This window comes from Kocuria salsicia, from assembly GCF_039532055.1.
GTDB lineage: Bacteria > Actinomycetota > Actinomycetes > Actinomycetales > Micrococcaceae > Kocuria > Kocuria salsicia.
On sequence record NZ_BAAARF010000008.1, the window covers coordinates 114,518 to 229,860 of the forward strand.

Below are 115,343 nucleotides of genomic sequence, written 5' to 3' on the forward strand. Positions count from 1 at the left end.
TGGTGGCTGGACGCGTTGCCGAACTCGGAGGTCAGCCACGGCCACATGGCCTCGATGACCTCCCGCCGGGGAGCGGCGGTGGCCGCGTGGTCCAGGTAGATCATGGGGTGCCTTTCATAGCGGAACGGGAGGGCGGGATCAGCCGGTGGCGATGTCCAGTCCCAGGTCCAGCGCGCGTACCGAGTGGGTGAGGGCGCCCAAGGAGATCACGTCCACGCCGGTGGCTGCCACCTCCCCTATGGTCTCCAGGGTGATGCCGCCGGAGGCTTCCACGGCGGCGCGGCCGTCGATCATGGCCACACCGCTGACAAGGTCCGCGCGGGAGAAGTTGTCCAGCATGACTACGTCCGCACCCCCGGTGAGGACGTCCTCGATCTGGTCCAGGCGGTCCACCTCCACCTCCATGCATGCCGTGTGGGGCATCTTCCGGCGGAGCTCCCGCAGGGCGTGGGGCAGGGAGACCCCGCTGGCCGTGAGGACGGCCAGGTGGTTGTCCTTGAGCATCACGGCGTCCGAGAGCCCGAAGCGGTGGTTGTGGCCGCCGCCGCAGGTCACGGCGTGCTTCTCGAGAGCTCGCAGCCCCGGGGTGGTCTTGCGGGTGTCGCACACGCGGGTCCGGGTGATGGTCCCGGCGGGGAGCTTGTTGGCCCGTTCGACCTCGGCGACCGACTTCTCCACCTCCGCGACGTAGCGCGCGGTGGTCGTCGCGATCCCGGACATGCGCTGCACCAGGTTCAGCACGGTGCGCTCGGCGCTCAGCAGGGGCCGGGCGGGTCCGGAGACCGTGGCCACCACCGTCCCGGGTTCGACGGCGTCCCCATCCGCCACGTGCAGCTGGACCGTGAGCCCGGGATCGGCGACGGCGAAGCCCGTGCGGATCACCTCCTCCCCGGCGAACACGCCGCTCTCGCGGGAGGTCATGGTGGCGGTGGCGTGCGCTTCCGCGGGAAGGGCGAGGTCCGAGGTGAGGTCACCCCACGGGGCATCCTCCGCCAGTCCGGCGCGGATCACGGCCTCAACGGCTGAGCGGTGCAGCATGCGCTGTCCTTTCGTGGTGGTCCTCGAGTGCCGATGCGGGTGCGGCTCCGGGCGTTGCGTCGTGTGCTTCCGCGCGATCCGCCCGATGGTGCGCGCCGCAGGACTCGGTGCGCAGCCGTGAGGCACGAACCACTTCTCGGGCCACGGCCAACAGGTTGCGGTCCTCGTACTCGGCCAGTGTGGCCGGGCGTTCGTCGCGGGGGCGAGCGGCGGCGCCGGAATCCTTCGCCCCTACCGTTGCCTCAGCCTCAGCCTCAGCCTCTGCCGCTCCCGTTGCGGCCGTTGACGACGGCGCCGCGAGCCACTGCTCCAGCAGTCGCTGGGTTCTTGCCAGCTCGGCCCCGGTGCGGACCACTCCCGCTCCGAGCCACAGGGTGGCCTGCAGGGCGGCACGACTGAAGGGAATGCCGAGCGTCCCGTGCATTCCGTGGGGGACATGCGCGGGGTCGGTGTCGTGCAGGGCCGAGGCCGTGCTGACCTCGACCGGCCACAAGGGGACGGGGTCCTGTGCGACGAGACGTCCAACGCGCTGGCCGAACACCACCGCCTCCAGCAGGGAGTTGGAAGCCAGCCGGTTGGCGCCGTGCAGCCCCGTGGCGGCGCACTCTCCGGCCGCCCACAGTCCAGGGACGCTCGTGCGCCCAGAGGCGTCCGTGGCGATTCCGCCCATGAGGTAGTGGGCCGCAGGGCCCACGGGCACGAGCTCGCGGGACCACTCGATCCCGTGCTCCCGCAGGGCGGCGTCGATGGTGGGGAAACGCCGGGCCAGGAAACTGGCCCGGTCCTCGCCGTCCGGCACGGGGATCTCAGAGCAGTCGAGGAAGACCCCGGCCCCGGGTTCGGCGGAGCGCTCGGCGGCGATGGCGCGGGCCACGACGTCGCGGGGAGCAAGCTCGGCGCGCGGGTCCGCGCGGAGCATGAAGCGCTCACCCCGGTGGTTGCGCAGCACGGCACCCTCGCCCCGCACGGCCTCGGAGATCAGGAAGGATCCCGGGGCGGTCAGCGCGGTGGGGTGGAACTGGACGAACTCCATCCCCCGCACCTCCGCTCCGGCCCGCAGGCCGAGGGCGATGCCGTCCCCGGTGGCCACCGCGGGATTCGTGGTGAACGGGTACAGTTGGCCCACGCCACCGGTGGCGAGCACCACGTGGTCGGCGGGGAGGTCAGAGGGTTCCCCGAGGAGACCGTTGGCATCGACGGGCCGCACCGTGACGCCGGTGATCCGACCGTCCCGCAGCCGCAGGTCGGTGGCCAGTATGTATTCCAACAGGGTGATGCTTTTTCGGGCGGCGGACTCCGTGACCCGCGCGGTCAGCGCCGCCTGGATCGCGTGGCCGGTGGCATCACCTCCCGCGTGCAGGATGCGGGGAACGCTGTGGGCGCCCTCCAGGCCCTGCACCCAGTCCGAAGCGGGCCCGGCCACCCGGTCGAAGCGGACCCCTGCGCCGGTGAGCGCGGTGACGGCCTCGGGGGAGTCCGCGACGACGCCGTGCACCACCTCCACGTCGCAGCACCCCGCCCCCGCGGCGAGGGTGTCGTGGACGTGCAGCTCAGCAGTGTCCCGCGGCTGGCCGCCGGGCAGGTCCCGGGTCATCGCGGCGATCCCGCCCTGGGCGCGGTCCGTGGCGGTGTGGGCGGCCGCGGACTTCGTGATCACGGTGACCCGGGCGCCGTCCGCCGCCGCACGCAGCGCGGCGGTGAGCCCCGCGGCACCGGAACCCACGATGAGGACGCGCGGTGCGGCGTCGTCGTGCCCGGGGATGGGCGGCGGCGCGTCACGCACGCGGCACCGCGGTGAGCATCCGTTCGAGGGCCACGGAGGCGTCCTCGGCCACGTCGGACGGCACGCTCACCCGGTTCACCACGCGACCCTCGACCAGCTCCTCCAGGACCCACGCGAGATAGCCCGGGTGGATCCGGTACATCGTGGAGCACGGGCAGATCACGGGGTCCAGGCAGAAGATGGTGTGCTCGGGGTACTCGGCGGCCAGCCGGTTGACCATGTTGATCTCGGTGCCGATCGCGAAGGTCTGCCCGGGCTCCGCTGCGGCCACGGCCTTGCGGATGTGGTCCGTGGACCCGGCAGAGTCCGCCGCGTCCACCACCTCCATGGGGCACTCCGGGTGAACGACGACGGTGCAGCCGGGGTGCTCGGCGCGCGCCTGGTCGATCTGCGCCACGGTGAAGCGGCGGTGCACGGAGCAGAAGCCGTGCCACAGGATCACGCGCGCATCCCGCAGCAGCTCGGGGGAGTTGCCGCCCAGGGGCCTGCGGGGGTTCCACAGGGGCATCTGCGTGAGCGGCACGCCCATGGCCTTGGCGGTGTTGCGCCCCAGGTGCTGGTCCGGGAAGAAGAGCACGCGCTGCCCGCGCGCGAAGGCCCACTCCAGGACCGTGGCGGCGTTCGAGGACGTGCACACGATCCCGCCGTTGCGTCCGCAGAACGCCTTCAGTGCCGCCGAGGAGTTCATGTAGGTCACGGGAACGACGGATGCGAGGGGCTCGCCGCGCTCGTCCGTGAGCACGGTGCCGTCCTCGGCCGTGGCATGCGGACCGAGGGCATCCACAAGGTCCGCCCAGCACTCCTCGACCGAGTCCTCGTCCGCCATGTCCGCCATGGAGCAGCCGGCGGCGGGGTTGGGCAGGATCACGGCCTGATCGGCGGTGGAGAGGATGTCCGCGGTCTCCGCCATGAAGTGCACGCCGCAGAACACGATGGCTTCCGCCTCCGGATGGGCCTTCGCCTGCTGCGCGAGCTGGAACGAGTCCCCGATGAAGTCCGCGTGCGCCACGATCTCGTCCCGCTGGTAGAAGTGGCCCATCACCACCGCGCGCTCGCCGAGGCTCTGCTTCGCCGCGCGGATCATGGCGTCCAGCTGCTCGGGGGTGGCATCCCGATAGCGCTGTGGGATGGTGGGCTGCGCGGGGGATCCGGCCGGCACGGTGTCATCCTGGGAGGCGCCGGGGCCGTAGCCCTGCGCGAGCGGGGCGGGGAAGTCCCACGGCTGCTCGGCCAGCGCCGAGCTGCACGAGGAACCTTGCGGTGATGACGTCGCGGCGTCCGGTCGGGAGGCCAGCAGGGTCAGGCGGGTGGCGACGGAGGTCATGGTGTCTCCTCGGTGGAGCGGGATCGGAAGAACTCGGGTGCGTCTTCGGTGGTGAAGTGGTACAGGGCCGGCGGGCGGTGCGGGGTGCCGGCCACGCGCTGGCCGGTGTCCTCCAGGCGTCCCGAGCGCAGCACGTGGCGGCGGAAGTTCGGGGGGTCCACCTTGTGGCCGAGGATCGCCTCGTGGACCTCCCGCAGCTGGGCGACGGTGAACGCGGCGGGCAGGAAGGAGCGGGCGACGGTGGGGTCCGCGATCCGGTCCCGCAGGCGCGCCAGGGCGTGGGAGACGATCAGCGAGTGGTCGAAGGCCAGCGGCGGGAGGTCGGTGGCCGGCAGCCAGGTGACGTTGAGGTCGCCGTCACCGGACGCGGCGTCGTGCGTGGGCAGGGCGGCCCAGTAGACCACGGTGACCACGCGCTCGTCGGCACCCTCGGAACGGGTGAGGCCCCCGAAGGTGGCGATCTGCTCGAGGTGCGCGGCGGTGAGTCCCGTGGTCAGGTGCAGGTAGCTCGCGGCCGCCGTCTCGAGGTCCTGGTCCTGGCCCAGTGGACCACCCGGCAGCGCCCACATCTGGCGGTAGGGCTCGCGGACCCGGCGCACCAGCGGCAACCACAACTCGTGGCTGCCGTCCGGGCCGGTGGGGCGCACCGTGAAGATCACCGTGGACACAGCGATGCTCGTGCACGCAGTGCCCATGGCCGCCGCCCATCGCCGAGGAGTCCGGGGGGATCCCCCGTAAGTGTCATGGAGACTCTAACACGTTAGTGTCAGAATGACACTAAGTGGCGGGGCGCCGTCACCCCCCGGAACCCGGTCCGCGGGAAACCTGCCCCGTGCGGACCCGGCCCCTCGCAGGCTGGACCGAACGCGCGGCCCCGCGACACGACGTCGTGCCCCCGAACCGCGCGCCACAATCGTCGCCCGCCCGTGTCCTCACCACTGCCGGCTCGCAGGTTGCGTACCTTGGGCTGAACCCTGCTCCGCCGGCAGAACGGAACACGCCATGTCCTCGAACGCGCCCAGCGCCCGCCCGCACGGCACCGAGAAGAGGGGAACCGGCGCCCTGCTCCGGGTCCTGAACTGGATCGAGTGGGTGGGCAACAAGCTTCCCGACCCGTTCTGGCTGTTCCTGCTGCTCGCCGGGATCGTGATCCTGCTCAGCTGGATCCTCTCCGCGGTGGGGCTCAGCGCCGTGAACCCGGCCACCGGGGAGACCGTTGCGGTCACCAGCCTTCTGGCCCCGGACGGTCTGCGCAAGATCGTGGCCGAGGCCGTGACCAACTTCGTGGAGTTCCCGCCGCTCGGGCTGGTGGTCGTGATCCTGCTCGGCGTGGCCGTGGCCGAGCAGTCCGGGATGCTCTCGGCGGCGCTGCGCGGCTCCGTGGCGCGGGTGGGGCCCAAGTGGCTCACCTTCGTGCTGGCACTGACCGGCATCACCGGCTCCATCGCCTCGGACGCCATGTACGTGGTGCTGATCCCCCTGGGCGCGCTCGCGTTCAAGGCCGCGGGGCGCTCGCCTGTGGTGGGGCTCATCGTGGCGTTCTGCTCCGTGGCGGCCGGGTTCAACGCGTCCCTGCTGCCCACGGCGTCGGACGCGCTGCTCGGCGGCATCACCACGGCGGCGGCCGGTCTGATCGACAAGAGCGTGATCGTCACCCCGGTGTCCAACTACTTCTTCACGTTCGTCTCCTCGCTGGTACTTGCGGGCATCATCACCGTGGTCACGGAGACGGTGCTCGCCAAGCGCGGCGAGGCCATCGAGGAGGACACCGACACCAAGCAGCAGAACATGGGCGACTTCGAGGACATGCGCCTGAAGCCCCGCGAGAAGCGCGGCCTGCGCAACGCCGGGATCGCTTTCGCGCTCATGATGGTGGTCTACCTCCTGGCCCTGCTCATTCCCGGCTCTCCGCTGCGCGCGGAGGACGGCACCGTGCTGATGTCCCCGCTGCTGATCAACGTGGGCATCGTGATCGCGGTGATGTTCGCCGTCGTCGGCTGGGTCTACGGCCGCGCCGCCGGGACCATGACCCGCGCCCGTCAGGTGCCCGAGGCCATGGCCGAGGGCCTCACCAGCGTGACCCCGGTGCTCGTCCTGTTCTTCGCCGCCGCCCAGTTCACCGCGTACTTCCAGTGGTCCGGGATCGGCCCCGTGCTCGCCGTCTACGGCGCGGACTTCATCGGCTCCCTGGGACTGCCGCCGGTGGCGACCTTCACCGGGATCGTGCTGATCGTGGCAGTGATGAACCTGCTCATCACCTCCGGCTCCGCCCAGTGGACGCTGCTCGCGCCGGTGATGGTGCCCATGCTCATGCTGCTCAACGTGTCCCCGGAGATGACCCAGGCGCTGTTCCGCATCGGCGACTCGCCCACCAACGTGATCAGCCCCGTCAGCCCCTACTTCGCGCTCGTGCTCGGCTACCTGCGGCGCTACCAGAAGAACGCCGGGGTGGGCACGTTGATCTCGCTGGTGCTCCCGCTGTCCATCGCAATGCTCGTGGGCTGGTTCCTGCTCTTCATCGCCTGGTACCTCCTCGGCCTGCCGCTGGGTCCGCAGGACCTCTGAACGCGGCGGGGTTCGCCGGGGACGACGCCGCCGCGCTGCCGCCCTCGCCCGGCACGCCGCCCCTCGCGGGGCGTGCATCTCTGGGGTGGCCGGCCAAGGACCGCGAGCCCCCCACTGGAAACGACGAACGCCCCTCTCCGCCCGGTGACCAGGTCACTGAGCGGGGAGGGGCGTTCTCACCGTCCTCCGGTACCGGAAGCTGGCACCGGCGTCCGTCACCGGGGGAGCGGGTCAGTCGTTGGAGTCCACGGTGATCTTGTCCCCGGACACCGTCACGGTGCCGGAGGTGGAGATGCTCGTGGTGGTGTCCTCGTCGGACCAGTCGGCGGGCTCGTCGTCGTCGTACTCCTCGTTGTGCTGGTAGTTCAGACGCGCCTCCCCGGACTTGCTCGTGGAGAAGGAGATCTCACCGCTGCCGAACGGGGAGCGGGACACCGAATAGGTGGGGTAGCGCTCGATGCTCCACACCGGGTTCCGGTAGTCCTTCTCGTCCCCGAAGATCGAGTACCCGAAGGGGCAGCCGTCCGGCTCGAACTCGCCGGACTTGGCGCACGTGTCCAGCTTGGCGTTGAGCTGCTTGGTGAGGTCCTGCTCCAGCGCCGGGGTAAAGGACTGGCTGAAGGACATGCCCGAGTCCATTGACTCCGCCCCGGCGCGGATCTGCGCCACCTGGTTGCCGCCGTAGGTCACGTACTTGCTCGCGGAGGACACGCCCACGGCGTAGTCGCCCGGGAGCACGGTGAATTCCTGGGCGTGGGGGTCGTTCTGCTTGTCCACCGTGACCTTCTGGTCGTTCACGGTCAGCTCGTCCACACCCGCGGGCACCTCCACGCTGAACGTCTGGTAGAGCGAGGACCCGGCTGCGGTCTCGTCCACGTGCCAGGACTTGAACAGTCCGGCGCGCGAGTCGCTGACCATGGGCAGCGAGACCGGGGTGGTCACGCCGTCCTGGGTCACGGTGGCGTTGACCGTGGCGTGGTCGCCGTCGATCTGCGTGTCCTTGACCTCGTACGAGGACACCCGGTTCTCGGCGGCTCCGTAGATCTCGTCCGTGAGCAGCGCGCGCTCGCCGGTGGCCACGTTCGGGTCCGCGGCCTTCGCCACGGCGGACGCCTTGCCGTCCTGCACGGACTGCAGCAGCTCCTCGGCCTGGTTGTCCGGGCCAAAGACAGTGCGGCTGAGCACCGAGAACACGATCACCGCGGCCACGGCCAGCAGCACCAGGGCGCCCACGATGATCGCGATCAACCGGATCCGCTTCTTCTTGGCCGGGTCCATGGGCGTGCGCTCGGGCTGCGCGGCGGCTGCCGGGCGGGCGTCGTCGTAGCTGGGCAGCACGCGGGTCTGCTCACCCGGGGTGAGCCCGGCGGTGTCACCGCGCTGGGCGGTCACCGTGTCCTCGGTGGGGCAGGCCGCGGGGGACGACGTCGCCGCGGGGGTCGCGGACGTCGTCGTGCCCGGTGCGGTGGCAGCGTGGTGCCCGGCGGCAGCCACCGCGCCACCGGCTCCACCCACTGCGGCGGCGGAGGCCACCACGGCGGCGCGGCCGCGGGAGCGCTCGGAACCGCGCAGACCGCGGGTGACCCCGGCGGGCAGGGAGTTCATGAACGCGGGTACCACGAAGCGGGCGAGCAGCTCGATCACCGCACCCCACAGCAGGAGCACCAGGCACGTCCACCCGGCGGGGCGCAGGCTGAAGCCCGCCCCCTGGGTCCGGCTGCCCGCCTCCGCGGCGAAACCGCTGACGTTGAGCAGCCACATGAGCAGGATGCCGAGCACGAAGTACGCGAGGGGCAGCACGGCCCACGCGAAGGGGTTGCGCGCCACGCGCTGGTTCATGGGACGCACGTGCCCCCAGGCGGTGGCCGCGCACAGCACGGAGACCAGCGCCAGCAGGATGCACAGCACCACAGCCCAGCCGGGCACGGTGCCCTCGCTCCACAGGTAGAACGCGTGGGAGTTGCCGGTCAGGTCCGTGTAGGAGATCGCCGCGCCACCCGCGGTCAGCGCGGAGAGCAGGGAGAGCACGAACAGCCAGCCCACGGCCACGGGCAGCCAGAACAGGGCGGAGAAGCCCGCCACGGCGCCGTACTTCACGAAGGCCCAGATCAGAAGTCCCAGGCCCGCCACCACGGCGAACACGGTGAACTGAACAACGATGGGACGCAGCACCTGAAGCGCACCCGGCAGGGAGCGCTCGGCGCCGATCACCACGCGGCCCGGAGCGGCCTGGGTGGAGCGCACGTTCAGTGCGGAGGCGATGCTCAGCAGACCCACCACCAGGAGCACGGCGAACAGGCCCGGCCCCACGGCGGTGATGCGCAGCTGGAGGGTGGAGTAGAACACGGAGAGGTCCATGCGCAGCACGGTCACCGCGGTGACGATCAGCGCCAGCGCGCCCCACACCACGCCGCCCACGGCGGCCATGACCCACTGCACGGCGCGCGTCTCCACGCGCAGACCCGCCGAGAGCTTGCGCGCCACGAACCACGCGGCGGCGATGCCGCACGCCAGGGCGAAGTGCTGCGGCACGGTGATGCCCGCGGTGCCGCCCTCGCCACCGACGCTCGCGATCACGCGCAGCGGCACCAGCGCGGCCATGGCGGCCAGCTGGAACGGCACGGACAGGAACCATGCGGCGCCGGAGAGGTCGGGGGCCTCACCGGTGAAGGTGCCGATCTGGTTGTCCACCTGATCCGTGAGACTCCCGCTGGAGTCCCCCGCGATGGCTGCGCCCAGGAGCGTGAGCAGCATGGCGAGCACGGTGCCCAGCACCATGCCCACGTAGCCGGCCGCCCCGGCCACGGCGGGAACCCACCAGTGGCGCGGGGTCATCGTGGACAGAGCCGCTGGCGGAGAGTAGGCGTAAGGCTGCTGGCCGGGGGCGGTGGCCGCCCCGGCGCTCGCCGCACCATGGCTGGCGGCACCGGCTGCTGCCGCGCCGTGGCCCTCGTGGCCTGCGGCGGGGACGGCTTCGGTCTTCTCCCCGTTCCGATCCCGGGACTCGCCCGCCGGGCCGTGCGCCGATGATGGCATGTGGTTCTCCCCTGTCACGCGTTGAAGGTCCAGCGGATTGCCTGGACTTTCCCTGGATACCAGAGGAGGACACGCCCCCGGGTCATGCCCCGCCGTGAAAGGGACGTGTGTATGAATAAGTCTCTATTTGACGCGCGGGCCCGCCGATCCTGCGGGGTACTCCTGCAGGGGGGCGCAGGTGTCGTAGGCGTTCTGGATGAGGTCGATGATCCGCCACCCCTCCTCCGTGGCGTCCGCGCGCACGGTGAAGGTGGGGTCCCCGTCCAGGATCCAGCGCATCACGGAGCCGTAGGCCGTGAGCCCCGGCTCCGGGACGCCGCTGGAGAGGGTGAGACGGTTCATGCCGCGGGAGTCGAAGGGGCTGCCCACGTTGGTCTCGAGCTGCACGTGCTCCTCCTCGAAGCCCACGCTGAGTACGTCCGGGGCCAGGGGGTGCGGCCAGCCCTTGTACTCGTGGGGCGGGCGGCGGAAGGTCACGCGGATGTGCTGGGCGGGGTTGCCGATCGCCTTGCCGGAGCGCAGGGTCACCGGCACCCCGTTCCAGCGCCAGGTGTCCACCTCCAGGGTGACCTGCACGAACGTCTCGGTCTCCCGCTGCGGGTCCACGTCCTTCTCCTCCGCGTAGTCCGGGACGTCGTGCCCGCCCGTGGTTCCCGCGGTGTAGCGGCCGCGGACCACCGGGGTGATCCCGGGGTGCTCGGCGGCGTGCATGGTGGACTCCTCGTCCCACAGCCGGGTGGCGCGCAGGATGTGCGCGGTGTTGGCGGGGACCTCCACGGCGTCGAATCGGGAGGGCGGGTCCATCATCGTCAGCGCCATGACCTGCAGCAGGTGGGACTGCAGCATGTCCCGGGCGGCACCCGTGCTGTCGTAGAACTCCCCGCGGCCCTCCAGGGCGAGCGTCTCGTCGAAGACGATCTCGATGGACTCCACGTGCCGCCGGTCCCACAGCGGCTCGAATAGTCGGTTGGCGAAGCGCAGGCCCACGATGTCCAGCACGCCGGGCATGCCCAGGAAGTGGTCCACGCGGAACGTGTGCTGCTCGTCCACCAGCTGCCCCACCTGCGCGTTCAGCGCCCGCGCGGAGGCCAGGTCCGTGCCCACGGGCTTCTCGAGCGCCAGGTACAGGTCCTCGGGCAGCGAGTCCAGCTCGGCCAGCGCTGCGCATGCCTTCTTGGTGATGGCGGGAGCCAGCGCGAAGTACAGGCACACGGGGCCGACGACGTCGCCGAGCAGCTTCTCGAGGTCCGCAGCCTCGGTGACGTCGCACGAGACCCAGTGCGTCTCCCGCTGCGCTCGCTCCACGGCGGGGCCGGTGGCGCCCACGGACGCGAACGCCTTGGCGACCGTCTCCTCCCAGGTCCCCGCACGCACGTCGTCGTCCGGACCCAGTGGACCCGGGAAGTCGTCCCGGGCGGAGCCGACGATCGTGATCTCCCGCTCCGGCTGCAGGTCCAGCAGCGAACCGAGCCCCGGCAGGAGCAGTCGCGCGGTGAGGTCGCCGGAGGCGCCGAGAATCACAAGGGTCCTGATGTTGTCCATGGGATCAGGGTAGGGGGTGGACAGAGGCTCGGGCTGCGCTGCCGCACCCCGGGGGACGGCCAGCGGGCGGCGTCGGGGTTCGTGCCAGCGGCTGAGGCTGGAAACGAGACCGGGGTGCAGGAGGCCGGGCACGGGAACGGCGCGACGGCGCCTGTTGGTGCGCGGGTGGCCGGCGGCGGCCTGGACGACTGGGTCTTAGCGGTGGGCTGCGGGGGCGGCCACGACGAGATCGTCACCCGCTCCCTGCCGGTGCTGCGCGCCCTGACCCACCCGGAGACCGGCGGGATCGTCGCGGCGCCCACCACGTCCCTGCCGGAGGACTTCGTGGGGGCGCAACTGGGACTACCGCTGCACCTGGCTGCGGGATGCGGCCCTGAGCATTCAGGTGCTCGTGAACCAGGGCCACCAGGACGGTGCGCTGCTGCGGCGGGACCGGCTGCCGTGCGCCGTCGCCGGGCAGGCGGACGTGGCCGCGGTGCCCTCGGTGGCGGCGGGCAACGCGGCGTCGCACGGCGTCGGCCTGGGTCAGATGAACCTGTCCGGGTACCTGGCCCCGCAGCGCATCCACTACGGCAGCGAGAAGAGCGACGACTTCACGAACGCCCTCTACCCGCAGCACTCGATCACCTCGCTCGCCTGCCGGAAGGACCCGACCGCGCGCCTGCGTCCGGTGAACTGGAACCGAGTGCCGGACGGCAAGGACCTGGAGGTGTGGAACCGGTTCACCGCCAACTTCTGGCTCCCGGAGAAGGTTCCGCTGTCCACCGACATTCCCGCGTGGCAACGGATGCGCCCGGAGGAGCGGACGCTGACCACGCGGGTGTTCACGGGCCTGACCATGCTGGACACCGTGCAGGCCACGGTGGGGGGATCTGCCGGATCCAGGGCACCCGCACGCAGCACGAGGAGGCGGCGTACACGAACGCTGCCTTCATGCAGTCCGTGCACGCGCGCAGATTCAGGAGTTGACGTTCGAGCCGCTGGAGACGCTCTCGGAGCTCGGGCTGCGGCACTCGGGGCGCTCTACGAACCGCTGGGGCTGATGGAGGACGTGGCGGTCTTCGTGCGGTACAACAATGCGAACAAGGCGCTCATGAACCTGGGCTACCCCGAGCGGTTCCCGGCCGAGAAAACGCGGGTGAACCCCGAGATCCTGGCGGCGCTGTCCCCGGGCAGCGACGAGAACCACGACTTCTTCAGCAGCCCCGGCTCCAGCTACGTGATGGGCAAGGGGGAGGACACCACCGACGCGGACTGGGAGTTCTGAGCCCTCCGGCGGAGCCCGCCGTGGCCCGGCCACTCCCGCGGTGAAGGCCCGGCTCCCCTCCCAGGGTGCCGGGCCGCGGGTGGTCGCGTGCGGCGCCGTCGGCCACCGAGCCTGCGAGGCTTGCCCGCCATGTGGGACCCACGTACGGTGTAGCCGATCCGTGCGGAGCCTTCCGCGCCGCGCGGCCGCCCGGCCCCGCACGGCACCATCCACGCCGCGCCCGAGGGCCTGACAGTGGGGAGAAACGCAACGTGGCGCTCAGTGTTCTGGATCTGTTCTCGGTGGGGATCGGGCCCTCGTCCTCCCACACGGTGGGCCCCATGCGGGCCGCCCGGCTCTTCGTGAAGGGCCTCGCCGACGACGCCCTGCTGGGGTCCGTGGCGCGCGTGCACTCCCAGCTCTTCGGCTCTCTGGGGGCCACCGGGTGGGGCCACGGCTCGGACAAGGCCGTGATCCTGGGGCTCATGGGCGAGGACCCGGAGACCGTGGACACCGACACCGCGGACGCCACGGTGGCCCACGCGAGCGAGACCGGTCAGCTGCTGCTGGACGGCCTGCACCCGGTGGCCTTCGACCGCTCCCAGGACGTGGTGATGCACCGCCGCAAGTCCCTGCCCACCCACCCCAACGGCATGAGCTTCACCGCGTACGACGCCGCCGGCACCGTCCTGCGCGACAGCGTCTACTACTCGGTGGGCGGCGGGTTCGTGGTGGACGACTCCAAGAGCAGCGCGGACAAGATCGTCGAGGACGACACCCCCGTGAAGTACCCGTTCAGCACGGGGGACGAGCTGCTCGCCATCTGCGAGTTCGAGAACCTGAGCGTCGCGCAGGTGATGGCCGCCAACGAGCTCTCGTGGCGCCCGGCCGAGGAGACCCGCGCGCAGCTGCTGCACATCTGGTCCGTCATGCAGGAGTGCGTGGAGAACGGCTGCACCCGCGAGGAGAAGACCCTGCCCGGGGGACTGAAGGTGCGCCGTCGTGCCCCGGAGATGCGCAAGCGTCTGCTCACCAAGGAGCGCGGGGACGACCCCCTGTACGGGATGGACTGGGTCAACCTCTACGCGCTCGCGGTGAACGAGGAGAACGCGTCCGGCGGGCGCATCGTCACGGCCCCCACCAACGGTGCGGCAGGGATCATTCCCGCCGTGCTGCACTTCTACACGCGGTTCATGACGGACGCGTGCGACGACAATGCCGTGGACTTCCTGCTCACCGCGGCGGCGACCGGCATCGTGATCAAGGAGAACGCGTCCATCTCCGGCGCTGAGGTGGGCTGCCAGGGCGAGGTGGGCTCCGCGTGCTCCATGGCCGCGGCGGGCCTGTGCGCGGTGCTGGGCGGTAGCCCCCGGCAGGTCGAGTGCGCCGCGGAGATGGGCATCGAGCACAACCTGGGACTGACGTGCGACCCGGTGGGCGGGCTCGTGCAGATCCCGTGCATCGAGCGCAACGCGATTGCCAGCGTGAAGGCCATCAACGCCGCGCGGCTGTCCATGCAGGGGGACGGCATCCACAAGGTCTCCCTGGACCAGGTGGTCAAGACCATGCGGGAGACCGGTGCGGACATGAAGATCAAGTACAAGGAGACCTCCCGCGGGGGGCTCGCCGTGAACGTCATCGAGTGCTGAGACTGCTCGGCTCATGCGAGCCCTCCATGCGGAGGACCTGGTGGTCGTGACCCCTCCCCGTCCACCCGGTCTGACGAGACGCCCTCGGTGCTGTGGGAGATGTCCTTCCTTGACCGCTGGGGGTCTACCTGCAGGGGCTGCCCGGGTGGCTCGGCCTGCCCGTCACGTCCGCGGAGTTCTCCGTGGGCACCATCGTGGTGCTCTTCGCCCTGCAGGGGGACGCCATCACCTCCCAGCCGTGGAACGTGGTCCGGATCGCGTTGCCACGGCCGTGCTGCTTCGCCATCATGTTCGCCCCGGGGACGTTCAGCTCCCGAGCCGCCCGGCTGGGCTACGCCAGATCCGCCACTGTGGCGTTCACCGCGGCGGGCAACAACTTCGAGCTGTGGCCATCGGCACGTTCGGGGTCACCTCGGGCCAGGCGCTCGCCGGGGTGGTGGGCCCGCTGATCGAGGTACCGGTGCTCGTGGCACTGGTCTACGTCTCGGTCTGGCTGGGCCCGCGTGTCTTCCCCTGCGACCCCACGGTTCCCGCGCGCTGATGACCGCGCGAGAATGAAGCCATGACCACGTCGCTGCTGCTGCTCGCGGACACCCACCTTCCCAAGCGCGCCAAGGACCTGCCCGCCCAGGTGTGGGACGAGGTGGAGGCCGTGGACGTCGTCGTGCACGCCGGTGACTGGGTGGACCTGACCACGTTCGAGGCGCTGCGGGAGCGCTCACGCCGCCTGGTGTGCGTGTGGGGCAACAACGACGGCCCCGAGCTGCGCGCCGAGATGCCGGAGACCGCCCGGTGGGAGCTGGAGGGCCTGCAGTGGGCCATGACCCATGAGACCGGCGCGAAACAGGGCCGGGAGAAGCGCATGGACGCAGCGTTCCGGGACACGGACGTGCTGGTGTTCGGCCACAGCCACATCCCGTGGGACACCACCGCGCCCTCCGGGATGCGGCTGCTGAACCCCGGATCCCCCACGGACCGCCGGCGGCAGCCGCACTGCACGTACATGCGGGTCACGGCGGACGCGGGGACGCTCACGGACGTGGAGCTGGTGGCGCTACCGGGGCGGCACCGGGTGCGCGTCCCGTCAGTGGTTGCTGGTTGCAGCACTCGTTGACGGGGGTCAGTCGTCTCTGCCCACGATGAACCGCGAGAGCCATGCGGCCAGTACGCCCAGCAGCCCGCTGACGGCCAGCATGGCAGTGACCATGCACAGCATCCCCAGCCCGATGGGCACGCCGCCGGAAGGATCGACGGCATCCACCTAGATGTACTGGCTGGGTGCGGTGATCGGTTCGCTTGACCGCAGGAGTTTCGTGATGTCATGCAGAGCCTCGGCCAGGTGATTCGGATCATGGCCGGCCCGTCGCACCACGTCGTCGAAAGACCCACTCAGCGCGTCGGTCGATGCGGCCAGCATGGTTCTTCCTGCGGGGGTCAGGTGTAGGGATTGGCGGTTGCCGTCTCCTGGGCAGGAGGAGTCTTCGATGAGACCTGCAGACTTCAGCGTCCTGGCGACCCCGGTGGCGGCAGCTGGCGTGACCTTCAGGCCGTTGGCCAGGTCTCGGCCTCGCAGGCCGGGGTGTTGCTCAATGATGACCAGCGCAGTGTGGTGTCGCAGGGTCAGCCCGAGAGGCTTGAGAACAGCAGCTGCCTGGCGGTCCATGGTCAGAACCAGGTCATGGAGTTCGTAGGCCAGGTCAAGCACGTGGGTCATGCGAACCACTCCATAGACAGCGTGGCGTAGTCGAGGTAGAAGCAGGCCACGCTGATCAGGAAGACGCGCTCGAACAGCCCGAACACTGCCAACGTGCGCCGTAGGCGTGGGATCAGGCACACGCACAGGCCAACCAAGGAGATCAGCGCGATCCACCGCAGGAATCCCGAGACGGGATCGCCAAGCAGTCGTGTCACGTTTCCCATGAGCGAGAAGGCCAACGCGAACTGCGTGATCGCGAGGACGTAATGGATCATCCCCCGACCTGTCCGGGGTGCTCCGACGAGATCGGTGGGGAAGAACCGCATTGCGGCGGTCGTCGCGCCGATGACCACGAACGCCACAAACGCGAAGCCCCGGTCGCTCCAACCGGGGTAACCGATCCACGTCCCCAAGGCCAAGAGCCACCAGCCCGCCGTTGCAGCCAGGCCCATCCACTCGAACAGCTGTCGCGTAGCTCCGACGCCGTAGTCACTCACGGCGTCTCTGATCGGGTTCCGGGCCCTGGTGGTGTGGAGGCGCGCGAGCAAGCCCAGCCGCACGATAAGGGATGCGGCGGCCGCCGAGAAGATCGCAGAGGAAATCACGATCTAAATGTAGTACTTAACTTAAGGCGCTGCAACACCCTTCCGATGTGGCCATCCGTTCCACCTCGCTGCGTGCACCAGCCGTTCCGTAATCCCACAACCTCGATCAACGTCTCCGGTCAGTACACCTAGAGCCGTGTGAAGAAGACGGCAAAGCCGATCCGGCCCACGGCGGTGAGCGTCAGGAGGATCTTCACGGCGGGTTGCACGACGGCTCCGCGCGGTGGGGGTGCCATTCAGGGTAGTCCTCCGGCGGCGGCACTCCTACAGTGGACGCATGAGGCTCTTCGCCGCCGCGTACCCTCCCCGCGCAGCTCGCGAGCACCTGGTCCGTGCCCTGAGCGAGGTGCGCGCCATGACGGGCACCTCCCTGCGCTGGGGCGATCCCGAGCAGTGGCACGTCACGCTCGCTTTCTACGGCGACCAGCCGGAGGGTGCGGTGCCCGATCTCGAGGAGCACCTGCACGCCGTTGCCAGCCCGTCCCCGCCGCTTCGGGTCGGCCTGCGCGGCGCCGGCTCGTTCGGAGGCACCACGCTCTGGATGGGTCTGGGCGGGGAGACCACCGGCCTGGCGGACCTCATGCGCGTCTGCTCCCTGGACCCGGACGAACGGGCCCGGCAACGCGCACACCTCACGGTGGCGCGGCTGTCCCGCACGGAGCGCTCGCGCCGGGCCGCGCAACGGCGCCGCGGCTCACGCGTCTTCGCACGCGGCGGGCCGGAGCTCGCAGACGTGGTCCGGGCACTGTCCGTGTACGACGGCCCCGAGTGGACCGTGGGCGAGGTCCGCCTGATGTCCTCCGCGCTCGGAGAAGGACGCTCGGGCGGGGCGCTGCACAGAGAGATCGCGCGCTGCCCGCTGGGTGGTCCCGCGGCCCCGGGCCCGCCCGGTCAGGGGCACCCCCGGCCCCGTTAGTGTGGACCACATGTCCGCGACCGCTCCTGCCTCCCGCTCGGGCGCATGGCTGTGGATCCTGGTGGGCTCAGCGGTACTCACGCAGTCGGGTGCGAACCTCCTGCGCCCGATCACCTCCTACAAGCTCCTGGGGCTGCACGCGGACCCGGTGGTCATCGGCCTCACCACCGCCGCCTACGCGCTGATTCCTCTGGTCACGGCCGTCTGGCTGGGACGGGTCTCGGACCGCATTCCGCAGCTGCGGCTGCTGATCCTCACCGGAGTCGGTCTGCTCGCCCTGGCAGGTGTTGGACTGGCGGTCGCCGGCTCGGTGTGGCTCATCCTCGTGGCGAGCGCCGTGCTGGGCGTGGGGCACCTGTGCTTCACGATCGGTGGCCAGACGGCGATCGCGCGCTATGCGGCGGACCGGGATCTGGACAAGGGGTTCGGGTGGTTCACCGCAGCGTTCTCTGCGGGCCAGATGATCGGGCCCGCACTCGGGGGGTGGATCGTGGGCCACGGCACCGACGTGGCCTCCGCGGAGCGGATGGCCGCGGTGAACGAGAGCCTGTGGATCGGTGTCGCGGTGACCGTCCTGGCGGTGCCGCTGTTCCTGACCAGGTCCTCCCTGCCCGCTGGCGTTCCGGACGGGGCGGGCGACGCCGCGGTGTCGCCCCCGGACGCGGACCACGCCGCCGGTGGCCCCCGGGAACCGGCGCAGGGCCGCGCCACGACACTCGGGATCCTGCGCGTCCCCGGCATCGTCTCGCACATGGTGGCGGCGATGTCCCTGCTGGCGATGCTGGACATCCTCACCGCGTTCCTCCCCCTGGTGGGTGAGGAGGTGGGGGTCGCACCGTCCGTGGTGGGTGTCCTGCTCGGGGTCCGCGGCCTGGCCTCAATCGCCTCGCGTCTGCTGCTGCCGTGGCTGTCCGGAAGGTTTTCCCGGGAGAGGCTGCTCGTGGTGAGCCTGATCGCCTCGGGCGTGACCCTCATCGTTCCGCCCCTGTTCCTGGACCGTTTCTGGTGGGCGGCACTGCTCCTGGCCGTGGGCGGCTTCTTCCTCGGACTGGGCCAGCCGCTGACGATGACCATGATCTCCACGTCCGTGCCGGACGCCTGGCGCGGCTCGGCGCTCGCCGTGCGCCTCATGGGCAACAGGGTGGGGCAGGTGCTGCTGCCTGTGGCAGCAGGAGCCGTTGCCGCTCCCCTCGGCCCGGGCGGGGCAATCTGGCTGACCTGCGCCCTGCTGCTGGGCAGCGGGCTGGAGAAAGCGGTGCACCGGCGGAGGGGCGCACGGCGGGGCGCGTGAGCGTGCCGTCGTAGCATGGCCCCACCACCACCACGGGCGGGGTCGCCGCCCCACCCCGAGATGCTCCGGGAGGCACCCTCATGACTCAGCACAGCAACTCCGACTTCCTGGACGCGTTCGCGCAGATGTCCCGCAACGGCGGGCTGGAGACCGGCGGCGTGGAGCGGCAGGCGGCCACCGAGGCGGACGGGCTGAACCGGCAGTGGTTTGCCGGCTGGCTCACGGCGCGCGGCGCCACGGTGCACTACGACGCGGTCGGCAACCAGTTCGGCCTGTTCGAGCACACCCCCGGGGCGCCCTACGTGCTGGTGGGCTCGCACCTGGACTCGCAGCCGCGGGCAGGCCGGTTCGACGGCGCGTACGGCGTACTGGCCGGGGCCCACGCGTGCGCGCAGCTCCACCTCGCCGCGCTGGGCGGGGAGATGGAGCTGAGCCGCAACTTGTGCGTTGTGAACTGGTTCAACGAGGAGGGCTGCCGCTTCAAGCCGTCCATGATGGGCAGCTCCGTGTACACCGGCAAGCGCGACCTGGAGGAGACGCTCGCGATTCGGGACACCGCAGGGGTGAGCGTGCGCGAGGCGCTGGACGCCCTAGGGCAGCGCGGTGAGGACGTCATCCCGGAGGCCACCGCCTACGTGGAGCTGCACATCCAGCAGGGGAAGTCCATGGAGGAGGACGGCTTCACCATCGGGTTGGTGGAGGCCACGTGGGGTGTGCGGAAGTACGAGCTGCGGGTGCTCGGGGAGCAGGCCCACACGGGGTCCACGCTCATCGAGGACCGCAAGGACGCTCTGCTCGGGGCGTCGTTGCTGATCGCCTCGGCGCGGAAGGTCGCGCTGGAGCACGACGTCATCACGTCCTGCGGGGAGCTGCTGATCGAGCCCAACTCGCCGGTGGCCGTGGCCCGGGAGGCGCGCCTGGTGATCGACCTGCGCAGCCCGGACGCCGAACGCCTGACCGCCGCGGACGAGCACTTCGCCCGGGAGGTCGAGGATGCTGCGCGGGCCGCGAACGTGGAGATCCAGACCGTGAACCGCCACGCGTGGGACGTGCTGGAGTACGCCCCGGAGGGCCTGGCACTCGCCCAGGAGGTCGTGACGGAGCTGGACCTGCCCCACACCCGGATCATGACGCTCGCCGGGCACGACTCCACCAACGTGAAGGACGTGCTGCCTACCGTGATGCTGTTCGTGCCCTCCCACCGCGGCATCACGCACAACGAGTACGAGTTCACCTCGGACGAGGACATGCTCGCCGGTCTGGAGATGCTCACCGCCACCCTGCGGCGGGTGGCGCAGGGTGAGCTGGGCTGACGTCCACGGCACCCACCGGGTGGGGGCGCGGGGGTGTCTGGACGGTCGCACGCGACCGGGTATGGACGTCTCACCCACACCCCAGTGTGTCTCCGGTCATAGAGTAGGGAGGAAGTCCCGACCCGAGGAGGACCCCGTGACCGATCCACTGCCCCTGGACGGCGTGCTCGTCGCCGACTTCTCCCGCGTGCTCGCCGGGCCGCTGTGCACCATGACCCTCGCGGACCTCGGCGCGCGGGTGGTCAAGGTGGAGCGGCCCGGCAGTGGGGACGACACCCGGCACTGGGGCCCGCCGTTCTCGGAGACCGGGCCCACGTACTACGAGTCCGTGAACCGCAACAAGGAGTCCGTCTGCCTGGACCTGCACACGGACGAGGGTCGCGGGCTCGCGCGTGAACTGGCTCTGCGCGCGGACGTGGTCGTGGAGAACTTCAAGCCCGGCGGCATGGCCAGGCTGGGGCTGGGCTACGAGGAGATCTCGGTGGAGAACCCCGGCGTGGTGTTCGTGTCCGTCTCTGGTTTCGGCACGGCGGGCGGTGCGCACCTGGCCGGCTACGACTTCCTGGTGCAGGCCGTGGGCGGGCTCATGAGCATCACCGGCCGCGCGGACGGCGAGCCCACCAAGGCGGGCGTCGCGCTCGTGGACGTGCTCACCGCCAAGGACGCCACGATCGGCACGCTCGCCGCGCTCGAACAACGACGTCGCACGGGCCGCGGCGCGCACATCGACGTCAGTCTGCTGTCCAGCCTGCAGGGCGCGCTGGTGAACCAGGGGCAGGCCTACCTGGGCGCGGGGAAGGTCCCGCAGCGGATGGGCAACGACCACCCGTCGATCGTCCCGTACCAGCTGCTGCAGTGCTCGGACGCGCCCCTGGCCGTGACGGTGGGCAACGACCACCAGTTCCGAAAATTCACCGAGGTGCTCGGCATCCCCGAGGCGGCCGATGACGAGCGCTACGTGAGCAACGGGGTCCGCGTGGACCACCGCGAGGAGCTCACGGCGCTGCTCGAGGAGGCCCTGGCCGCGAGGACCGCGTCCGAGTGGCAGGAGTCCCTGACCGAGGTGGGAGTGCCCGCGGGCAAGGTGGGCGGTATCGACGAGGGCGTGGCCCTGGCCGAGGAGCTCGGGCTGGAACCCACGGTGGACGTCCAGGACCGCACGGGCGCGACCGTGGGCCGCCAGTTCCGTCACCCTGCGCAGTGGACCCCGCCGCTGGCGTCCCCCACGCAGGCCCCGCCGCAGCTGGGGCAGGACACGGATACCGTGGTGCAGTGGCTGCGGGAACCCCGGGACAAGTAGAAGTGGGAAATCAGGCTCCGCACCCGGCTACGCGCGGTGTGTCCGCAGTCATACAGTGGACCCATGAGTGAACTGAAACCCGTGGACGTCATGGACCTGGTGAGCTTCGACTCCCTGCTGTCCGAAGAAGAGATCGCGCTGCGCGCGAAGGTGCGCGAGTTCGTGGATGCCACCATCAAGCCGAACATCGCCGAGTGGTACGACAACGCCGTTTTCCCGCTCGAGATCGTGCCGGAGATGGCCAAGCTGGGCCTGCTGGGCATGCACCTGAAGGGCTACGGCTGTGCTGGACGCACCGCAGTGGAGTACGGTCTGGCCGGTGCGGAGCTGGAGGCCGGGGACTCCGGGCTACGCACGTTCGTGTCCGTGCAGGGCTCGCTGGCCATGAGCGCCATCTACAAGTGGGGTTCTGAGGAGCAGAAGCAGGAGTGGCTGCCGCAGATGGCCGCCGGTGAGGCCATCGGCTGCTTTGGCCTGACCGAGCCCACCGCAGGCTCTGACCCCTCCTCCATGAAGACCTTCGCCCGCAAGGATGGCGAGAACTGGCTCATCAACGGCGCCAAGCGCTGGATCGGGCTGGCCAGCGTGGCCAAGGTGGCCGTGATCTGGGCGCAGACCGATGAGGGGATCCGCGGCTTCGTGGTCCCCACCGACACCCCGGGCTTCAAGGCCACGCCCATCACGGCCAAGCTGTCCATGCGCGCGTCCATCCAGTGCGACATCGAGCTCACGGACGTCCGCCTCCCCGCCTCCGCGATGCTGCCGGAGGCCAAGGGTCTGCGCGGCCCGTTCTCGTGCCTCAACGAGGCCCGCTACGGCATCATCTGGGGTGCCATGGGTGCCGCGCGTGACTCCTTCGAGGCCGCTCTGGCCTACTCGCAGGAGCGCCTGCAGTTCGACCGCCCGCTCTCCGGCTACCAGCTCACGCAGCAGAAGCTCGTGAACATGGCCCTGGAGATCGACAAGGGCTTCCTGCTCGCCCTGCAGCTCGGCCGGCTCAAAGACGCCGGCACGCTGCAGAACCACCAGATCTCGGTGGGCAAGCTCAACAACTGCCGCGAGGCCATCAAGATCGCCCGCGAGGCCCGCACCATCCTGGGCGGCAACGGTGTCACCCTGGACTACTCGCCCCTGCGCCACGCCAACAACCTGGAGTCCGTGCGCACCTACGAGGGCACGGACGAGGTGCACTCCCTGATCCTGGGTCAGCAGCTCACGGGGGTGGGCGCGTTCCGCTGAGTCCGTGCGTCCCGAACCGGGTGCCTCCCTCGGGAGGCACCCGGTTTTTTTATGCGCATGCATCGTCCTAGACGGGCGACGACGCCGGGCCGCCCGTTCCCGTGGCCTCATCACGCGTCGCGGTCTTGGTGGGTCCGGACGGGGCCACGGGTCTCAGCCTTGCACGGTCAGCCCGGGGCGCAGCGGGCCAGCAGAGGGGCTCCCAGGACTGGTTCGCGGTCCAGGAGCGTCACGGACAGGCCCTGCTCCCGCAGCAACGCGGCCACGTGCAGGCCCACCGCGGACCCTGTGAGCCCGCCGCCCACGACCACGGGAAGCGGCTCGGCCATGGCGCCTGCCACGGTGAGCACGAGCTCCGCCAGATGCTCCGCGGCCACCGCCGTCAGCTCGGACGCCACGGCGTCCCCGGAGGCGGCCAGCTCGCACACGGGCTGCGCGAGCCCTGCCCAGTGGGGCCGGTCCGGATGGTTGTGGAACGCGCCGATCAGGTCGGCGGGCTCGGTCACTCCGGCGTGCTCCAGCACCACTCGGGTGAGCGCTTCTCCCGCATTCCCGGCAGCAGGCTGCTGGGACCGACGCAGCACCCGGCGCACGGCCTCCCGGCCGATCCAGTAGCCGCTGCCCTCGTCGCCGAGGAGATACCCCCAGCCGCCGGCGCGTACCTCGCGGCCGGAAGTGTCCACGCCCCAGGCCACCGAGCCGGTTCCTGCGATGAGCGCGATCCCGGACGTGTGAGCGCCGGCGGCGAGGATCAGGCGGGTGTCGTGCACGGCCGTCACACTCGCGGACGGGCCGAGGCAACCGGCGGAACGGATGAGACCGGCCAGTCGAGCGGCGTCGTGCGCGGTGTCCACGCCGCCGGATCCCGCAACCACGGGCGTGCCGGGCGCCGCGTGCAACTGCGACAGGACGGAGCGCAGGCATGCGTGCGCCTGCTCCGCGGGGACGTTCTGCACGTTCGCGGACCCGGCGCGCGCCTCGCGCACGGGTGTTCCCCCGTGGAAGAGGATGCCACGCGTGTGGGAGCCGCCGATGTCCAGGCCGACGAGGAACTCGCCCGCGCTGCGCGAGTCACCGGGGCCCGGTCCCGCGGGCTCTGCGCTCACTGCGGCGGCCGGGTCAGTTCGAGACCTGCACCTCGCCCATCTCCTCCCAGCCGTCCCCCTCGACCTGGCGGGAGATGATGCGCGGGGTCTTCACCAGGTACTGCGGGAACTGCTCGGTCATCTTCTGGAAGTGCTCCGAGTTCACGTGGGCCTCCGCGGCGTCCTCCTCGAAGGCCTCCACCAGCACGAACTCGTTGGGGTTCTCCAGGCTGCGGGACCACTCGAACCACTTGTTCCCGGGCTCCCGGCGGGTGGCCTCGGTGAACTCGGCCACGAGCTCCGGCCAACGCTCCACGTACTCGTCCTTGGCCTCGAACTTGACTACGATAAAGATCATTCTCTGCTCCTGGTGCTGCGTGTCTCGAAGGGTGCGTTGTCGCAGTCCAGTATAGGAGCGCCCCCGGTGTCATGCGGCGTCACGGGTCGCTCAGCGCGTGCGGACCGTGGGCTAGCGTGCAGACATGAGCAGCCCAGCAACCCAGGATTCCGCGACCCCCGAGCAGCGCCGCACTGCGCGTCGCGCGGTGGTGGCGTCCTCGATCGGAAACGCGCTCGAGTGGTTCGACATCATCGTCTACTCGTCCTTGGCCGTGGTGATCTCCCACCTGTTCTTCGAGTCCGAGGGCATGGGTCAGGTCACCGGCACACTGCTGACGTTCGGCACCTTCGCGGTGTCCTATCTGATCCGCCCGGTGGGTGCACTGGTCCTGGGTTCCTATGCGGACCGCCACGGGCGCCGCCCCGCGCTCACCATCACCATCGCGCTGATGATGCTGGGCACGCTCATCATGCTCGTGGCCCCCACCTCCGCTCTCATTGGCCCCGCAGCGGCGCTGGTGATCCTGCTCGCGCGCCTGGTCCAGGGCTTCTCCGCGGGTGGCGAGTTCGGAACGGCCACCGCGTTCCTCATCGAGAACGCTCCGGACAAGCGTGCCTACTACGGCTCCTGGCAGGTGTCCACGCAGGGCATCGCCATCTTCATGGCCTCCGGTTTCGGCTTCGCCCTGAACACCCTGCTCAGCCACGACGCCCTCTACTCGTGGGGCTGGCGCGTTCCTTACCTCTTCGGGCTGCTCATCGGCCCCGTGGGCCTGTTCATCCGCCTGCGTATGGACGAGACGCCGGACTTCCAGGCGCTGCAGGGCGAACGCGAGCGGGCGGCGTCGTCCCCCGGCGCCCGGGGCGGGGACACGACCGAGAGAACGAAGACGCCGCGCCCCGCCCTGTGGCGCGGCCCCCTCGCACAGACCATCGTGCACTCCGCGGGACGGTGGCTCACGGCCTCCGGTGTGGTGGGTCTGGCCTCCATGTCCGTGTACACGATCCTGTTCATGCCCACGTTCTCCATCCAGAATCTGGACCTGCCCTCGTGGGCCGCGTACCTGGGCGGCGTGGTGGCCGGGCTCGTGACCCTGGTGGGTTCACCACTCGTGGGACACCTGGCGGACCGCGTGGGTCCCGGCAAGGTCATGCTGGTCGCGGCCGTGGTGGGCATGCTGGCGGTCTACCCACTGTTCCTCTGGCTCGTGGGTGCCTCCACCGTGGCCGCCTTGACGGCCGTGCAGGCGGTGCTGGGCGCGATCATGGCACTGTACTTCGGACCCATGCCCGCGCTGCTGAGCGAAATGTTCCCCACCGCCATCCGCACCACGGGCATGTCCATCGCGTACAACGTGGGGGTCACCGTGTTCGGCGGCTTCGCCCCGCTGGTGCTCGCGTGGTTGATCTCCGCGACAGGTTCCCTGACCTCTCCGAGCATCTACTACGCCGCGGTGGCGGCGCTGTCCCTGGTGAGCCTTCTGATCGCCCGCCGCCGGTACGGGGTGCGCTGAGCGAGCCGGGCATGCGAAAGGCCCCCGTCGTGACGACGAGGGCCTTCCGATTGAAAGGTTGCGGGTGCGGAGCTCAGCCCAGCCCGTCCTTGAGGTTCTTGCCAGCGTCCTTGACGTTCTCCACGGACTGCTTGGCGCCACCGGACATCTTGTCCGCAGCGCCTTCAGCCTGCAGATCGCGGTTGTCCGTGGCGTCGCCGACCTTCTCCTTGGCGGCACCGGTTGCCTTCTCCGCAGCATTGCTGATCTTGTCACCGAGTCCCATAGACACTTCCTTCCGTGGAGCGAACAGGTGCTCACAATGTAGTCCCGCGCGGAATCGATGGGAAGGCATGGACGGGGGATTTCCTCCGGGGGCGAACTGCGCTCGTTCCGAGGCCCCGCCCTGCGGTCACTGGTAGGAGACGAACCAGGGCTTGGGGGTGACCCCGAACGTCTGCTGCGGGGTGTACATGGGTGTGTCCTCGTCGTAGAAGTTCTTCCACGCCATGCGGATGCCCTTCGGCAGCCCCTCCTGCAGGGCGTTCCACGTACCCGTCTTGAGGTCCGGGGTGCCGTGGCCGTCCGCGTGGAGCACGAACGCCAGCTCGGGGTGCTGGGTGTTGATCGCCTCGCGGTTCTCGATCATGGACATCGAGAACTGGTGCAGGAGCATCGTCTTCTGCGGCTGCCGGTTGTCCCGGGTGAGCGTGGCCAGCCAGTCCGAGGTCTTGTTGATCTCCGCGGCGTCCACGGAACCGATCTGCTGCAGAGGCAGCTGCCCCGGGGCCAGGCGCCACTCGGGGTCCAGGGCCAGACCCACGTTCGGGTGCTTGAGCAGCTCCTCGTACTGCGTGGCCTGCGTGAGGAAGTCCGCCTGCCCGGGCTGCAGGTCCAGCACTACGTAGACGTCGTTCCTCTCCGCGGCCTCCACATAGGGCTTGAGCTGGTCGACGGTGGACTCGGTGGAGTAGTTGCCGTCCGGGCCCGGTTCCGAGGACGCCGTGGTGGCGATGATCTCGAATGCGGGGATGACCTTCTCCTCGCTGTAGGGCTCGTAGCTCTTAGCCAGTTCCTTGACCCGCGTCACGGACTCCTCGGGCCCCTGCTCGCCCAGCGCCCCCAGTCCAGGGGTGCCCGGGTGCCCGTACAGCGCAACGAAACGGCGGTCCGGGAACAGCTGCGTGCCCCCGCCGATCAGCTCCTCAGGCTGCGTGGGCGAGGGCATCGCGCTGGGCTCCGCACTCCGGGACGACGACGCCGAGGCACCACCGTCCGCGGCGTCGTCGCCATCCGGTGTGCCTCCACCGCAGCCCGAGAGAAGCAGGAGCGCGCAGAGCGTGGACGCGAGGGGGACGGAACGGGATCGCATGGGGGACACCTCGATCGTGGTGGTGGGGGATTCACGACTGGGAACCACGGTACGCGCTCGAGGTGCGCGGGTCGGGGAGGTGTCGTACCGGGCGGGACGGCGCCTGCCTGGCAGGATGAGCACAACACTTCACGGCACCGTGTGGTCATGGCAGCGTCTGCAGGAGGGCGATGTCCCCGAGAGCGCAAGGTCTCCGTGAGTGCTACGCCCCCACGAGCGCAACATCCCCCTGAGCGCGAGGTGCCCATGAGTACCGCATCCGGCCCCACTCCCCCCGAACCACCCGAGGGCCGTCCCCCTGAGTCGAACAACCATGAGTCGAGCGCCCCCGATTCGCAGGATCCCACCGGGGCCTGGCGTCCGGAGGAGTACACGCCCAAGCCGGGAGCGACCCACCCCGGGACGCGGGGACAGGGCCGCCCGGAGGGTTCGCAGGCCAGGTCCCCGTCCTGGAACACCGGTGCTCCGGCGCGGGAGGGGGTGTCCGTGGGGTTCGTGGTGACGCTCGCCGCGGCGGGCGGCCTCGTGCTCCTGCTGGTGATCGCGCTGCTCGCGTACCTGGCGGTCAGGACCTTCGACCTCGGGGGAGCGGGCGAGCCTGGGCCCACGGGCGGTGCGGAACAGGCGTCGGAGTCGACGCAGGGAACAGCGGACGCAACGGGGCAGGAACCGCGCGGCGCGGCGGCGTCGAACCAGGAGGCTGCCACATCCGCCCCTGCGACGGCGGAGGCCACGTCCGCGCCCGCTCCGGTGGCGGTCAAGGGCGCTCAGGAGGTCGGGGTGCCGAGCGGCAAGCCCCTGTTCCGCAAGACCGGGACGCTCGAGAAGAGCACGGTCACCGACGAGGAGAAGAACGCCATCCTGGTCCCCGCGCACGACGGGCCCATCCTCGTGGTCTGGAGCTCCACGGGCTCCGACGGAGGGCGGTTCTACGTGAACGGCCACGAGAAGCAGGGGGGCAAGCTCTCGGCTTCCCTGCCGATGGTGCGCCCGGGCACTTCCGGGTCGGCGCTGATCAACACCGGGGGCTACACGACGAGCACGGGTGTCCTCTACGCCCAGGGCGGCAAGGGCGCGCAGTGGGAGGTCCGGGGCTACGCGCTCTCGGCCGTCCCGGAGGTCGAGCGGGGCAAGCCCCTGACCGGCAAGGGCACCCGCGTCTTCCGCGTGCCCGCAGGCGCCGAGACGCCGTACCGGTTGACCGTCGGCGACGAGGAGGACGGCGACTATCCCGTGGTCGAGGTCTACCCCGCGGACGACCTCACCCTCTCCGAGCAGTACGAGTCGGGGCAGGCACCCGCGGACCTGGACGTCACTGTGGGCAGCGGGGAGAAGATCGTGGTTGTGGATTCGCAGCAGCAGTGGAGCTTCACCGCGCGCTGAGCGGGCGGGCTGCGCTCCTGCGGGGTCCACGGTGCCCGGGCCCGGCGGGGCGGCGCTGCGTCGATGCCACGGTTTCGATGCCACGGTGGCGCACCGGGGGGGATGAACCGACGGGCGAGTAGCGGCCCGGCGGTGGGGACTCAGTCCGAGAGGATCTTCTGCAGGACCGTGGCCTGGCTGATGTCCACGGCCTTGGACGCGGTGAGCAGGGTCAGGCGCTTGCCCTTGACCGCGTCCCGCAGCTTCTGCAGACCCTCCTTGCCGTCACCCGACTCCAGCTCCTTGCGGTAGCGCTTGGAGAACTCCTCGAACTTCTCCGGATCGTGCCCGTACCACTTGCGCAGCTCGGTGGACGGCGCGACCTCCTTGTTCCAGTCGTCCAGCTCCGCCTCCTCCTTGCTCACGCCCCGGGGCCACACGCGGTCCACCAGCACGCGGGTGCCGTCGTTCTGGGCGGGCTCGTCATAGATTCGCTTCACGACAACGTTCATGCTTCCGGTATACACCCGCCGCGCTCCTCGGAGATGCGTCTGCTCCGTCAGTGCACTTTGGGGGCGTCAGAAGTGCACTTGCTCCGCAAATGCACGGGGTGTGGCCCTGGTCGGTAACGGGTCCTGGCCGTTAGCGTGAAGGTCCACGCACCACTCAGCGCCATGGAGGTCATCCTGCCGAAGGTCCAGCCCGAGCCCGTCCGCGATCCGCAGGGCGATCACCTGCTCACCCCGCAGAACAGCGCCATCGTCTTCATCGACTTCCAGCCCGGCCAGTAGGCGACGATCGGCTCCACCACCAGGGAGGAGATCAACCTGGGGGCGGTCGCCCTGGCGAAGCTCGCCCGGGCCTACGACGTCCCCACCGTGGGTGTGGACATGGGTGTCAACGAGGGCACGATCCCCGAGCTGCTCGCCGAGCTGGAGGGCATCGAGGAGATCGACCGCACCGGCGTGAACTCGTGGGAGGACGAGGACTTCCGTGCCGCGATCCGGGCCACGGGGCGCCGCAAGATCATCATGGCGGGACTGTGGACCGAGGTCTGTCTCACATTCCCCACCCTGGACATGCTGCGCGAGGGCTACGAGGTGTACCCCGTGATCGACGCCGTGGGCGGGGTCTCCACCGTGTCCCACGAGTCCGCGATCACCCGCATGGTGCAGGCCGGCGCGCACCCTACCACCTCGGTGGCGCTGGGCAGCGAGTTCATGCGCAACTGGGCGCGGGAGGACGCGGACAAGTTCCGCGCGATCATCAACGACTACTTCGACCGCAGCCGCGAACTCCACGGCAAGGGCGGGAACATCACGGACCGCTGAGCCCCGCCCGGGTTCCCGGCTCCTCCGTTACAAGTGCAGCTTTCGACGTTTTCACCCGTGAAAACGTCGAAAGCTGCACTTTTTGCGTGTTCCGGCTCCCCGGTCTCAGCCCCGCAGCGCCGCCAGGTGGTCGGTCGTCGCCTTGACCGTGTACTGCTCGTACTCGGGGTGCTTCTGGATCCAGGACGTGATGTACGGGCAGAAGACCACCAGCTGGTAGCCGTCCGCGATGGTGGTGTCCAGGGCCTGGCGCACCAGGGTGGAGGCGAGCCCGTGGCCGCCGAACGCGTCGTCGACCTCGGTGTGCGGGAAGATGCGCTGCTTGGTGCCGGCGGCGTCGTGGTCGATGGCCACGGTGAATCCCACGGGGTCCGCGGGGTCGCCCACGCGGATCTCGAAGCGCTGCGTGCCCTGCTCGTCGGTGCCCAGGGAGACCTGGGGGTTGTCGATGGTCGGGGTGTCGGTCATGGTGTCCTCCTCGGACGGTTCGTGGATGGAACGGGTCACCCTCGTGCGCGCAGGGTGACGTTCGGGAGCTCCGGCGCGGGAAGGGGGCCCGGCTGCCCGGGCGGAAAGGTGCCGAACTGCGGGAAGGGGCGGCCGTCGTCGTACGCGGTGCCGAGCAGCCCGTCGATCTCGAACCTCCCGGTCGCGGGGCCCCCGACGTCGCTGCGGCTGTCCGCGGGCAACGGCGAGTCCCCGCCGGGTTCGGTGAAGCCCATCTCCTCCATGTAGGCGCGCCGCCACGTCTCGATCTCGTCGTGGGAGCGGCCCACGAAGTTCCACCACATCACGATCTGTTCGTTGAGCGGCTGCCCGCCGATGAGCACCGCGAGGACCGGCTCGGCCCCGGCGGAGACGCGCACGCGGGTGCGGCCCGTTCCGGTGAACCCGATCGCGTGCCGGGGGACCTCCACGCCGTCCACGCTGAGGGTCCCCGTCACGCTCAGGACACCGTGCTCGTGCTCCGCGGGGACCTCGATCTCCAGGGAAGCGCCCGGGTCCAGGTGCAGCTCGACCCCCGTGAGCGGGATCCGCGTGGCCACCGGGGAGGTGGTGCCCAGCAGCGAGCCGATGAACACGCGGGCGGAGAACCCCTCTCCCGTGACGGGCTCGGGTCGGTGGGTGTCCAGGCTCGGCTCCCCGAAGCGGTCCGCGTCCGGGAACGCGTACCAGAGCTGGACGCCGTGCAGCACGCTGGTGTCCTCGGTGGAGAACTCTGAGTGGGTGATCCCCCGCCCGGCATTCATGAGGTCCACCTCACCGGGGCGGACGGTGGCCCAGTTCCCGGCGGAGTCGATGTGGTCGATGTGGCCCTCGAAGAGCCAGGAGACCGTGGCCAGGCCGGTGTGCGGGTGGCGGGCGACCTTCATGCCGCCGGTCGCGGCGACGTCGTCCGGGCCGTACGCGTCCAGGAAGCACCACGCGCCGATCAGCGAGCGTGCCTTCTGCGGCAGCGTCCGCTGGACCGTCATTCCGCGCGGTCCGCCGAGGGGGACGTCCCTCGGCTGGAGGAGTTCCACCGGCCCGTTCTCGCCGTGCATCACGGTGACGCCGTTGCTCAGCCCGCTCTCGGTGGTCCCGCCCGTGCCTGGCCTGTTGCCGCACACCGTGGGCTGCGGGTTCTTCTCGGGATTCGTCACGACCTGTCCTTCTCCCGCCGGACCGGGTGGTGCGACATGATGGAGATGCGGTTGGTCGTGTTGATGGTGATGGCGAGCCACTGCACCGCCGAATACTGCTCGTCCGACAGTGCGCCGTGGCTGACCACCTGGCATGCGTCACGGTCTTCCGGGCCGGGCAGCAGGGTGACGGTCTCGGCCAGGGCCAGTGCGGCCTTCTCCTTCTCGGAGTAGACGGCCGCATCCCGCCACGCAGAGACCAGACCGCGGCGCTGGTCGCTCAGGCCGGCGGCCGCGGCCCGCTTGGTGTGGACGTCCAGGCAGTACGAGCAGCCGTTGATCTGCGACACCCGGAGCATGACGAGCTCCACGAGCTGCGAATCCAGCCCGGAATCCAGCGCCTGGGTGCGCGCGGCGTCGGAGAGTGCCCCGATGGCCTTCCACGCCGGCCGGTTCGATTTGTCCAGATAGAAGTGCAGCGGGTCCTGGGGTGCGTCGGTGCTCATGAAGCGCATGATTTCACGTCCGCCCGAAACGGGTCACACAAGACGGAACCGGTGCGGATCGAACCCCGCGGGTCGCGGCGGGCCTGCGGAGCTCGCGGACCCGAGTTCCGCAGGCCCGCAACCCCGTAGGCCCGGGGCCCTGCAAGCCTCCGTGCCCGGCTGCGCCCAGGAGCGCCCGAGGGGATCAGTCCGTGCACTGCGCGACCCACTGCTGGAACACCGTAGTCGTGGGCGACGAGCTTGGGCGCCTTGTCTTCCATGATCACGGACCCCGCGCAACCGCAGCGCAGCAGGTCCAGGAGCTGTGCCAGGTCCAGCCCGGCACGCTCGGCCACCACCGAGGCCTCGGACAGCGCGACGATCTCCGCCGCGCAGATCAGCTGGTTGCAGGCCTGGGCCACCTGTCCCGCACCCAGGGGCCCCCTCGGCCACGCCCTCAGCCAGGCGCGGCACGAGTGCGTCGATCTCCTCGGTGCCCGGAACCATCAGAATCACGAGGTCCGTCTGGCGCGCCATGTGCCGAGGCTCGTCGACGGGGCGGGCGCCCTCCGCCTTGAGGCTTGAGGAGGCTGTGCCGCAGCACGACCACGTCGTGGCCGGCGGCGACCATGTGCCCGGTCATGGGCCGCCCCATGGCACCGAGACCAGTGACCCCCACGGTGCGGGGTGTGGCTCTCATGGTCGCTCCATGCTCTCGAGGACTGCTGATGGGCTCCATTGTGTCCCCGGAGGGTGCGGGGGTGAGGGCCCCTCCGGCGACGGTGCCCGGGAACCTTCCCGGGCACCGTCGCCGTGTCCTGGGTGTGATGGACGACGGGCCGCAATCTTTGTCGGGAGGGTTCATATATGAACGGCGATCATTTAGGGTGATCTAAACTACACGTGACTCGCGCGGCTTGGATGTCCCCACGGGCCATGTGTTCCATCGATACGTCCCTCTGTAAGGAGACCTTCATGGCCGAGACACTGCAGAACTACATCAACGGGCGGTTCGTGGCCGCCCACGCTCAGGACACCATCGAGATCGTGAACCCGTTCAACGGGAAAGTGGTTGCCACCTCCCCGGTCTCGGACGAGCGGGACGTCGACGCCGCCTTCGAGGCCGCGTCTACCGCCGCCACCACCTGGAACAAGGCCACGCCGGCCGAGCGCCAGGAGGCCCTGCTGAAGCTCGCGGACGCCCTGCAGGCGCACAAGGACGAGCTGGTGGACGCCCAGCACCGCAACACGGGCCAGCCCCGCGCGCAGATCGCCTCGGAGGAGGTGGACGCCGGCACCGACAACCTGCGCTTCTTCGCCGGTGCCGCCCGCACGCTCGAGGGCCGCGCCGCCACCGAGTACATGTCCGAGCACACCTCCTACATCCGCCGCGAGCCGGTCGGTGTGGTGGCGCAGGTGGCGCCCTGGAACTACCCGCTGCTGATGGGCATCTGGAAGATCGGCCCCGCGCTGGCGGCCGGCAACACGATCGTGCTCAAGCCGAGCGACACCACGCCGGAGTCCACCCTGGTGCTCGCGCGCATCGCCGGGGAGGTACTGCCCGCCGGTGTCCTCAACGTGGTGCTGGGCGACGCCCAGACGGGTGAGCTGCTGACCACCCACCACGTGCCGGGCATGGTCTCCATCACGGGTTCAGTGCGGGCTGGCCAGGCCGTGGCACGCAGTGCCGCGCAGGGCCTCAAGCGCACCCACCTGGAACTGGGAGGAAAGGCCCCGGCCCTGGTCTTCGCGGACGCGGACCTCGAGCGTGCCGCCGAGCAGCTCGTGCAGTACGGCACGTTCAACGCCGGCCAGGACTGCACCGCGGTGACCCGTGTGCTGGTGGAGGAGAGCGCGCACGATGAGTTCGTGAAGCTGCTGGCCGAGCAGGCCAAGGAGACCGTGACCGGTGACGCGGACGAGTCCAAGAACGACTTCGGCCCGCTGAACAACGTCCGCCACTACGAGGACGTGCGCAAGAAGCTGGAGAGCATCCCGGCTCACGCCACGGTGGTGGCGGGCGGCAAGCCAGTGGAAGGCACGGACGGCTTCTTCGTGGAACCCACCGTGATCACCGGAATGCACCAGGACGACGCCCTCGTGCAGGAGGAGACCTTCGGGCCGGTGCTCACGGTCCAGACCTTCCGCGACGAGGAGGAGGCCGTCCGGATGGCAAACGACGTCGCCTACGCCCTAGCCTCCAGCGTGTGGACCTCCGACCACGGCACCGCCATGCGGGTCAGCCGGGACCTGGACTTCGGCTGCGTGTGGGTCAACACCCACATGCTGCTCGTCTCGGAGATGCCCCACGGCGGGTTCAAGCACTCCGGCTACGGCAAAGACCTCTCGCTGTACTCCGTGGAGGAGTACACCCGGGTCAAACACGTGATGCATTCGTTGGAGGTCTGACGGCGTGGGGCTCTGCATCAGGGTGCGACGCCCTGCCGCAGGGTCCTGAGTTCCTCCCTGAACCCGGCGAGCAGGCAGCGCAGTCCCAGGTCGAACGCCGCGTCTGCGCCGCTGCGGGCCTCCTCCCCGTCCTCGTCGGTCACGAGCATCAGGTTCCGGCGTGCCACGGCGGCCGCAAATATTGGTGCGAGTTCGTTGAGAGCCCCGGGATCGAAGATATCGCCAGGGGCAGTGGCGTCGTAGGCCGAACCGAAGACCAGGGATTCCACGGCCGTCACCGCATTGACCACCAAGGGCTCCGGCCAACCGGCTTTCATGAGCCCCGCGGTCACCACTTCGTACATCACGAGCGTGTGGGGGGAATTTGCTACCGGCAGCACAGCGATGACGGGTATCAGGGGGATGTTCCGGGAGTAGACCTCCCGGTAGGAACGGGCCCAGTTCTCCAGGGCCACGTCCCACTCCTCGCTCTCGAACCCGGAGCAGTCGATCTCTTCGTTGACCCTGTCCTGCACCAGGATCATGATGTCCCGTTTGGAGCCCACGTGGTTGTACAGAGCAGAAGCAGACACCCCGAGCTGGTTTGCCAGCGCGGACATCGTCAGCGACCGGTAGCCGGAATTCTGGATCAGGTCCATCGCCGCGGTGGTGATCCTGCGCCGGGTGAGAATCGGCGTTCGGGGCCTGCCACGGCCTCGTTCGGGGGGAATCTGATCCACCACTCCTCCTGGGTCGTCCGGGAAACGGTCTTGACCGGTGCAAACGCATTGGTGCCCCCACTTTAGGGGCATTCGGGTCCTCCCACGTTGTAAAAATTAACGCTATCCACATTTTCTGAAAGGAAAAGCAATGTCTGAACAACGAGTATTCGGATCCCAGCAGGCCATCGAGCGCGACGTCGTGATCGTGGGTGCCGGTCCCGCGGGACTGATGGCGGCCCGCCGGCTTCGCGAGGCCGGCAAGTCCGTGGCCGTCCTCGAGGCCCGTGACCGCGTGGGCGGTCGCACCTGGTCGAACGTGATCGACGGCGCCTTCCTGGAGCTCGGCGGCCAGTGGATCTCACCGGACCAGACCGTGCTGCTCTCGCTCGTGGACGAGCTTGGCCTGGAGACCTTCGACCGCTACCGCGAGGGCGAGTCCGTCTACATCGCCCCGGACGGCACCCGCCACACCTACTCCGGGCACATGTTCCCCGCCTCTGAGGAGACCCAGCGGGAGATGGACAAGCTCATCGCCCTTCTGAACAAGCTCGCCGCCGAGGTCGGCGCGGCCGAGCCCTGGGCCGCCGAGAAGGCCCGCGAGCTCGACACCGTGTCCTTCCACGCCTGGCTGCGCCAGAACAGCTCGGACGAGGAAGCCTGCAACAACATCGGCATCTACGTGGCCGGTGGCATGCTGACCAAGCCGGCGCACTCGTTCTCCGCCCTGCAGGCGGTGCTCATGGCGGCCTCGGCCGGCTCGTTCTCCAACCTGGTGGACGAAGACTTCATCCTGGACAAGCGCGTGGTCGGCGGCATGCAGTCCGTGTCCGTGACCATGGCCGAACAGCTGGGTGTGGACGACGGAACCCAGGTCCTGGAGAGTGACACGGACACCGTCGTCTTCCTCAACTCCCCGGTGCGCACCATCCAGTGGGCTGGCCAGGGCGAGACCTACGAGGAGCACGACCCGGACTTCACCGTGCGCGTGTTCTCGGACCGCCTGACCGTCAAGGCCAAGGACGTCGTCGTGGCGGTTCCTCCGAACCTGTACTCGCGGATCTCCTTCGAGCCCCCGCTGCCCCGCTTCCAGCACCAGATGCACCAGCACCAGTCCCTGGGAATCGTCATCAAGGTGCACGCCGTCTACGAGACCCCGTTCTGGCGCGAGAAGGGCCTGTCCGGCACCGGCTTCGGCGCGTACGAACTCTCCCAGGAGGTCTACGACAACACCAACCACGGGGACGAGCGCGGCACCCTGGTGGGCTTCGTCTCTGACGAGAAGGCTGACGAGGTCTTCCGCCTGCCGGCCGAGGAGCGCAAGCGTCTCATCCTCAAGTCCCTCGCGCACTACCTGGGTGACGAGGCGCTCGAGCCGGTCGTGTACTACGAGTCCGACTTCGGCTCGGAGGAGTGGACCCGCGGTGCCTACGCCGCCTCCTACGACCTCGGCGGCCTCTCCCGCTACGGTGCCATCCAGTCCGAGCCGGTGGGTCCCATCCGCTGGGCCTGTTCGGACCTCGCGGCCGAGGGCTACCAGCACGTGGACGGCGCGCTGCGCCAGGGCGAGCTGGCCGCGTCGCAGATCGTGGACGCGAGGAAGGCCTGATGACCGGGCCGGCCACGCCCGCCGGAGACCGCGGGACCTCGGCCACCTCGACGACCGCCGGGCAGGACGGTACCTTCCGCTACGTTATCGGCTACAACGGTGACAAGCGCAGCAAGGACGCCCTGCGGCTGGGGATCGCCCTCGCCAAGGCGTTCAACGCCGAGCTGGAGATCGTCTGCATCCTGCGCTCGGACGAGCCGTACCTGCCGGTGTACCCACCCGTGGGGGACGTCACGCCCATGCTGCGGCGCCAGGCCAACAACTGGCTGCATGAGGCGCTGGACACGGTGCCCGACGATGTCGTGGCCCGCGGTCACGTGCGCACGTCCCTCTCCGTGGCCGCGGGTCTGCTCGCGGCCGTCGCGGAGTTCGAGGCCACCCTCGTGGTGGTGGGCGCGGCGAGCGGAAAGTACACGGCCAAGTTCTCCGTGGGCCCGGTGACGGACGCGCTGCTGCACCGTGCGGGCGTCCCCGTGGCGCTCGCACCGCGCGGCTACAAGGGCGTGACCGCCATCAAGCGGCTGTATGCCGGTATCGGAATGCGACCGGGGGCCCACCGCATCATGCGGGAGGCCCGCGAGGCCGCGTACCGAAGCGGGCTGGAACTGGACCTCGTGAGCTTCCTGCCCCTGGACCACGTCCAGGGCGAGGCGACCGAGGCCATCGCCCAGGTGGAGCGGAACCTGCAGAGCTCGGCCAAGGAGATCGGAGAGCACGTCCCGGTGTCCGTGCAGGTGGTGCGTGGCAAGACCCTCAAGAAGGCCGTGGCCGAGATGGACTGGCAGCCGGACGCCGTCTTGCTGGTGGGTTCCTCCCGCCTGGCGGGGGAGCGCCAGATCTTCCTGGGCACCACCACGAGCCGGATCCTGCGGCACCTGCCGATTCCCATGATCGTGCTGCCCCTGAGAACGTCCGAGAAGGAGACGGAGTCATGAGCGTCGAGACCGAGGCCGAGGGCGGCACGGACAAGGGACTGAGCTCCGGATCGGTGGGCCTGCTCGGTGCAGTGGTCATCGGCATGTCTTGCATCGCCCCCGCCTACACGCTCTCCGGCGCGCTGGGCCCTACCGCCGCCGCGGTGGACACCCACCTGCCGGCCATCTTCCTGGTGGGGTTCATTCCCATGCTGCTCGTGGCCGTGGGCTACCGGCAGCTGAACCGGGCCATGCCGGACTCCGGCACCACGTTCACGTGGACGTCCAAGGCCTTCGGGCCATGGGTCGGGTGGATGGGCGGCTGGGGCCTGCTGGCGGCCACGATCCTCGTGCTCTCCAACCTGGCCGGCATCGCGGTGGAGTTCTTCTACCTGATGATCGCCCAGGTCACCGGGCGCCCGGAGGTCGCGGACCTGGCGAGCAACGTGCCGGTCAACATCCTCACATGCCTGGTCTTCATGGCCGGCGCGTGCTGGATCTCCTACCGCGGCGTGGAGACCACCGAGAAGGTGCAGTGGGTCCTGGTCGCGTTCCAGATCATCATCCTGCTCTGGTTCTCGGTGGCAGCCTTCGTGCACGTGGCCAACGGCACCGCCGAGGGCGGCATGCACATCCAGGCCGAGTGGTTCAACCCGCTGGGTGTGGGATCGCTGTCCGCGTTCGCGGCGGGCGTCTCGCTCTCCGTGTTCATCTACTGGGGCTGGGACGTGGTGCTGACCATCAACGAGGAGACGAAGGGGGCCGCCACCACACCGGGGCGCGCGGCCCTCGCCACGATCTTCTCGATCGTGGTCCTCTACATGGTCGTGGGTCTGGCCGTACTGAGTTTCGCGGGTCTGGGCGACACCGGGGTGGGGCTGAACAACCCCGAGATCCAGGAGAACGTCTTCGCGGCACTCGCCGGTCCCGTCATGGGTCCGGCGGCGCTGCTGCTGTCCCTGGCGGTGCTGTCCTCCTCAGCGGCGTCGCTGCAGTCCACGTTCGTGTCCCCGGCCCGCACCCTGCTGGCCATGGGGTACTACGGGGCTCTGCCGCGTCGTTTCGGGCGCATCACGCCGCGTTTCCAGTCCCCCGGCTTCGCGACCGTGGCCGCCGCCGTGGTCTCCTCGCTGTTCTACACCTTCATGCGCATCGTGAGCGAGGACGTCCTGTGGGACACCATCACCGCCCTGGGCATGATGGTGTGCTTCTACTACGGCGTCACGGCCCTGGCGTGCGTGTGGTACTTCCGCCGGTCCTGGTTCAAGTCCGTGAAGAGCTTCCTCAACAACCTCTTCGCGCCCCTGCTGGGTGGCCTTCTGCTGCTGATGTTCTTCGTGCAGACCTCCGTGGACTCCATGGACCCCGCCTACGGCTCGGGTTCGCAGATCGGGGGAGTGGGCCTGGTGTTCATCCTGGGCATCGGGATCCTGCTGCTGGGTGTCGTGGTGATGGTCACCCAGTACTTCAGGAACCGTTCGTTCTTCCAGGAGCGCTTCGAGACCACCGAGCTGCCCGTGCTCGACTGATCCCGCAGTCACCGTCCGTCGGATGACGACGCCGCCGTCCCCCGGGGGGTCCTGACCGCCCGGGGGACGGTGCGTTCCGGGTCCACCCGCGGGCCTCTCCTGCGGAGCGCCCGCCTCGGTCCACCCCTGCGGCCCGCCTGAGTCTTCCCGAGGGGTGGGCGCGGCCGGGTAGCGTGAGGGCATGCCTTCCTCCAGCAACGATCCCGCCACCGCGCGCCTGGACGTGTGGCTGTGGTCCGTCCGGCTGTTCAAGACCCGCTCCTCGGCCACCCAGGCGTGCCGCGCGGGCCACGTGAGACTCAACGGCGCCCCCGTCAAGGCCGCCCAGCAGGTGCGGGTGGGGGACAAGGTGAGCGTGAAGCGCCCGGGGTGGCAGCAGGAGTTCAGGATCACCCGCCTGATCCTCAAACGCGTGGGAGCACCCGTGGCGGTCACCTGCTACGAGGACAACTCCCCGCCGCGGCCCGCGGAGCTGAGCGTCCCGGTGGCACGGCGGGACCGCGGGGCCGGGCGCCCCACCAAGAAAGACCGCCGGGAACTTGAACGGCTGCGGGGAGACCGCTGAACCCCGTCAGTGTCGGTGCCGGATTCGTGTGTGGCGACGGGCACCGCTGAACACTGCCCCGGGCGTCCTCGCGGCGGTGCGCCACGGGATCGGGGCCCCGGGCGGCGCCGTCGTCAGCGTTGCGGTGCCACGAGTTCCGTGGATTCCCATGCCGGCCCGGGCCCGAACCAGCCCCGCCACCCGCCGTGAGTGAGCAGCGTGCGGGTGCGCGGGTCGATCAGTGCCAGGTAGAGCGTGAAGGCCACGGTGATCGCGAAGGCCACCTGGGAGACGCTGACGCTGAGGCTGATGAACGGCCAGACCGAGAGCTGGTCCTGGGCGCCGAACACCACGAAGAACGTGATCACCACGTAGATGACGCGGATCTGCCAGTTGTCCTTGATGCCGGTGGCCGCGAGCAGGGGCAGCAGCCACAGGATGTACCAGGGCTGGATGATGGGCGAGAGCAGCACGAGGGCCGCGAACGCAATGGCCATGCGCCGCACAATCTTCCGGTCCCCGCCCACGAACATGAGCACGAGCACGATGCCGATGGCGGCGAGCTGCAGCAGACGGCGGAAGCGGCCGGCTAGGGCACCGCCGTCCAGCCCCAGGAAGTCTCCGATCCGCCCGACCTGCTGGCCCAGGAAGCCCGAGGGGGAGTAGCCGGTGTAGCCGGGGGTGGGGTCCAGCAGCGCCCAGGCCCACCCGAGGCCGAGCCCGTCCACCACACCGCTCAGTGCCAGCACCCCGAAGCTGATGGTCGCGGTGGCCGCCCAGATCACGAAGCGTCTCGGCCAGGAGGCGCCCTTGCCCGCCCACAGCAGCCCGACGAACGGCAGCAACAGGATGGTGATGGGCTTGATCCCGATGGATCCGGTGACCAGAAGTATGCCCAGAATGGGATGTCTCGTGGCGGCGAAGTACACGCCGGCCACCGCAAGCCCCACCATGAGGGCGTCGTTGTGCGCACTGGCCACGAAGCTGATGAGGAACAGCGGGTTGGCCACGGAGATCCACAGGGCACGGGCGCCGTTGACGTTGTGCAGCCGTGCGAGCTTGGGGACGTAGACCATGCACAGCGCCACACCCGCGTAGGCGGCCAGCCGGAACAGCATCACGGAGGCGTCAGGCTGCGCGTTGGTCAGCTTCACCACTGCGGCGGCGATCCACAGGAAGTAGGGACCATAGGGGGTGCGCGCCTCCGCCCACTCGGGGTCCGCGCCCAGCATGAACCAGTTGTCCAGGGATGAGATGCCCTCCACGTACGGGTCCTTGCCGGCGAGGATGAGACGCCCCTGGCCGATGTAGGCGTAGACGTCCCGCGAGTAGATGGGGACCGCGAAGAGCAGCGGCACGGACCACGCGATCACGGCGGTGCGCACGGTGCGCAGGGAACCCGGCGGCCAGCCCCGCAGCCGTTGCCCCAGTCGCAGCCACGAGCGGATGAGGAGCATGGCGCCCACCGTGAGCAGCACGGTGCACGTGTACACGCCCCACACGTTGACCCGCAGCTCGATCACCAGGGGGTGGCGGACCATGGGGGAGCCGTTCGCGATCCACCCGGTTCCCACGGAGCCCACGAGCATCATCAGGGAGCCGATCACGCCCTGGATCACCGCCACGTGCGCCCGGGAGTCGCCTTTGGCGGTGGAGCCGGTGTGCGTGGAGGGGGAGCCCGTTGCGGTCATGAGATCTGCACAGCCCCCTCAGCCGACCAGTGGTGGGCGAGCCGAGGTGTCCAGCGGCTCAGATTCCCGACTTTACAGGACGGCCGCCGGCCGGACGGGCAATCCCGCGGCCGCCCACGGGACGTCGAACGAGGAGCAGCGCGAGGCGTCGAACGGAACGCCGGAGGGGCAGGAGGGGCAGCTGAGCGGGGCGCCGGACAGCGAGCTGGGTGAGCGACTGGGCGGTGCGTCGGGCGCGGTGCGGGCCACGCCCCATAGAATCGGGGGAGCGCGACCTCGCCCTGCACTGCGCGGGCACAGCGCACCACCGTTCCAGGACCGCACCGCGGGCATCCCGGCCACGGCCGCGTCCAAGCCGCACCGGGTCCCGCGCAGACGCACCGCACACCCACGGCGCACTCGCAGAAGGACCCCATCCGTGCTCACAGACAGATCATTCGCGACCCTGACCCGGTTCCGTGATGCCGTGCTCCCCCGCCGCTGGCGGGAGCGTCTGATGACGCCCCACGCGCTGCTGGTGGGCTTCCTGCTGGTGCACCTGGGATTCCTGCTCTTCGCGCTGATCGTGTCCCTGCAGGGCAACGCGTTCAGCGACACGAACATCTACCGCGCGTGGGCCGAGGCCGGTTTCGACGAGCGCAACATCCCCTCCGGGCCGAGCCCGTGGGTGTACCCGGTGCTCGCGCAGGTGCCCATGTGGCTCGCGGGCCTCGCGGGTCCGGGCCCGTTCTTCTTCCTGTGGGTCCTGGTGATCTCCGTGCTGAACGCGGTGGCGATGGCCAAGCTCACCGACCGGGGGCGCAACCGTGAGGCTCTCGTGGCCGGCTGGTGGTGGCTCGGGTTCATCCTCCTGATGGGGTGGCTCGGCTTCGCGCGCATGGATGGGTTCACGGCGCCGATCGTGCTGATCGGCCTGGTCTACGGCGTGGCCCACCCGTTCGTCGCCTCCCTGCTGCTGAGCCTCGCCACGTGGGTGAAGGTCTGGCCCGCGGCGGTGGTGCTGGCGCTGCTGAGCGCGGCACGACGCCGCGGTGCCGTCCTGCTCGCCGGTGTCCTGGCCACGCTGGTCGCGGTGGGCGTGGCGGCGGCATCGGGCTCTCTGCACAAGATCGCGGACTTCGCGACCCAGCAGGGGGACCGCGGCATGCAGCTCGAGGCCACGTTCACCACGCCGTGGCTGTGGCTGTCCGTCCTCCACATCGGGGACTCGCACATGTACATGAACACGGACATCAATTCCATGCAGGTGGACGGCCCGGGCTCGGACGTGATGTCCAAGCTCATGCAGCCGCTGTTCCTGGTGGCAGCCGTGGTGGTTGTGGCGCTGATCGTGCGCGGGCTGCGCAACGGCCTGCGCGCGGGCGCCCTGGACCGCAGCGCCCTGTTCCTGGCCGGATCACTGACCATGGTCACCGCGTTCATCGTCTTCAACAAGGTGGGCTCGCCGCAGTTCATGGTGTGGTTGGGCCCGGTGATCGCGGTGGGCCTGGTCCACGACCGGCGCGCGTGGCGCGCACCCGCCCTGCTGGCCGTGCTGATCGGGATCGCCACGTTCTTCATCTACCCCCTCTTCTACACGGCGCTGAGCCACAACAACCCGGTCATGGCGCTCGTGCTGACCATCCGCAACGTCCTGCTCGTGGTCATGATGTGGTGGTCTGCGCGCGGTCTGCACCGCCTCGGCTCCGCACCGAAGGGAGCCCCTGTTGCTGCCCCGCAGGCCTGACGACGCCGCCGCGGTTGCCACGGCGGCGTCCGGTCCCGACGCGGCGGCTGCCTTGGGGCAGGACGCCGAGCGCCGCTCCGTGCGCGAGCGGCTGCTGACACCGGCGGCCGTCTGGTGCGGCTTCGCGGTGGTGCACGTCTACTTCCTGTGCTGGATGGCCTCCTTCTTCCTGCACGGCTGGGCGTTCAGCGACACCGAGCAGTACCGCGAGTGGGCGATGGCCGGGTACAACGCGCCCGTGACTGACGCCGTGAGCCCGTGGGTCTACCCCGTGCTCGCGCAGATCCCGATCATGCTGCCCCGGATCGCCGGTCACGACCTCTACCTGCTGGCGTGGACGCTGATGATCACGGTGCTGGACGCGGTGGCCATGTGGTTCCTGCTGCACCGCGCCCACCGTCCCGCGCGTGGCGAGCTGCCCGAGCTGGTCGGTGGCACTCCCGATGACGACGCCGCGGGGTCCCGTTCCGGCCTAAGCCCACGCGGTCCGGTGGCCGGGGGCGCACCGGATGACATGGAGGCAGGGCCTGCGCCCGGCGCCGCCTCGAACGGTCCCGGCGCGGCCCACGGCAGCTCGGCGGTGCAGAGCCGTCGACGCTCGGCCGTGGTGGCCGGCTGGTGGTGGGTCGTGTTCACCGTCTTCCTGGGCTACCTCAGCTTCGCCCGCGTGGAGGGCGTGGCGGCACCGATCGTGCTCATCGGTCTGCTCTACGCGGTGCGCCGCCCCGTGGTGGGCTCCGCGCTGCTGAGCGTGGCCACGTGGATCAAGGTGTGGCCGGCCGCCGCGGTCCTCGCCATGGTGATCGCGCTGCGCCAGCGTGCGCGCATCGTGCTCACCGGCATCGTGGTGAGTGCTGCGGTGGTCGGTGGGGTGCTGGTACTGGGCGGGATCGAGCACATCGCAGCCTTCGCCCTGAACCAGGGCTCGCGCGGGATGCAGCTGGAGGCCACGTTCTCCACGCCGTGGGTGTGGGCCGCGGTGCTGGGTCTCTGGGACTCGCGGATCGCGGACAACACGGCAATCAACTCCACCGAGGTCTACGGGCCGGGAGTGGACGTCATGGCCTCGCTCATGCAGCCGCTGCTGCTGCTCGCGGTGGCTGGCGCCGCCGCGCTGCTGATCCGTGCCCTGCGCCGCGGGGCGGACCGCGGGCGCCTGGTCTACGCGGGCACCCTGCTGCTGACCACCGTGCTGATCGTGTTCAACAAGGTGGGCTCGCCCCAGTTCATGGTGTGGCTCGCCCCCGTGGTGGTGGTGGGTCTGCTGCACGACCGCGTCCGCTGGCTCGCCCCCGCCCTGCTGGTGCTGGGGACCGCAGCCGCGACCTTCGTGATCTACCCGCTGTTCTACACGCCGCTGATCCACGCCAATCCCGTGATGGCCGCGGTGCTCACGGTGCGCAACGTGCTCCTCGTGTCACTGCTGGTGTGGACCGGCCGGCGGATCTGGGAGCTCGGCAGCCGGACAGCCGTGAACTGACCCGGCCGAGCGGCCGCAGTACGGGCGCGGCACGGGCGTCATGACCGGAATCACCGGAATCCTGGTGGGCATTGCGGCTCTCATCCACCCCTTCGCCCGCGCGGGCCTCACGGCACGCTCCTACCGCAAGAAGCCGGAGCAGGCCGACGCCGCTGCCGCGCGCCGGTGATCTTCCCTCCTCCTGATCCTGCCCCCGCCTGACGAGGAGACCGGCCGTGCTGCGCACCACCGCACTGACACCCTGTCCCCCCTGGGCACTGCCGTGGGTCTCGCGGGCCACGCGCCGACCAGCCGGCGGCGCAGGACCCGCGTCTTCGTCTCGATCTCGTCGATCGCGGAACGGTACGTCACCACGAAGCGATCCCGCTCCTCCGCGTGGCATGGAGACCCCTCAGTGCCACCGAGCACTGGCTTCGTGGTGCGTGGTGCGTGGTGTGTGGCGCGTGGTGTCCCGCGTGCGGCGCGGTCGTCCCCGGGTGGTGCCCCGCGGGTGCGGTCCTACCGACCGTCCCCGCGGCGCTTGAACCGGTTCATCGCGTAGCCGATCAGGGAGGGCGCCTCCTCCGGTTCGCGGGCCTCGGCGCGCCGCAGCCGGTCCTCGCGCTTCTCGCGGTGGCGCTGCATGTGGTCCTCGTAGCGCATCTGGTTCTGCCGCTGCTGCTCCTGCTCCGCGGCCTCGGTGGCGGGATCGGTGGTGGTGCGCCCGTCTGCCGCGGTCATCCGGGAGATGGGTGCGGTGGCGTCCGTGTCCGCCCGCTCCGCCTGCGCCACGCGGGGCAGCCGCCGCCGGACAGCCTCCCGCTCGGCGCGCTCCGCCAGGCGCCGCTGGGAGGCACTCTGCCGGCGGGGCTCGGCGTAGCGGTCCCGGATCTGCTCGACCACCGGCAGCTCGTCGGTGGTCTCGTAGGCCTCCTCCGGATCGTCGTGGTCAGCGTGGTACGCCGACGCCGACGCCGCCCACTCGCGGTCACGCCGCGCCGGTGCTGCGGCGTCGTCGTCCTCCGCGAACGCCGACCGGTGGCCGCGCTGCCGGGGGAACTCGTCCTCCCGCAGCGGGGTGACCCGGGGGACCGGACCGGTGTCCACATCCGTCTCGGCCGGCACCTCCCAACGGGTCCCCGCGAACACCCGGTGGCTGCGCCAGCCGCGGAAGAGCTTCCAGCCCAGGTAGAGCATGCCGAGCAGCAGCACGGTGGCGGGCTCCGCGTAGCCGGTGGAGTAGTAGATGGTGGCCACGAGCAGCACCACGAGCCCCACACCCAGCGGTGCCAGGGCCACGGGAGACTGGATGGCGAGCAGGCCCAGCAGGTCCCGGGAGTAGCGCGAGTCGTACTGGCGTCCGTGCAGCGCGTGGGCGCGGATCTTCACTCCCGGGGGTGTGTGCTCGGAGAGCCGCTGGTCGGTGACGGGAGCCCCGTCGGTGTCGTCCGGGTTCAGCACCACCGTGCGGGCCCGGCCCGCGGCCAGCGCGGCACGGTTGGTGGCCGTGGCGCCGGCGAAGACCAGGTACACGCCCATGGTGGCGAGCACGAACGGGAGCAGCACTGCCAGGAACAGGGTGACCACGCGCCACACCCACGCGACGTCGCCCGCCGGGAAGTTCTGGAACTTCAGGGGGCCGTGGGTGAACCAGAGCAGCGCCGATCCGATCAGCAGCGCCCCCACCCCGTTGAGAACGGCGTGCACACGTAGCCGGGGCCAGCCGCGGGCGGACCGCGCGGCCCAGCGTTGTTCGCGTGTGCGCATGGATGCTCCTGAGGTCCCGGGGGAAGAAGGGGATGGTCTCAGGGTAAGCCGTGCCCGCAGCCGCACGCACCGCGCCCGAGGGGTCTGTCCCACCCGGCCCGGCGCACCCCGGCCCGAGCCCACGACGTCACGCCCTCCTGCACCTAGGATCTACCCGTGGCCCGTTTCCTCCTGGACATCACTCCCCTGCGCGAAATTCCCGCGTTCCGTCGGCTCTGGATGGGCTCCACGCTGTCCATGCTGGGCAGCCAGTTCACGGTGATCGCAATCAGCCTGGAGGTCTTCGAGCTCACGCGCTCCACGTTCGCGGTGGGGCTCGTGGGGGTCTTCGCGCTCGTGCCGCTGATTGTCGCAGGACTCTACGGCGGTTCGATCGGGGACACCACGGACCGTCGCCTGGCCGGGTTGTGGACCACGGTGGGGCTGTTCGCGATGACCGTGGCGCTCGCCGCCCACGCGTGGCTGGACGTCCGCAGCGTGGGGGTCCTCTACTCCGTCGTGGCGCTGCACTCCTTCGCGCAGGGCCTGAACCAGCCCGTGCGCGGGGCGATCGTCCCCCGGGTGGTCCCCATGCGTCAGCTGCCCGCGGCCAACGCCCTGTTCCAGCTCACCATGGGCTCCTGTCTGATGATCGGCCCGCTCCTCGGCGCGTTAACGGTGGCCACCCTGGGGTTCCAGTGGGCCTACACGCTGGACGCCATGAGCTTCGGGGTGAGCCTGTGGGCCATGTACAAGCTGCCGTCCCTGCCTCCGGAGCCGGGGGAGCACGGCGCGGCCAGGAGGGCGGGGTTCCGCTCCGTTGTGGAGGGGTTCGCGTTCCTGGCCACCCGACCCAACCTGCGCATGACCTTTCTGCTGGACCTCGCCGCCATGGTCTTCGCGATGCCGCGTGCCCTGTTCCCGGTGCTCGGGGCGTCCGTGCTGGGCGGGGACCAGTTCACGGTGGGACTGCTCACCGCGGCGCTCGCGGCTGGGTCGGTGATCGCGGGCATCTTCTCAGGAACATTCATACGCATCAATCATCACGGTCGGGCGTGCACTGCCGCGGTGGCCGGATGGGCGGTGTGCATCATGGCCTTCGGCGCCGTGGTGCTGCTCGCCTCGCACGGCTGGGGTGCGGACACCGTGTGGCCCCTGGCCCTGTCCTGCCTCGTGCTCCTGGCGGCCGGCGTCATGGACTCAGTGTCCATGCTCTTCCGCACCACCATCCTGCAGGCCGCCACCCCGGACAACCTGCGGGGGCGGCTGCAGGGCATCTTCATCGTGGTGGTCGCCGGTGGGCCCCGCCTGGGCGACGCCGCCATGGGCACCGGCGGCCAGTGGCTCGGCCCCGGCTGGGCCGCCCTGGGCGGGGCTACCATATGCCTGCTGCTGGTCCTGCTGCTGGTGCGCCTGTTCCCGGCCTTCATGCGCTACGACGCCCGCGACCCGCAGCCCTGACACCCCCGCGGATGACGACGCCGCGCGGCCACCTTCACACACCACCCACCCAGGAGGGACACGACATGGCGATTCTCGAGGACAAGCGGTGGAGCGGAAAGCTCTTCGACGGCGGCTGGACGGACGGGGCGGGTGAGCCGATCGAGGTGCGCAACCCGGCCACGGACGAGGTGATCGCCTGCGTGGGCGGCGCGACCCCGGCGGACGTGCACGAGGCGGCGACAGCGGCCTCGTCGGCCCAGGTGGCGTGGGCGGGCATGAAGCCCACGGAACGCGCGGCCGTGCTGCGCCGCGCGGGGCAGCTGTTCGAGGAGAACACCGCCGAGATCGTCGACTGGGTGGTCCGCGAGACCGGCGCGATCCAGCCCAAGGCGGGCATGGAGGCGCACGTGGCCGCGCAGGAGTGCTTCGAGGCATCGGCGCTGCCCACGCACGTGAAGGGGCAGGTGCTCGCCTCGGACGAGCCGCACTGGTCCCTGGCGCGGCGCGTGCCCTCCGGAGTGGTCTCCGTGATCTCGCCCTTCAACTTCCCGCTGATCCTCTCAATCCGCTCGGTGGCCCCCGCGCTGGCCCTGGGCAACGCGGTGCTGCTCAAGCCGGACCCCCGCACCCCCGTGAGCGGCGGTGTGCTGATCGCACGGGTGCTTGAGGAGGCCGGTCTGCCGCAGGGCGTGCTGCACGTGCTGCCCGGGGGCGGGGACGCCGGTGCGGCTGCTGTGGACGCGCCCGAGGTGCGCGTCGTGTCCTTCACCGGGTCCACGGCGGCCGGCCGCCACGTGGGAGCGGCCGGTGCCCAGCACCTCAAACGCACGCACCTGGAGCTGGGCGGGAACAACGCCATGGTGGTGCTCCCCTCCGCGGACCTGGACCTCGCGGTGGGCGTGGGCGCGATGGGCTCGTTCTTCCACCAGGGCCAGGTGTGCATGACCACGGGCCGCCACATCGTCCACCAGAACGTCTACGAGGAGTACGTGGAGCGCCTGGCGGTGAAGGCCGATTCCCTCGTGGTGGGGGACCCGTCCCAGGGGCAGGTGCACCTGGGACCGGTGATCGACGAGAAGCAGCTGAAGGCCGTGGACTCCGTGGTCCAGGAGTCGGTGATCGCCGGTGCGAGCATCAGGGCCGGGGCCACCCACGACGGGCTGTTCTACCGGCCCACGGTGCTGGCGGACCTGGCCCCCCAGATGCCTGCGTGGAACCAGGAGATCTTCGGGCCGGTGGCTCCGGTGATCGCCGTGTCCTCCGTGGACGAGGCCGTGGCCCTGGCCAACGCCTCCGAGTACGCGCTCTCGCTGTCCGTCCTGGGCGAGGTGGGTGAGGCCATGGGGCTCGCGGACCGGATCCACGCCGGCAAGGTCCACGTCAACGAGATGACCGTGATGGACGAGGCCACCGCACCCATGGGTGGCATGAAAGCCTCCGGGACGGGTGCGCACTTCGGCGGCGCGGAGGCGAACATCGAGGCGTTCACCGAGCTGCAGTGGGTCACAATCAGCCCGGAGATCCCGACCTACCCGTTCTGAGCTGCCCGCGCGCGCCGGGTGTCACACGTCCCGGCGCGTGCGACTGGTGACCTTGCTGCGCAGCGTCAGCAGCAGCACGAGGAGCAGGACGCCGTAGAGCACGAGCACGATGGGTCCGGTGAAGAGCACCGCGGGGTCCCCGTCCGCGCTGATGAGGGCGTCGCGCAGGCTCGTCTCCGCGAGGGGGCCGAGCACCATGCCGATGATCAGGGGTGCGAGTGGGTAGTCGTGCATGCGCATCAGGAACCCGACGAGCCCCACGCCGAGCAGCATCAGCAGGTCGAAGGTGGACCCGGAGGTTGCGTAGATGCCGAGCCCGCAGAACACCGTGATCCCCGCGTACAGGTACGGCTGGGGGATCAGCAGCAGCTTGGCCCAGACCATGGCGAAGGGCAGGTTGATGACCAGAAGCACGATCATCGCGATGAAGAAGCTCGCCAGCAGCGCCCACACGAGGTCCGGCGCACGCTCGAACAGCAGCGGACCCGGCTGCAGGCCGTACTGGCGGAACGCCGCGAGCATGATGGCGGCGGTCGCCGAGACCGGCAGGCCCAGCGCGAGCAGGGCGCCCATCGCCATGCCGGTGGTCGCGTTGCCGGCGGCCTCCGGGGCGGCCAGGCCGCGGATGGCGCCCTTGCCGAACTGGGGATCAGGGCGACGACGGTCGAGCTTGCGTTCCGCGCCGAACGCCAGGAACGTGGGGATCTCGGCACCGCCGGCCGGGATCACGCCGAACGGCAGCCCGATCGCTGTGCCGCGCAGCCACGCCGGGGCGGCCTCGCGCAGCTCCGCGCGGCTGAGCCACGGTCGGCCCTTGGACTTCAGCATCTCGCCCTGGCTCTTGAACCGGGCCACGGTGGCGAAGTAGACGACCTCGCCGAGTGCGAGGACCGCCACCGTGACGGTCACGAGCGAGATTCCGTCGAAGAGGTAGGGGGAGTCCATGGTGAACCGCGGGATGCCCGTGACGGAGTCGATGCCCACCACCGCGATGCCCAGGCCGAACGCCAGGGACAGCAGACCCTTCACGGCCGAGTCGGTCACCACCGAGGAGGTGGCCACGAAGGCGAACAGTGCGAGCGCGAAGTACTCCGCGGGACCGAACTTGGTGGAGAACTCCGCGAGGAACGGTGCGAAGAAGACGACCACCACCGACGCCACGAAGCCGCCGATGAACGCACCGATGGCGGCGGTGGCCAGGGCCTGCGGGGCCCTCCCGTTCTGGGCCATCTTGTGGCCCTCGAACGTGGAGGCGATCGCGGAGGCCTGCCCCGGTGTGTTCATGAGGATGCCCATGGTGGAGTCCCCGAACAGCCCGCCAAAGTACACGCCGGAGAACATGATGAACGCGGCCGTGGGATCCAGGGCGAAGGTGACCGGCAGCAGCAGGGCCACGGCCATCGAGGAACCGAGACCGGGCATCACGCCCACGGCGGTGCCCAGGAAGCAGCCCAGGACCACCCAGAAGATGTTCTGGAACGTGAGGGCTCCGGCGAAGCCCTCCATCAGCAGTGACAGGGTGTCCATCTAGAACCCGCCTCCCAGGATGCCGGAGGGCAGTGAGAGCCCGAGGGCCATGTCGAATGCAATGTACGCGAGCGAGCTGACGGTCAGCCCCACCACCAGGGTGAGCAGCGGCCGGGCGGCACCGAAGCCGCGGGCCACGCACCAGAACAGCAGCGCGGCCCCGATGATCCAGCCCAGGAACTCGAGCAGCAGGGCGAAGACCAGGAACCCGCCGACCACCCAGGCGAAGGAGCGCCACGAGAAGCGGGGAGCGGCGTCGTCCCCGGGGGCTGTGGTGTCCGCCGCGCCGACGGCGGTGCTGCCGGAGGGTGCCTTCCCCGCCTGCTTCTCGTGCGCGGACCCGGCTGCGCGGCGCCGGCGCAGGATTACCAGGACGTCCAGGACCACGAGCCCGTAGACGACGCCTACCACCGTGGCCGGGAAGAAGCGCGGGCCCGGGAAGTCCACAGAGTCGGGAACGCTCATGCTCAGCAGACCCACCAGCAGGTAGGTGGCGAACGCCGTGAACACGAGCGGCATGGTCAGTTCCCCGAGCAGGAACGGGCGCGCGGGGGCGGTCTCTGTGCTCGGCGGTTCCACGGATGCCGAGTCCGCCCCGGCCACCTGCTGTGTCACAGTCCCAACTCCTTGTACAGACCTTGGATCCTGGTCTTTTCCTCGTCCAGGAAGGTGGCGAGCTTCTCACCGGTGACGACGTTCTCGTTCCAGTTGTAGCGTTCGATGGCCTTGCGCCACTGCGGGGTGGTGACGGTCTCCCGCACGATGCTCTCGAGCTCGGACTTCTCCGCGTCCGTGATGCCGCCCGGTGCCACGAGCAGGCGCCAGTTCGCGAGCGTCACGTCGAAGCCCTGCTCCACCGTGGTGGGAATCTCCACGCCCGCCACGGGGTCCTTGGCCACGATCGCGAGCGCCCGCAGCCGGCCTGACTCGATCTGGTCGATGGAGTCCGGGTAGCCGCTGGCGGCCGCGGCGGCCGTGCCGTTGAGCAGCGCCTGCGTGGACTCGCCGCCGCCGTCCGAGGACACGTAGATCATGTCCTTGGGAGACACGCCCGCGCTGATGGCCATCTCCGTGACCACGAGCTGGTCGAAGGAGCCGCCCCCGGTCCAGGGCACCTTGCCGGGGTTCTTGGCCCAGGCGTCCGTGAGCTCCTTGAGGCTCGTGTAGGGGGAGTCCCCGGGGACCACGACGACGTCGTACTCCTCCACGACCACGGCCAGCGGGTTCACGTCCGCGTAGGTGGTGGCCGAGTGGTACTGGATGGTGGCCGCGAGCTGGCCCGTGCCGCCGACCATGAGGTTGTTGGCCTGGCCCTCGAGGATCTCCAGGTTGCCCAGGGCGATCGTGCCGCCGGCACCGGGGATGTTGACCACCTGGGTGTTGTTCACGATGCCGTTGGCCCGCTGGGCCTGCTGCATCTCTCGGGCCACGGTGTCCCACCCGCCACCGGCCGCCGCCGGCGCGATGATGGTCAGCGAGGAGCGGAGGTCGTTGCCCCCGGACGCGGAGACGATGGAGCCGACGGTGGCGGTCCCGATCGCGCCGGCCGCCACGAGTCCACCGAGCCCGCAGGTCAGGAACTGGCGGCGGCTGGGGGAGTGAGTGGGTCTCACGATTCCTCCGGGGGTCGGGGTGCAAAGGATCCCTGGTCCGCCCTCGGAGCCGCAGGAATGTGACCTACCATACACATGTCAGCGGCTCGGGCCCCTCGGCGACGCCCCCGTCCGCGCACCCGTGCCCGTACGCTCGACCACGACCCCCGGGGCGCCGTCGAACGGCCCCGCCACCACCGCTCGAAACGAGGACCAATGGCCATCATTCTCGCCGCCGCAGATTCCCCCGCCGGCCACGCCGCCCGCGACTTCGCCGTGCAGGAGGCCCGCCGCCGCGATGCAGATCTCGTGGTCTTCCCCGTGGACGGCAACGAGCCGGACCTCTCCGCGATCGACTACCAGCGCGTGAGCCTCGAGCACGCGGCCGCCCGCAGCCGCGACGCCGTGGGGGACCTCGTGGACCTCACCAACCGCGAGGATGTCGAGGTCGTGGTGGTGGGCGTGCGCCGCCGCTCCCCGGCCGGCAAGATCTTCCTGGGCTCCTCCGCGCAGCAGATCATCCTGGAGTCCGCGGTCCCCGTGATCTCCGTCAAGCCCGCGCCGGGCCACTGACCCCGCCCGCGCGCACCGCTCCGGGGTGTCGGCGCGCCCGCCTACCCTGGAGCGGTGCCCACCCCTCCCACGAGCTCCGCCCCTGACCAGGACCCCACTGGCGAGCCCACCCCGCCCCGCCCCGCGAGCCTGAACCGGCAGATCCTCGCGCTCGCGGTCCCCGCGTTCGGCGCGCTGATCGCCGAGCCGCTGTTCCTGCTCGCGGACTCCGCGATCATCGGCCACCTGGGCACCGCCCAGCTGGCCGGGGTGGGCATCGCCTCGACCCTCGTGCAGACGGTCGTGGGGCTCATGGTCTTCCTGGCCTACAGCACCACCCCGGCGGTGGCCCGCCACCTCGGAGGGGGCCGGCTCGCCGAGGCGCTGCGGGTGGGCCGGGACGGTCTGTGGACCGCGGCGGGGCTGGGGATCGTGATCGCGACGGTGGGCGCCGTGGCGATGCGGCCGCTGCTGCGCACCATGGGTGCCCACGGCGAGGTGCTGGACCACGCGACGTCGTACGCCCTGTGGTCCCTGCCGGGGCTCGTGGCCATGCTCGTGGTCCTGGCGGCCGTGGGCGTGCTGCGCGGGCTGCAGGACACGCGGACCCCGCTCGTGGTCGCGGCCGCGGGTGCGATGCTGAACGCGGGACTGAACATGGTGCTCGTCTACGGCGTCCACCTGGGCGTGGCGGGTGCGGCGATCGGCACGAGCACCACGCAGTGGGCGATGGCCGTGACCTACCTGGTGATGCTCGGGCGGCGGTTCCGGGCGCAGTCGGTGGGGCTGACGACGTCGTGGCCAGGGGTGCGCTCGCACCTCACCGTGGGCTCGTGGCTCATGCTGCGCACCCTGTCCCTGCGCGTGGCGATCCTGCTCACCGTGGTGGTGGCCACGAACCAGGGCCCCGAGAACCTGGCCGGTTACCAGCTGAGCATGACGATCTTCAACTTCCTCGCCTACGCACTGGACGCCCTCGCGATCGCCGCCCAGGCCCTGCTGGGCAAGGAGCTCGGCGCGCGGGACGTGAACCGCGAGCAGGACCGCGCGGCCGTGCGGCTGCTGATGCGTCGGCTGCTGCGCTGGGGGCTGGGCTTCGGCGTGGTCACGGGGTTCGCGGTGGGGCTGCTCGGCCCGCACCTGGGGTTCCTGTTCACGCGCTCGCCGGAGGTCCAGGCGGTCTTCGGCGCGGCGCTGCTCGTGGTGGCCGTGGGCCAGCCGCTCGCGGCGTACGTCTTCGTGCTCGACGGCGTGCTGATCGGCGCGGGGGACGCCCGGTACCTCGCGCTGGCCGGCGTCATCAACCTCGCGGTGTACCTCCCCCTGCTGTGGGTGGTGTTCACGTGGGGTGGCGCCGGTGTGGTGGGAGCCGTGTGGCTGTGGGTCGCCTACGCGGGCGGCTACACCGGTGCCCGCGCGGCCACCCTGGGGTGGCGGATCCGCGGGCGTCGGTGGATGATCGCGATGGCCTGAGGCACCCCCTGCCAGGCGTGTGGCCCCGGGGGATCCACATGCGGGTTGGACCGCCCGCCGACGGCTGCGGAGGACTATTCTTAAGGCATGAACAAAGACGTTCTGAACACCTCGCCCAACGCTCCCGTCCTGGTGGGCATCGATGGCTCCGACATCGCCCTGCGGGCACTCGACCGCGCCCTGTCGGAGGCTCGTGCCCGCCACGTCCCGGTGCGCCTGATCAGCGCCTACCCCCTCATCGCGGTGGGAGAGCCGTCCCTCGAAGCACGTTTCCACGAGGCCGTGGTCGCGGAGAGCAAGAGCTATCTGGCCGACGCGAGCGAGTACGCCCGCGAGCACGCCCCGGACCTCGAGGTCCAGGACGTCCTGGGAGAGGGTGACGCCGCCCGCGCCGTCCTGGAGGAGGCCAGGAGTGCGTGCCTCGTCGTCCTGGGCAAGCGCGGTCGCGGCGGTGCCCTGCGGGGGCGCCTGGGCTCCGTGTCAGCCGCGGTGGCCGCCCACAGCCCCGTTCCCGTCATCGTGGTCCCGCCCAGCGAGAAGCAGGACGCCTCGGACGCGGAGGTCGTGCGCCAGGAGGCCAGGGCGTCAGAGGACGTCCGCGTCCCGGACGCGAAGGCCAAGGACGACGACCAGCTCTCCGCCTCGCAGACGGACTACACCGGCTCCGTGGTCGTGGGCGTGGACGCCTCCGGGGAGAAGAACCCGGCCGTCGCCCAGGCCGTGGAGTACGCCGTGGCCCACGGCTGCGCGCTGAGCATCGTCTCCGTCAACGGCGCCCTCTCCGGAACGCCCGAGTGGTTCCAGGACCAGTACAACCGGCCCTACTACTTCCAGGAGGCGCTCGAGAAGCTCTCGGAGCTCGCGCAGAGGATCTCCGGGGAGCACCCCAACCTGACCGTCACGCAGCACGCGTTCCTGGGCCGCCCGGGCCGGGTCCTGGTGCAGGCCACGCGGACCGCGGACCTCGTGGTGGTGGGCTCCCGCGGCATCGGCGGCTTCACCGGACTGCTGCTCGGCTCCGTGTCCCAGGCAGTGCTCGGCGCCGCGGCCGGACCCGTGATGGTGGTCCCCAGCGGCCGCTGACTCCCACGCACAGCCCCCCCGACGAGACGAACACGAGACAGGCAGGTACTGCAGAGATGACACAGAACATTGTGGTGGCGTACGACGGCTCCGAGCACAGCGAGCGGGCCCTGGACTGGGGGATCGCGGACTGCCTCGAGCGGCAGCTGCCGTTGAAGATCGTGCTCTCCACGGGGCGTCAGACCGGCCTGGACCAGTCCCTCTACGGCGCCTTCGCGGACGCGCTGCAGGAGGAGTCCGAGCGGCTCGCCAAGCGGGCCGTGGAGAAGGCCAAGACCGCCGGGGTCACGGCCCAGTGCATCATCGAGCGCGGTGACGCGGCCGGCGTGATCGTGTACGAGTCCAAGGACGCCGCCGTGGTGGTCATGGGCAAGCGCGGGCACCACGGCGTCCGCGGCCGGGTGGGCTCCGTCTCCGCGGCCGTGGCCGCCCACTCCTCGGTTCCCGTGGTGATCCTCCCGGAGAGCTGGAAGCCCGACGAGCGGGAAACCCGCCCCGAGGGTGAGACGTTCGCGGGCTGCGTCGTCGTGGGCGTGGACAAGCTCGGCACGGAGAACCCGGCCGTGACCGTGGCGGCGCGCTACGCCGCGGACCACGGGCTCACGCTCGCCGTGGTGAGCGTGGTCCCCACCACCGGCTACCTGCCGGTGAACTCCTACGAGCTCGAGATGGCCGTGCAGGAGCAGCTGAAGGCCCCGGCCCAGCAGCTCACAGAAAGCGTTGCCGAGGAGCTGCGGGGCGAGTTCCCGGGCCTTGAGACCGTCACCCGGGTACTGGAGGGGCGTCCGGCGGACGCCCTCGTGGACGCCTCGCGCACCGCGGACCTGCTCGTCGTGGGCACGCGCGGCTACGGCGGTTTCCGCGGGCTGCTCATGGGCTCCGTCTCGCAGGCCGTCCTTGCGGACGCCGAGTCCCCCGTGATGGTTGTTCCCACCGCGAAGAACTGAGGCTCCCGACGACGCCGTCGCGCACGTCCCCTCCGCGGGCCGGTTTCCCTCCCGGGAGCCGGCCAGTGGCCGAGGGCGGTCGGCAACGCCGGTTCGGGGCGGAGACCGAACCCGCGTCGGCTGCCACGCCGCCGACACGCCCGCCGGGGGCCGGGGTGATGGTTCTGTCCGCGCACGAGCGCACGTAGCCTGGCCCCAGCAACCCCCGCGTGCACAGCGCCGAACCCCGAGACCCCCGGAGGACCCTCGTGACCACCGCCGAAACCCAGCCCGCGGTGCTCAGGCGCGCCACCCTGGGGGGTGCCCTGGCCGCGATGCTCGTGGCGGGCGCCGTCGCCCCCGCCCAGGCCCTGGACGTCCCGCCGCGGCCCGAGGTGGGCGCCGTTCAGGACCAGGCCGACCTGCTGACGGACGGCCAGGAGGAGCAGCTCAACCGGTTGATCGGCGAGAAGAATGATGAAAACGAATACATCCGCGCGGCGGTCCTCACCGTGAACGACACCCAGGGCGAGAACATCGAGGATTACTCGCGCAAGGTCGCCACAGACTGGGGCGTGGGGGACGACGGGCGCAACAACGGCGTGCTGATCGTCGCGGACATGGGGGAGCGCGAGCTGCGCATCGAGGTCGGGGACGGCGCCCGGGAGGTGCTCTCGGACTCGGACGCCGAGAACATCATGGAGAACCAGCTCGAGCCCGGGTTCAAGGACGGGGACTACGCGGACGCGTTCACAAAGACGGTCACCAAGGTCTACGACGAGGCCGATCCGCAGGCCGCGGCGGACCGGGCGGCGAAGGGGCGCACGGTGGCCACGGTCATTTTGTCGATCGTCGGCGTGGTCGTGCTCGGGGTCCTGGTGATCGTCTGGCGCTGCCGCCGGAGCACCAGGCAGATCATGGATCAGGCGAAGCGGGAGATTGAGCAGTACGAGCGGGAGCATCCGGGCGAGGGGATCAGCGCGAGCATGCGCCGGGCCTACCTGAAGTACCGCCTGCAGAACCCCAAGGCGCCGGGCCTCAACGATGATCCCGTGCGCCGCACGGGCAAGGACGGCATCGAGCGGGAGGTGCACTACGCGCCCACCTTCCAGAGCTGGCTGCCGCTCTACGCGGTTTCCCCATCCCTGTACTCCGGGGGCGTGGTCAACGCCTCGAGCTCGTCGTCCGGCAGCTCCGGCGGCACGAGCTCGTTCGGCGGGGGCGGCGGCTTCACCGGGGGCGGGGCGTCCGGGAGCTTCTGAGCGGCACCCCCGCGGCCTGAACTGTTTTCGCGATGGCAAATTAGGTCATGGCCAGGGGGTCATGACGAGACCCGCTGTGCCCCTGGTCACCCAGGGCGGCCATCGTGATCGCCATGCTCCCGTTCGGGTCCTGAGGCTGCCGGATCCTCCTACGACCGCGCTGCGGGACACCCTCACCGCGGTGTACGACCGGGCGACCTCGCAGGCCGCCTCCGACCGCGCCTTCTCGAAGTCGGGGTTCATTCTCCGATCGGGGCGGTGCTGCTCCTTGTCGTGGCGGACGTGCCGACCTTGGTGATGCGGGGCCTGCCGCGGAGTCCCGCCGAAGGGCGGCTCCAGCGGCCCCGCGTACGGCAACAGCTCGGGCCCGTCCGATGCCTCCGGTTCCTCATGCTCGTTCGGCGGCGGTGGAGGATTCTCCGGGGGTGGCCCCTCGGGGGGGGCGTGGGATCCGGCCCGGTGCGCGGTTCACACTTCCCGGTTCACGACGACCCGGTGGCCGAGGAAGATCTCCCCCCCACGAGGACCACCCGGTCACCAAGAGTTCCTGTTCACCGGGCTCCTGGAGCTGTGCGCATCACACGCACCGGCGGAGGCCCCGCACCTACAGGGAGGCGGATGGCGGCCGATCCTGTGCGGACAGGGGAGGTCCGGGGAAAGCGGGGCACCATGAACCCGATCGAGCACCTGCGGCCGTCCCGGCTGCCGGCGGGACCGCTGCTGTCCGCCGTGGTCCTGGGGGCCGGCACCCACGTGCTGGTCTCCCTGGGCGACACGGGCGCCTGCCGCCGCGCTCACGGCCGTCTGGCACGCGTCCCGTCCGCGGCACCGCGAGTTCGCCGGCCGCTGTGGAGGCAGGGTGCCGTGGAGATATCACGCCGTAGCGGCACCACGGGCAGCACCCGCACCGGGCGTCGTCGTCGGCACCCGCCGCCACCGGCACCGCCGCAACGGCGGGCGTCACGGGCTCACACGGCGTCGAAGACGTTGAGGTAGCGCCGGATCCGTTCACTGTCCGAGGCAAAGAAGTCCTCCGGGGCGCCGTCGAAGCCGATCCCGCCGTCCGCGAGGAAGACGATGCGGTCCGCGACCCGGCGGGCGAAGCCGATGTTGTGCGTGACCACCACCAGGGAACGGCGCTCGCGGGCGAGGTCCACCATGACCCTGATGACCTCGGCCTCCAGCTCGGGGTCCAGGGCGGAGGTGGGCTCGTCGAAGAGCAGGTAGTCCGGCTCCACGGCCAGGGCCCTGGCGATCGCCACGCGCTGCTGCTGCCCGCCGGAGAGGTTGTCCGGGTACTCCTCCAACCGGTGGCCCATTCCCACGGACTCCAGCAGCTCCACTGCGCGAGCCCGGGCCGTGACGCGGTCCGCCTTGCCGTTCAGTGCCGGGGGCATGGCCACGTTGTCCAGCACCGTCTCGTGCGGGAAGAGGTTGTAGCCCTGGAAGACCATGGCGGAGCGGCGGCGGATCGCGGAGATCTGCCTGCGGGTCAGCTGCGCCCCGAAGGTCACGGAGTCCCCGTTGATGTCCAGGCGCCCGGACTCGGGGACCTCGAGCAGGTTCATGGTGCGCAGCAGGGTGGACTTCCCGGAGCCGGACGGCCCGAGGATCACGGTGGTCTCCCCGTTGGGCAGCGCCAGAGTGATCCCCCGCAGGACGGTGGTGTCCCCGAAGCTCTTGGAGACGTCTGTCAGCTCAAGCATGGGAACTCCTGATGTAGCGGTTGGACACCCGTTCGAGGCGGGACTGCAGCAGCGAGAGGACAGTGAAGATCGCCAGGTAGATCACAGCCACCTCCGCGTAGAGCGCGAGGGGCTGGAAGTTGGTCGCGGCGATCTGACGGCCCACCTGGAACACGTCCGCCAGGGTGATGACCATGACCAGGGAGGTGCCCTTGACCAGGTCGATGAGGTCGTTGCCCAGGGGAGGCAGCGCGATCCGCAGGGCCTGGGGCGCGACGACGTGGCGCACCGTCTGCCAGCCCGTGTAGTTCAGCGTCCGGGCGGCTTCGAGCTGGCCCCGGGGGATGGACTGCACGGAGGCCCGCAGGGTCTCCGCCGCGTAGGCCCCCGTGTTCAGGGTGAACGCGAGGATCGCGGAGGTCCACGCGGAGAGCGTGATGCCGGCGGCGGGCAGCCCGTAGAAGATGATGAACAGCTGCACCAGGATCGGGGTGCCGCGGAACAGCCACACGTAGAAGCGGGAGATCCACTGCAGGGGGCGGATGCCGCTCAGGCGCATGGCGGTGGCGAGCACCGCCACCACCAGGGCGAGGACGAAGGCGATGATGCTCAGCGGGATGGTCACCTTGACGGTGGCCAGCAGCAGCTGCGGAAGGGAATCGGCCCAAAGGCTCAGGAAATCGGTCATGACTCCGGGGTGAGGTCGGTGGACACGTATTTCTCGAAGATCTTGGCCAGATCGCCGTTGTCCATGTGGGTGGTCAGGGACTTGTCCACGGCGGCTCGCAGCCGTGGCTGGTTGCGGGCCATGAGCACCGCGGACTCCGAGGCGTCTCCCACCTGGCCGTCCAGGAGACGGATCCTGGCGTCAGGGCGCTGCTCGAAGAACGCCTGGAACGTCACGAAGTCGTTGGCGGTCATCTCCACGCGCCCGAAGGTCACGAGCATGATGGCCTCGTCGAACCCCGTGGTGGGCACCAGCTGGGCCCCCAGGGCGGCCATGCTCTTGCCGAAGTTGGAGGTCTCGGTCTGGGCGGAGGTGTGCCCGGAGATCTCGTCAACGGACGTCAGCGGGGAGTCCTGGGCGACCCCGGCGCGGCCCTGGGAGATCGCGTAGGGGATGGAGAAGTCGAAGTTCTCCCTGCGCTCGGCCGTGGGTGCGATGTTGTTCATGACAAGGTCGTAGCGGCCCGCGTCCACCCCCGCGATCAGCGAGTCCCACTGGGTCTCAACGTAGGTGGCGCGCACCCCGAGGTCCTTGGCGATCAGGTCCCCGATCTCCTTTTCATAGCCCACCAGGGCGCCGGAGTCGTCGTGGTAGCCGTACGGGCGGAACGTGCCCTCCATGCCGATGCGCACCTCACCGGTGCGCTGGATCCTGGTCAGCAGGTCCTCGGAGGCACCCGAGTCCTCGGAGCCGCCGCCCGGTGAGCAGGCGGCCAGCACGGCAACCAGCCCCGCCAGGCCGGTGCCGCTGAGCACGGCCCGGCGGGATGCTCGACGTGAGTCCACGGTGGGTTCCCCTCTCAGGCCGCGTCGAGGGCCTGGGCGAGGTCCGCGATGAGGTCCTCGACGTCCTCGATGCCCACGGCCACGCGCAGCAGGTTCTCGCTCAGGTGCGCCAGCTCGCGGTCCTCAGGTGAGTATGCCCCATGGGTCATGGATGCGGGGAGGCAGATCAGAGACTCGATGCCGCCCAGGCTCACTGCGAAGCCGAAGATCTCCAGGCGGCCGAGGAACGCCCGGACGTCCTTGCCTGGGAGGAGCTCGAAGGAGAACAGCCCCCCGAGCCCGTCCGCCTGGGCCTCCTGGATCCGGGCCTCCTCCTCGTCGAAGGATCCGGGGACGAGGACTCGCGCCACCTCGTCCCGGCCGCGCAGGAACTCTACGATCCGGTGGGCGTTCTCCTGCTGGCGGTCCAGGCGGATGCCGAGGGTCTTCACAGACTGGATCAGTCGGTAGGAGTCGATGGGGGAGAGCACCCCGCCCGAGACCATCTGTGCCAGGTGCAGCTGCTGGGCCATCTCGTCGTCGTTGGTGCTGACCACGCCGCCCAGCAGGTCCCCGTGGCCGCCGAGGTACTTGGTGGCGGACTGCACGGTGGCGTCCGCGCCCAGCTCCAGCGGGCGCTGCAGGTACGGGGTGAGGAACGTGTTGTCCACGACCACCATGGCGCCGTGGCGGTGGGCAAGCTCGACGACACGTCGGATGTCGGTCACGCGCAGCGTGGGGTTGGACGGCGTCTCGAGGAACACGATGCGCGTGCTCTCGTCGAAGTCCTCGTCCGAGAGCCGGTTGAGGTCGTCGTGGAAGTGCGTGGTGATCCCGCGCTTGGGCAGCTCAATGGTGGCCCACCGGTAGTTGCCGCCGTAGACGGGCAGGCCCATGATCACCGAGTCACCGGCGTGCAGGGTGCCGAGCACGGCCCCGGTGGCAGCCATGCCGGTGGCGAACGCGAAGGAGTGCCGGGCGCCCTCGAGCGCCGCCAGGGTGGTCTCGGCATCGGTGCGCGTGGGGTTCGACCCGCGCTGGTACTCGAAGGGACCCTCGCCGCCCTCGGTGGGCTGCAGGAACGTGGAGGCGGTGTGGATCGGGGGCACCACGGCACCCAGGGCGACGTCGTGCAGCGCGTGGATGGTGCGTGTGGTGAAGCCGGCCAAGAGTTCCTCCGTCGTGAGTAGTCAGAGAGGCCAGGTCTACACGGATCGGCGCGCCGGTGCGAGTCTGTTGCGCCGGAAGTCGTGATGTGGCGCACCGGGGTTTCCCGTCTCGGTGCTGGTCGGGGGGGCGTCCTGCGCCCTGCCCGAGTTCGTCTGGGCGCTCACCCCGACCGTGCTCACCCCCGGCGGGCGGCCACCTGCTCCAGCAGCATCCGGTGCAGGGTGGTGTCCCCGGTGAGCTCCGGGTGGAAGCTGATGCCCAGCACGCTGCCCTGGCGCACCGCCACCACCGCACCCCGGTGGCGCGCGAGAACTTCCACGCCGTCGCCCGCACGGGTCACTTCGGGGGCGCGGATGAAGGCCGCGCGCACCACGTCACCGGGCGCCACGACGTCGCTCGCTGGGCCCTCCCACGCCAGCTCCACCTCCGCAGAGGCCACCTGCGAACCGAACGCGTTGCGGTTCACGCTCACGTCCAGCACCCCGAGGGACTGCTGGCCGGGGGCCGGATCCTCGATCTCGGAGGAGAGCATGATGAGCCCGGCGCACGTGCCGAGCGTGGGCAGGCCTCCGCGGACCACCCGTTGCAAGGAGTCGAACAGTCCGAACGTACGGCACAGCCGGTCCACCGTGGAGGACTCCCCGCCGGGCAGGATCAGCGCGTCGATGCGGGGGACGCCGTCCGGGTCCACGAGGTCATCGGCGGAGCGCACCTTCACGGCGCGGGCGCCCAGGGACTCCACCGCGCGCACGTGCTCCACGACGCCGCCCTGCAGGGCGAGCACGCCCACAGTGGGGTGGGCGCTCGGGCCCGGCAGGGCGGCGTCGTCGTGCGGGTGGTGCTGCGAGGGGGACCCGCTCACCAACCGCGCTCCGCGAGGCGGTGCGGTGCGGGCAGGTCCGCCACGTTGATGCCGACCATGGCCTCGCCCAGGCCTCGGGAGGCCTCCGCGATGCGGGCGGGATCGTCGTAGTAGGCGGTCGCGGCCACGATGGCGCGGGCGCGCTCGGCGGGGTTGCCGGACTTGAAGATGCCCGAGCCCACGAACACTCCGTCCGCGCCGAGCTGCATCATCATCGCCGCGTCCGCGGGGGTGGCCACGCCGCCGGCGGTGAACATCACGACCGGCAGGGACCCGGCGCGGGCCACCTCGGCCACGAGCTCGTACGGCGCCTGCAGCTCCTTGGCCTTGACGTACAGGGCGTCCGGGGCAGCGGTGTACAGCGCCTGCAACTCCGCGATCTGCGCTCGGATGGTGCGGATGTGCTTGGTGGCCTCGGAGACGTCGCCCGTGCCGGCCTCGCCCTTGGAGCGGATCATGGCCGCGCCCTCGGTGATCCGGCGCAACGCCTCACCCAGGTTGGTGGCGCCGCACACGAACGGGACGTCGAAGCGGTGCTTGTCGATGTGGTTGGCGTAGTCCGCGGGAGAGAGCACCTCGGACTCGTCGATGTAGTCCACTTTGAGGTGCTGCAGCACCTGCGCCTCCACGAAGTGCCCGATCCGCGCCTTTGCCATCACGGGGATGGAGACGGTGTCGATGATGGACTCGATGAGGTCCGGATCGCTCATCCGGGCCACGCCGCCCTGGGAGCGGATGTCCGCGGGCACACGTTCCAGTGCCATGACGGCCACGGCACCGGCGTCCTCGGCGATCCGTGCCTGCTCCGCGGTGACCACGTCCATGATCACGCCGCCCTTGAGCATGTCTGCGAGACCGCGCTTCACGAGGCGCGAGCCGGTCACAGGGGTGGGGTTCTGGGCGGAGGTCTGGGTGGCTTCAGTCATGCCCACCATCGTGGCCCGGAAAGTGGTCCAATGGTAGGACCAGAATTTGAGAGATCGACTGGTCCACTCTGAAGGACGCGCGGTGCGTCCGCCACCGAGCCCGAGGAGAGCCCGTGCGCCATCCCCGCGAGATCGACCTGCCGCTCACGCTGGACCGCACCCCGGGTGCGCCCCTGGGCGAGCAGCTCGTCCGGCAGGTCCGCGAGCTCGTGGCCCGGGGCGTGCTGCACCCCGGTGATCCCCTGCCGTCCTCGCGTGCGCTCGCAGCCCGGCTCGGCATCTCGCGCGGGACCGTCACGGCCGCGTGGGACGTTCTGAACGGCGAGGGCTATCTGGTGGCCGACCGCGGCGCCACGCGGATCACACCCTCCCTCGCGCCGGTCGTGCGGTCGGCTCCGAGCCTCCGCACGACCTCGCCGGGGGAGCAGCGCAACGCCGCCGCGCGGCGTGGGGGTTCGGGTACGACGTCGCCCGGCGATCCTTCCAAGGCATCGGCGGGGTGGACGCCGGCACGGCGGGGCGCGGCAGGTTCCGCGCGGAACCGGGTCGCTCGGCCCGGCTCCCACCTCGACCTCCGCCCGGGCGCGGGCCCCGTGGTTGCCCTGGACACCCCCGCCTGGCGCGGTGCGTGGCGGGACGCCGCGGGAGCCACGGCCTTGGGCGACAGCGCGGAAACATCCCTGCGGGGGCATCTGTCCGACCATCTGCGGCTGAACCGGGGGATTGTCCGCGCGCCCGAAGAGATCCTCGTGACCGCCGGAGTGCGGGACGGGCTGCAGCTGGTGCTGCGCGTGCTGGGTACCGCGCGTCGTCGTCCCCTGCGCGTGGCGGTGGAGAATCCCGGCTACCCGGCCCTGCGCCGCGTGGTCGAGGCCACCGGGCACACCGCGCTGCCCGTGCGGGTGGACCAGCACGGGCTGGACCCTGCGGTGCTGCCCGCCGGTCGTTGGGGCGGGGCCGGCAGGTGGGACGTGGCCGCACTCCCGGACGTCCTGGTGGTCACACCCGGGCACCAGTATCCGCTGGGCGGCACCATGACGGTGGATCGCCGGGTGGAGCTGCTCGGCTGGGCCCGTGAGCACGGCACGGTGGTGGTCGAGGACGACTACGACTCCGAGCTGCGCCACACCGGCCAGCCGCTGCCCGCGCTCGGGGCCCTGGACACCCCCGCGGACACCGTGGTCACCCTGGGCAGCTTCTCCAAGGTCCTGGGCGGCTCGGTGGCACTCGGGCACCTGGTGGCCCCCGCACCGCTGCTGCCCGGGCTGCTCACCGCCCGCGCAGACCTGGGCTCGCCCGTCTCGCTCGTGGGTCAGGACGCGCTGGCCCGTTTCATGGGCTCGGGCGAGTTCCAGCGGCACACGGCCAGGATGCGCCGATCCTTCCGACGACGCCGCTCGCTCGTCTCCGCCGCCCTCGCCGGCATCCCCGGTGTGGCCGTGGCGCCCATGGCCGGCGGGGCCCACGCGGTGGTGGAGGTGGCGGACGAGTCCCGGGTGCTCGCGCTCGCCCGGGAGCGCGGTGTGCTGGTGAGCGGGCTGCGGGAGTACTGGACCGCGCGCCCCGGCGAGGACGGCGTGGGAGGGGGCGCGGCGGCGGTGTCCTCCGCGGAAGGGCTTGTCCTGGGACTCACGGCATCGGACGAGGATCTCACGCGCGGAACCGCGGTGCTGCGCCGGATCCTGAGGGAGGCGGGCGGCTCCTAGGCAACTCCCCGGGGCGCCCTCGTTAGACTGGCCGGAACAACCACGGCAGATCAGGAGTTTCGGCGTGCCCCAGCAGATTTCCGCCCCGCACGGTGGACAGAGCCGCCCCGGCACCAGCGCGGCGGACGTGCGCCACGACCTGTGGGCGCCCGTGCTGCTGCGCGCCGTGGTTGCGCTGGTCTTCGCGGCGGTGACCGTGTTCTGGCAGCAGCCGTCCCTGACCACCGGCCGGTGGCTCATGGCGTTCTTCCTGGTGGGCACCGGGATCTCCGCAATCTTCCTGCAGGTGCGCCTGAACCGCCGGGAGGACGTGGACCTTGGGGCGAGCCGCAGCATCCCCCAGTCCTACGGCGTGCTCTACGTGCTCGGCGGAGCGCTCACCGCCGTGGTCGCCAACAGCGACTGGCTGCTCGTCCTGCTCTGCGCCGTGATCATGGGGCTGTGCGGCATTACAGAGCTCGTCCTGGGCATGCGCTTCCGCCGCGAGTTCCCCCTGGGGCGGGACTGGAGCCTGTGCGGCGTCGTGACCGTGTTCGCGGCCATGGGCATGGTGCTCGTGGAGAACCTGGGGACCAAGGCGGAGCTCGGGGTCGCGGGCGGCGCCGCTATCATCCTCGGCGTGAGCCAGCTGGTTGCCGCACTGAGCCTGCGCCACGATGCGCGGGCGGCGGACGGCACCGGCCGGGGCCCGGAGCGCGTGGCCTGACCGCGTAGACTGACATGTCGGGTTGATGGGCGTGACCCACCCCCGAACCACACCCAGAGCATCGCCAGGAGGAATCACGTGGCCCAGCGCAGTGAGCACGACGGCCGGCGCAAAACCGACATCAAGGGGCCCCTGGTCATCTCCGTGGTCCTGGCGGTCGTGGCGTTCGTGGTCGTCTCCACGGTGGCCGCCGGTGGCACCGACAACGCCGCACGCGTGGGCCTCGGCCTGATCGCGGCGGGCATCGCGTTCATCGCCTCCGTGGTCGTGTGCGCCACCCTCATGCTGCTCGAGAAGCCCAACGCCGAGGAGCTGGGACAGGGCACCGGGGTGAACCGTTCCTCCGCCAGGATCTTCGCCGAGAGCCAGGCTCGGCGGGAGGCGGAGCGCGTCCGCACCGAGGCGACCGACGGGGCGGCCGAGGGGAAGACCTCCGGCGAGCCTGAGTTCGGCCAGCGCGTGCGCCCCGACACCACGGGCGAGGAACCGGGTTCGAGCGCCCGCTGACAGATCTTTGGTGCGCGGCCGTGGCGACGCCGCCACGACGCCGTCGCGTCCCGTGACGAAGGGCCCCGGAGAACCGTTCTGGTTCTCCGGGGCCCGTCCCATGTGCCGGTGGGTTCAATCGGGTGCACCGGTTTCCTCGGCGTCCGTGGTCCCACTGGGGTCGCCCGGGGTGTCGTGCCGGGCCCCGTGCTCAGCGGGCGAAGCCCCGCAGCCGCAACGAGTTGAGGACCACGAACACTGAGCTGAAGGCCATGGCCGCACCCGCGACCATCGGGTTCAGCAGGCCCAGCGCAGCCACCGGAATGGCCACCGTGTTGTAGGCGAAGGCCCAGAACAGGTTGGACTTGATGGTGGCCAGCGTCCTGCGGGACAGCCTGATGGCCAGGGGGATCGCGGTCAGCTCGCTGCGCACCACGGTGATGTCTGCGGCCTGCATGGCGGCGTCCGTGCCGGAGCCCATGGCGATGCCCAGGTCTGCGCGGGTGAGCGCGGGGGCGTCGTTGACGCCGTCGCCCACCATGGCCACCACGCGGCCCTGCGACTGCAGCTTTTCCACGGCCTCGACCTTGCCGTCCGGGGTGACGTCCGCGACCACGTCCTGCGGGTCGATCCCCACGGCGGCGGCAACGGAGCGTGCCACCGCGGCGTTGTCACCGGTGAGCAGCATGGGGCGCAGACCCAGACGACGCAGCTCGGCAATGGCCTCCGGCGCCTCCTCCTTGACGGTGTCCTGCAGGTCCACGAATCCGGCCAGCCGCCCGTCGACCGCCACGAGGATGGTGGTGGCGCCGTTCTGTCGGGCGCGGCTCAGGGCCGTGGCCTCCTCGGAGTCGAGCTTCACGCCGTTCTTCGCGAGCCACGACTCCCGCCCGACGACGACCGCCCGGGCGTTCATGCCGTCCGGGACGTATCCGCGCACCCCGCCGCCGGGGGCGGACTCGAAGCGGGTGACGTCGTAGCGGTGCGGGGTCGCCGCGGCGATGGCCTGGGCGATCGGGTGCTCCGAGTAGCGCTCCACGGCCGCCGCGAAGTCCAGGACCTGGTCCTTCGACCACGAGTTCAGCGGGGCTACCTCGCTCACGGCCATGCTTCCGTGGGTCACCGTGCCGGTCTTGTCGAGCACCACGGTGTCCACGGAGCGGGTGTCCTCGAGAACTTCCGCGGAGGTGATGAGGATGCCCAGTTGGGCGCCGCGCCCGGTGCCCGTGAGCATGGCGGTGGGGGTCGCCAGGCCCAGGGCGCACGGGCAGGCGATCACCAGTACGGAGACGGCCGCGACGAACGCGCGGTTGAGGTCTCCGGTGACGACCAGCCACACCACCAGGGTCAGCAGGGCGACCCCCATGACCACGGGTACGAACACGGAAGAGATGCGATCCGCAAGCCGGGCCACGGGGGCCTTGGTCGCCTGGGCGCGGGCCACCGTGCGGCCCATCGAGGCGAGGACGGTGTCCGCACCAACGTGGGTGGCGCGGGCCAGGAGCCGTCCGGTGTTGTTGACGGTGGCGCCGGCCAGTTCGTCCCCGGGGCCCACCTCCACCGGGACGGATTCCCCGGTCAGCATGGAGGCGTCCACGGCGGACTCACCCTCCACCACCACGGCATCCGTGGCGATCTTCTCCCCCGGGCGCACCAAGAAGGTGTCACCCACGGCGAGCTCGGACACGGGGACGGTGCGCTCGGTGCCGTCCTGGTCGACCACGGTCGCCTGCTGCGCGCCGAGGTCCAGCAGCGCCCTGAGCGCCTCGCCGGAACGGGACTTGGCGCGTGCCTCGAGCCAGCGGCCGAGTAGGAGGAAGGTGGTCACGAGTGCTGCGGATTCGAAGTACAGCTGGTGGCTGGACATGTCCATGGGCGTGCCCGGGTGGGCATGGGCGGTCATGCCGGGGTCCACCACCAGGTGCCACACCGAGAACAGGTAGGCCGCCGCCACGCCCAGGGACACGAGGGTGTCCATGGTGGTGGAGAGGTGGCGTGCGCCCACTGCGGTGGCCCGGTGGAACGGCCAGGCCGCCCACGTGACCACGGGCAGGGCGAGCAGCGCGGCCACCCAGCCCCAGTGCGGGAACTGCGCGCCGGGGACCATCGACATCACGAGCACCGGCACGGAGAACGCGGCGGCCACCCAGAACCGCTTCCGCAGGTCGGCCATCCGCCGCTGGGCGGGGGTGGTCTCGAGAGCGGGGTCGCGGTGCTCGTTCGCCTCGCGGCCGCCGGGGTCCTGGCGCGGTGCGGCGCCCGGGGACGGCGACGACGTCGTGCCCCGCGCGCCTGCCGCGCGGACACCGGGTGCCCCGCCGGAGTCTGACGACGAACCGGAGAGTCGCGCGGTCCTGGAACCGGCGGCGTCGGAACCCGAGTTGTCGGAACCCGCCGCGCCGAGGGACGTCGCCTCGGCGCTCTCCCCGCGCGACGTCGTCGGCTGCCTGCCTCCAGTGATGGTGGCCTGGTAGCCGGCGCGCTTGACGGTGTCGAGGATCTGCTGGTCGCTGACATCCGCTGGTACCTGGACCGCGGCGGACTCGAGCGCAAGGTTGACCGCGGGCTGCACCCCCTCGATCTTGCGCAGCTTCCGCTCGATCCGGCCCACGCAGGACGCGCAGGTCATGCCGGTGATCTCCAGGTCCAGCTCGCGAAGGGGTCCGTGGACCTGGGGGTCCACGGTGGCTGTGCGGGAAGTGTCGGGGTCAGACAACGCTGTACCCGGCTTCCGCCACGGCCTCGGTGACAGCCTGCAGGTCCAGGTCCCCGGTGCTCTCGATGGTCACGGGGGAGATCCCGCCGGAGTTCAGGTCCACGTCCACGGCGGTGACGCCGGGGACCTCGGCGAGTTCTTCCTTCACGGACGAGACGCAGTGCCCGCAGGTCATTCCGGAAACGTTCACGGTGGTGGTCATGGTGTTCTCCTTGGTTCTCGAGGGTTCTCGGGGGGGCTGACGGCCCCGTGTGGTCTGGGGCGCTCAGCTCTTGACCAGGCGTGCGATGGCCGCGTTGGCCTCCGCGAGCTTGCTGTCCATCTCGGAGGTGTCCCCGGTGTCGTGTGCGTGCTCCACGGCGTGCTTGACGCAGTGGCCCAGGTGCTCCTCCATGAGCCCGAGACTCACGGACTTCAGGGCGGACTGGATGGCGGAGATCTGGGTGAGGACGTCGATGCAGTACGCGTCCTCCTCGACCATGCGCTGGATGCCGCGCACCTGGCCCTCGATGCGCTTGAGGCGGCGGGCGTACGCGGTCTTGTCCTGGGTGTAGCCGGGGGACGGGGTCTCGGAAGCGCTCATGCCTCGAAGTTATACCCTAGGGGGGTATTGTCGCAATGTGGTGGTGGACATGTGCGGGTGCAGGACGGTGCGCATCGAGGCGCGCAGCAGGTCGGTCATCGCGGTCGTGCTGGCCGTGGCGGTGGCCGCGCGCGCCTGCCGCCCGAGCACGGTGGCGAGCCCACCGGCCACGAAGTAGGCGCGCGCCCGGCGCTCGGTGTCCAGATCCTCGAGCGCGGTGCCGTAGGAGGCCAGGGAGATCCGTTCGGTGAGCCACTGCTCCACGATGGGCCGCACCCGTGAGGCCAGCTGCTGGTTGCTGATCATCACCACGGGGCCGGTGCCGCGGGCGTGCACGAACGTCACCAGGCGCTCCAGGGGGTCGTGGCCGGGCGTACCCTCGAACTCGTCGAGATCCTTCGCGGTGCGGGCGAGTTCCTGGCGCACGATGTCCGCGTACACGTCCTCGAGCCCGCAGTGGTGCTGGTAGAAGGTGCCGCGGGAGATCCCTGCCTGCTTGCACAGCTGGCTGATGGTGATGCTGCGGGCGTCGTGCGCCTCCAGCAGCTCCAGGCACGCTTCGCGGATCGTACTGCGCGTGTGGGTCACACGGATGTCCTGCGGGCGGTCCGGGTGGGGGTCGGCGGGGTCGTCCATGACGTCCAGGGTACGGCGACGCCGCGGGCGCGCTCCGCGCGCCCGGCAGGTCTCAGGGCGGGCGGGGTCCTTGGGGGCTGTTGGGTGGCGGGCGTGAGGGTCTTTGGCGCGACCGCGGATTGCAGGGAGGTGCGCCGAACCAGGGCGGGATCCGGGCCGAAGGGTTCGTCGCGATGAGGAGGCGGCTGGAGCAGTGGAAGAGCGCGCCCCGATGATGCGCAGCACGATGCCAACCGTTGTCCGTTCCGCTTCTCACTTCCCTTCCGAGGAGCCGGAGGGGCTCGGTATGAAGCCCCCCCCGTTACCGGGGGGCAACGGTGCCGACGTGCAGTGGGGGCCGCCCGGGCCGACGTCGAGGCTCCCGTGTTCTGGGAGGCCGGGCCTCTGCGCGCCTCGGTGCCATGGGCTTCACGGTGCGGGCGGCGGCGTCATCCACTCGCAGATCCGGACGCGCGGTCGGCGGACCGGATGGCTGGAGATCGTGGCGACCCAGGGCTTTCGTCCTGCCCGGTGTTGTCGGCGGGTGAAGCGCGCTAGTGTGACCCAAATCATAGCCTAGCCACATCAGGGAGTGACATGACTCAGACCCACGACCGTGCAACCGATCCCGGCGAGAGCTCCGCAGTGAGTGACGACCCGCAGGCGGCCAGCAGCGCCGTCGAGATGTGGCTCGCCGCCTTCGACCGGGCACTCCGTGCGCACGACGAGGACGCGTTGCGTGAACTCTTCGCCGAGGACTGCTACTGGCGTGACTTCGTGGCATTCACGTGGAACCTCAAGACGCTCGAAGGCATCGATGAGATCGCGGCGATGCTCCAGGCCCAGCTGCCGACAGTCGATCCGCACGATTGGCAGCTCGCCGAGCCCGCATCGGGCACGGCCGAGAACGCAGAGGCATGGCTCAACTTCATGACCGCCGCCGGGCGTGGCTGGGCTCACCTGAGGCTCGTGGACGGACGTTGCTGGACACTGCTGACCACCCTGCAGGAACTGACGGGGCACGAGGAGAAGAAGGGCCCCCGCCGTGAGCTCGGCGTCACCCACGAGATCACCCGGGGGCGCAAGACATGGAAGGAGTCCCGGGCGGAGCGCGACGCCCGGCTCGGTTTCGACGAGCAGCCGTACGTGCTGATCATCGGCGGGGGTCAGGGTGGCATCGGGCTCGCCGCGCGGCTGCGACGTCTCGGCGTGCCGACGATTGTCGTAGAGAAGAACGAGCGGGCGGGTGACTCGTGGCGCAAACGCTACAAGTCGCTGCACCTGCACGACCCGGTCTGGTACGACCACATGCCCTACCTGCCCTTCCCCGACGACTGGCCGATCTTCCCGTCGAAGGACAAGATGGGGGACTGGCTCGAGCACTACGTGGACATCATGGAACTCGACTACTGGGCTGGCACACGGTGCCTGGGCGCGCAGTTCGACCAGGGCACGGGCACGTGGACCGTGCGGGTGGACCGCCGTGGCGAGGAGGTCGTCCTGCACCCCACCCAGCTCGTCTTCGCACTGGGTGTCTCCGGTTACCCAAACACCCCCCGTTTCGAAGGCGCCGATGACTTCGCCGGATGGCAGGGTCACTCCTCCGAGTTCACGGGTGGGGAAGAAGATCTCGAGGGCAGGCGAGCTGTGGTCATCGGGTCGAACAACTCGGCCCACGACATCGCGGCGACCCTGTGGGAGAAGGGCGCCGAGGTCACGATGATCCAGCGTTCCTCCACGCACATCTCCCGCAGCGACTCCCTGCGGGAGCTGGCGCTGGGCGCGCTTTACTCGGAGGAGGCCCTGGAGAACGGGGTGACCACGGAGAAGGCCGACATGCTCTTCGCCTCGTGGCCGTACCGGCTGCTGCCGGCTGCGCAGATTCCCGTGTACGAGCAGATGGCTGAGCGGGATGCGGACTTCTACCGTGCGCTCACCGATGCCGGTTTCGAGTTGGACTTCGGCGAGGACGGTTCAGGCCTGTTCTTGAAGTACCTGCGACGTGGATCCGGGTACTACATCGACGTGGGAGCATCGCAGCTGATCATCGACGGCCGGATCCAGCTGGAGCGCGGTCAGGTCACCAAGGTCGTGCCGGAGGGGGTGGTCGTCGACGGCGACCGGCTGGTCCCCGTGGACCTGCTCGTCTATGCGACCGGGTACGGGTCGATGAATGCGTGGCTCGCGGATCTCGTCTCGCCGGAGGTTGCCGACGCAGTGGGCAAGTGCTGGGGGTACGGCTCGGACACGACCCGCGACCCCGGTCCCTGGGAAGGGGAGCTGCGCAACATGTGGAAGCCCACAGCGGTGCCGCAGTTGTGGATTCACGGCGGCAATCTGCACCAGTCCCGCCACTACTCGAAGTACCTCGCGCTGCAGCTCAAGGCCCGGGAGCTGGGGATGGACACGCCCGTCTATCAGCTGCAGGAATCGCACCATGTGCGGTGACCGCGAGAGAAGGGTCGAAGGGCGGCTCCCGCCGCCCCGTCAGGCGGCGGTCTCGGGTGCCGGGGTGAAGGCGGGTGCTGCATCCGTGTAGTCCAGCGTCACCCGGGCGAACGGGGCGCCGATGATGACTTCCAGCCCCGGGATGAGTTCGTAGCGGATCTCGTCCTTGATCCGCGGGTTCTCCAGGGCGGGAGTAAAGACCAGCGTGACCGTGAGCTCGGGAGCCAGAGGGCTGCCCGTGATGCTGAACTGCGCGGAGGCCACGGAGGGGTAGATCTGGATGCCCCTCGTGGCGGCGCGGGCCACGGCGTCGAGCGGCACGCCTGGTGCGCGGGCGGGAACGGGAGAAGAGGGCTCGGCGGCGGTCGTCCCGAGGGGGCTCGACGTCGGTTCATGAGGGGGCAGCACGGCAGCCCCTCCCCTCCACCTGTAAACCGCCTGGCGGGGCGGTGACAGGTTAGTGTGACTTCCACCCAAGCGGGTGGTCTACCGGAGTGTATGCGTACGACATGAACTTCCCGCACCAGGACGCGCCGTGGAGCGCCTGCATGACGTCTGGTTGCTCGGTGCGAGGTTCTCTGCCTTGCTAGAGTCTCCCACCATGTCGGTCGCAAAGCTCTCGGTGAGCCACCAGAACTACCTGCGGGCCATCTGGAACCTGGGGGAGTGGTCCGAGGACCCCGTCACCACCTCGGCCGTGGCTGCGCAGGTGGGGCTGCGCCAGTCCACTGTCTCGGACGCCCTGAAGAAGCTCACGGAGCAGGGGCTCGTGGCGCACAGCCCGTACGGGGCCATCGAACTCACCGAGCAGGGCTGCTCGCTCGCCGTGGAGATGGTGCGCCGGCACCGGCTGATCGAGACGTTCCTGCTGGAGATGCTCGGCTACCGGTGGGACCAGGTCCACGACGAGGCGGAGCACCTTGAGCACGCGGCGTCGGACTTCATGATCGACCGTCTCGACGACCTCCTGGGCCATCCCGGGCGCGACCCCCACGGGGACCCGATCCCCGCCAGGGACGGCACCATCACCCCGCCCGACGCCGTGTCCCTCTCCACTGTGGCCGACGGCACTCGGGTGCGCGTGGAGCGGATCTCCGACCGGGACTCGGAGCTGCTGCGGTTCTTCGCCGAGAACGGTATCGGCGTGGGTGTTCCCCTCGACATCCGCTCCAACGGCCCGTACTCGGGCTCGGTCCAGGCCACGCACACCGACGGCGCTCGCAGCGTCCCCCTCGGTCGCGCCGCCACGGACGCTGTGTGGGTTTCTCTGTCCTCCTAGCCGGGAGAGCACCACACCCGACATCTGTGCCCCCCGTCAGCCCGGGGATACCGGCTGGAGGCCTGGGGCCCGGAGGGTCAGTCCGCCCAGCTGCTGTTGATCTTCACGCCACCCAGCAGCGCAGTGCCGCCCGGATGACACTGGAACGACTGAGGTGCTCCATTTCGTCGGCCCACTCTCGGATCATCTCGTCCGTCACCGGCGCGCCGTTCACCGTCTCCGCGGTAGGACCGTATTACGAAGTGGTCGTTGGTGGACAGGCCGGAGGGACTGAGGATGAAGATTCGCTACTCCGGCGACGTCGTGCGGCAAGTCTGCCGCCCAGCACCCCGTGCGCGGGGCTGAGCAGGTAGGCGAGCGCGAAGGCCGCTGAGTGGGCGAGCACCACGAGCCCGCCGGGGGAGGCGTCGAGCCAGTAGCTGAGGTAGATGCCCACCACCGAGCACGTCACCGACATGCTCGGCGCGAGCACGAGCATGACCCCGAACCTGTCGGTGAGCAGGTGTGCGGTGGCTCCCGGGGTGATGAGCATGGCGACCACGAGCACCACCCCCACCACCTGCAGCGCGACCACGGAGGTCACGGCCAGCAGCCCTAGCAGCAGCGCACCGAGTGCCCTGGGGGAGAGCCCGATGGCCTGGGTGTGCAACGGGTCGAAGGCGTAGAGGGTCAGGTCCCGCCTCTTGAGCACCATCACAGTCAGAGCCACCACGGCCAGCGCGCAGATTTGCAGCTGCTCGGCCGGGGAGATCCCCAGCACGTTGCCGAAGACGATGTGGCTGAGGTTCGTCTGGCTCGGCGTGACGGAGATGAGCACGAGCCCCAGTGCGAACAGGGACGTGAACACGATCCCGATCGACGCGTCCTCCTTGATCCTGCTCGTCCCGCGCAGCCCGCCGATCAGCACCACCGCGAGCACCCCCGCGACCAGCGCCCCCACGGTGAACGGGAGGCCCAGGATGTATGCGAGCACCACGCCGGGCAGCACCGCGTGGGAGACGGCGTCCCCCATGAGCGACCACCCCACGAGCACCAGCCAGCACGAGAGCACCGCGCACACGGCCGCCGCGGCCACCGTGGTCACGAGGGCACGCACCATGAACTCGTAGCTCAGCAGTTCGGTGAACAGGTCCACGGGGTTCACGAGGTCTCCTCCCGTTGGGGCGAGTGCGCGGCGTCGTCCGCGCGTGAGTGGTCGGAGGCGACGGCGGGCGTGTGGCCCGGCACCGCGGCGTCGTCGTCCCCGCCCGGTTCCGCAGAACGGGAAAGGACGTCCAGGCCGAAGGTGCGCACCAGGTTCTTCGGCGTGAGTCCCTCGGCCACGGGCCCGTGGAAGAGCACGCGGCGGCGCAGCAGGACCACGTCCTGAGCGAGAGCGGGCAACGCCTGGAGATCGTGCGTGGCCACCAGCACGGCGCAGCCCTGCCCGGCGAGCTCGCGCAGCAGCCGCACGATGGTCGCCTCGCTGCGCTTGTCCACGCCGGCGAAGGGTTCGTCGAGCAGCAGGATCCGCGCGCACTGTGCGATCGCGCGTGCCACGAACACGCGCTTGCGCTGCCCGCCGGAGAGCTGCCCGATCTGTCGCCGGGACAGCTCGGTCAGCTCCACGCGCTCGAGCGCGTCCGTCACGGCCGCTGCGTCCTCCGGGCGCACCCGCCGGGTGAAGCCCATGCTCCCGTAGCGACCCGTGGTGACGACGTCCCCCACGGACAGCGGGAAGGACCAGTCCACGTCCTCGCTCTGTGGCACGTAGCCGACGAGTCCCCGTTTCCGAGCCTCGCGCGGGCTCTGGCCGTCCAGCTGGACCTCGCCCGCGGCCAGGGGGACGTTTCCCGTAACCGCCTTGAGCAGTGTGGACTTCCCGGAGCCGTTCATGCCCACCAGCCCGGTCACGCGCCCGGGCGCCACCTGAAGGTCCACGCCGTCCAGCGCGCGGACCCGGCCGTAGTCGACGACGACGCCGCGTGCCCGGATCGCGGGTCTCACCGCTGCTCCCGGACCAGGCCACGGGCAATGGTGTCCGCGTCGTGGCACATCAGCTCGAGGTAGGTGGGGACGGGACCGTCCGCCTCCGAGAGGGAATCCACGTAGAGGGTGCCGCCGAACCGGGCGTCCGTGGCCTCGACCACCTGCTGCATCTGCCGGTCCGAGACGGTCGACTCGCAGAACACCGCCGGGACGTGGTTGTGCCGCACGGTGTCGATTGCCGAGCGCAGCTCCTGCGGGCCCGCCTCCTGTTCGGAGTTCACGGGCCAGAGGTAGTGCTCGATCAGCCCGGTGTCCCGCGCGAAGTAGGAGAAGGCGCCCTCGCACGTGAGCAGCGCGCGCTGGTTCGCGGGGACTCGGTCCAGCCGTTCCCGCAGGCCCGTGCGGACCTCTTCCAGCTGCTCCTTGTACCTGTCGCCGTTCTCCCGGAACCGTGCGGCGTGCTCGGGATCGAGGTCGCTCAGGGCGGTCACGATGTTGTCAACGTAGCGCTGCCCGTTCGTGGGACTCATCCAGGCGTGGGGATTAGGTGTTCCGGGCTGGTCCTCGATGTCCACCGTGGGAACGCCCTCGGAGACCACCGTGTGCGGCACGTTGGCCGAGGTCACGAACTGCCCGAGCCAGCCCTCCAGGCCGAGCCCGTTGTCCAGGACCAGCTGGGCACTGGACGCCTTGCCCACGTCCGTGGGGGTGGGCTCGTAGTCGTGGATCTCCGCCCCGGGCCTGGTCACGGACTCCACGGCCACGTGCTCACCGCCAACTACCCGGGCCATGTCCGCGAGCACCGTGAAGGTGGCCAGGACCGTGGGTTTGCCAGACCTCGTTGCGCCGGAGGCGCCCGGCGCCTCGGTGCCTCCAGACTGCGCGCACCCGTTCAGGGCCAGCACCCCGACCACGGCCACCACCGCTGCTCTCCAGCCGCGTCGACGTCCCACCAGGACACACCTCCGCCATGTTGAATCATAATATTCGGTGTACCGAACTTTAGGGGCAGGGCGGGTGCGTGGCAAGCGCTGCGAGGTGTGGCGTCACCGGGTGGCAACGGGGATCAGGAGGTACCAGAGCCCGGAGAGATTGGCGTCGTGCAGTCGCCGGACGGACAGCGCGATCCCGAAGACCACGCACAGGATCGCAGTAGCCAGCATCGCGAGGGCCAGGAGGAGATAGACCACGGCGATCCACTCGGGTCCCCCGGGCAGGGGTTCGCTGAAGCAGTCGTGCTTGTCCGCATAGTTGCCGCCCCAGGACAGCAGCGCGGCGTACAGGGCGATCCACCAGTACTCGGAACGGGATGCGCGGCCGGAGAACTGGAAGCCCCTGCCGAGGAAGTGGCGCAGGGCCTTCAGGGGGCCCACGCGCTCGCCGGGCTGGGCGGCGCGAAACGCTGGCTGGTAGGGCTTGGTCACGGGTGGTGCCCTCCTGCATTGGTCGCGGTGGCGTCCGCCGGGTCGAGGGGGCCCGGGCCCCGGAACCGTCGGACGGAACCGGATGGAGCATCCACGGTATCGGGGGCCCTCCCAGCGGGCACTGGCCGAACGGCCAGAGTTTCGTGCGAGGTGAGCCGCCCGCGCGTTCGTGAGATTCTGGGGGCATGGCTTCAAAGATCGAGGACTACGCCCTGCTGTCCAACATGCGCAGCGGGCCGCTGGTCTCCCGGCACGGGTCGGTGGACTGGTGGTGCGTGCCGCGCTTCGACTCCCCGGCACTGTTCGCGGCTTTGTTGGGCACCCCGGACCACGGACGCTGGCTGCTCGCGCCGTACTGCGCGGTGGACGACGACGCCGCGGTGGACATGTCCCTGCCCGGTGTGATCGCGGTGGAGCGCTTCTACGCGGAGAACACGTTCGTGCTGCACACGGTGTGGTCCACGGACACCGGCACGGTGCGCGTCACGGACTTCATGCCGCTCAACGCCCGCACCGAGCTGATCCGCCGGGTGGAGGGCCTCACGGGTGAGGTGGAGATGTTCCAGGACCTCCGGCTGCGCTTCAACTACGGCTCGTCCGTGCCGTGGCTGAGCCGCTTCGACGTGCTCGAGGACGAGTCGGAGGACGCCGAGGCCGAGTCCGTGCTGGTGGGCATGGCCGGTCCGGACTCCGTGGTCTTCCACGGCGATCCGCTGCCGGAGGCGGATCCGGACAAGACCAAGCGCCGCCACGCGGGCTCGTTCACGGCGGCGGCCGGTCAGACCCGGGACTTCACGCTCACGTGGTTCCCGTCCCACGGCGTGCCCCCGGAGGCGGTGGACGTGAACGAGACGCTGACGGCCACCGTGAACCTGTGGCAGGAGTGGACAGAGCGCTACGAGCCCTACGACCCCCTCACGGATCCCGCGGCCATGAACCACACGGACCCGGACGAGCAGCCGCCCGCGCTGCACGCCTCCGGTGCGGGCGCCGGGGACCTCGACACCTCCGAGCGCCCCTCGGCACGGGACGTGGGTCGTCACGGGGACCGCCCCCACCACGAGGGCGCCGCCCTGGGCGGGTTCACGCTCACGGCCACGGACGACGAGCCCGCGGACCTCGTCCGGCGCAGCCTGCTGGTGGTGCGCGGACTGATGCACCAGGCCACGGGCGGGCTGATCGGCGCCCCCACCACGTCACTGCCGGAGGTCGTGGGTGCGGAGCGCAACTGGGACCACCGGCTTTCGTGGCCCCGGGATGCCGCGTCCGCGCTGGAGGTCATGCTGGACCACGGCCACGACCGCGAGGCCGCCCAGCTGCGCAACTGGCTGCTGCGCGCGGTGGCCGGGGACGTCAACAACCCCTCCAACATCTACACCCTGGACGGCTCACCCCAGATCCGTGAGCGCCTGGTGGACCTGCCGGGCTACGAGCGCTCGCGGCCCGTGCGCGACGGCAACTCCTCCGGCAGCCACTACCAGTCGGACGTGGCCGGGCACGTGCTGCGCGTGTTCGAGATGCTGCGCCGGCGCGGTGTGCAGGAGGACCACCTCTCGTGGCCGCTGCAGCAGGCGCTGCTGCGCGCCGTGGTGGCCAACTACGAGGAGAAGGACCAGGGAATCTGGGAGATGCGCGGCGAGCCCCAGTACTACACGCACTCGCGCGTGATGATGTGGGCCGCCATGCAGGCAGGTGTGGACGCCGTGCGCATCCACGGCCTGCCCGGGGACGTGGAGACCTGGGAGGAGCACCGCGACCAGCTCGCGCACGAGATCTGGACCAGCGGCTACGACCCCCAGGTGGGCTCGTTCGTGCAGTACTACGGCTCCACGGACGTGGACGCCTCCCTGCTGCAGCTGCCCATGGTGGGTTTCGTGGCCTACGACGACGAGCGCATGCTCGGCACCGTGGAACGCATCCGCACCGAGCTCACCGATAGCTCGGGGCTGCTGCACCGTTACCGCAACCTGCCGCAGCTCACGGACCTGGACGACGCCGAGGCGTTCGCGTCCTCGATCGGCCAGGACGGCTTCGCGGGGCAGTCCGCCCCGTCCATCTCCGCCACGCTGCAGCTCGCGGAGCAGCTGGCCATGTGCGGGCACACGCAGGAGGCCGTGCGGGTCACGGATCTCGTGCTCTCCACGGCCAACGATCTGGGTCTGCTGGCCTCCACCTACTCGCCGTCCCAGCACCGCGCCACGGGCAACTTCCCGCAGGCCGAGGCGCACCTGCACCTGATCCGCGTGATCGACATTCTGCAGGCGGAGCTCGGCTGAGCGCGGTGGTTCCAGGGCGCGCCGCCGGGGTCGACGACGCCGCGTGGCCCGCTGCCGGACGACGGGCCGGGGAGATGCGCGGGCGGCGTCGTGCGAAGCGTGAGGTGTGTTGCACGGCGCCGTGAGGGAGATTACTGGCGATGCCGCGCGCCACGGTAGCGTGGTGAGACCAGCCACGCCGGGCCCGGTGAGACTTGGCTGGTGGCCGAGGGAATGCCTCGGCACCTTCCCCGGGCCGAGACTCTTGGAGGCGCTGCAATGGCACGCACCGTCAATACCGGATCCGATCCCCATTCGCTCGCAGATCCCGCCGTGGATCTCGTGCGCACGTGGCTGCAGAAGGCTCAGGACAACGAGCGCAAGAGCAGGCAGAAGAACCCTGCCGAGGACCGCCTCGCCGCCGTGCTGCAGGACCCCAACGGGCTGGAGTTCACGGTGGGTTTCGTGGACCGCGTGATCCGCACGGAGGACACGAAGGCTGCGGCAAAGGCGCTGCAGGACATCGCCAAGCTGACCCCGCAGTCCATGCCGGCCGCGGACCGGGCCCAGATCCAGGCGGGCGTCGTGCTCTCCGGCGCGCTGCCCTCCGTGGTGGTCCCCGCGGCGCGCACCCGTCTGCGTCAGATGGTCGGCCACATGGTCGTGGACGCCCGCCCGGGCCCGTTCGGCAAGTCCGTGAAGGGCCTCAAGCAGCACGGTCACCGGCTGAACATCAACCTCCTGGGCGAGGAGGTGCTCGGCGAGGACGAGGCGAAGAAGCACCTCGCGGACGCCGAGGGCCTGTTGCGCCGCGAGGATGTGGACTACGTCTCCCTGAAGGTTTCCTCCGTGGTGCCGCAGCTGTCCCACTGGGGCTTCGAACGCACCGCCGAGCGCGTCGTCAAGCGCTTGCTGCCGCTGTATGAAACGGCCGCCACCAAGGGCACCGGCAAGATGTTCATCAACCTGGACATGGAGGTCTACTCGGACCTCGAACTGACCATCGAGGTGTTCCAGCGGCTGCTGAACAAGCCCCAGCTGAAGAACCTCGAGGCCGGCATCGTCATCCAGGCCTATCTCCCGGACGCCCTCGGCGCCATCCAGCGGCTCTCCGAGTGGTCCGGGCAGCGCGTCGCGGACGGCGGCGCACAGATCAAGGTCCGCCTGGTCAAGGGCGCGAACCTCGCCATGGAGAACGTGGACGCGGAAATGCACGGCTGGCCGCTGGCCACCACGGAGTCCAAACAGGCCACGGACACCAACTACAAGCGCGTGCTCACCTGGCTGTTTCAGCCCGAGCGCATGAAGGGCATGCGGCTGGGCGTGGCCGGTCACAACCTCTTCGACATCGCCTTCGCCCACCTGCTGGCCGGGCAGCGCGGCGTCACCGACCGCATCGAGTTCGAGATGCTCCAGGGCATGGCCACCTCCCAGAGCGAGGCCGTGTCCACGGACGTGGGCCAGCTGCTGCTGTACGTGCCGGCCGTGAAGCCCGCGGAGTTCGACGTCGCCGTGTCCTACCTGGTGCGCCGCCTCGAGGAGAACTCCGCGAACGAGAACTTCATGTCCGGGATCTTCGAGCTGGGTCCGGACAACTGGGTGTTCCAGCGCGAGGAGGGCCGCTTCCGGGCCGCGCTCGCCGAGCTGGAGACAGAGCCGCAGGCCCCGGGTCCGCGCCGCGTGCAGGACCGCACCACGGAGACCGCGGGGGAGCAGGCCACCCTGCCGCTGGACGAGCCGTTCCGCAACGAGCCGGACACGGACGTCTCCGTGCCCGCCAACCAGCGCTGGGCCGGGGGCCTGGCCGAGAAGATCGGCAGCAGCGAATGGTACGCCTCCGTGGCCGTGCCCGAGCTGCTGAAGGACATGGACCAGGACTCGGACGAGGCGATGCAGGCCGTGAACGACGTCGTGGCCACCGCCAAGGCCGCCGGCAAGCACTGGGCAGCCACCCCCGCCCGTGAGCGCGCCGAGATCCTCAACCGCGCCGCGGACATTCTCGCCGCGCGCCGTGGCCACCTCATGGCCGTGGCCGGTGCGGAGACCGGCAAGGTTCTGGAGCAGAGCGATCCCGAGGTCTCCGAGGCCGTGGACTTCTGCCGCTACTACGCCCGCCGCGCGCTGGAGCTGGAGTTCGTGGACGGCGGGGACTTCGTGCCGCACGCCGTGACCGTGGTGACCCCGCCGTGGAACTTCCCGCTGGCCATCCCCACGGGCACCACCGTGGCGCCTCTGGCCACAGGTTCGGCCGTGATCCACAAGCCGTCCCCCGAGTCTCGCCGCTGCTCCACCGCGGTGTGCGAGGCGCTGTGGGCGGCCGGTGTGCCGCGCGATGTGCTGCAGCTCGTGGACGCCGTGGAGGGTGGGGGCGGCAAGGCGCTGATCTCCCACCCGGACGTGGAGCGCGTGGTACTCACCGGCGCGTACGAGACCGCGCAGCTGTTCGCCTCGTGGGACCCGGAGCGTCCGCTCACCGCGGAGACCTCCGGCAAGAACTCCCTGGTGATCACCCCCAGCGCGGACCGTGACCAGGCGGTGTGGGACCTCGTCTCCAGCGCCTTCGGCCACGCGGGGCAGAAGTGCTCCGCGGCGTCGCTCGGCATCCTGGTGGGCTCCGTGGCGAAGTCCGAGCGCTTCCGCCGCCAGCTCGTGGACGCGGCGTCGTCGATGGTCGTGGACTGGCCCGAGAACCTGCAGGCCACCGTGGGCCCCACGGTGCAGCAGCCCTCCGGCAAGCTGCTGAAGGCGCTCACCGAGCTGGAGCCCGATGAGGAGTGGCTGATCGAGCCCAAGCAGCTGGACGACTCCGGCCGCCTGTGGCGCCCCGGGATCCGCACCGGCGTGAAGCCCGGGTCCTTCTTCCACCTGACCGAGTGCTTCGGCCCCGTCCTGGGGCTCATGTCCGCGGACAGTCTTGACGAGGCCGTGAAGCTGCAGAACGCCACGGACTACGGGCTCACGGCGGGCATCCACTCGCTCGACGCGGACGAGATCCTGCGCTGGATCGACACCGTGCAGGCCGGCAACCTCTACGTGAACCGCGGCATCACGGGCGCGATCGTGCAGCGCCAGCCCTTCGGCGGCTGGAAGCGCTCCTCCGTGGGCCTCGGCGCCAAGGCCGGCGGTCCGAACTACCTGGCCTCCCTGGGCCGGTGGACGCGGGCACCGTTCTCGGACTCGAGCACGGACCGCGGCGCGGCCGGCGCATGGGTCCTGGACCCGCGCGTGCACCGTGCGCTGGACGCCGTGACCCCGCTGATCTCGGACAATGACCTCGTGTGGCTGCGCCGTGCCGCGCAGTCCGACCAGTCCGAGTGGCAGCGTGAGTTCGGCCAGGTCAAGGACCCCACGGCTCTGCGCAGCGAGGCCAACCTGTTCCGCTACCGCCCCCGGACCGTGACGGTGCGCGCCCGTGAGGGTGCGTCCCTCACGGACGTCCTGCGCGTGGGCCTCGCGGCGGTGCGCTCCGGCTCGCAGGTGGTGCTCAGCGCCGCCGAGTCCCTGCCGGAGGCCGTGAACGGGCTGTTCGCCACCGTGCTGAACCCGGCCACGGACGCCGAGTTCGCGCACGCCCTGGACAGCGGCTCCCTGGGTGCGCTCGGCCAGCTCTCGGACCTGCGCGTCCTCGGCGACGATGCCCTGGACGTCCGCCACGGCGCCCGCGTCCGCGTGATCTCCCCGTGGGGCGGCTCCGAGGAGGACCTCAAGGACCTCTACGCGGTGCGCGCCGAGCACCCGGACATAGCCCTGATCACCGAGGACGTGGTGGGCACCGGGCGCGTGGAGATGATGTACATGCTGGCTGAGCAGGCCGTGTCCATCACCATGCACCGCTTCGGCAACCACAGCCAGTCCATGCAGCGGGTGGTGGACGAGATGGTGCGGTGACCGGGCGGCGTCATGCCTGCCGCCCGGCGGCCTGCGGGTCGCGGGCGCCTGGCGCTCCAGGGCGGACCGGCTGCTGACCCCGGACTCTCGAGGTCTGGCATCGGAACGGACGCGAGCCGCGCTCCCGGGGGACCGGGGGCGCCGCTCGTGCTGTGCCCGGACTCGGCAGGGGCGATGCGATACCGCGAAGCACGGGGCGTTTCGCGGGCCTCAGATCCGGTGGGTGTGCCTCCGTTGCTGACCGCGCCGGATCCCGCCACTCACCACCAGGAGCAGCGTCACCAGCAGCGGCCAGCCGATGAAGCCGCGCCAGGCCAGGTCGGTGAACGCGATCGGAGCCGCCGTCACGACGGCCACGAGGGCGCGCAGCCAGGGAAGTGGGATGTCGTTGTGGTAGCCATCCCACCGCGCTAGAAGGACACGTGACGGCGGCACCATGGTCGCTCGGCCAGTTGTTGGCGGCTTGCACCATGGACCCATGACGGGATTCGGGACTGCTACCTGTCACCTATCCGTGCAGCAGACCCGTTCGGCCACGAGAACATGGGGGAGGTCGTCGAGGTCGGTAGTGGCGTGGAGAAGGTCAGGGTCGGAGACCGGGTTGTGCTGCCGTTCAATATCTCGTGCGGATTCTGTAAGAACTGCGAACGCGGGCTCACGAACTATTGCCTGACGACGCAACCCGACCCGTCGACCGCCGGTGCGGCCTACGGGTTCGCCGCAATGGACCCGTACGGCGGTGGCCAAGCGGAACTGCTCCGGGTGCCTTTCGGTGATCACAACGCGCTGCGCCTGGGTGAAGATGCGGAGGAGAAGGAGAACGACTACGTCATGCTCTCCGACATCTTCCCCACCGGCTACCACGCCACCGAGATGGCCGGCGTGATCCCGGGCGACAGTGTTGTTATCGCCGGGGCGGGTCTGGTCGGGCTGATGGCCGCCCTGTTCGCGATGATCAAGGGCGCCGCGAAGGTGATGGTGGTCGATCGTCACCCTGACCGGCTCGCGTTGGCCGAGCAGATCGGCGCGATCGCCATCGATGACTCCAAGGTCGATCCCGTGCAAACCGTTCTCGACGAGACGATGGGGCTGGGAGCCGACCGGGGCTGCGAATGCGTGGGTTACCAGGCCCACGATCCCCAGGGAAACGAAGACACGGCCGCTACCCTGAACATGCTCATCAACGCGGTGCGCTTCACCGGACGAATCGGCACCGTCGGCGTGTTCGTCCCCCAGGGCCCCGGAAGCAAGGATGACCTGCGCCAAGCAGGGAAAGGCGGCCATCGACTTCGGCACGCATTGGTTCACGGGTCAGACCATGGGTAGCGGTCAGGCCCCGGTCAAGCGGTACAACCGCCAGCTGCGGGACTTGATCGCCGCCGGCAAGGCGACCCCCTCGTGGATCGTCTCCCACGAGATCTCGCTGGACCAGGCCGCCGATGCCTACAAGAACTTCGACGCCAGGTCCGAGGGTTGGACGAAGGTCCTCATCAAGCCCGGGATGTCGACGGAGAAGAAGGCGAGCTGATATGTCCGAGACGCTATAGGGCATGAGAGTCGCCATCCTCGCCGCGGACGGGGTCGAGCGAGTCGAGCTCGAACAGCCCCGCGAGGCACTGGAGCGGGCCGGCGCACAGACCGAGGTGCTGTCGATCCATGACGGTGAGATTCAGACGCGTGAGAACGATCTGGATGCAGCAGGCACGTTCACCGTTGACGGGTTGGTCGCGGACGCCTCTGTCACCCACTATGACGCCCTGCTTCTCCCGGGCGGCACGGTGAACCCCGACCACCTCCGGGTTGACCCCGACGCGGTCTCCTTCGTCCGCGAGGTCGTCGAAAGCGGTAAGCCCGTTGCGGCGATCTGTCACGGGCCGTGGACGCTGATCGAGGCCGGTGTGGTCGAAGGCCGCACCTTGACGTCCTTCCCGAGCATCCGCACGGACCTGCGCAACGCCGGTGCTGACGTCGTCGACCAGGACGTCGTGGTGGACGGGAACCTGATCACCAGCCGCTCGCCCGATGACCTGCCTGTGTTCTGCGATACAATCGTGACGCAATTTGCGAGCAATTCGACCCAGGAAGAGGTGATGTCATGAGCGTGACCAAGGGACCGCTTGTCAGGCTGGAGGCCCTGCCCGGCAAGGAAGACGAGGTCCAGGAATTCCTCGGCATCGGGCGAGGGCTCGTTGAGGAGGAACCGGCCACCGTCGCGTGGTTCGCGATCCGTCTCGGCCCGTCCTCCTTCGGGATCTTCGACGTGTTCCCCGACGACGCCGGCCGCGACGCGCACCTGTCCGGCGCAGTTGCGACCGCTCTCGGCGAGCAGACCGGCAAACTGTTCAGCGAGCCCACGATCGAGAAGCTCGACGTCCTGGGCTCCAAGCTCCCCGCCTGACACCACAGACCGGGAGCACTGGCCCAGAGAGGAGGGGCGCTGCGCGCGGTGACTTCGGGCTTACACAGCCCGCTGACGTCGTGGCAGCGGCCCCTTCTCTTGCGGCATATCGCTAATCGCCAACAGATCGAGGAACCGCGATGACAGGAACTGACGAGGGCGTTGCCACGACGCGTTCACCCGAGGTAGCAGTGATCGGGGGCGGGATCGTCGGTCTGTCGACGGCGTACGCGCTGCGGGAGCAGGGCGTACCGGTGCGCTTGTACGAGGCTGGTCTGCCCGGGACGGGTCAGTCCGCAGGCGAGTCGCGGATCTTCCGGCATGCCCACGACGACCCGCGACTCGTCGCTTTCGCGCGCGAAAGCCGCGGGGTATGGGATGAGTGGGCCGAACACTTCGACGTCGAGCTGGTCTCATCAGACGGTGTCCTGGCGATCGGAGACAGCGCCCTGGCGCGGCTGCGGGTGCTCGACCAGGTCGGCGGCGTGGAAGCGCACGAGATCGACGCGGCCGAGGTCGCCCAGCGGATGCCGCTGCTCGCTGGATACTCGGGGCCAGCGGTGCTCGACGAGTCGGGCGGCGCGATCCGCACCCGCGCCGCGATCAAGGCACTCACGGGTGCCCTCGCAGATGCGGTCACCACCGGTGAGGTCATCTCCATCGATCCCCTCGCCGACGGGACGGTCGAGGTGCGCAGCGTCACCGACCGGGCTGTCTACTCCAAGGTGGTCGTGTGCACCGGCCGCGAAACCGCCCGCCTGGCACGCAGCGTCGGCCTGTCGCTGCCGGTTCGCCTCGCCGCACACGTACGGCTGACCTTCGACGTGAAAGCCGCCGCCCCGGCACGAGTCGCGTGCCTGCAGGACAGCAGCGGCGTCTTCGGCGAAGTCGGCGTCTACGCGACACCGCTACCGGGCAACAGCAGCTATTCGGTTGGACTCAGCGACACCGTCGGCGTCCGCGACGACGGAACTTTCATCGACCCGGCGGCGATTCGATCGCTGGACGAACGCGCACGCGAATACGTGACACGGGCGCTGCCCGGTCTCCACCCAGAGCCGCGCGACTTCCTCCACTGCTGGGTGACCGACCTCCCGTGGAGTGAGGACGGCGTGGCCGTGTGGGAGGCAGACTCTGTCTTCTTCGTGGCCGGTCACAATTTGTTCAAGCAGGCACCTGCACTGGGTCGCGCTCTTGCCCGGGCTGCGACCGGCGGCGGTCTCCGCGCTGAGCTCACGCCCGAAGCGCGCCTCGGCGAGGCCCAGGGCTAGCCCCCGGTCTTTCATGACGGCGGTCGGGATCGTGTCGGAGCCGTGTGGTCGAGTGCGCCCGTGTGCGGAGTGATTGCGGGTATGACGACGGGCCGGCTGGCGCTGCCGGGCTGCGGTTTTCCGGGTGGTGATGTCGTGGGCGGACGGGCCAGGTCGGGCCGGTTGCGGGATGGCGGCGATGTTCGCGAAGGCCGCGACGATCGCGGTTGCCCAGGGCCATGACTCCGGGATCTTGAGGCGACGTCGGCGTTGCCTGCCTGCAGCTTGGCGGCGAGGAACTCACTGGTGTTGTCGCACCAAACCCCGATCGGGTGGTAGCCGAAGGGCCGTTTGAACGTGGCGGCCGCGTTCTCCTTCTGGCTGTGCGCGATCACGCTCGTGGCGTCGATCTCTAGCACGATGACGTCGGCGAGGTTGGTCCCGGCGACCTTGGAGGCCGGGATGCCGCCGGGCAGTTGGGCCCACACGTGGCGCCGGACCCGAGCAGGGGCGGCCGCGATCTTATTCCGTCGACCGGGCGTCATCGACTTCAGCGTGCGCCACACCGTCGGCCGTCACGGACAGACCCGTCGACCACGAAGTCCGCTTCACCTACGGACTGCCTTCCAACGCGGAGAACTTGGGACATCGCAATTACAAGTTTCCCCTGCTGTGCAGGCGCTTCCGTGCTTCTACGCGCCGATCACTCCGCGGCGTCGTGAACGATCCGGACTAGCAGTTTAGTTGCGGTGGCAGCTCCAGCTCCTCCTGCAAAGAGGCCTCCGAAGCACTGCACCGTAGCCGCGTGCTCGTCAGGGGAGGGGCCTTGACCTCGAAATTTGGACCCGTGAGCCATACATGCCCTGCATCGGGGTGCGATCAGCCGGTCAAGGGCAGGGGGTACTGCTCATCCCATTACGACAAGTGGCAACGGCAGCGTCCGAAGGAACAGTAATAGGCCTACAAGAAATCGCCCCCGGCCTAAGGATTCTGGCCGGGAGCGATCGGGTTCAACTCAAATGCTGCGATTTTCTGGCCCAGTACGATGTTACCGAAATCGCAATGATTGCTGTAGCTATCAACAGGACCACAAACGGCCCCCCATTTGAAAGCGTCAGAGCCAAGGCGAGGGCAACGCTGACCCAAGCTGCGATGATTGCATACATGCCAGTTCTTTGCTGGTTCACTTGCAGTCCTTCCAGGTCATCAGCAGGATGCAGCAGCGCCCACAGCGCCCACAGCGCCCACAGCGCCACCGCCAACGGCCCTGCCAATGGCGGTGCCAGTGGCCCATCCTGCAGCAGTTCCGGCCCCGGGCACGACGCTGCCGATGGTAGCCCCGGCAGTGCCACCTGCGATGTCCCCGGTCCCAGCACCCCCGCCGGTGCCGAGTGCGCACTTCCAGCCTCTGCTCACGGCTGCAGTCGCCATCGGATTATTGGTTGCCCTCGTCTTGGGATTCCACTGCAGGACGTTGATTGTCACAACGCCGTCTTTTTCCGCGTACTTCAAGGCGACGGTCTTGCCATTCTCGTCCTTCTCCTGAGAGGGAAGCGCCTGCTTGGTACCGTCCTTGGCGACCACAGCAGAGCCATCCTGGGCAGGCTTGTCGCCCTTGGAAAGACGGAACGCCATGTTGGAGTCATCAACCTTCTTGATGTTCCCCTGAACCTTTGCCACGTCGGCCTGGCTCGCTTGCTGTGCCTGAGGGGCAGGTGCTTCGGCCGCCATTGACGCAGCGGCCATACCGCCAAGTAGTCCCAAGGAGAGAGCCGCTCCTGGTGGCGCGGTGATTAGTGTGCATCACGAGAACTTACGGAGGAGGCCGTGGTGATCGCAAACACAGGAGGGTCACCGCTGCCAAATAGTTACATAAATTGGCCGTTTGGCTAGACTTCAGAAATTTTGAAATGACCAACCGGTTTGACTTCATCCTCAAACGGGCTTACAGCTTGCAAAGCCGATACATCTTTGGTGGTGGCACGATAGCCATCATCTCGCGGGATGAGGGTGGGTGGAGGGGGAGCGGAAAAACGCTCATAACAGACATGATGTTAAATATGGGGCGTGAGGTGCAGCTCCACACCCCCCCGGAATGGCCGATAATCGGGGCAGAACCTCTCCTCATGCGCTGCGCACGCGCCCGGCGGCGCCCCCTCACGCCCCCGTCAACGCGTCCACGAACACCTTCTGGATGTCCTGCGGCGTACGTGCCACATGGGACGAGCCACCGGTGGCTTCCGCGATCTGCTGCAGCACCGTGGCGTCCGCGTCCTTCGAGACCCCCACGGTGATGATCCGCACCGGGTTCTCGGTGTCCTGCTCGGCCTTCAGCGTGCTCAGCAGCTCGTCCAGCGCAATGGAACCGGGGTCGTGGTTCATGCCGTCGGAGAGCACGATCACCGTGCGCAGGTGATCTGGGGCGTCGTCGTGGAGTACCTGGCGGTAGGCAGCCAGGGTGGTGTCGTACAGCCCTGTGTAGCCGTCCGGAGAGAACGTCAGGGACTGCGCGTCCCGGGAGAGCTGGTCCCGCTGGGTACCGCCGCGCACCGGTGCGGAGAGCTCGCGCACGGGGGTCACCGACCGGTAGTCCTTGTCTCCGTCCAGGTGCCGCTCGAACGTCCAGAGCCCAAGCGCATCGTGCTCGGGGAACAGCCCCACGGCAGTGGCGGCTGCGGCCTTGGTGAGGTCCATGCGCGTGGAGCCGTCGGGCAGTGCCGTGGTGCCCATGGAACCTGAGATGTCGATGGCCACCAGCGCGTGGAAAGGCTCCGCGAGGTGCTGCCACTGCTCCAGGGCATGCGTCAGAGCGGCGTCATCCGCGGTGGGAGCCTCCGAGACGGGGCGGCTGCCCGGGGTGCTGGCCACGAGCGAGGTGTCCGCGTGCTGGGCGCGGTAGTCCTGCCACTCGCCGCGCGTGACCACGGTGGCCGAGGGGTGCTCTGCACCCGCGGCGTAGGCGGGGGCGCTCGGGTCTGCAGGCGCCGGAGAGCTCGGTGCAGGGTCCTCCGCGATCTGCTGCAGGCGCTGTGCTGCGTCCTGGACGGGGGCGGCGTCCCCCTCGGAGCGGGCCCGCCGTTTCAGTGCCTGCTCGGTGACCGACCGGTCCGCCTGGCCGACCTGCACCTCGCCCAGCGCGCGCGAGATCAGCTCGCGGGTCCCGGTGTCCTCGCCCGGGGCGCCCAGCTCCACGGCAGGGTCCTGCAGCACGGCGGACCAGGTCTTCGCGTCCGTCTCGGAGCCGGCGACGACGACGGGCTCGTCACCGCCCCCACTCGTCTCCCCGGAGGCGCCGGACGCCGTCGGAGAGCCGCCGTCCGTGGGATCGCCGCTCGCGTCGTTGTCCCCCCGTGGGATCAAGAAGATCGCGGCGAGCAGGAGCAGCACGGCCACCACCCCGAGGGCCAGCCAGATCAGCAGTGTGCGGCTCAGCCCCCGGCGTTCGGCGCGGTGCGCCCCGCGGTCTCGGTGCGTTCCAGGCTCGGTCATCGTCTCGGTCCCCCATCCCAGGCGGCAGGCCTGCGCCGAGGCGCTACCGGGCCCCGACACCCACTCGGAAACCACACTACGTGGCCGGGACCCGGTGCGGGGTCATCCGGGTATCGGCACAGATGGGGACAACGCGTCGGCCACCTGCGGTCCCGGGTCCGCGAGACGGATCAGCTCCGTCATGAGCCGTGACCCGATGCCCTCCCACTGCCGCTCGGGTGCGACCGAGACCGGTCCGATCCCGCGCACGGGGGTTTACCCGCATGCCCCTCCCCGTGGCCTTGAGGCGGACCATGAATTCCGGGCCGTCGTCGTCGGGGAGCGCGCGGCGGATGTCGAGGTTCATGGCGCCACTGCGCGCAGGGTGGCGCAGGGTTCGCCCAACGTTCATTCGAGGGTGCGATGAGAATCGTTCACAGCGCGCTGGGGAATGGTTCTCACCGAGGCGGCCGTTCCGACGAATGCTGGCGCTCTCCTTGGTTTTTGCGAATATGAGCGCGGTGCTACCGATTGGCGGCACCGTAACCTATGGCCTGCGTGCTCTACGATGCGGCAGGCCCAAAGGAGCTAAGACGATGGCAAATGGCAATCGCGCAGTGGTGTTCCACGGCACCGGCAACATGCAGGTGGACACGGTGGAGTACCCAAAGCTCGTCATGCCGAATGGGAAGAAGGCCCCGCACGGCGTCATCCTCAGGATCGTGGCCACGAACATTTGCGGTAGCGACCTGCACATCTACCGCGGCTCGTTCCCCGTGCCTGAGGGCATGCGCATGGGCCACGAGATGACCGGGGAGGTCGTGGAAGTAGGCTCGGACGTCGAGTTCTTGAGCGAGGGGGACCTCGTCTCCGTGCCGTTCAACGTGGCGTGCGGCCGTTGCCGTAACTGTCGTGCCGGACGCACCGAAGTGTGCGAGACCACCAACCCGGACACCGCGTGCGCCGCGTACGGGTTCAACCTGGGCAACTGGGACGGCGGACAGTCTGAGTACATGTTCGTGCCGTACGCGGACTTCCAGCTGCTGCGCTTCCCGGACCGGGACCAGGCCATGGAGAAGATCCGGGACCTCGCTCTCCTCTCCGACATCCTGCCCACCGCATTCCACGGCCTCATGGAGGCGGGCGCCAAGCCCGGTTCTACGGTCTACATCGCGGGCGCCGGGCCCGTGGGCCGCTGCGGGCCGCCGCGGCACGGCTGCTCGGGGCGTCCTGCATCATTGTGGGCGACTACAGCAAGGAGCGGCTGGATCTCGTGCGGCAGAACGGCTGCGAGACCATCGACCTCTCCGAAGACGTCCCGCTGACCGAGCAGATCGAGGCGATCCTGGGCGAGCCCATGGTCGACTGCGCGGTGGACTACGTGGGCACCGAGGCCCACGGCATCGGCTCCGAGGCGGAGAAGACGGATCCCGCATATGCCGTGAACCAGGTCCTGGACGCCACCCGCGCGGGCGGTGCCACGGGTATCATCGGCGTCTACGGCCCGGATCCGCTGGCGTCCTCGAAGGCGGAGCAGGAGGGTACGTACCCCATCGACTTCGGCAAGGCATGGATCAAGTCCCCGCGCATCTCTGCTGGCCAGGCGCCCATCATGCACTACAACCGTGAGCTCATGATGTCGATCCTCTGGGACCGCATGCCGTACCTGAGCAAGATGCTCAACACCAAGGTCATCAGCCTCGACGAGGTGCCTGAGGCCTACGCGGCCTTTGACGCGGGCTCGGATGACAAGTACATCATCGACCCGCACGGCATGATCAAGGCCTGAGCAGCCACCGTCTGACCGGACCGAGTCCGGACAGACGGAGGAACCGCGGACGACGACGAGCCCCACCGTACGGCACTCACGGTGGGGCTCGTCGCTGCTTGAGAAGGTCTCCGTCAGGCCATGACGGCCTTCAGGTACGGTGCCGTGGCGCTGTCCGCGTGCGCGGCGACGTCGTGCGGCGTGCCCGCCGCGACCACATGGCCGCCGTCGGCTCCCGCACCGGGGCCCATGTCCACCACGTGGTCCGCCTGGGCAACCACGCGCATGTCCAACTCGGCCATGACCACCGTGTTGCCTGCGTCCGCCAGGCCCTGCAGATGGTTCATGAGCCGGTCGCTGTCCGAGGGATGCAACCCGGCGGTGGGCTCGTCCAGCACGTAGAGGGTGTCCCCGCGCGAGGCCCGCTGCAGCTCGGAGGCGAGCTTGACCCGCTGCGCCTCACCGCCGGAGAGCTCCGTGGCGGGCTGGCCCAGCCGGAGGTAGCCGAGTCCCACGTCCCGAAGCACGCCCAGGGTGTGGTGGATGGCGTCCTCGCCCTCGAAGAACGTGTGCGCCTCGTCCACGCTCATGGCCAGCACATCCGCCACGGAGCGCTCCCGCCACAGCACCTCCAGAGTCTCGGCCTTGTAGCGGGTGCCGTGGCAGTCCGGGCAGGGTGCGTAGATGCTCGGCAGGAACAGCAGCTCCACCATCACGCTGCCCTCGCCCTCGCACGTGGGGCAGCGACCGCCGGCCACGTTGAACGAGAACCGCCCGGCCTTGTAGCCGCGCCGTTTCGCCTCGTCGGTTGCCGCGTAGAGCTTGCGGACGGCGTCGAACAGCCCGGTGTAGGTGGCCACGTTGGAGCGCGGGGTGCGCCCGATGGGCTTCTGGTCGATCACGACGACGCGCCGCACGCTCCCCGGCAGGGAGACGACGTGCCCGCGCACCTCGTCCGCGGCGTCGTCGGCGGTCAGCAGGTCCGCCTCCGGGTCCCCGGTGATCTCCGTGTCCTCCTGGCCGCCGTGGCCCAGCCGCTCGCGCACCAGCACCGGCAGCGCTTGACTGACCAGGCTGGACTTGCCCGAGCCGGAGATGCCGGTGACGGCGGTGAGGCACCCAGCGGGGAGGCTCACGTTCAGGCCGCGCAGGTTGTTGCGCGTGACGCCTTCGAGCTGCAGCCACCCCTGCGGCGTGCGGGGCTCGCGCGCCTCGGCCGACGGCGCATGCTCGGCGAAGAGGTAGCGGCGTGTCGCGGACTCGGGAACGTCCGCGAGACCGCTCGGCTCACCGCTGTAGAGCACCCGCCCGCCGCGCTCGCCGGCGTCCGGGCCGATGTCCACGAGCCAGTCCGCCTCGTGGATCACGGTCAGGGAGTGCTCCACCACGAACAGGCTGTTGCCGCGATCCTTGAGTCCGTGCAGGATCCCAATGAGCGCGTCCAGGTCCCGGGGGTGCAGACCTGCGGAGGGCTCGTCGAGCACGTAGACCACCCCGAAGAGCTTGGACGAGAGCTGGGTGGCCAGCCGCAGCCGCTGCCGCTCACCCCCGGAGAGCGTGGGCGTGGTGCGGTCCAGGGAGAGGTAGCCCAGGCCCAGGTCGATCATGGGCTGCAGCCGCGCCACGAGGTCCGCCGCGAGGCGCTGCGCGGCGGCACGTTTCTCCACCGAGAGGTTCGGGGTGCGCCGGACGTCCGGTGCGGCGTCGTGCGAGGCACCTCCCTCCGCGACCCGCGAGGCGGTGGAGGCGGCGCGGGCCTCGGCGTCGAGCAGGTGGTCCTCCAGGTGCTGGGCCTCACCCGGGGTCCAGTCCTCCGCGGTCACCGAGCGCGCGATCTCCGCCACGCGTGCGAGCGGCAGGTGCGAGAACTCCGCGATGTCCAGACCCTCGAACGTCACGGACAGGGACTCGTGCTTGATCTTCTTGCCGTGGCACTCCGGGCACAGTTCGCTCGTGAGGTACTGGGCCGCGCGCTTCTTGGTGCTCGGGCTCTTCGCGTTGGCGAAGGTGTCCAGCACGTAGCGCCGCGCCCCGATGAACGTGCCCTGGTACGTGGCCTCCGCACCTTCCTCCTGGGCCTTGCGCGTCTGGTTCGGGGTGAGCCCGCGGTACACGCCCACCGTGGGACGGTCCTCGGTGTAGAGGATCCAGTCCCGGTCCTTCTTCGGCAGGTCCTTCCAGGGAGTGTCCACGTCGTAGCCCAGGGAGACCAGGATGTCCCGCTGGTTCTGCCCCGCCCACGCCACGGGCCAGGAGGCGACAGCGCGCTCGCGGATGGTCAGCGACGGGTCCGGGACCATGGTGTCCTCGGTAACCTCGTAGACCCGCCCGATCCCGTGGCAGGTGGGGCAGGCGCCCTGCACGGTGTTCGCGGAGAAGTCCTCCGCGTAGAGCATGGCCTGATCCGGCGGGTACCAGCCGGCGCGGGAGTACAGCATCCGGACCAGGCTCGACAGCGTGGTCACCGTGGCCACGTCCGAGCGCGCCCCACCCCCGCCGCGCTGCTGCTGGAGCGCGACGGCGGGCGGCAGCCCCTCAATCACGTCAACGTCCGGGACACCCGCCTGGTCGATCAGCCGGCGCGCGTACGGCGCCACGGACTCCAGGTAGCGTCGCTGCGACTCCGCGAACAGCGTGCCGAAGGCGAGGGAGGACTTCCCCGAGCCGGACACCCCCGTGAACACCACGATGGCGTCCCGGGGGAGGTCCAGGGAGACGTCCCGGAGGTTGTTCTGGCGCGCGCCGCGCACCACTACGCCGTGCTGCCAGGATGCGGTGTCGTTCTGTTCAGTAGTCACCTGGTCCACGCTACCCGGGGGTGCCGTCAGACGGAGCGGACCTGCCGTTCGGCGGTGTCCGGCATGGGGGACAACCAGCCATACAGCGTCCTCGGCACCGTCGACATCCCCGCGGGCGCCGCACGACCGCCGACCACGGGGCGCAGTCGAGTGCTGCTCGAACACACCGCAGAGCGGCCCGGACCGCGGGCGCGCTCGCCCCGATTGAGCACCATGGGAAGGACGTGGAATTCGAGCGCACGGGTAATCTCAACCTGGCCGCGGAGCCTCACCGGGTGCGGTGGCTGAACGAGCCCACTGCCGAGGACGGTTCCAGCGTCTTCCTGGATGAGCGCGCAGTGCGTGGGCAGGTTCGCCCCCACGCACCCCGCCGGCGGTGGAGGAAGCGAACGTGTGCCATAGGCCACCCCGCCACACTGGCCCGGGTGGTCGCGGAGCTGGGTGGCGAGATCCACGAATACAGCCGCGCGACCGACCTGGACACCTCGGTGACGGCGTGGTGGCCCACACCGACGCCGGGCTCGTGCGGGCGCCTCGCGCCGTGCTGGCCACCAACGTGTTCCCGTCCCTGCTCGAGCGCGACAGGCTCAAGACCGTCCCGGTCTACGACTAGGCGCTGATGACCGAACCGCTCACCGACGGGCAGCTGGACCCGATCGGGTGGCGCAACACGCAGGGCCTGGCGGATCTGGTCAACCTACCGGCTCAGCGGGGACAACGGGGCCATCTTCGGCGGCTACACCCCCGCTGCTCAAGACCCTGGGCGCCATGGGCCTCGGCCTCGACTCCTGAGCCCGGCGGGGGGCGGTCCTACCGCGGTCAGAACAGCAGCACCAGCACCACGATGACCGCCACGATCACTGCGAACACGATGGCCCAGTTGCGGGCCACGTGGCGGTCCTCGGCCCGGCTCTGCTCGCTGTCCGGGTCCCGGTCCGCGTACCGGTCGCTGCCCACGCCGTAGTACAGCTCGTTGGTGGACGGTTCGCGCGGGGGCGCCGGCGGTCCGTGGCGGTCGGACGAGCCCGAGGGACCGGACGGGTGGGCGGCGTCGTTCTCGTCCTGGGACTCGCCGCTGGTGGGACGTCCCGAGAGGCTGCCCGGCTCCCAGGTCTGCAGCGGTGCGTTGGCGCCAGGGCCTGCGATCGAGTCGCGCACGGGCACGCCCTCACCCGGGTAGCGGTGTCCGGGCCGGGAGGGCTCGTCCAGCTCGTCCTCGCCCAGCATCTCGGAGGCCGGGATGCCGGTGGTCGTGACCGCGGGGCCCTGCGAGCCGACGGGAGCCTGCGGCGTCGGCATCGAACCGGGCGCGGACGCCGCCGCCCCACCGTCCCGGGGGTTGTGCGCCGCCGCGCGCAGCACCTCCGAGAAACGGGCCAGTGGCTCCCGCTGTGCGGGTGCCACGTCGTGGGCGACCTGGTCCGCGCGATCCGCGACGGAACGCAGCACTGCAGCGTCGGACAGCCCGAGATCCCGGGCCGCCATGGCGAGTTCGAGGGGCGGGTGAGAAGGGTCCGCGGTGGTGGCCCACTCCAGCAGGCCGGTGCGGACGGGGGAGGACAGGGATTCCCGCAGGGCGGGCTGGAGCGCCGGGACGTCCGCGAGCGCGAGCAGTTCGAGTGGCGGGGTGCTGCCGTAGCCGTGGGCGGCCTGGTCCAGCGGGCCGCGGTGGCCGAAGAGGGCGGCGAGCATGGCGGCCGCCGCGTACCGGTCCTCCACAGTGCGCACGTCCGAAACGCGGCGCATCAGTTCCGCCTGGGCAGGGGAACCCGCCTGGCGGACCGTGTCCAGCAGTGCGGGGTCCGCGCGCACCAGCCGCGCCGGTTCCTGCAGGGCCCGGGCGAGCTCCGGATCCAGTGAGTCACTCATGGCGTCCGCCTTTCTCAGTCGTGGGGAAAGCCTACGGGAGGTCGAGGGCGCGGTGCGGGTCTAGGGTGATCGACTGTGACCCGCACCCCATCTTCGCCGACGCGCAATGCCCCCGGAATCCTGCTGGCGGTGCTCATGGCCGCAATGGCCGCCGGGCCGGTGTTCAACTACGGGGTGGGTGCGCTGAGCGCCACCATCGTGGAGAGCTACGGGATCACCGAGGGGCAGTATGGGTTCATCATCACGGCGGTGTTCGTGGTAGCGGGTCTCGCGGCGCCACTGCTGGGAGTGCTCGCGGACCGCATCGACACCCGCGTGCAGCTCACCCTGATCTTCGGGGGTGTGCTGGTGGCGTTCCTGCTCAGCGCCACGTGGCAGTCCTACGCCATGCTGCTGGTTGCGGCCCTGATTGCGGGTCTCGCGCAGTCCTTCTCCAACCCGGTGACCAACCGCATCGTCGCGCAGCGCGTGCCGCTGGCCCAGCGCTCCGCGTGGATGGGGTGGAAGCAGTCCGGGGTGCAGGTGGGTCTGCTGGTCGCGGGCCTCACGTTCCCGGTGGCGGGCGCGGCGTTCGGCTGGCGGGGTGCCGCACTGTTCGGCGCGCTGCTGTGCGTTCCCCTGCTCGTCACGGGGTGGACCGTGGTCACCCGGCTGCAGCGCCGCGCCCGCGAGAACACCCCGACGACGCCGCCCGCTCCCTCTCCCGCCGCACCCTCCGCCACGGCGTCGTCGGGGGCGCTGCCGCCCGCGGTGTGGCTGCTGACGCTGACGTCCTTCCTCAACGCGGTGGGCACGCAGGGCGTGAACGTGTACGCGTCCCTGTTCGCGGTGCGTGCCATGGGGTACACCGTCACGGTGGCCGGGCTCCTTCTGGGCGCGATGGGAGTGATCGGGATCGGAAGCCGGATCGGGTGGGGCCGGGTGAGCGGCAGGCTCGGCAGACCCGCACCGCTGATCCAGGTCATGAGCCTGGGCGGGATCGTGGGGCTCGGGCTGCTCGTGCTCGCAGAGACCACGCAGCAGCACTGGCTCATGTGGGTGGGCGTCGCCTTCCACGCCGCGCTGCCGCTGGCCGCGAACGTGGTGATCAACTCGGGAATCGTCGCCGCCGTGTCCGGGGAACGGATCGGTGCGGCGTCCGGACTGGTGGCCACCGGGATGTACCTGGGCTTCGCGCTGGGGCCCGTGGTGGTGGGCCAGCTCGTGGACCTCACGGGGGCGTTCACCGCCGGATGGGCCGCCGTCGCCGGGGCGTACGTGCTGTGCTTCGTGGCAGCGCTGGTGCTCGGGCGGGTGCAGGCACGCAGAGCCTGAGATGTGAACGGGGCCCGGGGCGCGCAGCGCTCGCTTGGGCCTGGTCCCCCGGCCCGTTGCTTGTGGGAAACCGCACGGGGAGGCGGCCCTGCCGCGTGCCCCGGCCCCCGCACATGTGGTGCGATGGACCCATGAGCACACCTCGCACGGACCTCTCGCAGACCCTCCCCCGCCTGGATGGCAGCAGCTACAGCGCGTACAAGCAGCTCAAGGGCTCGTGGCGGCTCGGGGCGGCGGAGCTCGTCCTGGACCGCGTTCAGTCGGACCCGTACGCCCCGCCGTCCCTGGCCCGGATCCGGCTCTCCCTGTTCGACACCGGGATCCCCCGCGAGCTGATCGCCACCCGGGACGCCCGCGTGGCCGCCGGGGACTTCCTCACCCGGGAGTTCGCCCGGGCCGCCCGGGACCTGGGCCCGCGCGGCGGCAAGGACTCCGGTGGCATCTCGATCCAGCGCACGGGCCAGGAGATCCTCGAGCGCTCCTCCGTGATCGTGCCGGATCCAGGGAGCGCGGTGGATCCCGCCCCGGCACGCGAGTCCGGGATGCGCCGGGCGGGAGACGCCGGGGCGGTGGACCGGGGGCGCACAGCCGGCCGTCCGGCGTCGTCGACCGCTGAGGCGGGGGCCGTCGAGGTGCGCTGCGAGATCGCGCTGCCCGCCGCAGGGCGGCGCATCAAGGGTCACGCCGCGCACCGGCTGCTCACGGAGGTGCTGCCGGGCGTCGTCGAGTGCGCGCTGCGCTGGGAGAACCTGGAACCCGCCGCGTTCGAGGCGCACGTGACCTCCCACCTGGATGCCCAGCACCTGCGCGCGCAGCTGCCCCAGCGCGGCCTCGTGGCGTTCGTGGCCGACGGCGCCGTGCTGCCCCGCGCCTCCGGTCACCGGGACGAGCCGCTCGCCCGCGGGGCGGTGCCGTTCGAGACCCCGCCGCGGCTGCGGGTGGAGCTGGAGCTCGAGGACGGCTCCACCGTGAGCGGCATGGGCGTGCCGGAGGGCGTCACGGTGGTCGTGGGCGGCGGCTACCACGGCAAGTCCACGCTGCTGCAGGCCCTGGAGCGCGGGGTCTACAGCCACGTGCCCGGGGACGGCCGCGAGCGCGTGGTCACCCTGCCGAGTGCCGTGTCCGTGCGCGCGGAGGACGGTCGGGCGGTGTCCCACACGGACGTCTCCCCGTTCATCACCAACCTGCCCACCGGCGCGGACACCCGCGACTTCAGCACGTCCAACGCGTCCGGCTCCACGTCCCAGGCGGCCGCCACGGTCGAGGCGGTCGAGGCGGAGGCCGGAGTGCTGCTGCTCGACGAGGACACGTGCGCCACCAACCTCATGGTCCGGGACGAGCGCATGCGCGCCATGGTTCCGGGCGAGCGCGAGCCCATCACGCCGTTCGTGGACCGGGTGCGCGCCCTCTACGCCGAGCGCGGGGTGTCCTCGATCCTGGTCACGGGCGGCTCCGGGGCGTTCCTGGACGTCGCGGACCTGGTGATCGCGATGGACGCCTACCGCGCCCTGGACGTCACCGACCGCGCCCGGCAGGTGGTCCGCGAGTTCCCGCGCCCCGAGGACATGCATCCCGCGGAGTCCTTTGGGCAGATCCGTCCGCACGTTCCCGGTGGCGTCCCGGGTGACGCCGCGTCCCGGGCCTCGGGGCACGACGCCGCCCGGCCCGGTCCGGGGGCGGGTCCCGGCGCAGCGCCCGGAGCCCACGGTGGTCACGGCGGTGGGATGACCGAGCGCGTGGCGGGTGCCCGGGACGATTCCCGTGGACGCAGCGAGCACCGCGGCGGTGGCCGGGGACAGCATGGCCGGGGAGGATCGGACCGCAGCTCCGACCGCCCCGGGGGCCGGGACAAACCGGCACGCGCTCGCGGCCTCGACACCATCCAGCTGGGGCGCGAGGACGTGGACCTCTCCGCCCTGAGCCAGCTCGTGGACCCCTCACAGACGGAGGCGATCGCGCGGCTTCTGGAGGAGGTCGAGCGCACGGCGGACGGTCGCACGCCCCTCACCGAGCTCGTGGACGCCGCCCTGGAACGGGTGGTGCGTGAGGGCCTTGACGCCCTCGCGCACCACCGCGGCCATCCGGGCCACCTGGCGCTGCCCAGGGCGCAGGACGTGGCGGCGGCCTACCACCGGGTCCGCCGCTGACGGGAGCTGTGCCGCGCCGCCGGGTGCGTTGCTGACGGAAGCTGTGCCGCTGACGCGGGGCGTGAACCACGGCCAGCGCTCGCGGCACGTCCGCCCCGGCCCGTGCCTGCCCCCGCCACCACGTGCGCGCGCGTGCATTTACTCCGCCAGTGCAGATTTCCGGGCCGATTTCTGCACCAACGGAGCAGTGGCAGGCGCCGATGTCGCTCGCGGACGGGGGCGGGCGGCGTCGTCCGGGGCTAGTTGCCCACGGCGCGGCGGATGTCCTCGAGCGAGGTGAGCTCGCCCGCGCTGATGCGCTCGCGCACGGACTCGTACTGCTCCTGGGAGGTGGCGAAGGGAACCTCCCGGCCCTGGGCGTCCAGCAGACGGCCGTCCACGAACTGGTCGCCGTCCTGCAGGGCCCCGGCCTCCCGCGGCGAGAGCACCCGCAGACCCACGGTGCCCAGGCCCATGGCCTCGGTGGAGCTCTTGTGGACGCTGAGCTCGTTGAAGAAGAAGTTCATCACCAGGGCCACCACGGCGGCGGAGGAGATGCCGGAGGAGAAGATGATGCCCACCCAGGACGGGAACGCCGCGTAGAAGGTGGGGGCCACGATCGGCACCATCCCGAAGGACAGGGACACCGCCACGATGATCAGGTTCATCCCGCCCCGGTAGTCCACGCGCGCCAGGGTGCGGATGCCCGAGGACATCACGGTGCCGAACAGCACGAACCCGGCGCCGCCCATCACGGGCAGTGGAATCGCGGCGATCACCTGACCCAGCACGGGCAGCATGCCCAGCAGCACCATGAACACACCGCCCAGGGCCACCACGTAGCGGCTCTTGACCTTGGTGATCGCCACCAGGCCCACGTTCTGCACGAACGCCGTCTGCGTGAACGAGTTGAACACGGGCGCCACGGCGGAGGACAGCATGTCCGCGCGCAGCCCGTCCGCGATGCGCGCCGAGTTGATCCGCGAGCCCGTGATCTCGGACAGGGCCAGGATGTCCGCGGTGGTCTCCGCCATGTTCACCAGGATCACGATGCCCATGGCCACGATCGCCGCCATGTGGAACGTGGGCGCGCCGAAGTGGAACGGGGAGGGCAGCGCAACCCACGGCCCCTGCCCCACCTGCGAGAAGTCGGCCATGCCGGTGGCCCACGCCACCACGGTGCCCACCACGATCGCCACCAGGATGGCCAGCCGTGACAGCACCGCCCCGCCGAACTTGGACAGCAGCAGCACGGCGAGCAGCGTGACCCCCGCCAGGGCGATGTTGCCCAGGGAGCCGTAGCCGGGGGCCTTCTCGTCCCCGCCCATGGACCACGACGCCGCCACGGGCACCAGGGTGATGCCGATGGTCGTGATGATCGACCCCGTGACCACGGGCGGGAAGAAGCGCAGCACGCGGGCGAAGAACGGGGCCACCAGGAACCCGAACGCGGAGGCCACCATGATGGAGCCCATCACCGACTGGATGCCGCCGCCCGTGGCCAGCACGGACAGCATGGTGGCGATACCGGTGAAGGAAACCCCCTGCACCAGCGGCAGCTGGGAACCGATCCGCGGCAGCCCCCACGCCTGCAGGAACGTGGCGAACCCGCCCACGAACAGGGCGGCCGCCACGAGCAGGGCGGTGGTGGCGGCGTCGTACCCCGCGGCGCTGGCCACCACGAGCGGCACGGCGATGAGACCGCCGTACATGGTGAGGATGTGCTGCACCGCGTACGCCACGGTGCGCCCGGCTCCCAGCCGCTCGTCCTCCGGGCGGGCGACCCGCTCGCCGGGCAGGGTGGACGGTGCTGAACTGGCCATGGGGATCCTCGATCAGGAAGGGCAGGAGGGGACAGGGAAAGTGTAGGCGCGGTGGGACCGGGTTCCGATCTGGGGCAGGGAGGGCAGAGCGACCGGGCGGCACCGTGGGCCGGACGGCTGCACGTGCGTGCCGTGAAAACCGACTAACCTACGGGAATGGCCTTTCACGCGGACTCCACCGAACTGGACAACAAGGAAATCCTGACCTGGGAGGGGTTCGGCGCCGCCAGCCGTGAACTCGCCCAGCAGATCGTGGACTCGGAATTTGTGCCGGACATCATCATCGCGGTGGCGCGCGGTGGTCTGCTGCCCGCCGGGGCGCTGTCCTACGCAATGGGCGTGAAGCTCTCGGACGCCGTGAACGTCGAGTTCTACACGGACGTCCACGAGACCCTTCCGGACCCGGTGCTGCTCGCCCCCATGCTGGACACGGACTCCATCAGCGACAAGAAGGTCCTGGTCGTGGACGACGTCGTGGACTCCGGACGCACCCTTTCCCTCGTGCTGGAGCTGCTGCGCGGCTATGGCGCCGAGTGCCGCTCCGCCGTGGTCTACGAGAAGCCCCGCTCGGAGGTCCGTCCGGACTTCTCCTGGAAGTCCACGGACGAGTGGATTGTCTTCCCGTGGTCCGCGCAGGAGCCGGTGGCCAAGCAGGGCTGATCCGCCCGTCGACGCCGCCCCGCGCGCTGCAGAAGCTCAGCGGGTGCCGTCTACCGAACAGCAGATGGCACCTGCTCCGTTAAAGCACGCGATTGCGGGGGGCGGGGCGTGGGGGTGCTGGCGCGTGAGGTGCTACTTCTTGACCCGCTCCCACACCAGCCCGGCCGTGGCCTCCGCAATGGCCCGCTCCTCGTCCGTGGTCACCACGAGGACCTCGATTGCGGAGGTCTCCGTACTGATGCGGGCCACGTCCCCCCGGGGGGCTCCGTTGAGCGTGGGGTCCAGGGTGATCCCGAGCGCGCCCAGCTGGTCGCACACCAGGGCGCGGAACTCGGGGGAGTTCTCGCCGATGCCCGCGGTGAAGATCAGCGCGTGGGCTCCACCGACTGCCACGTGGTAGCCGCCGATGTACTTCGCCAGGCGGTAGGCGGCCATGTCCAGCGCGAGCTGCGCCCGCCGGTCCCCGGAGCCGGCCCGCTGCGCCACGGCCCGCATGTCCGAGTCCCCGCAGACGCCCTGCAGACCGGACTCGTTGTTGAGGATCCGGTTCATGTCCTGGGCGCTCATCCCGGGGTTGCGCTCCAGCATGGCGGTGACCACGGAGGGGTCCAGGTCCCCGCTGCGGGTGCCCATGACCAGTCCGGCCAGGGGGGTGTAGCCCATGGAGGTGTCGTAGGAGCGGCCCTCGCGGATGGCGGTGGCCGAGGCGCCGTTGCCCAGGTGGGCCACCACGGCGTTGAACTGCTCCCGCGGGATGCCCAGGAACTCGCAGGCCTTGCCGGTCACGTAGTCGTGCGAGGTGCCGTGGAACCCGTAGCGGCGCATCCCGTCCATCTCGTACCACTGCTCGGGAATGGCGTAGCGCCAGGCCTTCTCGGGCATCGTGCGGTGGAAGGCGGTGTCGAACACGCACACCTGCGGCATGCCCGGATACGTCTTCTGGATGGCACGCAGCCCGAGGGCGTGCGCGGGGTTGTGCAACGGGGCGAGCGGTGCGAGGCGCTCGATCGCGCGGATGATCTCGTTGTTGACCAGCACGGGCGCGGAGAAGCGCTCGCCGCCGTGGACCACGCGGTGCCCCGCGGCGTCAATGGTGCGCCCGCCGAGCTCCTCGTCCAGGCGACGCGAGAGGATCTGCAGGGCCTGGGTGTGGTCCTTGACGTCCGAGGTGCCGATGTTCTCGATGAGCCCCTTGGTGATCACCTCACCGCCTGCCATGCCCGCGGTGGCCGTGGCGAGGGGGACGTTCTCGTTGATCGCGGGCATGGAGGAGGTGTACACGCTGGGCTCGGAGCCCTCCGGCGTGACCTCCCGCACCTGGTACTTGATGGACGAGGAACCGCAGTTGACGACGAGCACGAGCATGACGAGATCCTCCGGGATCGGTGGGCGGGCGAACACCTCCGATTTTCTCACGGCCCCCCGCTGGGTCCGCCGCGAGTCGGCCACGCCGCAGTGGGCCGGGCAGGGGATACGGCTCAACGCCGTGGTGCCGGGGGTGGTGACCGGCCCCGTGCTGCTGTGGCTCGCGAACCCCGCGAACGCCCACACCACGGGCCAGACCATCGTCTGCGACGGCGGCGCGGACATGGTGCTGCGCGGTGACGACGTCTGGGCCTGGAACGACACGATCCGGGACTGACCCGCCCGGGCAACGCCGTCGTCCCGTGGGGCCCCGCGGACGACGGCGCTCGCGGCCTTCCCGGCGCAGCCCACCGGCGTGCCCCCGGACGCGACACGCGTTGGCGTGACCCCGCCAGTACGACTCCCGGCGCGGCGGGCTCAGCCCCGCGGGCTCACAGCGTCTGCGCCTGGATCGCGGTGATGGCCACCGTGTTGACGATGTCGTCCACGGTGCAGCCGCGGGAGAGGTCGTTCACGGGCTTGCGCAGTCCCTGCAGCACGGGGCCCACGGCCACCGCGCCCGCGGACTGCTGCACGGCCTTGTAGGTGTTGTTGCCGGTGTTCAGGTCCGGGAACACGAACACGGTGGCCTGCCCCGCGACGTGCGAGCCCGGCAGCTTGGACCTGGCTATCGAGGCGTCCACGGCAGCGTCGTACTGGATGGGGCCCTCCACCTCGAAGTCCGGGTTCGCGGCGCGCACGAGCTCGGTGGCCGCGCGCACCCGCTCCACGTCCTCGCCGGAGCCGGAACCGCCGGTGGAGTAGGAGAGCATGGCCACGCGGGGGTCCACGCCGAACTCGCGGGCGGTCTGCGCGGAGGCCAGGGCGATGTCCGCGAGCTGCCGCTCGTCCGGGTTCGGGTTTACAGCGCAGTCGCCGTAGACGAGCACGCGGTCTGCGAGCAGCATGAAGAACACCGAGGAGACGATGTTCACGCCCTCCCGGGTCTTCACAAACTCGAGGGCCGGGCGGATGGTGTTCGCGGTGGTGTGTGCGGCGCCGGAGACCATGCCGTCCACGTCCCCCATCTGGACCATCATGGTGCCGAAGTAGGAGCCGTCCATCATGCGCTCGAGCGCCTGCCCCGTGCTCACGCCCTTGTGGGAGCGCAGCCGCACGTACTCGTCCGCGTACTTCTCGCGCAGGGCGTCGTCGTGCTGGAAGTCCACGAGGTCCAGGCCGTCGGCGTCGAAGTCGAGCTCGATGCCCTCGGACTGCGCGAGCGATCGGACCGTCTCGGGATCGCCCAGCACGGTGAGGTCGCAGAAGTTGCGCCGGTGGATGAGCTCCGCGGCGCGCAGGATGCGGGGGTCGTCGCCCTCGGGCAGCACGATCCGCTTGCGGTCCGCCCGCGCGGACTCCACGAGCTCGTGCAGGAACCGCAGGGGGGTGCGCCGCACGGGCCGCGGCAGGGTGAGCCGCCCCGAGAGCTCGTCGCTGTCCACGTGCTCCGCCCACGCGCCGCGCGCGGCGGCGATCTTGCGGGAGTGCGCGCCGGCCAGGGTGCCGCGCGTGCCGGCCACGGCCTGCGCGGTGGTGAAGGTGTCCCGCTCGGTGGTCAGCACGGGGAACGGAGCCGCGCCCAGCAGCGAGCCCACCGCGCCGGCGGGCCGGAAGCCTCCGGTCAGCAGCATCCCGGCGGGCACCGGCAGCGTGGGCGCCAACGACGACGCCAGGGTTGCCGAGACCACGTCCGTCCGGTCCCCGGGGGTGATCACCAGGTCCCCGTCCGCAATCTGGTCCAGGAAGTTCCCGGCGGTCATCGCGGCCACCTTCACGGCCTTGATGTCGCGGTCCAGGGGCGTGGAGTTGAAGTCCGTGCCGTAGCCCTGGGCATCCACGAGCTCGGCGACGGTGGGGTTCGAGATCGCGGGGATCTCCGGGATCACGTACGCGGGGAGGTTGTGGTTGCCGGGCTTGGCCTCCCGGCGGATCTGCTCCGCCTGCTCCGGGTCCGCGCGGTTGACGATCACGGCGTAGATGTCGCACCCGGCCTGGCGCAGCTCGGTGCGGGTCACGTCGATCGCGTTGAGCACGTCCTTCACACGCCCGGACTCGTGGGCTCCGATCACCGCGGCCACGGAGCAGCCCATGTTGTTGGCCAGGCGGGCGTTGAGGTCGAACTCGGCGGTGACAGCGTTGTGGGCCAGCAGGTCGGTGCCGTCCACGACGATCACATCGCACTCCAGCGCCATCTCGGAGTACACGGCCATGGCGGCGGAGTCGAGGTCGTCGTGCTCACCGGAGGCGAGGATCTCGCGGCAGCGCTCCAGAGACACCGCGCCCCGGCACCGGGAGTCCGGGAGGTCGAAGGTGCGCTTCATGAGCTGCAGGACGGAGTCGTCTTCCGGTGCCGCGCCGTCGAAGACCGCACGAAAGAAACCCAGGGCGTCCGTGCGCTTGAACATGGTGTCCGCGAGGCCCAGTGCCACCAGCGTCTTGCCGCTCCGCGGTGTCATGGCGGAAATGTAGATGCCCTGCGTCATGGAACGTGCTCCCTCGCGATCGGTCGGCTGTGCCTCCAGTCTATGGACCGGGGTGGGGGGGGTCGCGCCCGCGCAGTGCCGGTGCCACACTGGTTACATGCTGGTTGCCTTCTCAGTCTCCCCGAGCGGTGGGGACAATCCCGATGCCTCCGTCCACGACGCCGTCGCCGCGGCCGTCCACGTGGTGCGCGAGTCGGGACTGCCCAACCGCACCGACTCCATGTTCACCACCATCGAGGGTGAGTGGGACGAGTGCATGGCGGTGGTCAAGGAGGCCACCGCCGCCGTGGCCGAGTACGGCCCGCGCGTCTCGCTCGTGCTCAAGGCGGACATCCGCCCCGGCCACACCGGTGAGCTCACGGGCAAGCTCGAGCGCCTGGAGTCCGCGCTGCACAGCCACGAACTTGGCCGCTCGAAGGAGCGCCGAGGGATCACCGCAGGGGGTTTCGACGGCGCCGCCGGGCAGGATTCCGACGGCCAGGATTCGGCGGCTCGACGCACTGCAGGCAAGCACGCCGCCGAGCGGAACGAACCGTCCGCGGACGGCCGGCAGTGACCCCTCGCCGCGCTCTGTGAGCAGGAAGGGCCAGAAGAAGAACCGGAAGCAGGCTGCTGAACCCGCGCGGGTGACGTCGTCGGACGCCCCCGGTCTCGTGGAGCGCACCTGGGTCACGGACACCGGCACTGTGGAGCTGCAGCAGGACACGTACGTGCCTGGCGCGTGGGTGCTGCGCGTGAACGGGGTGCCGTCCTCGCACATCGTTCCGGACCACCCGGAGCAGCTGGAGTTCGAGTACATGCGCTGGTTCTCCGCGGTGGCCGAGGAGCACGTCTCTTCCCGCCTGGATCCCACCGCGCTACGCGTGCTGCACCTGGGCGGTGGCGCGTGCTCGATGGCCCGCTACCTCGCGTGGCGCTACCCGCAGGCGCGGCAGGTGGTCGTGGAGCTCGACGCCGCCCTCGCCCGCCTGGTGCGCGAGTGGCTGGACCTGCCCCGCGCGCCCCTGCTGCGGATCCGGGCGGGGGAGGCCCGCGCGGTGACCGAGTCCCTCTCTGAGGGGTCACGGGACCTGGTGATCCGCGATGTTTTCGCCGGTGAGCAGACGCCTGGGCACCTGCGCACACTGGAGTTCGCGCACCACGTGGACCGGGTGATGGCCCCGCAGGGGCTCTACCTGCTCAACGTGGGGGACACCCGCAACCTCAAGGGGACGCGCGCGGAGATCGCGGCGCTGCTGGAGGTCTTCGAGCACGTGGCCGCCGTGGCGGACGCCGCGATGCTCAAGGGCCGCCGCTACGGCAACGTGGTGCTCGCCGCTTCCCACGCACCGCTGCCGCAGGCCGGTTCCGCCGACGCCGCCGCGCTGGCCCGCGAGCTGCTCGTCGGTTCCCTGCCGGCCCAGTACAAGGACACCGCGTGGTGCCGCGAACTGGCCGCCGGCACCCAGCCGTGGCACGACAAGCCGGCGGACCCGGTGCCCGAGGGGCCGGTGGCGGGCGGGGACGACGCCGCGTAGCGCCGTCGTCGTCAGGGAACGGGCGTCAGGCCGCCCAGCCCTCGATGACGCCCACGCCGAAGAACATCACGAAGGCCAGCGCCACCACGTACATCAGCGGGTGGATGTCTTTTGCGCGGCCCTGGACGAGACGGATGAAGACGTAGGAGACGAAGCCCGCGCCGATGCCGTCCGCGATGGAGTAGGTGAACGGCATGACGGCGAAGGTGAGGAAAGAGGGCACGGCCACGCCCCAGTCCTGCCAGTCGATGTCGACGACGTTGCGGGCCATCAGGAAGCCCACGACGACCATGGCGGGGGCCACGGCCTCGAACGGGACCAGGCTGACCAGTGGCGTCAGGAACATCGCAGCCAGGAACAGTGCGCCCGTGACGACGTTCGCGAGACCCGTGCGGGCGCCGTCGGCGATGCCCGTGGAGGACTCCACGAAGATCTGGTTGGAGGACGCGGACCCGGCGCCACCGGCAACGGCACCCAGCGCGTCCACGAGCAGCACACGGTCCACGTGCTCGATCTGGCCGTCCTCGGCCACAAGACCGGCCTGCTGGGAGAGCCCGACCATCGTGCCCATCGCGTCGAAGAACACGGACAGCAGGATGGTGAAGATCAGCAGCAGGCAGGAGATCGCCCCGAGCTGCTGGAACGCCTCCAGGGGCGCCGCCGAGCCGATCAGGGAGAGGTCCGGGAGGCCGAAGAACCCGTCCGGAGTGGCGGGCACCACGAGCGACCAGCCGTGCGCGTTCTCGGTGGAGGATCCCGAGGGTGCCACCGCCTCCAGCACGTGCGCCAGGACGGTGGTGAGCACCACCGAGATCAGGATTCCGCCCTTCACGTTGCGCACCATCAGCGCGACGGTCAGCAGCAGCCCCACCACGAAGGTCAGAGTGGGCCACCCGAAGAGCTGGCCCCCGCTGCCCAGCTGCACGGGCACGGTGGTCCCGGCGGCGTCCGGCATGCGGCGCACGAACCCGGCGTTGACAAAGCCGATCAGGGCGATGAACAGCCCGATGCCCACCACGATGGCCGTCTTCAGCGACGCCGGCACCGCGTTGAACACGGCGGTGCGGAAGCCGGTGAGCACCAGCACCACCATGATCACGCCGGCCCAGATCACCAGGCCCATCACCTCGGGCCACGTGAGCCCTGGGTTGGTGGCGATGGTGACGGCGAGGAACGCGTTTACGCCCAGCCCCGCGGCCATGCCGAACGGGGACCGGGCCCACACGCCCATGACGATGGTCATCACGCCGGCCACCAGGGCCGTCACGGCGGCCACCCGCGCGCCACCCAGGGTGTTGCCCGCCGCGTCCTGGCCGTAGCCGAGTACCAGCGGGTTGAGCACCACGATGTAGCTCATGGCGATGAACGTGGCCACGCCACCGCGGACCTCCCGGCCCACAGTGGAACCGCGCCGGGTGATGGAGAAGAAGCGGTCCAGCCCGCCTCGGGGCTCGCTGCGCTGAGCGGGCGGGGTGGATGACGACATAGGGATCCTCACGGGTGGGCGCGTTCGGGCGCCGAACGGGACGGGTGGGGGATGTTTGTGTAGAAATACTACGACGACGCCGCCCGCGTACCGTGCTGCCCCGCCGGTTCCGCAGGGCGGGGCGCGCATGTGGTGCGGGCGGCCACGCGAGCTCCTCCGCGTGGTTAGGCAAGACTGACCCGCGTTCACTACCGTTGATCCCAGTCCCTGCCAGCACGCGGGATCCGTATGCGCGTCGAAAGGAATCACCACCGTGACAACCCCCAGCTCCCGCCCGCTCCGCGTGGCCGTGATCGGTGCAGGCCCCGCCGGCATCTACGCCGCGGACATGATCACCAAGACCGAGGCGGTGCGCGAGGGTGAGATCGAGGTCAGCGTGGACCTCTTCGACCGCTACCCCACCCCCTTCGGCCTCATCCGCTACGGGGTGGCCCCGGACCACCCCCGCATCAAGGGGATCGTCACCGCGCTGCGCTCGATCCTCAGCCGCGGGGACATCCGCTTCTTCGGCAACGTGGAGTACGGCCGGGACATCACCCTGGGTGAGTTCCTGACCCACTACGACGCCGTCATCTTCGCCACCGGCGCCGTCAACGACGCCCCGCTGGACATTCCCGGCGCGGACCTGGACGGCTCCTACGGCGCCGCCCGCTTCGTCGCCTGGTACGACGGGCACCCGGACTACCCCCGCACCTGGCCGCTGGAGGCCAAGGAGATCGCGGTCATCGGCAACGGCAACGTGGCCCTGGACGTTGCGCGGGTGCTGTCCAAGCACGCCGAGGACATGCTTGTCACCGAGATCCCGGAGAACGTGTACGAGGGGCTGCGCAAGTCCCCGGTCACAGACGTGCACATCTTCGGCCGCCGCGGCCCCGCGCAGATCAAGTTCACGCCCCTGGAGCTGCGCGAGCTCGCGAAGTCCCGTGACGTGGACATCGTGGTCTACGACGAGGACTTCCAGTTCGACGAGGCCTCCGAGAAGGCCATGGCGGAGAACAACCAGACCAAGGTCATGATGAAGACCCTGCAGAAGTGGCGCGAGGACGACTCGCCCAAGACGGCCTCCCGCCGGCTGCACCTGCACTTCCTGCAGACCCCGGAGGAGATCCTCGGGGACGAGAACGGCAAGGTGCGGGCCATCCGCATGGAGCGCACCCGCCTCAACGGGGACGCCTCCGTCACGGGCACCGGAGAGTACACGCAGTACCCGGTGCAGGCTGTCTACCACGCGATCGGCTACCTGGGCTCGCCGCTGCCCGAGCTGCCCTTCGACCCCGAGCGCGGGGTGATCCTCAACGAGGAGGGCCGCGTGGTGGACGCCGACGGCGCCCCGCTGCCCGGCGTGTACGCCACCGGCTGGATCAAGCGCGGACCGGTGGGCCTGATCGGTGCCACCAAGTCGGACGCGCTGGAGACCGTGAACCACCTGATCGAGGACCACGCTTCCCTGGCGGACCCCGAGAACCCCGAGCCCGAGGCCGTGGTGGCGCTGCTCAAGGAGAAGGGCGTGCCCTACACCACGTGGGAGGGCTGGCTCACCCTCGACGAGCACGAGCAGGGCCTCGGCCAGGCCTCGCAGGACGCCCAGGGCAACCCGCGCGAACGCGTGAAGGTCGTGGAGCGCGACGAGATGGTGGCGGTCTCCCGCGGAGCTGTCCAGCAGTAGCGCCCATCGGGTCGTCCTCCCCTCCCCTGCACGCCGTTGGGCCGCCGCCTGCCCAGGCGCGCAGTGGGATCGGGTTGTGTGTCCTTGAGTGACGTGACGCATAGGCCTCAGCTCCCTCAGCCGTAGCGTGGCCTGGACCGGACAGCTACGACAGGAGTGTTTCCCATGGCCCCGATTTCCCTCCACTGGTTCCTCCCCACCGCGTCGGATTCCCGCGGCATTGTGGGCGGAGGCCACGGGGCGAGCATTCAGGCCACGGAGACCCTGCGTGGACCGCGTCTGCCCTATTTGGTGCAGGTGGCGCAGGCGGCGGAATACAACGGTTTCGAATCCGTGCTCTCGCCCACGGGCCTGTGGTGCCAGGACGCCTGGTTGACCACGGCCGCCATCTCCCAGCACACGGAAAGACTCAAGTTCCTCGTGGCGTTGCGTCCCGGAGCCATGTCCCCCACCCTGGCGGCCCAGATGGCGGCCACGTACCAGGACCTCACGGGGGGACGGCTCAACGTCAACGTGGTGGCCGGTGGGGAGTCCACCGAGCAGCGCGCCTTCGGAGACTTCCTGGACAAAGACGGTCGCTACGCTCGGACCGGAGAGTTCCTGGACATCGTGTCCCGCCTGTGGGATCACGAGCCACCCTTCGACTACCGAGGTGAGCACCTCGCCGTGGAGCAGGCCAGGCTGGACTTCCCGCCTGCGCCCCGTCCGCAGGTGTACTTCGGGGGTTCCTCCGCAGCTGCGGCCACCGTGGCTGCGGAACACGCGGATGTCTTCCTCACGTGGGGTGAACCACCGCAACAGGCAAAGGAGAAGATCGACCGGATCCGTGAACTCGCAAGGGCACGCGGACGCAGCGTGCGCTTTGGCATCCGTCTGCACACCATTTCGCGGGAGACGTCGGCTCAGGCATGGGCGGTGGCCGAGGGCATGCTCGCGGGCGTGGACGAACGGATGATCCAGGAGCAGCAGGAAGCGCTGCGCCGTTCAGAGTCCGAGGGGCAGCGCCGGATGCTGGATCTGCACGGTGGTTCCGCAACCAAGTTGCAGGTCCACCCCGGCCTGTGGGCAGGAGTGGGCCTGCTGCGTGGTGGAGCGGGGACGGCCATGGTGGGGTCCCACCGGGAGGTGGCCGACCTCATCGCGGAGTATGTTGCCGCGGGCATCGACGAGTTCGTGCTCTCCGGATACCCGTGCCTCGAGGAGGCCTACTGGTTCGGCGAGGGCGTCCGTCCGCTCCTCCAAGCCGACGGTCTGCTCTGAGCAGTGCAGGCTCCGCGCAGGGGCGGAACGAGCGGGCATCAGAGTCCCAGCAGCCTCCGGAGGTGGGGGTTGAGCAGGGTGCCCTGGGGGTCCATGGCGGCGCGCAGGGTGAGGAACTCGTCCCACTGGGTGTAGAGGGGCGCGAGTTCCTCGGCGGTGCGGGTGTGCAGCGTGCCCCAGTGGGGGCGGCCGCCGTGGTCCACGAGGATCTGCTCGGCGGCGGTGAGGAAGGTCTGGCTGGGGCGCCGGCCGTACTGGCGCAGGTTGATCCACCCCGTGTACCGGCCTCCCGCGGGGGAGAGGTGCCCCTGGTCCGGCGGGGAGCAGCGCACGGTCATGGGGAACGCGAGGTCGTACACGTGCGCGTCCACCAGGGTGCGCAGCTCCCGCACCGCGGAGGCGGTGGCCTCCAGCGGCAGGGCGTACTCGGTGGCCACGTAGCGCACCGGGCGGGCCACCGTGAACACGCGGTAGGACACGTCCGTGTAGCGCCGGGAGCTCTCCGCGAGGGACTCGATCCGGTTGAGCCGGCCCACCGCGCGCGGGATCAGGTTCCCGACGCGGCCCAGCCCGGCGGTCAGGGAGGTGCGCAGGACGGCGTCGTCCGCGCGGCGCAGCGCGCGGGAGATGGGCGAGGCGGGGCGCGTGTAGGTGTCCGGGAGGCGGTGCAGCCGGCTCAGGATGCGGGTGTGGGCCACGGTGGTGCCCGGCATCCACGAGAACTCGAAGTGGTCCGCGCCGGACATCCGCTCCTGCATGGTGTCCAGCAGGGATCCGATCGGCTCGCGGAACTCGGCGCAGTGCAGCCGGAAGGCGTTGACGCACTGGAACGTCACGGAGACCACCACGCCCAGCACGCCCAGGTTCACCCGGGCGGCGTCGAGCAGCTCGGGGCGGTGGGTCTCGGAGCAGGAGATCAGCTCGCCCTCCGGGGTCGCGAGGCTCAGCCCGATCACCTGCCCACCCAGGGACGGCTGGCCCAGCCCGGTGCCGTGGGTGCCCGTGGCCAGCGCCCCGCCCACGCTCATGTGCGAGGAGTCCGGGAGGTTGGCCAGCGCCAGCCCGTGCTGCTCCAGGACCACGTTCAGCTCCTGCAGGGTGGTCCCGGCGAACACGGTGACCTGCTGGCGGTCCTCGTCCACGGACACCAGACCCTTGAGCGCGGAGGTGTCCAGCAGCACGCCCCCGGTGGGGACCAGCGGGGAGCAGCTGTGCCCGGACCCGGCGGGGCGCACCGCCACGCCCTGCGAGGCGGCCTCCTGGAGAACCTCCAGCACCTGGTCCGAGTCCGTGGGGCGCACGGTCACGGCCGGCTCGATGCTGAGGTTGCCGCCCCACGACCGCCACGTGCCGCCCCTGACCTGCGCCGTCATGGTGGGGTGCTCGGATCTTGCGCTCACGGTTCGCCTCCGTTCCGGGGGTTCGGCCCCTCGATGTCGTCCTCCGGGACGCGCTGCGCGGAGCACGCCCGGGGCGCGTCCATCATCTCACCGCCTCCGCGGTGCGGGGGAGCACGCGACTAGGCTGGAACCAGGACATCCTGCCCAGGGAGGGAGCACCATGAACGCACGTGAGGCCGAGATCGTCGTGGGTGTGGACGGTTCCGAGCAGAGCCTGGCCGCCCTGCACTGGGCCGCCCGGGAGGCCCACCGCCGCGGGGCGCCGCTGCACGTGGTGACCGCCTACTCGGTGCCGATGGTCGGGGGCTCCACCTTCGACGTCGGCTACGCCGCGTTCGACGACGCCGCCATGAACCGCGCCGTGCAGGAGCTCGTGGACGACGCCCGACGCCGCGTGGCAGAGCTGGACGTGGACGTCCGGTCCACGGTCGAGGCCGGGGACCCCTCCGGCGTGCTCGTGGAGCTGAGCAGGGACGCGCAGCTGCTGGTGCTGGGCTCCCGAGGCCGGGGCGGTCTGATCGGACGTCTACTGGGCTCGGTCTCAACGGCCGTTCCCGCGCACGCGCACTGCCCCGTGGGGATCATCCCCCTCCAGTGGGGCACCGAGTACCGGCTCCACGAGAACGTGAGCCGTCACGGAGCTTTCGTGGACGGTGTGACCGTGGGCTCCGACGGCTCCGAGCGGGCCAGTGCCGCCATGCTGTGGGCCGCGGAGGAGGCCGAGCAGCTCGGTGTGCCGCTGACCGTGGTGTGCGCCGCACCCTCCGAGTCCGGGTCCTCGGTGTGGCTGCCCTCCCCGGTGGACTTCGACGACCTCCGCGGACAGGTCCAGAACGCGCTGGCCGCCAGTGTCGAGTGGTTGCGCGGGCACTTCCCGGACCTTGACGTCACTGGCGTGCTCGCAGACGGGTCCCCCATCCACGTGCTCGTGGAGCGTTCCGCGCAGAACCAGCTGGTGGTCACCGGAACCCGCGGGCGCGGCGGTTTCACCGGGATGCTGCTGGGCTCCACGTCCCAGGGCGTGCTGCACAACTGCGTGGGCCCGGCCATGATCGTCCCGTGCTTCGAGGACCCCCGGTTGGAGGA

The 115,343-nt window shown here is 70.2% G+C and carries 97 protein-coding genes and 4 pseudogenes (2 of these 101 running past the window's edge); 50 read left to right on the forward strand and 51 right to left on the reverse strand.

Annotated elements, in window-relative coordinates:
• The 5 genes in view from ABD264_RS07665 to ABD264_RS07685 are tightly spaced (at most 34 nt apart) and all read right to left on the reverse strand, a layout consistent with a single transcriptional unit that may run on beyond the window.
• Positions 1-104, reverse strand: the start of a protein-coding gene (locus ABD264_RS07665) for a cysteine desulfurase family protein (RefSeq protein ID WP_344205296.1). The gene continues 1,066 nt to the left of window position 1, outside the view; 104 of the gene's 1,170 nt are visible here — the first part of the coding sequence; its start codon is at positions 102-104; the stop codon falls past the left edge of the window.
• Between the two features lie 34 nt (positions 105-138).
• Positions 139-1,038 carry a carboxylating nicotinate-nucleotide diphosphorylase gene (nadC, locus tag ABD264_RS07670; RefSeq protein WP_344205298.1) on the reverse strand — a complete coding sequence of 300 codons (900 nt, stop codon included), beginning with the start codon at positions 1,036-1,038 and terminating at the stop codon, positions 139-141.
• Entirely contained in the window at positions 1,016-2,821 is a 1,806-nt protein-coding gene (gene nadB, locus ABD264_RS07675) for an L-aspartate oxidase (protein WP_344205299.1), read from the reverse strand. The genes nadC and nadB overlap by 23 nt, the downstream gene beginning before the upstream one ends.
• Positions 2,814-4,145, reverse strand: a complete 1,332-nt coding sequence (gene nadA, locus ABD264_RS07680) for a quinolinate synthase NadA (RefSeq protein WP_344205300.1) — start codon at positions 4,143-4,145, stop codon at positions 2,814-2,816. The genes nadB and nadA overlap by 8 nt, the downstream gene beginning before the upstream one ends.
• Positions 4,142-4,840, reverse strand: coding sequence for an NUDIX hydrolase (locus ABD264_RS07685; protein ID WP_144941482.1), 699 nt, complete (start codon positions 4,838-4,840; stop codon positions 4,142-4,144). Before ABD264_RS07685 ends, nadA begins: the two co-directional genes overlap by 4 nt.
• A 307-nt stretch (positions 4,841-5,147) precedes the next feature.
• Between ABD264_RS07685 and ABD264_RS07690 the strand changes: the two genes are divergently transcribed.
• A complete protein-coding gene (locus tag ABD264_RS07690; protein ID WP_344205301.1) occupies positions 5,148-6,710 on the forward strand; it encodes an AbgT family transporter in 1,563 nt (520 codons plus the stop codon).
• Between the two features lie 231 nt (positions 6,711-6,941).
• On the opposite strand, the gene ABD264_RS07695 is transcribed toward ABD264_RS07690, so the two are convergent.
• Both ABD264_RS07695 and ABD264_RS07700 read right to left on the reverse strand, forming a co-directional pair.
• Positions 6,942-9,746 (reverse strand): DUF2339 domain-containing protein, encoded by a 2,805-nt coding sequence (locus ABD264_RS07695; protein ID WP_344205302.1) that lies wholly within the window; start codon positions 9,744-9,746, stop codon positions 6,942-6,944.
• Between the two features lie 123 nt (positions 9,747-9,869).
• Positions 9,870-11,288: a glucose-6-phosphate dehydrogenase gene (locus ABD264_RS07700; protein WP_094393236.1), complete on the reverse strand. Its 1,419-nt coding sequence runs from the start codon at positions 11,286-11,288 to the stop codon at positions 9,870-9,872.
• A 622-nt stretch (positions 11,289-11,910) separates the two neighbouring features.
• Between ABD264_RS07700 and ABD264_RS07710 the strand changes: the two are divergent.
• From ABD264_RS07710 to ABD264_RS07725, 4 genes and pseudogenes are all read left to right on the forward strand, one after another.
• Positions 11,911-12,555, forward strand: a pseudogene (locus ABD264_RS07710) (ribonucleotide-diphosphate reductase subunit beta).
• Positions 12,556-12,806: 251 nt separating this feature from the next.
• Positions 12,807-14,183 (forward strand): L-serine ammonia-lyase, encoded by a 1,377-nt coding sequence (locus ABD264_RS07715; protein WP_344205305.1) that lies wholly within the window; start codon positions 12,807-12,809, stop codon positions 14,181-14,183.
• Positions 14,184-14,308: 125 nt separating this feature from the next.
• Positions 14,309-14,724, forward strand: a pseudogene (locus tag ABD264_RS07720) (arsenic resistance protein); the annotation flags it as partial.
• A gap of 21 nt (positions 14,725-14,745) precedes the next feature.
• Positions 14,746-15,297, forward strand: a complete 552-nt coding sequence (locus tag ABD264_RS07725; protein WP_303106162.1) for a metallophosphoesterase family protein — start codon at positions 14,746-14,748, stop codon at positions 15,295-15,297.
• Between the two features lie 147 nt (positions 15,298-15,444).
• On the opposite strand, the gene ABD264_RS07730 is transcribed toward ABD264_RS07725, so the two are convergent.
• Both ABD264_RS07730 and ABD264_RS07735 read right to left on the reverse strand, forming a co-directional pair.
• The gene (locus ABD264_RS07730) at positions 15,445-15,897 is read right to left on the reverse strand and encodes a MarR family winged helix-turn-helix transcriptional regulator (protein ID WP_344205307.1); all 453 of its coding nucleotides are present in this window, start codon (positions 15,895-15,897) and stop codon (positions 15,445-15,447) included.
• Positions 15,894-16,484 (reverse strand): DUF998 domain-containing protein, encoded by a 591-nt coding sequence (locus ABD264_RS07735; protein WP_303106159.1) that lies wholly within the window; start codon positions 16,482-16,484, stop codon positions 15,894-15,896. Before ABD264_RS07735 ends, ABD264_RS07730 begins: the two co-directional genes overlap by 4 nt.
• 277 nt (positions 16,485-16,761) lie before the next feature.
• On the opposite strand from ABD264_RS07735, the gene thpR reads away from it, so the two are divergent.
• From thpR to ABD264_RS07760, 5 genes are all read left to right on the forward strand, one after another.
• The gene (gene thpR / locus ABD264_RS07740) at positions 16,762-17,400 is read left to right on the forward strand and encodes an RNA 2',3'-cyclic phosphodiesterase (RefSeq protein WP_145011285.1); all 639 of its coding nucleotides are present in this window, start codon (positions 16,762-16,764) and stop codon (positions 17,398-17,400) included.
• Between the two features lie 10 nt (positions 17,401-17,410).
• Positions 17,411-18,691, forward strand: a complete 1,281-nt coding sequence (locus ABD264_RS07745) for an MFS transporter (protein ID WP_295107719.1) — start codon at positions 17,411-17,413, stop codon at positions 18,689-18,691.
• A gap of 80 nt (positions 18,692-18,771) precedes the next feature.
• On the forward strand, positions 18,772-20,004 hold the full coding sequence (locus tag ABD264_RS07750) for a M20 family metallo-hydrolase (protein ID WP_344205308.1): 1,233 nt from the start codon (positions 18,772-18,774) through the stop codon (positions 20,002-20,004).
• A gap of 136 nt (positions 20,005-20,140) precedes the next feature.
• A complete protein-coding gene (locus tag ABD264_RS07755; protein WP_290499871.1) occupies positions 20,141-21,304 on the forward strand; it encodes a CaiB/BaiF CoA transferase family protein in 1,164 nt (387 codons plus the stop codon).
• Between the two features lie 63 nt (positions 21,305-21,367).
• Positions 21,368-22,543, forward strand: coding sequence for an acyl-CoA dehydrogenase family protein (locus ABD264_RS07760; RefSeq protein WP_174233403.1), 1,176 nt, complete (start codon positions 21,368-21,370; stop codon positions 22,541-22,543).
• 167 nt (positions 22,544-22,710) lie between these two features.
• Here the strand turns inward: ABD264_RS07760 and ABD264_RS07765 are convergent, their stop codons facing one another.
• Positions 22,711-23,649, reverse strand: a complete 939-nt coding sequence (locus ABD264_RS07765; RefSeq protein WP_344205310.1) for an N-acetylglucosamine kinase — start codon at positions 23,647-23,649, stop codon at positions 22,711-22,713.
• 13 nt (positions 23,650-23,662) lie between these two features.
• Entirely contained in the window at positions 23,663-23,986 is a 324-nt protein-coding gene (locus ABD264_RS07770; RefSeq protein ID WP_144941460.1) for a putative quinol monooxygenase, read from the reverse strand.
• Between the two features lie 124 nt (positions 23,987-24,110).
• Between ABD264_RS07770 and ABD264_RS07775 the strand changes: the two genes are divergently transcribed.
• On the forward strand, positions 24,111-25,481 hold the full coding sequence (locus ABD264_RS07775) for an MFS transporter (RefSeq protein WP_290499873.1): 1,371 nt from the start codon (positions 24,111-24,113) through the stop codon (positions 25,479-25,481).
• Positions 25,482-25,554: 73 nt separating this feature from the next.
• Here the strand turns inward: ABD264_RS07775 and ABD264_RS07780 are convergent, their stop codons facing one another.
• Positions 25,555-25,746 (reverse strand): CsbD family protein, encoded by a 192-nt coding sequence (locus ABD264_RS07780; protein WP_012397150.1) that lies wholly within the window; start codon positions 25,744-25,746, stop codon positions 25,555-25,557.
• 126 nt (positions 25,747-25,872) lie between these two features.
• Positions 25,873-26,832 (reverse strand): DEAD/DEAH box helicase family protein, encoded by a 960-nt coding sequence (locus ABD264_RS07785; protein WP_344205316.1) that lies wholly within the window; start codon positions 26,830-26,832, stop codon positions 25,873-25,875.
• A gap of 246 nt (positions 26,833-27,078) precedes the next feature.
• On the opposite strand from ABD264_RS07785, the gene ABD264_RS07790 reads away from it, so the two are divergent.
• Positions 27,079-28,215, forward strand: a complete 1,137-nt coding sequence (locus tag ABD264_RS07790; RefSeq protein WP_144941454.1) for a hypothetical protein — start codon at positions 27,079-27,081, stop codon at positions 28,213-28,215.
• Positions 28,216-28,355: 140 nt separating this feature from the next.
• Here the strand turns inward: ABD264_RS07790 and ABD264_RS07795 are convergent, their stop codons facing one another.
• A complete protein-coding gene (locus ABD264_RS07795) occupies positions 28,356-28,706 on the reverse strand; it encodes a DUF488 domain-containing protein (RefSeq protein ID WP_144941451.1) in 351 nt (116 codons plus the stop codon).
• A 378-nt stretch (positions 28,707-29,084) separates the two neighbouring features.
• Between ABD264_RS07795 and ABD264_RS07800 the strand changes: the two genes are divergently transcribed.
• On the forward strand, positions 29,085-29,525 hold the full coding sequence (locus ABD264_RS07800; RefSeq protein WP_344205318.1) for an isochorismatase family protein: 441 nt from the start codon (positions 29,085-29,087) through the stop codon (positions 29,523-29,525).
• Between the two features lie 105 nt (positions 29,526-29,630).
• Here ABD264_RS07800 and ABD264_RS07805 read toward each other — a convergent pair whose 3' ends face one another.
• The 5 genes from ABD264_RS07805 to ABD264_RS12455 are packed head-to-tail and all read right to left on the reverse strand — an operon-like array spanning position 29,631 to position 32,497.
• The gene (locus tag ABD264_RS07805; protein WP_344205320.1) at positions 29,631-29,993 is read right to left on the reverse strand and encodes a GNAT family N-acetyltransferase; all 363 of its coding nucleotides are present in this window, start codon (positions 29,991-29,993) and stop codon (positions 29,631-29,633) included.
• Positions 29,994-30,028: 35 nt separating this feature from the next.
• Positions 30,029-31,168, reverse strand: a complete 1,140-nt coding sequence (locus tag ABD264_RS07810; protein WP_344205322.1) for a pirin family protein — start codon at positions 31,166-31,168, stop codon at positions 30,029-30,031.
• Positions 31,165-31,653, reverse strand: coding sequence for a carboxymuconolactone decarboxylase family protein (locus tag ABD264_RS07815; RefSeq protein WP_144941448.1), 489 nt, complete (start codon positions 31,651-31,653; stop codon positions 31,165-31,167). Before ABD264_RS07815 ends, ABD264_RS07810 begins: the two co-directional genes overlap by 4 nt.
• Positions 31,650-32,054 (reverse strand): NAD-binding protein, encoded by a 405-nt coding sequence (locus ABD264_RS07820; RefSeq protein ID WP_310745343.1) that lies wholly within the window; start codon positions 32,052-32,054, stop codon positions 31,650-31,652. The genes ABD264_RS07815 and ABD264_RS07820 overlap by 4 nt, the downstream gene beginning before the upstream one ends.
• A 35-nt stretch (positions 32,055-32,089) precedes the next feature.
• Positions 32,090-32,497: an NAD(P)-binding domain-containing protein gene (locus ABD264_RS12455; protein ID WP_366939325.1), complete on the reverse strand. Its 408-nt coding sequence runs from the start codon at positions 32,495-32,497 to the stop codon at positions 32,090-32,092.
• Positions 32,498-32,607: 110 nt separating this feature from the next.
• On the opposite strand from ABD264_RS12455, the gene ABD264_RS07825 reads away from it, so the two are divergent.
• Positions 32,608-34,041, forward strand: coding sequence for a gamma-aminobutyraldehyde dehydrogenase (locus tag ABD264_RS07825; RefSeq protein WP_290499876.1), 1,434 nt, complete (start codon positions 32,608-32,610; stop codon positions 34,039-34,041).
• Positions 34,042-34,058: 17 nt separating this feature from the next.
• Here the strand turns inward: ABD264_RS07825 and ABD264_RS07830 are convergent, their stop codons facing one another.
• Positions 34,059-34,760 (reverse strand): TetR/AcrR family transcriptional regulator, encoded by a 702-nt coding sequence (locus tag ABD264_RS07830; protein WP_260983289.1) that lies wholly within the window; start codon positions 34,758-34,760, stop codon positions 34,059-34,061.
• 130 nt (positions 34,761-34,890) lie between these two features.
• On the opposite strand from ABD264_RS07830, the gene ABD264_RS07835 reads away from it, so the two are divergent.
• The 4 genes from ABD264_RS07835 (at position 34,891) to ABD264_RS07850 (ending at position 39,356) form a co-directional block, all read left to right on the forward strand.
• Complete coding sequence (locus ABD264_RS07835) at positions 34,891-36,348, forward strand: flavin monoamine oxidase family protein (RefSeq protein WP_144941441.1); 1,458 nt, start codon at positions 34,891-34,893, stop codon at positions 36,346-36,348.
• Positions 36,348-37,283, forward strand: a complete 936-nt coding sequence (locus ABD264_RS07840) for a universal stress protein (protein ID WP_344205327.1) — start codon at positions 36,348-36,350, stop codon at positions 37,281-37,283. The genes ABD264_RS07835 and ABD264_RS07840 overlap by 1 nt, the downstream gene beginning before the upstream one ends.
• Positions 37,280-38,791, forward strand: coding sequence for an APC family permease (locus ABD264_RS07845; protein ID WP_144941438.1), 1,512 nt, complete (start codon positions 37,280-37,282; stop codon positions 38,789-38,791). Before ABD264_RS07840 ends, ABD264_RS07845 begins: the two co-directional genes overlap by 4 nt.
• A 181-nt stretch (positions 38,792-38,972) precedes the next feature.
• Entirely contained in the window at positions 38,973-39,356 is a 384-nt protein-coding gene (locus tag ABD264_RS07850; protein WP_290499877.1) for an RNA-binding S4 domain-containing protein, read from the forward strand.
• A gap of 113 nt (positions 39,357-39,469) precedes the next feature.
• On the opposite strand, the gene mptB is transcribed toward ABD264_RS07850, so the two are convergent.
• Positions 39,470-41,026: a polyprenol phosphomannose-dependent alpha 1,6 mannosyltransferase MptB gene (mptB, locus tag ABD264_RS07855; protein ID WP_144941434.1), complete on the reverse strand. Its 1,557-nt coding sequence runs from the start codon at positions 41,024-41,026 to the stop codon at positions 39,470-39,472.
• Between the two features lie 418 nt (positions 41,027-41,444).
• Between mptB and ABD264_RS07860 the strand changes: the two genes are divergently transcribed.
• The 3 genes from ABD264_RS07860 to ABD264_RS07870 all read left to right on the forward strand — a co-directional run bounded on the left by ABD264_RS07860 (position 41,445) and on the right by ABD264_RS07870 (position 44,401).
• On the forward strand, positions 41,445-42,752 hold the full coding sequence (locus ABD264_RS07860; protein ID WP_344205330.1) for a glycosyltransferase 87 family protein: 1,308 nt from the start codon (positions 41,445-41,447) through the stop codon (positions 42,750-42,752).
• 79 nt (positions 42,753-42,831) lie between these two features.
• Entirely contained in the window at positions 42,832-44,232 is a 1,401-nt protein-coding gene (locus ABD264_RS07865; protein WP_425554308.1) for a hypothetical protein, read from the forward strand.
• 40 nt (positions 44,233-44,272) lie between these two features.
• Positions 44,273-44,401, forward strand: coding sequence for a hypothetical protein (locus ABD264_RS07870; protein ID WP_344205332.1), 129 nt, complete (start codon positions 44,273-44,275; stop codon positions 44,399-44,401).
• Between the two features lie 329 nt (positions 44,402-44,730).
• On the opposite strand, the gene ABD264_RS07875 is transcribed toward ABD264_RS07870, so the two are convergent.
• Positions 44,731-45,978 carry a hypothetical protein gene (locus tag ABD264_RS07875; protein WP_344205334.1) on the reverse strand — a complete coding sequence of 416 codons (1,248 nt, stop codon included), beginning with the start codon at positions 45,976-45,978 and terminating at the stop codon, positions 44,731-44,733.
• Positions 45,979-46,134: 156 nt separating this feature from the next.
• Between ABD264_RS07875 and ABD264_RS07880 the strand changes: the two genes are divergently transcribed.
• Positions 46,135-47,418: an MFS transporter gene (locus tag ABD264_RS07880; protein WP_344205336.1), complete on the forward strand. Its 1,284-nt coding sequence runs from the start codon at positions 46,135-46,137 to the stop codon at positions 47,416-47,418.
• Between the two features lie 65 nt (positions 47,419-47,483).
• A complete protein-coding gene (locus ABD264_RS07885; protein WP_144941426.1) occupies positions 47,484-48,941 on the forward strand; it encodes a benzaldehyde dehydrogenase in 1,458 nt (485 codons plus the stop codon).
• Positions 48,942-48,962: 21 nt separating this feature from the next.
• Here ABD264_RS07885 and ABD264_RS07890 read toward each other — a convergent pair whose 3' ends face one another.
• From ABD264_RS07890 to ABD264_RS07900, 3 genes are read right to left on the reverse strand one after another with little or no spacing between them, the layout of a single operon-like run.
• Positions 48,963-50,468 carry a tripartite tricarboxylate transporter permease gene (locus tag ABD264_RS07890; protein ID WP_144941424.1) on the reverse strand — a complete coding sequence of 502 codons (1,506 nt, stop codon included), beginning with the start codon at positions 50,466-50,468 and terminating at the stop codon, positions 48,963-48,965.
• Entirely contained in the window at positions 50,469-51,083 is a 615-nt protein-coding gene (locus tag ABD264_RS07895) for a tripartite tricarboxylate transporter TctB family protein (RefSeq protein ID WP_144941422.1), read from the reverse strand.
• The gene (locus ABD264_RS07900; protein ID WP_186366740.1) at positions 51,080-52,081 is read right to left on the reverse strand and encodes a tripartite tricarboxylate transporter substrate binding protein; all 1,002 of its coding nucleotides are present in this window, start codon (positions 52,079-52,081) and stop codon (positions 51,080-51,082) included. The genes ABD264_RS07895 and ABD264_RS07900 overlap by 4 nt, the downstream gene beginning before the upstream one ends.
• Positions 52,082-52,276: 195 nt before the next feature.
• Between ABD264_RS07900 and ABD264_RS07905 the strand changes: the two genes are divergently transcribed.
• The 5 genes from ABD264_RS07905 to ABD264_RS07925 all read left to right on the forward strand — a co-directional run bounded on the left by ABD264_RS07905 (position 52,277) and on the right by ABD264_RS07925 (position 57,356).
• Positions 52,277-52,633 (forward strand): universal stress protein, encoded by a 357-nt coding sequence (locus ABD264_RS07905; protein ID WP_144941418.1) that lies wholly within the window; start codon positions 52,277-52,279, stop codon positions 52,631-52,633.
• Positions 52,634-52,687: 54 nt separating this feature from the next.
• Positions 52,688-54,085: an MATE family efflux transporter gene (locus ABD264_RS07910; RefSeq protein WP_425554302.1), complete on the forward strand. Its 1,398-nt coding sequence runs from the start codon at positions 52,688-52,690 to the stop codon at positions 54,083-54,085.
• A gap of 87 nt (positions 54,086-54,172) precedes the next feature.
• Positions 54,173-55,168, forward strand: coding sequence for a universal stress protein (locus ABD264_RS07915; protein ID WP_144941414.1), 996 nt, complete (start codon positions 54,173-54,175; stop codon positions 55,166-55,168).
• Positions 55,169-55,224: 56 nt separating this feature from the next.
• Positions 55,225-56,115 carry a universal stress protein gene (locus tag ABD264_RS07920; protein WP_144941412.1) on the forward strand — a complete coding sequence of 297 codons (891 nt, stop codon included), beginning with the start codon at positions 55,225-55,227 and terminating at the stop codon, positions 56,113-56,115.
• 248 nt (positions 56,116-56,363) lie between these two features.
• The gene (locus tag ABD264_RS07925; RefSeq protein WP_303106143.1) at positions 56,364-57,356 is read left to right on the forward strand and encodes a TPM domain-containing protein; all 993 of its coding nucleotides are present in this window, start codon (positions 56,364-56,366) and stop codon (positions 57,354-57,356) included.
• 968 nt (positions 57,357-58,324) lie between these two features.
• Here the strand turns inward: ABD264_RS07925 and ABD264_RS07930 are convergent.
• From ABD264_RS07930 to pdxS, 6 genes are all read right to left on the reverse strand, one after another.
• Positions 58,325-59,062 carry an amino acid ABC transporter ATP-binding protein gene (locus ABD264_RS07930; protein ID WP_144941408.1) on the reverse strand — a complete coding sequence of 246 codons (738 nt, stop codon included), beginning with the start codon at positions 59,060-59,062 and terminating at the stop codon, positions 58,325-58,327.
• Positions 59,055-59,729: an amino acid ABC transporter permease gene (locus ABD264_RS07935; RefSeq protein ID WP_012397183.1), complete on the reverse strand. Its 675-nt coding sequence runs from the start codon at positions 59,727-59,729 to the stop codon at positions 59,055-59,057. The genes ABD264_RS07930 and ABD264_RS07935 overlap by 8 nt, the downstream gene beginning before the upstream one ends.
• Positions 59,726-60,553 (reverse strand): amino acid ABC transporter substrate-binding protein, encoded by an 828-nt coding sequence (locus tag ABD264_RS07940; protein ID WP_167317907.1) that lies wholly within the window; start codon positions 60,551-60,553, stop codon positions 59,726-59,728. Before ABD264_RS07940 ends, ABD264_RS07935 begins: the two co-directional genes overlap by 4 nt.
• A 14-nt stretch (positions 60,554-60,567) precedes the next feature.
• A complete protein-coding gene (locus tag ABD264_RS07945) occupies positions 60,568-61,701 on the reverse strand; it encodes a trans-sulfuration enzyme family protein (protein ID WP_344205345.1) in 1,134 nt (377 codons plus the stop codon).
• Positions 61,702-61,877: 176 nt separating this feature from the next.
• Positions 61,878-62,564, reverse strand: a complete 687-nt coding sequence (gene pdxT, locus ABD264_RS07950) for a pyridoxal 5'-phosphate synthase glutaminase subunit PdxT (RefSeq protein ID WP_186367253.1) — start codon at positions 62,562-62,564, stop codon at positions 61,878-61,880.
• A complete protein-coding gene (gene pdxS / locus ABD264_RS07955; protein ID WP_144941406.1) occupies positions 62,561-63,490 on the reverse strand; it encodes a pyridoxal 5'-phosphate synthase lyase subunit PdxS in 930 nt (309 codons plus the stop codon). The genes pdxT and pdxS overlap by 4 nt, the downstream gene beginning before the upstream one ends.
• Before the next feature lie 113 nt (positions 63,491-63,603).
• Between pdxS and pdxR the strand changes: the two genes are divergently transcribed.
• From pdxR to ABD264_RS07970, 3 genes are all read left to right on the forward strand, one after another.
• Entirely contained in the window at positions 63,604-65,196 is a 1,593-nt protein-coding gene (pdxR, locus tag ABD264_RS07960; RefSeq protein WP_344205348.1) for a MocR-like pyridoxine biosynthesis transcription factor PdxR, read from the forward strand.
• Between the two features lie 64 nt (positions 65,197-65,260).
• Positions 65,261-65,902 (forward strand): DUF308 domain-containing protein, encoded by a 642-nt coding sequence (locus ABD264_RS07965; protein WP_244944891.1) that lies wholly within the window; start codon positions 65,261-65,263, stop codon positions 65,900-65,902.
• A gap of 78 nt (positions 65,903-65,980) precedes the next feature.
• Entirely contained in the window at positions 65,981-66,409 is a 429-nt protein-coding gene (locus ABD264_RS07970) for a hypothetical protein (RefSeq protein WP_144941402.1), read from the forward strand.
• Between the two features lie 190 nt (positions 66,410-66,599).
• Here ABD264_RS07970 and ABD264_RS07975 read toward each other — a convergent pair whose 3' ends face one another.
• The 4 genes from ABD264_RS07975 to ABD264_RS07990 all read right to left on the reverse strand — a co-directional run bounded on the left by ABD264_RS07975 (position 66,600) and on the right by ABD264_RS07990 (position 70,323).
• Positions 66,600-69,104 carry a heavy metal translocating P-type ATPase gene (locus ABD264_RS07975; protein ID WP_344205350.1) on the reverse strand — a complete coding sequence of 835 codons (2,505 nt, stop codon included), beginning with the start codon at positions 69,102-69,104 and terminating at the stop codon, positions 66,600-66,602.
• Entirely contained in the window at positions 69,097-69,306 is a 210-nt protein-coding gene (locus tag ABD264_RS07980) for a heavy-metal-associated domain-containing protein (RefSeq protein WP_144941398.1), read from the reverse strand. Before ABD264_RS07980 ends, ABD264_RS07975 begins: the two co-directional genes overlap by 8 nt.
• Positions 69,307-69,369: 63 nt before the next feature.
• A complete protein-coding gene (locus ABD264_RS07985; protein WP_055085697.1) occupies positions 69,370-69,687 on the reverse strand; it encodes a metal-sensitive transcriptional regulator in 318 nt (105 codons plus the stop codon).
• Between the two features lie 9 nt (positions 69,688-69,696).
• On the reverse strand, positions 69,697-70,323 hold the full coding sequence (locus tag ABD264_RS07990) for a TetR/AcrR family transcriptional regulator (protein ID WP_303106138.1): 627 nt from the start codon (positions 70,321-70,323) through the stop codon (positions 69,697-69,699).
• A 576-nt stretch (positions 70,324-70,899) separates the two neighbouring features.
• Between ABD264_RS07990 and ABD264_RS07995 the strand changes: the two genes are divergently transcribed.
• Positions 70,900-72,750, forward strand: a complete 1,851-nt coding sequence (locus tag ABD264_RS07995) for an NAD(P)-binding domain-containing protein (protein ID WP_425554303.1) — start codon at positions 70,900-70,902, stop codon at positions 72,748-72,750.
• Positions 72,751-72,789: 39 nt separating this feature from the next.
• On the opposite strand, the gene ABD264_RS08000 is transcribed toward ABD264_RS07995, so the two are convergent.
• Positions 72,790-73,158, reverse strand: coding sequence for a hypothetical protein (locus ABD264_RS08000; RefSeq protein WP_179229820.1), 369 nt, complete (start codon positions 73,156-73,158; stop codon positions 72,790-72,792).
• A 193-nt stretch (positions 73,159-73,351) separates the two neighbouring features.
• On the opposite strand from ABD264_RS08000, the gene ABD264_RS08005 reads away from it, so the two are divergent.
• Positions 73,352-74,029 carry a metal-dependent transcriptional regulator gene (locus tag ABD264_RS08005; protein WP_303106137.1) on the forward strand — a complete coding sequence of 226 codons (678 nt, stop codon included), beginning with the start codon at positions 73,352-73,354 and terminating at the stop codon, positions 74,027-74,029.
• A gap of 235 nt (positions 74,030-74,264) precedes the next feature.
• On the opposite strand, the gene ABD264_RS08010 is transcribed toward ABD264_RS08005, so the two are convergent.
• The 4 genes from ABD264_RS08010 to ABD264_RS08025 all read right to left on the reverse strand — a co-directional run bounded on the left by ABD264_RS08010 (position 74,265) and on the right by ABD264_RS08025 (position 77,421).
• A complete protein-coding gene (locus tag ABD264_RS08010) occupies positions 74,265-75,128 on the reverse strand; it encodes a metal ABC transporter permease (protein WP_425554309.1) in 864 nt (287 codons plus the stop codon).
• A gap of 41 nt (positions 75,129-75,169) precedes the next feature.
• Positions 75,170-76,015, reverse strand: a complete 846-nt coding sequence (locus ABD264_RS08015; protein WP_303106135.1) for a metal ABC transporter ATP-binding protein — start codon at positions 76,013-76,015, stop codon at positions 75,170-75,172.
• Positions 76,012-76,950 (reverse strand): metal ABC transporter substrate-binding protein, encoded by a 939-nt coding sequence (locus tag ABD264_RS08020; protein WP_303106134.1) that lies wholly within the window; start codon positions 76,948-76,950, stop codon positions 76,012-76,014. Before ABD264_RS08020 ends, ABD264_RS08015 begins: the two co-directional genes overlap by 4 nt.
• A 93-nt stretch (positions 76,951-77,043) precedes the next feature.
• Positions 77,044-77,421, reverse strand: coding sequence for a DUF805 domain-containing protein (locus ABD264_RS08025; RefSeq protein WP_303106133.1), 378 nt, complete (start codon positions 77,419-77,421; stop codon positions 77,044-77,046).
• Between the two features lie 185 nt (positions 77,422-77,606).
• Between ABD264_RS08025 and ABD264_RS08030 the strand changes: the two genes are divergently transcribed.
• Together ABD264_RS08030 and ABD264_RS08035 are read left to right on the forward strand one after the other, a co-directional pair.
• Positions 77,607-79,697: a glycoside hydrolase family 15 protein gene (locus ABD264_RS08030; protein ID WP_344205357.1), complete on the forward strand. Its 2,091-nt coding sequence runs from the start codon at positions 77,607-77,609 to the stop codon at positions 79,695-79,697.
• A gap of 258 nt (positions 79,698-79,955) precedes the next feature.
• Complete coding sequence (locus ABD264_RS08035) at positions 79,956-83,564, forward strand: bifunctional proline dehydrogenase/L-glutamate gamma-semialdehyde dehydrogenase (RefSeq protein ID WP_344205360.1); 3,609 nt, start codon at positions 79,956-79,958, stop codon at positions 83,562-83,564.
• Between the two features lie 210 nt (positions 83,565-83,774).
• Here ABD264_RS08035 and ABD264_RS08040 read toward each other — a convergent pair whose 3' ends face one another.
• Positions 83,775-84,002, reverse strand: a complete 228-nt coding sequence (locus ABD264_RS08040) for a hypothetical protein (protein WP_244944893.1) — start codon at positions 84,000-84,002, stop codon at positions 83,775-83,777.
• 135 nt (positions 84,003-84,137) lie between these two features.
• Here ABD264_RS08040 and ABD264_RS08045 point away from each other — a divergent pair, with 135 nt between their 5' ends.
• The 5 genes from ABD264_RS08045 to ABD264_RS08065 all read left to right on the forward strand — a co-directional run bounded on the left by ABD264_RS08045 (position 84,138) and on the right by ABD264_RS08065 (position 87,233).
• A complete protein-coding gene (locus ABD264_RS08045; protein ID WP_238694083.1) occupies positions 84,138-84,890 on the forward strand; it encodes a zinc-binding dehydrogenase in 753 nt (250 codons plus the stop codon).
• Complete coding sequence (locus tag ABD264_RS08050) at positions 84,883-85,092, forward strand: hypothetical protein (RefSeq protein ID WP_258924178.1); 210 nt, start codon at positions 84,883-84,885, stop codon at positions 85,090-85,092. Before ABD264_RS08045 ends, ABD264_RS08050 begins: the two co-directional genes overlap by 8 nt.
• 22 nt (positions 85,093-85,114) lie before the next feature.
• Positions 85,115-85,663, forward strand: coding sequence for a type 1 glutamine amidotransferase domain-containing protein (locus ABD264_RS08055; RefSeq protein ID WP_202975512.1), 549 nt, complete (start codon positions 85,115-85,117; stop codon positions 85,661-85,663).
• Positions 85,660-85,962 (forward strand): putative quinol monooxygenase, encoded by a 303-nt coding sequence (locus tag ABD264_RS08060; RefSeq protein WP_344205365.1) that lies wholly within the window; start codon positions 85,660-85,662, stop codon positions 85,960-85,962. The genes ABD264_RS08055 and ABD264_RS08060 overlap by 4 nt, the downstream gene beginning before the upstream one ends.
• A gap of 140 nt (positions 85,963-86,102) precedes the next feature.
• Entirely contained in the window at positions 86,103-87,233 is a 1,131-nt protein-coding gene (locus ABD264_RS08065; protein ID WP_303106130.1) for an NAD(P)/FAD-dependent oxidoreductase, read from the forward strand.
• An 11-nt stretch (positions 87,234-87,244) separates the two neighbouring features.
• Here ABD264_RS08065 and ABD264_RS08070 read toward each other — a convergent pair whose 3' ends face one another.
• The 3 genes from ABD264_RS08070 to ABD264_RS08080 form a co-directional block, all read right to left on the reverse strand.
• Positions 87,245-87,757, reverse strand: a complete 513-nt coding sequence (locus ABD264_RS08070) for a transposase (protein ID WP_344205367.1) — start codon at positions 87,755-87,757, stop codon at positions 87,245-87,247.
• Between the two features lie 661 nt (positions 87,758-88,418).
• On the reverse strand, positions 88,419-88,892 hold the full coding sequence (locus ABD264_RS08075) for a hypothetical protein (RefSeq protein ID WP_344205369.1): 474 nt from the start codon (positions 88,890-88,892) through the stop codon (positions 88,419-88,421).
• Between the two features lie 477 nt (positions 88,893-89,369).
• Complete coding sequence (locus tag ABD264_RS08080) at positions 89,370-90,701, reverse strand: vWA domain-containing protein (RefSeq protein ID WP_303106128.1); 1,332 nt, start codon at positions 90,699-90,701, stop codon at positions 89,370-89,372.
• A gap of 575 nt (positions 90,702-91,276) precedes the next feature.
• On the opposite strand from ABD264_RS08080, the pseudogene ABD264_RS08085 reads away from it, so the two are divergent.
• Positions 91,277-92,469: pseudogene (locus tag ABD264_RS08085) on the forward strand (glutathione-independent formaldehyde dehydrogenase).
• A gap of 113 nt (positions 92,470-92,582) precedes the next feature.
• Here ABD264_RS08085 and ABD264_RS08090 read toward each other — a convergent pair.
• A complete protein-coding gene (locus tag ABD264_RS08090) occupies positions 92,583-95,246 on the reverse strand; it encodes an excinuclease ABC subunit UvrA (protein ID WP_344205372.1) in 2,664 nt (887 codons plus the stop codon).
• An 819-nt stretch (positions 95,247-96,065) separates the two neighbouring features.
• The gene (locus tag ABD264_RS08095) at positions 96,066-97,115 is read right to left on the reverse strand and encodes a hypothetical protein (RefSeq protein ID WP_344205374.1); all 1,050 of its coding nucleotides are present in this window, start codon (positions 97,113-97,115) and stop codon (positions 96,066-96,068) included.
• Between the two features lie 75 nt (positions 97,116-97,190).
• On the opposite strand from ABD264_RS08095, the gene ABD264_RS08100 reads away from it, so the two are divergent.
• Positions 97,191-98,429, forward strand: a complete 1,239-nt coding sequence (locus tag ABD264_RS08100) for an MFS transporter (RefSeq protein ID WP_344205376.1) — start codon at positions 97,191-97,193, stop codon at positions 98,427-98,429.
• 131 nt (positions 98,430-98,560) lie between these two features.
• A complete protein-coding gene (locus ABD264_RS08105) occupies positions 98,561-100,576 on the forward strand; it encodes a P-loop domain-containing protein (protein WP_344205378.1) in 2,016 nt (671 codons plus the stop codon).
• Positions 100,577-100,815: 239 nt separating this feature from the next.
• On the opposite strand, the gene ABD264_RS08110 is transcribed toward ABD264_RS08105, so the two are convergent.
• Entirely contained in the window at positions 100,816-102,378 is a 1,563-nt protein-coding gene (locus ABD264_RS08110; RefSeq protein ID WP_344205380.1) for a nucleobase:cation symporter-2 family protein, read from the reverse strand.
• Between the two features lie 156 nt (positions 102,379-102,534).
• Between ABD264_RS08110 and ABD264_RS08115 the strand changes: the two genes are divergently transcribed.
• The gene (locus ABD264_RS08115; RefSeq protein ID WP_145011841.1) at positions 102,535-103,038 is read left to right on the forward strand and encodes a phosphoribosyltransferase; all 504 of its coding nucleotides are present in this window, start codon (positions 102,535-102,537) and stop codon (positions 103,036-103,038) included.
• A gap of 132 nt (positions 103,039-103,170) precedes the next feature.
• Here ABD264_RS08115 and ABD264_RS08120 read toward each other — a convergent pair whose 3' ends face one another.
• On the reverse strand, positions 103,171-104,403 hold the full coding sequence (locus ABD264_RS08120) for an acetate kinase (RefSeq protein WP_144941361.1): 1,233 nt from the start codon (positions 104,401-104,403) through the stop codon (positions 103,171-103,173).
• Here ABD264_RS08120 and ABD264_RS08125 point away from each other — a divergent pair.
• Positions 104,402-104,680, forward strand: a complete 279-nt coding sequence (locus tag ABD264_RS08125) for a hypothetical protein (RefSeq protein WP_055083564.1) — start codon at positions 104,402-104,404, stop codon at positions 104,678-104,680. The genes ABD264_RS08120 and ABD264_RS08125 overlap by 2 nt on opposite strands.
• 154 nt (positions 104,681-104,834) lie before the next feature.
• Here the strand turns inward: ABD264_RS08125 and pta are convergent, their stop codons facing one another.
• Positions 104,835-106,928, reverse strand: coding sequence for a phosphate acetyltransferase (gene pta, locus ABD264_RS08130; RefSeq protein WP_344205387.1), 2,094 nt, complete (start codon positions 106,926-106,928; stop codon positions 104,835-104,837).
• A gap of 97 nt (positions 106,929-107,025) precedes the next feature.
• On the opposite strand from pta, the pseudogene ABD264_RS08135 reads away from it, so the two are divergent.
• Positions 107,026-107,319 (forward strand): annotated as a pseudogene (locus tag ABD264_RS08135) (thiamine-binding protein); the annotation flags it as partial.
• A 181-nt stretch (positions 107,320-107,500) separates the two neighbouring features.
• The gene (locus ABD264_RS08140) at positions 107,501-108,445 is read left to right on the forward strand and encodes a spermidine synthase (RefSeq protein ID WP_295110534.1); all 945 of its coding nucleotides are present in this window, start codon (positions 107,501-107,503) and stop codon (positions 108,443-108,445) included.
• 25 nt (positions 108,446-108,470) lie between these two features.
• On the opposite strand, the gene ABD264_RS08145 is transcribed toward ABD264_RS08140, so the two are convergent.
• Positions 108,471-109,931: an NCS2 family permease gene (locus tag ABD264_RS08145; RefSeq protein WP_318545382.1), complete on the reverse strand. Its 1,461-nt coding sequence runs from the start codon at positions 109,929-109,931 to the stop codon at positions 108,471-108,473.
• A 244-nt stretch (positions 109,932-110,175) separates the two neighbouring features.
• On the opposite strand from ABD264_RS08145, the gene ABD264_RS08150 reads away from it, so the two are divergent.
• Both ABD264_RS08150 and ABD264_RS08155 read left to right on the forward strand, forming a co-directional pair.
• Positions 110,176-111,597, forward strand: a complete 1,422-nt coding sequence (locus ABD264_RS08150) for an FAD-dependent oxidoreductase (RefSeq protein WP_425554310.1) — start codon at positions 110,176-110,178, stop codon at positions 111,595-111,597.
• Between the two features lie 165 nt (positions 111,598-111,762).
• Positions 111,763-112,857 carry an LLM class flavin-dependent oxidoreductase gene (locus ABD264_RS08155; protein WP_145011853.1) on the forward strand — a complete coding sequence of 365 codons (1,095 nt, stop codon included), beginning with the start codon at positions 111,763-111,765 and terminating at the stop codon, positions 112,855-112,857.
• 38 nt (positions 112,858-112,895) lie between these two features.
• Here ABD264_RS08155 and ABD264_RS08160 read toward each other — a convergent pair whose 3' ends face one another.
• Positions 112,896-114,257, reverse strand: coding sequence for a D-arabinono-1,4-lactone oxidase (locus ABD264_RS08160; protein ID WP_344205395.1), 1,362 nt, complete (start codon positions 114,255-114,257; stop codon positions 112,896-112,898).
• Between the two features lie 160 nt (positions 114,258-114,417).
• Here ABD264_RS08160 and ABD264_RS08165 point away from each other — a divergent pair, with 160 nt between their 5' ends.
• Positions 114,418-115,343, forward strand: partial view of a universal stress protein gene (locus ABD264_RS08165; RefSeq protein ID WP_344205397.1) — the 5' portion only. The gene runs 22 nt beyond the window's last position; 926 of the gene's 948 nt are visible here — the first part of the coding sequence; the start codon lies at positions 114,418-114,420; the stop codon falls past the right edge of the window.

What these genes read in the sequence shown, in the direction of transcription:
- ABD264_RS07770 (WP_144941460.1), bottom strand. Translation starts at nt 23,986, where the DNA reads ATGATCTTTATCGTAGTCAAGTTCGAGGCCAAGGACGAGTACGTGGAG.
- ABD264_RS12455 (WP_366939325.1), bottom strand. Translation starts at nt 32,497, where the DNA reads ATGAACCCTCCCGACAAAGATTGCGGCCCGTCGTCCATCACACCCAGG.
- ABD264_RS07885 (WP_144941426.1), top strand. Translation starts at nt 47,484, where the DNA reads ATGGCGATTCTCGAGGACAAGCGGTGGAGCGGAAAGCTCTTCGACGGC.
- ABD264_RS07785 (WP_344205316.1), bottom strand. Translation starts at nt 26,832, where the DNA reads ATGCGATCCCGTTCCGTCCCCCTCGCGTCCACGCTCTGCGCGCTCCTG.
- ABD264_RS08055 (WP_202975512.1), top strand. Translation starts at nt 85,115, where the DNA reads ATGAGAGTCGCCATCCTCGCCGCGGACGGGGTCGAGCGAGTCGAGCTC.
- thpR (WP_145011285.1), top strand. Translation starts at nt 16,762, where the DNA reads ATGAGGCTCTTCGCCGCCGCGTACCCTCCCCGCGCAGCTCGCGAGCAC.
- pdxS (WP_144941406.1), bottom strand. Translation starts at nt 63,490, where the DNA reads ATGACTGAAGCCACCCAGACCTCCGCCCAGAACCCCACCCCTGTGACC.
- ABD264_RS07870 (WP_344205332.1), top strand. Translation starts at nt 44,273, where the DNA reads ATGACCGGAATCACCGGAATCCTGGTGGGCATTGCGGCTCTCATCCAC.
- ABD264_RS07805 (WP_344205320.1), bottom strand. Translation starts at nt 29,993, where the DNA reads ATGACCGACACCCCGACCATCGACAACCCCCAGGTCTCCCTGGGCACC.
- ABD264_RS07790 (WP_144941454.1), top strand. Translation starts at nt 27,079, where the DNA reads ATGAGTACCGCATCCGGCCCCACTCCCCCCGAACCACCCGAGGGCCGT.
- nadA (WP_344205300.1), bottom strand. Translation starts at nt 4,145, where the DNA reads ATGACCTCCGTCGCCACCCGCCTGACCCTGCTGGCCTCCCGACCGGAC.
- ABD264_RS07685 (WP_144941482.1), bottom strand. Translation starts at nt 4,840, where the DNA reads ATGGGCACTGCGTGCACGAGCATCGCTGTGTCCACGGTGATCTTCACG.
- ABD264_RS08115 (WP_145011841.1), top strand. Translation starts at nt 102,535, where the DNA reads ATGGCCTTTCACGCGGACTCCACCGAACTGGACAACAAGGAAATCCTG.
- ABD264_RS08125 (WP_055083564.1), top strand. Translation starts at nt 104,402, where the DNA reads ATGACGAGATCCTCCGGGATCGGTGGGCGGGCGAACACCTCCGATTTT.
- ABD264_RS08070 (WP_344205367.1), bottom strand. Translation starts at nt 87,757, where the DNA reads ATGACGCCCGGTCGACGGAATAAGATCGCGGCCGCCCCTGCTCGGGTC.
- ABD264_RS07795 (WP_144941451.1), bottom strand. Translation starts at nt 28,706, where the DNA reads ATGAACGTTGTCGTGAAGCGAATCTATGACGAGCCCGCCCAGAACGAC.
- ABD264_RS08105 (WP_344205378.1), top strand. Translation starts at nt 98,561, where the DNA reads ATGAGCACACCTCGCACGGACCTCTCGCAGACCCTCCCCCGCCTGGAT.
- ABD264_RS07825 (WP_290499876.1), top strand. Translation starts at nt 32,608, where the DNA reads ATGGCCGAGACACTGCAGAACTACATCAACGGGCGGTTCGTGGCCGCC.
- ABD264_RS07920 (WP_144941412.1), top strand. Translation starts at nt 55,225, where the DNA reads ATGACACAGAACATTGTGGTGGCGTACGACGGCTCCGAGCACAGCGAG.
- ABD264_RS07725 (WP_303106162.1), top strand. Translation starts at nt 14,746, where the DNA reads ATGACCACGTCGCTGCTGCTGCTCGCGGACACCCACCTTCCCAAGCGC.
- pta (WP_344205387.1), bottom strand. Translation starts at nt 106,928, where the DNA reads ATGACGCAGGGCATCTACATTTCCGCCATGACACCGCGGAGCGGCAAG.
- ABD264_RS07915 (WP_144941414.1), top strand. Translation starts at nt 54,173, where the DNA reads ATGAACAAAGACGTTCTGAACACCTCGCCCAACGCTCCCGTCCTGGTG.
- ABD264_RS08005 (WP_303106137.1), top strand. Translation starts at nt 73,352, where the DNA reads ATGTCGGTCGCAAAGCTCTCGGTGAGCCACCAGAACTACCTGCGGGCC.
- ABD264_RS07935 (WP_012397183.1), bottom strand. Translation starts at nt 59,729, where the DNA reads ATGACCGATTTCCTGAGCCTTTGGGCCGATTCCCTTCCGCAGCTGCTG.
- ABD264_RS07905 (WP_144941418.1), top strand. Translation starts at nt 52,277, where the DNA reads ATGGCCATCATTCTCGCCGCCGCAGATTCCCCCGCCGGCCACGCCGCC.
- ABD264_RS07980 (WP_144941398.1), bottom strand. Translation starts at nt 69,306, where the DNA reads ATGACCACCACCGTGAACGTTTCCGGAATGACCTGCGGGCACTGCGTC.
- ABD264_RS07850 (WP_290499877.1), top strand. Translation starts at nt 38,973, where the DNA reads ATGCCTTCCTCCAGCAACGATCCCGCCACCGCGCGCCTGGACGTGTGG.
- ABD264_RS07760 (WP_174233403.1), top strand. Translation starts at nt 21,368, where the DNA reads ATGAGTGAACTGAAACCCGTGGACGTCATGGACCTGGTGAGCTTCGAC.
- ABD264_RS08145 (WP_318545382.1), bottom strand. Translation starts at nt 109,931, where the DNA reads ATGTCGTCATCCACCCCGCCCGCTCAGCGCAGCGAGCCCCGAGGCGGG.
- ABD264_RS07775 (WP_290499873.1), top strand. Translation starts at nt 24,111, where the DNA reads ATGAGCAGCCCAGCAACCCAGGATTCCGCGACCCCCGAGCAGCGCCGC.
- ABD264_RS07730 (WP_344205307.1), bottom strand. Translation starts at nt 15,897, where the DNA reads ATGACCCACGTGCTTGACCTGGCCTACGAACTCCATGACCTGGTTCTG.
- mptB (WP_144941434.1), bottom strand. Translation starts at nt 41,026, where the DNA reads ATGACCGCAACGGGCTCCCCCTCCACGCACACCGGCTCCACCGCCAAA.
- ABD264_RS07845 (WP_144941438.1), top strand. Translation starts at nt 37,280, where the DNA reads ATGAGCGTCGAGACCGAGGCCGAGGGCGGCACGGACAAGGGACTGAGC.
- ABD264_RS07780 (WP_012397150.1), bottom strand. Translation starts at nt 25,746, where the DNA reads ATGGGACTCGGTGACAAGATCAGCAATGCTGCGGAGAAGGCAACCGGT.
- ABD264_RS07695 (WP_344205302.1), bottom strand. Translation starts at nt 9,746, where the DNA reads ATGCCATCATCGGCGCACGGCCCGGCGGGCGAGTCCCGGGATCGGAAC.
- ABD264_RS08010 (WP_425554309.1), bottom strand. Translation starts at nt 75,128, where the DNA reads ATGGTGCGTGCCCTCGTGACCACGGTGGCCGCGGCGGCCGTGTGCGCG.
- ABD264_RS08060 (WP_344205365.1), top strand. Translation starts at nt 85,660, where the DNA reads ATGAGCGTGACCAAGGGACCGCTTGTCAGGCTGGAGGCCCTGCCCGGC.
- ABD264_RS07745 (WP_295107719.1), top strand. Translation starts at nt 17,411, where the DNA reads ATGTCCGCGACCGCTCCTGCCTCCCGCTCGGGCGCATGGCTGTGGATC.
- ABD264_RS07690 (WP_344205301.1), top strand. Translation starts at nt 5,148, where the DNA reads ATGTCCTCGAACGCGCCCAGCGCCCGCCCGCACGGCACCGAGAAGAGG.
- ABD264_RS07800 (WP_344205318.1), top strand. Translation starts at nt 29,085, where the DNA reads ATGGGTGTCAACGAGGGCACGATCCCCGAGCTGCTCGCCGAGCTGGAG.
- ABD264_RS08035 (WP_344205360.1), top strand. Translation starts at nt 79,956, where the DNA reads ATGGCACGCACCGTCAATACCGGATCCGATCCCCATTCGCTCGCAGAT.
- nadC (WP_344205298.1), bottom strand. Translation starts at nt 1,038, where the DNA reads ATGCTGCACCGCTCAGCCGTTGAGGCCGTGATCCGCGCCGGACTGGCG.
- ABD264_RS08050 (WP_258924178.1), top strand. Translation starts at nt 84,883, where the DNA reads ATGGGTAGCGGTCAGGCCCCGGTCAAGCGGTACAACCGCCAGCTGCGG.
- ABD264_RS07700 (WP_094393236.1), bottom strand. Translation starts at nt 11,288, where the DNA reads ATGGACAACATCAGGACCCTTGTGATTCTCGGCGCCTCCGGCGACCTC.
- ABD264_RS07875 (WP_344205334.1), bottom strand. Translation starts at nt 45,978, where the DNA reads ATGCGCACACGCGAACAACGCTGGGCCGCGCGGTCCGCCCGCGGCTGG.
- ABD264_RS07835 (WP_144941441.1), top strand. Translation starts at nt 34,891, where the DNA reads ATGTCTGAACAACGAGTATTCGGATCCCAGCAGGCCATCGAGCGCGAC.
- ABD264_RS08080 (WP_303106128.1), bottom strand. Translation starts at nt 90,701, where the DNA reads ATGACCGAGCCTGGAACGCACCGAGACCGCGGGGCGCACCGCGCCGAA.
- ABD264_RS07750 (WP_344205308.1), top strand. Translation starts at nt 18,772, where the DNA reads ATGACTCAGCACAGCAACTCCGACTTCCTGGACGCGTTCGCGCAGATG.
- ABD264_RS07840 (WP_344205327.1), top strand. Translation starts at nt 36,348, where the DNA reads ATGACCGGGCCGGCCACGCCCGCCGGAGACCGCGGGACCTCGGCCACC.
- ABD264_RS08155 (WP_145011853.1), top strand. Translation starts at nt 111,763, where the DNA reads ATGGCCCCGATTTCCCTCCACTGGTTCCTCCCCACCGCGTCGGATTCC.
- ABD264_RS07990 (WP_303106138.1), bottom strand. Translation starts at nt 70,323, where the DNA reads ATGGACGACCCCGCCGACCCCCACCCGGACCGCCCGCAGGACATCCGT.
- ABD264_RS08110 (WP_344205380.1), bottom strand. Translation starts at nt 102,378, where the DNA reads ATGGCCAGTTCAGCACCGTCCACCCTGCCCGGCGAGCGGGTCGCCCGC.
- ABD264_RS07995 (WP_425554303.1), top strand. Translation starts at nt 70,900, where the DNA reads ATGACTCAGACCCACGACCGTGCAACCGATCCCGGCGAGAGCTCCGCA.
- ABD264_RS07985 (WP_055085697.1), bottom strand. Translation starts at nt 69,687, where the DNA reads ATGAGCGCTTCCGAGACCCCGTCCCCCGGCTACACCCAGGACAAGACC.
- ABD264_RS08040 (WP_244944893.1), bottom strand. Translation starts at nt 84,002, where the DNA reads ATGGTGCCGCCGTCACGTGTCCTTCTAGCGCGGTGGGATGGCTACCAC.
- ABD264_RS08030 (WP_344205357.1), top strand. Translation starts at nt 77,607, where the DNA reads ATGGCTTCAAAGATCGAGGACTACGCCCTGCTGTCCAACATGCGCAGC.
- ABD264_RS08095 (WP_344205374.1), bottom strand. Translation starts at nt 97,115, where the DNA reads ATGAGTGACTCACTGGATCCGGAGCTCGCCCGGGCCCTGCAGGAACCG.
- ABD264_RS07890 (WP_144941424.1), bottom strand. Translation starts at nt 50,468, where the DNA reads ATGGACACCCTGTCACTGCTGATGGAGGGCTTCGCCGGAGCCCTCACG.
- ABD264_RS07815 (WP_144941448.1), bottom strand. Translation starts at nt 31,653, where the DNA reads ATGAGCACCGACGCACCCCAGGACCCGCTGCACTTCTATCTGGACAAA.
- ABD264_RS08120 (WP_144941361.1), bottom strand. Translation starts at nt 104,403, where the DNA reads ATGCTCGTGCTCGTCGTCAACTGCGGTTCCTCGTCCATCAAGTACCAG.
- ABD264_RS07930 (WP_144941408.1), bottom strand. Translation starts at nt 59,062, where the DNA reads ATGCTTGAGCTGACAGACGTCTCCAAGAGCTTCGGGGACACCACCGTC.
- ABD264_RS08065 (WP_303106130.1), top strand. Translation starts at nt 86,103, where the DNA reads ATGACAGGAACTGACGAGGGCGTTGCCACGACGCGTTCACCCGAGGTA.